This window comes from Cupriavidus sp. 05L411, from assembly GCF_056398045.1.
In genome coordinates this window covers 230,687-327,880 of record NZ_JBFTOQ010000004.1, presented here as the reverse complement: position 1 = coordinate 327,880, position 97,194 = coordinate 230,687, and the positions used below count along the sequence as shown (strand labels likewise).

90 protein-coding genes and 6 pseudogenes (1 of these 96 running past the window's edge) are annotated in these 97,194 nt (G+C 67.4%); 44 read left to right on the top strand and 52 right to left on the bottom strand.

All coding sequences use genetic code 11. The features are described from left to right. Window positions 1-617 precede the first annotated feature (617 nt). Both AC1DQR_RS06995 and AC1DQR_RS06990 read right to left on the bottom strand, forming a co-directional pair. Window positions 618-785, bottom strand: a pseudogene (locus AC1DQR_RS06995) (SDR family NAD(P)-dependent oxidoreductase); the annotation flags it as partial. Between the two features lie 56 nt (window positions 786-841). After that, on the bottom strand, window positions 842-1,045 hold the full coding sequence (locus tag AC1DQR_RS06990) for a hypothetical protein (protein WP_416048598.1): 204 nt from the start codon (window positions 1,043-1,045) through the stop codon (window positions 842-844). A gap of 242 nt (window positions 1,046-1,287) precedes the next feature. Between AC1DQR_RS06990 and atpD the strand changes: the two genes are divergently transcribed. The 9 genes from atpD to AC1DQR_RS06945 are packed head-to-tail and all read left to right on the top strand — an operon-like array spanning window position 1,288 to window position 8,115. Beyond that, window positions 1,288-2,721: a F0F1 ATP synthase subunit beta gene (atpD, locus tag AC1DQR_RS06985; protein WP_477132772.1), complete on the top strand. Its 1,434-nt coding sequence runs from the start codon at window positions 1,288-1,290 to the stop codon at window positions 2,719-2,721. Beyond that, window positions 2,696-3,106, top strand: a complete 411-nt coding sequence (locus AC1DQR_RS06980) for a F0F1 ATP synthase subunit epsilon (protein ID WP_416048596.1) — start codon at window positions 2,696-2,698, stop codon at window positions 3,104-3,106. The genes atpD and AC1DQR_RS06980 overlap by 26 nt, the downstream gene beginning before the upstream one ends. Then, window positions 3,103-3,468, top strand: a complete 366-nt coding sequence (locus AC1DQR_RS06975; protein WP_416048595.1) for an AtpZ/AtpI family protein — start codon at window positions 3,103-3,105, stop codon at window positions 3,466-3,468. Before AC1DQR_RS06980 ends, AC1DQR_RS06975 begins: the two co-directional genes overlap by 4 nt. Further along, window positions 3,455-3,784 (top strand): N-ATPase subunit AtpR, encoded by a 330-nt coding sequence (locus AC1DQR_RS06970; RefSeq protein ID WP_416048594.1) that lies wholly within the window; start codon window positions 3,455-3,457, stop codon window positions 3,782-3,784. The genes AC1DQR_RS06975 and AC1DQR_RS06970 overlap by 14 nt, the downstream gene beginning before the upstream one ends. Then, window positions 3,768-4,469, top strand: a complete 702-nt coding sequence (locus tag AC1DQR_RS06965; protein WP_477132771.1) for a F0F1 ATP synthase subunit A — start codon at window positions 3,768-3,770, stop codon at window positions 4,467-4,469. Before AC1DQR_RS06970 ends, AC1DQR_RS06965 begins: the two co-directional genes overlap by 17 nt. 21 nt (window positions 4,470-4,490) lie before the next feature. Continuing rightward, window positions 4,491-4,772 carry a F0F1 ATP synthase subunit C gene (locus AC1DQR_RS06960; RefSeq protein ID WP_150990106.1) on the top strand — a complete coding sequence of 94 codons (282 nt, stop codon included), beginning with the start codon at window positions 4,491-4,493 and terminating at the stop codon, window positions 4,770-4,772. Between the two features lie 3 nt (window positions 4,773-4,775). Next, window positions 4,776-5,621, top strand: coding sequence for a F0F1 ATP synthase subunit delta (locus AC1DQR_RS06955; RefSeq protein WP_416048592.1), 846 nt, complete (start codon window positions 4,776-4,778; stop codon window positions 5,619-5,621). After that, the gene (locus tag AC1DQR_RS06950) at window positions 5,618-7,222 is read left to right on the top strand and encodes an alternate F1F0 ATPase, F1 subunit alpha (RefSeq protein WP_477132770.1); all 1,605 of its coding nucleotides are present in this window, start codon (window positions 5,618-5,620) and stop codon (window positions 7,220-7,222) included. Before AC1DQR_RS06955 ends, AC1DQR_RS06950 begins: the two co-directional genes overlap by 4 nt. Beyond that, complete coding sequence (locus AC1DQR_RS06945) at window positions 7,219-8,115, top strand: F0F1 ATP synthase subunit gamma (protein WP_416048590.1); 897 nt, start codon at window positions 7,219-7,221, stop codon at window positions 8,113-8,115. The genes AC1DQR_RS06950 and AC1DQR_RS06945 overlap by 4 nt, the downstream gene beginning before the upstream one ends. Before the next feature lie 44 nt (window positions 8,116-8,159). Here AC1DQR_RS06945 and AC1DQR_RS06940 read toward each other — a convergent pair. Both AC1DQR_RS06940 and AC1DQR_RS06935 read right to left on the bottom strand, forming a co-directional pair. Continuing rightward, window positions 8,160-8,312: pseudogene (locus AC1DQR_RS06940) on the bottom strand (efflux transporter outer membrane subunit); the annotation flags it as partial. Beyond that, a pseudogene (locus AC1DQR_RS06935) lies at window positions 8,313-8,825 on the bottom strand (ABC transporter permease); the annotation flags it as partial. A 95-nt stretch (window positions 8,826-8,920) separates the two neighbouring features. Between AC1DQR_RS06935 and AC1DQR_RS06930 the strand changes: the two are divergent. From AC1DQR_RS06930 to AC1DQR_RS06920, 3 genes and pseudogenes are all read left to right on the top strand, one after another. Beyond that, window positions 8,921-9,325 (top strand): YgaP family membrane protein, encoded by a 405-nt coding sequence (locus AC1DQR_RS06930; protein ID WP_416048589.1) that lies wholly within the window; start codon window positions 8,921-8,923, stop codon window positions 9,323-9,325. 15 nt (window positions 9,326-9,340) lie between these two features. Beyond that, a pseudogene (locus tag AC1DQR_RS06925) lies at window positions 9,341-9,473 on the top strand (SDR family oxidoreductase); the annotation flags it as partial. An 8-nt stretch (window positions 9,474-9,481) separates the two neighbouring features. Beyond that, the gene (locus AC1DQR_RS06920) at window positions 9,482-11,257 is read left to right on the top strand and encodes a PHA/PHB synthase family protein (protein WP_477132769.1); all 1,776 of its coding nucleotides are present in this window, start codon (window positions 9,482-9,484) and stop codon (window positions 11,255-11,257) included. 4 nt (window positions 11,258-11,261) lie between these two features. Here the strand turns inward: AC1DQR_RS06920 and AC1DQR_RS06915 are convergent. The 3 genes and pseudogenes from AC1DQR_RS06915 to AC1DQR_RS06905 form a co-directional block, all read right to left on the bottom strand. Then, a pseudogene (locus tag AC1DQR_RS06915) lies at window positions 11,262-11,369 on the bottom strand (NAD(P)-dependent alcohol dehydrogenase); the annotation flags it as partial. Then, window positions 11,350-11,499 carry a hypothetical protein gene (locus tag AC1DQR_RS06910; protein WP_416048587.1) on the bottom strand — a complete coding sequence of 50 codons (150 nt, stop codon included), beginning with the start codon at window positions 11,497-11,499 and terminating at the stop codon, window positions 11,350-11,352. The pseudogene AC1DQR_RS06915 and the gene AC1DQR_RS06910, both read right to left, overlap by 20 nt. A gap of 67 nt (window positions 11,500-11,566) precedes the next feature. Further along, window positions 11,567-11,989 carry an Hsp20/alpha crystallin family protein gene (locus AC1DQR_RS06905; RefSeq protein ID WP_416048586.1) on the bottom strand — a complete coding sequence of 141 codons (423 nt, stop codon included), beginning with the start codon at window positions 11,987-11,989 and terminating at the stop codon, window positions 11,567-11,569. A gap of 360 nt (window positions 11,990-12,349) precedes the next feature. Here AC1DQR_RS06905 and AC1DQR_RS06900 point away from each other — a divergent pair, with 360 nt between their 5' ends. Next, on the top strand, window positions 12,350-14,788 hold the full coding sequence (locus AC1DQR_RS06900) for a bifunctional acetate--CoA ligase family protein/GNAT family N-acetyltransferase (RefSeq protein WP_477132768.1): 2,439 nt from the start codon (window positions 12,350-12,352) through the stop codon (window positions 14,786-14,788). Here the strand turns inward: AC1DQR_RS06900 and leuD are convergent. From leuD to AC1DQR_RS06885, 3 genes are read right to left on the bottom strand one after another with little or no spacing between them, the layout of a single operon-like run. Next, complete coding sequence (leuD, locus tag AC1DQR_RS06895; RefSeq protein ID WP_416048584.1) at window positions 14,741-15,382, bottom strand: 3-isopropylmalate dehydratase small subunit; 642 nt, start codon at window positions 15,380-15,382, stop codon at window positions 14,741-14,743. The two genes, AC1DQR_RS06900 and leuD, sit on opposite strands and share 48 nt — an antisense overlap. Before the next feature lie 10 nt (window positions 15,383-15,392). After that, entirely contained in the window at window positions 15,393-16,799 is a 1,407-nt protein-coding gene (locus tag AC1DQR_RS06890) for a 3-isopropylmalate dehydratase large subunit (protein WP_477132767.1), read from the bottom strand. A 10-nt stretch (window positions 16,800-16,809) separates the two neighbouring features. Beyond that, window positions 16,810-17,703 (bottom strand): isocitrate lyase/PEP mutase family protein, encoded by an 894-nt coding sequence (locus AC1DQR_RS06885; protein WP_477132766.1) that lies wholly within the window; start codon window positions 17,701-17,703, stop codon window positions 16,810-16,812. Between the two features lie 125 nt (window positions 17,704-17,828). Between AC1DQR_RS06885 and AC1DQR_RS06880 the strand changes: the two genes are divergently transcribed. From AC1DQR_RS06880 to AC1DQR_RS06870, 3 genes are all read left to right on the top strand, one after another. Then, complete coding sequence (locus tag AC1DQR_RS06880; RefSeq protein WP_416048582.1) at window positions 17,829-18,827, top strand: Bug family tripartite tricarboxylate transporter substrate binding protein; 999 nt, start codon at window positions 17,829-17,831, stop codon at window positions 18,825-18,827. A gap of 17 nt (window positions 18,828-18,844) precedes the next feature. After that, window positions 18,845-19,603 carry a GntR family transcriptional regulator gene (locus AC1DQR_RS06875; protein WP_477132765.1) on the top strand — a complete coding sequence of 253 codons (759 nt, stop codon included), beginning with the start codon at window positions 18,845-18,847 and terminating at the stop codon, window positions 19,601-19,603. A 121-nt stretch (window positions 19,604-19,724) separates the two neighbouring features. Beyond that, on the top strand, window positions 19,725-21,161 hold the full coding sequence (locus AC1DQR_RS06870; RefSeq protein ID WP_416048580.1) for a pyridoxal phosphate-dependent decarboxylase family protein: 1,437 nt from the start codon (window positions 19,725-19,727) through the stop codon (window positions 21,159-21,161). Window positions 21,162-21,331: 170 nt separating this feature from the next. Here the strand turns inward: AC1DQR_RS06870 and AC1DQR_RS06865 are convergent, their stop codons facing one another. From AC1DQR_RS06865 to AC1DQR_RS06850, 4 genes are all read right to left on the bottom strand, one after another. After that, complete coding sequence (locus AC1DQR_RS06865; RefSeq protein ID WP_253932450.1) at window positions 21,332-21,607, bottom strand: hypothetical protein; 276 nt, start codon at window positions 21,605-21,607, stop codon at window positions 21,332-21,334. Window positions 21,608-21,641: 34 nt separating this feature from the next. Next, window positions 21,642-22,685, bottom strand: a complete 1,044-nt coding sequence (locus AC1DQR_RS06860) for an EamA family transporter (RefSeq protein WP_416048578.1) — start codon at window positions 22,683-22,685, stop codon at window positions 21,642-21,644. 266 nt (window positions 22,686-22,951) lie between these two features. Next, window positions 22,952-23,599 carry a two-component system response regulator NarL gene (narL, locus tag AC1DQR_RS06855; RefSeq protein ID WP_253932448.1) on the bottom strand — a complete coding sequence of 216 codons (648 nt, stop codon included), beginning with the start codon at window positions 23,597-23,599 and terminating at the stop codon, window positions 22,952-22,954. Between the two features lie 193 nt (window positions 23,600-23,792). Further along, the gene (locus AC1DQR_RS06850; protein ID WP_416048577.1) at window positions 23,793-25,346 is read right to left on the bottom strand and encodes a histidine kinase; all 1,554 of its coding nucleotides are present in this window, start codon (window positions 25,344-25,346) and stop codon (window positions 23,793-23,795) included. Between the two features lie 212 nt (window positions 25,347-25,558). Between AC1DQR_RS06850 and AC1DQR_RS06845 the strand changes: the two genes are divergently transcribed. Then, window positions 25,559-27,829 carry a sensor domain-containing protein gene (locus AC1DQR_RS06845; RefSeq protein WP_477132764.1) on the top strand — a complete coding sequence of 757 codons (2,271 nt, stop codon included), beginning with the start codon at window positions 25,559-25,561 and terminating at the stop codon, window positions 27,827-27,829. Between the two features lie 31 nt (window positions 27,830-27,860). On the opposite strand, the gene AC1DQR_RS06840 is transcribed toward AC1DQR_RS06845, so the two are convergent. From AC1DQR_RS06840 to AC1DQR_RS06795, 10 genes are all read right to left on the bottom strand, one after another. Then, a complete protein-coding gene (locus tag AC1DQR_RS06840) occupies window positions 27,861-28,655 on the bottom strand; it encodes a TorF family putative porin (protein ID WP_416048575.1) in 795 nt (264 codons plus the stop codon). Window positions 28,656-28,712: 57 nt separating this feature from the next. Further along, window positions 28,713-29,675, bottom strand: a complete 963-nt coding sequence (locus tag AC1DQR_RS06835; protein ID WP_416048574.1) for an electron transfer flavoprotein subunit alpha/FixB family protein — start codon at window positions 29,673-29,675, stop codon at window positions 28,713-28,715. Then, window positions 29,672-30,472 carry an electron transfer flavoprotein subunit beta/FixA family protein gene (locus tag AC1DQR_RS06830; protein WP_416048573.1) on the bottom strand — a complete coding sequence of 267 codons (801 nt, stop codon included), beginning with the start codon at window positions 30,470-30,472 and terminating at the stop codon, window positions 29,672-29,674. The genes AC1DQR_RS06835 and AC1DQR_RS06830 overlap by 4 nt, the downstream gene beginning before the upstream one ends. Further along, window positions 30,469-31,911, bottom strand: a complete 1,443-nt coding sequence (locus AC1DQR_RS06825) for a hypothetical protein (protein WP_477132763.1) — start codon at window positions 31,909-31,911, stop codon at window positions 30,469-30,471. The genes AC1DQR_RS06830 and AC1DQR_RS06825 overlap by 4 nt, the downstream gene beginning before the upstream one ends. Before the next feature lie 11 nt (window positions 31,912-31,922). Further along, window positions 31,923-34,085: a heterodisulfide reductase-related iron-sulfur binding cluster gene (locus tag AC1DQR_RS06820; RefSeq protein ID WP_416048571.1), complete on the bottom strand. Its 2,163-nt coding sequence runs from the start codon at window positions 34,083-34,085 to the stop codon at window positions 31,923-31,925. 78 nt (window positions 34,086-34,163) lie between these two features. Then, window positions 34,164-36,356 (bottom strand): oxidoreductase, encoded by a 2,193-nt coding sequence (locus tag AC1DQR_RS06815; protein ID WP_477132762.1) that lies wholly within the window; start codon window positions 36,354-36,356, stop codon window positions 34,164-34,166. Between the two features lie 117 nt (window positions 36,357-36,473). Beyond that, the gene (locus AC1DQR_RS06810; RefSeq protein ID WP_477132761.1) at window positions 36,474-37,517 is read right to left on the bottom strand and encodes a heme-dependent oxidative N-demethylase family protein; all 1,044 of its coding nucleotides are present in this window, start codon (window positions 37,515-37,517) and stop codon (window positions 36,474-36,476) included. A gap of 8 nt (window positions 37,518-37,525) precedes the next feature. Continuing rightward, entirely contained in the window at window positions 37,526-38,488 is a 963-nt protein-coding gene (locus AC1DQR_RS06805) for a PDR/VanB family oxidoreductase (RefSeq protein WP_416048568.1), read from the bottom strand. Next, window positions 38,485-39,042 carry a dimethylamine monooxygenase subunit DmmA family protein gene (locus tag AC1DQR_RS06800; RefSeq protein ID WP_416048567.1) on the bottom strand — a complete coding sequence of 186 codons (558 nt, stop codon included), beginning with the start codon at window positions 39,040-39,042 and terminating at the stop codon, window positions 38,485-38,487. The genes AC1DQR_RS06805 and AC1DQR_RS06800 overlap by 4 nt, the downstream gene beginning before the upstream one ends. Before the next feature lie 33 nt (window positions 39,043-39,075). Then, a complete protein-coding gene (locus AC1DQR_RS06795) occupies window positions 39,076-40,191 on the bottom strand; it encodes an aminomethyl transferase family protein (protein ID WP_416048566.1) in 1,116 nt (371 codons plus the stop codon). A gap of 186 nt (window positions 40,192-40,377) precedes the next feature. Here AC1DQR_RS06795 and AC1DQR_RS06790 point away from each other — a divergent pair, with 186 nt between their 5' ends. The 6 genes from AC1DQR_RS06790 (at window position 40,378) to AC1DQR_RS06765 (ending at window position 47,553) form a co-directional block, all read left to right on the top strand. Then, on the top strand, window positions 40,378-42,423 hold the full coding sequence (locus AC1DQR_RS06790) for a sigma-54-dependent Fis family transcriptional regulator (RefSeq protein WP_416048565.1): 2,046 nt from the start codon (window positions 40,378-40,380) through the stop codon (window positions 42,421-42,423). A gap of 176 nt (window positions 42,424-42,599) precedes the next feature. Beyond that, window positions 42,600-43,646, top strand: coding sequence for a beta-ribofuranosylaminobenzene 5'-phosphate synthase family protein (locus AC1DQR_RS06785; protein ID WP_477132760.1), 1,047 nt, complete (start codon window positions 42,600-42,602; stop codon window positions 43,644-43,646). 83 nt (window positions 43,647-43,729) lie between these two features. Then, the gene (locus tag AC1DQR_RS06780; RefSeq protein ID WP_416048563.1) at window positions 43,730-44,635 is read left to right on the top strand and encodes an NAD(P)-dependent methylenetetrahydromethanopterin dehydrogenase; all 906 of its coding nucleotides are present in this window, start codon (window positions 43,730-43,732) and stop codon (window positions 44,633-44,635) included. Between the two features lie 20 nt (window positions 44,636-44,655). After that, the gene (gene mch, locus AC1DQR_RS06775; protein ID WP_416048562.1) at window positions 44,656-45,663 is read left to right on the top strand and encodes a methenyltetrahydromethanopterin cyclohydrolase; all 1,008 of its coding nucleotides are present in this window, start codon (window positions 44,656-44,658) and stop codon (window positions 45,661-45,663) included. A 1-nt stretch (window position 45,664) separates the two neighbouring features. Next, window positions 45,665-46,639 (top strand): ATP-grasp domain-containing protein, encoded by a 975-nt coding sequence (locus AC1DQR_RS06770; protein ID WP_477132759.1) that lies wholly within the window; start codon window positions 45,665-45,667, stop codon window positions 46,637-46,639. Further along, complete coding sequence (locus AC1DQR_RS06765) at window positions 46,636-47,553, top strand: triphosphoribosyl-dephospho-CoA synthase (RefSeq protein ID WP_416048560.1); 918 nt, start codon at window positions 46,636-46,638, stop codon at window positions 47,551-47,553. Before AC1DQR_RS06770 ends, AC1DQR_RS06765 begins: the two co-directional genes overlap by 4 nt. 49 nt (window positions 47,554-47,602) lie before the next feature. On the opposite strand, the gene AC1DQR_RS06760 is transcribed toward AC1DQR_RS06765, so the two are convergent. Further along, on the bottom strand, window positions 47,603-48,067 hold the full coding sequence (locus tag AC1DQR_RS06760) for a dihydroneopterin aldolase (protein ID WP_477132776.1): 465 nt from the start codon (window positions 48,065-48,067) through the stop codon (window positions 47,603-47,605). A 419-nt stretch (window positions 48,068-48,486) separates the two neighbouring features. Here AC1DQR_RS06760 and AC1DQR_RS06755 point away from each other — a divergent pair, with 419 nt between their 5' ends. From AC1DQR_RS06755 to AC1DQR_RS06740, 4 genes are read left to right on the top strand one after another with little or no spacing between them, the layout of a single operon-like run. Continuing rightward, complete coding sequence (locus AC1DQR_RS06755) at window positions 48,487-49,083, top strand: flavoprotein (RefSeq protein WP_416050484.1); 597 nt, start codon at window positions 48,487-48,489, stop codon at window positions 49,081-49,083. Continuing rightward, window positions 49,062-50,447, top strand: a complete 1,386-nt coding sequence (locus AC1DQR_RS06750) for a DUF6513 domain-containing protein (RefSeq protein WP_416048559.1) — start codon at window positions 49,062-49,064, stop codon at window positions 50,445-50,447. Before AC1DQR_RS06755 ends, AC1DQR_RS06750 begins: the two co-directional genes overlap by 22 nt. Continuing rightward, window positions 50,444-51,073 (top strand): DUF447 domain-containing protein, encoded by a 630-nt coding sequence (locus AC1DQR_RS06745; RefSeq protein WP_416048558.1) that lies wholly within the window; start codon window positions 50,444-50,446, stop codon window positions 51,071-51,073. The genes AC1DQR_RS06750 and AC1DQR_RS06745 overlap by 4 nt, the downstream gene beginning before the upstream one ends. Continuing rightward, window positions 51,070-51,774, top strand: coding sequence for a (5-formylfuran-3-yl)methyl phosphate synthase (locus AC1DQR_RS06740; RefSeq protein WP_416048557.1), 705 nt, complete (start codon window positions 51,070-51,072; stop codon window positions 51,772-51,774). Before AC1DQR_RS06745 ends, AC1DQR_RS06740 begins: the two co-directional genes overlap by 4 nt. 11 nt (window positions 51,775-51,785) lie before the next feature. Here the strand turns inward: AC1DQR_RS06740 and AC1DQR_RS06735 are convergent, their stop codons facing one another. Genes AC1DQR_RS06735 through AC1DQR_RS06725 form a run of 3 tightly spaced genes read right to left on the bottom strand, consistent with a single transcriptional unit; the run spans window position 51,786 to window position 54,490 of the window. Then, entirely contained in the window at window positions 51,786-52,385 is a 600-nt protein-coding gene (locus AC1DQR_RS06735) for an amino acid kinase family protein (protein ID WP_416048556.1), read from the bottom strand. 37 nt (window positions 52,386-52,422) lie between these two features. After that, window positions 52,423-53,505: a hydantoinase/oxoprolinase family protein gene (locus AC1DQR_RS06730; protein ID WP_416048555.1), complete on the bottom strand. Its 1,083-nt coding sequence runs from the start codon at window positions 53,503-53,505 to the stop codon at window positions 52,423-52,425. Next, window positions 53,495-54,490 carry an ATP-grasp domain-containing protein gene (locus tag AC1DQR_RS06725; protein ID WP_416048554.1) on the bottom strand — a complete coding sequence of 332 codons (996 nt, stop codon included), beginning with the start codon at window positions 54,488-54,490 and terminating at the stop codon, window positions 53,495-53,497. The genes AC1DQR_RS06730 and AC1DQR_RS06725 overlap by 11 nt, the downstream gene beginning before the upstream one ends. A 9-nt stretch (window positions 54,491-54,499) precedes the next feature. Between AC1DQR_RS06725 and AC1DQR_RS06720 the strand changes: the two genes are divergently transcribed. The 7 genes from AC1DQR_RS06720 (at window position 54,500) to AC1DQR_RS06690 (ending at window position 62,290) form a co-directional block, all read left to right on the top strand. Then, complete coding sequence (locus AC1DQR_RS06720; RefSeq protein WP_416048553.1) at window positions 54,500-55,228, top strand: HisA/HisF-related TIM barrel protein; 729 nt, start codon at window positions 54,500-54,502, stop codon at window positions 55,226-55,228. A gap of 277 nt (window positions 55,229-55,505) precedes the next feature. After that, window positions 55,506-56,852, top strand: a complete 1,347-nt coding sequence (locus AC1DQR_RS06715) for a molybdopterin-binding domain-containing protein (protein WP_477132758.1) — start codon at window positions 55,506-55,508, stop codon at window positions 56,850-56,852. Then, window positions 56,849-58,531: a formylmethanofuran dehydrogenase subunit A gene (locus tag AC1DQR_RS06710; protein ID WP_416048551.1), complete on the top strand. Its 1,683-nt coding sequence runs from the start codon at window positions 56,849-56,851 to the stop codon at window positions 58,529-58,531. Before AC1DQR_RS06715 ends, AC1DQR_RS06710 begins: the two co-directional genes overlap by 4 nt. 40 nt (window positions 58,532-58,571) lie before the next feature. After that, the gene (fhcD, locus tag AC1DQR_RS06705; protein ID WP_477132757.1) at window positions 58,572-59,486 is read left to right on the top strand and encodes a formylmethanofuran--tetrahydromethanopterin N-formyltransferase; all 915 of its coding nucleotides are present in this window, start codon (window positions 58,572-58,574) and stop codon (window positions 59,484-59,486) included. Then, a complete protein-coding gene (locus tag AC1DQR_RS06700) occupies window positions 59,483-60,301 on the top strand; it encodes a formylmethanofuran dehydrogenase subunit C (RefSeq protein ID WP_477132756.1) in 819 nt (272 codons plus the stop codon). Before fhcD ends, AC1DQR_RS06700 begins: the two co-directional genes overlap by 4 nt. Before the next feature lie 14 nt (window positions 60,302-60,315). After that, a complete protein-coding gene (gene pabB, locus AC1DQR_RS06695) occupies window positions 60,316-61,620 on the top strand; it encodes an aminodeoxychorismate synthase component I (protein WP_416048548.1) in 1,305 nt (434 codons plus the stop codon). After that, complete coding sequence (locus AC1DQR_RS06690; protein WP_477132755.1) at window positions 61,601-62,290, top strand: HAD family hydrolase; 690 nt, start codon at window positions 61,601-61,603, stop codon at window positions 62,288-62,290. The genes pabB and AC1DQR_RS06690 overlap by 20 nt, the downstream gene beginning before the upstream one ends. Window positions 62,291-62,335: 45 nt before the next feature. Here AC1DQR_RS06690 and AC1DQR_RS06685 read toward each other — a convergent pair whose 3' ends face one another. From AC1DQR_RS06685 to AC1DQR_RS06650, 8 genes are all read right to left on the bottom strand, one after another. Continuing rightward, the gene (locus tag AC1DQR_RS06685) at window positions 62,336-63,289 is read right to left on the bottom strand and encodes a VWA domain-containing protein (protein WP_416048546.1); all 954 of its coding nucleotides are present in this window, start codon (window positions 63,287-63,289) and stop codon (window positions 62,336-62,338) included. After that, entirely contained in the window at window positions 63,286-63,831 is a 546-nt protein-coding gene (locus tag AC1DQR_RS06680) for an MxaK protein (RefSeq protein WP_477132754.1), read from the bottom strand. The genes AC1DQR_RS06685 and AC1DQR_RS06680 overlap by 4 nt, the downstream gene beginning before the upstream one ends. Further along, complete coding sequence (locus AC1DQR_RS06675; RefSeq protein ID WP_477132753.1) at window positions 63,828-64,820, bottom strand: vWA domain-containing protein; 993 nt, start codon at window positions 64,818-64,820, stop codon at window positions 63,828-63,830. Before AC1DQR_RS06675 ends, AC1DQR_RS06680 begins: the two co-directional genes overlap by 4 nt. Next, window positions 64,817-65,716 carry a calcium incorporation protein MxaA gene (locus AC1DQR_RS06670; RefSeq protein ID WP_477132752.1) on the bottom strand — a complete coding sequence of 300 codons (900 nt, stop codon included), beginning with the start codon at window positions 65,714-65,716 and terminating at the stop codon, window positions 64,817-64,819. The genes AC1DQR_RS06675 and AC1DQR_RS06670 overlap by 4 nt, the downstream gene beginning before the upstream one ends. After that, window positions 65,713-66,582 carry a DUF58 domain-containing protein gene (locus AC1DQR_RS06665; RefSeq protein WP_416048542.1) on the bottom strand — a complete coding sequence of 290 codons (870 nt, stop codon included), beginning with the start codon at window positions 66,580-66,582 and terminating at the stop codon, window positions 65,713-65,715. Before AC1DQR_RS06665 ends, AC1DQR_RS06670 begins: the two co-directional genes overlap by 4 nt. A 22-nt stretch (window positions 66,583-66,604) precedes the next feature. After that, on the bottom strand, window positions 66,605-67,624 hold the full coding sequence (locus AC1DQR_RS06660) for an AAA family ATPase (RefSeq protein ID WP_477132751.1): 1,020 nt from the start codon (window positions 67,622-67,624) through the stop codon (window positions 66,605-66,607). 327 nt (window positions 67,625-67,951) lie between these two features. Then, a complete protein-coding gene (locus tag AC1DQR_RS06655) occupies window positions 67,952-68,590 on the bottom strand; it encodes a response regulator (protein ID WP_477132750.1) in 639 nt (212 codons plus the stop codon). A gap of 12 nt (window positions 68,591-68,602) precedes the next feature. Further along, window positions 68,603-70,024 carry a sensor histidine kinase gene (locus tag AC1DQR_RS06650; protein ID WP_416048539.1) on the bottom strand — a complete coding sequence of 474 codons (1,422 nt, stop codon included), beginning with the start codon at window positions 70,022-70,024 and terminating at the stop codon, window positions 68,603-68,605. A gap of 145 nt (window positions 70,025-70,169) precedes the next feature. Between AC1DQR_RS06650 and AC1DQR_RS06645 the strand changes: the two genes are divergently transcribed. The 6 genes from AC1DQR_RS06645 to pqqE all read left to right on the top strand — a co-directional run bounded on the left by AC1DQR_RS06645 (window position 70,170) and on the right by pqqE (window position 76,253). Further along, window positions 70,170-72,725 (top strand): TonB-dependent receptor, encoded by a 2,556-nt coding sequence (locus AC1DQR_RS06645; protein ID WP_416048538.1) that lies wholly within the window; start codon window positions 70,170-70,172, stop codon window positions 72,723-72,725. Between the two features lie 305 nt (window positions 72,726-73,030). Continuing rightward, on the top strand, window positions 73,031-73,105 hold the full coding sequence (gene pqqA, locus AC1DQR_RS06640) for a pyrroloquinoline quinone precursor peptide PqqA (RefSeq protein ID WP_081862393.1): 75 nt from the start codon (window positions 73,031-73,033) through the stop codon (window positions 73,103-73,105). Between the two features lie 80 nt (window positions 73,106-73,185). Beyond that, the gene (gene pqqB, locus AC1DQR_RS06635) at window positions 73,186-74,100 is read left to right on the top strand and encodes a pyrroloquinoline quinone biosynthesis protein PqqB (RefSeq protein ID WP_416048537.1); all 915 of its coding nucleotides are present in this window, start codon (window positions 73,186-73,188) and stop codon (window positions 74,098-74,100) included. A gap of 23 nt (window positions 74,101-74,123) precedes the next feature. Continuing rightward, a complete protein-coding gene (gene pqqC, locus AC1DQR_RS06630; protein ID WP_416050483.1) occupies window positions 74,124-74,822 on the top strand; it encodes a pyrroloquinoline-quinone synthase PqqC in 699 nt (232 codons plus the stop codon). Next, a complete protein-coding gene (pqqD, locus tag AC1DQR_RS06625; RefSeq protein ID WP_253932673.1) occupies window positions 74,819-75,100 on the top strand; it encodes a pyrroloquinoline quinone biosynthesis peptide chaperone PqqD in 282 nt (93 codons plus the stop codon). The genes pqqC and pqqD overlap by 4 nt, the downstream gene beginning before the upstream one ends. Next, a complete protein-coding gene (gene pqqE / locus AC1DQR_RS06620) occupies window positions 75,072-76,253 on the top strand; it encodes a pyrroloquinoline quinone biosynthesis protein PqqE (protein WP_416050482.1) in 1,182 nt (393 codons plus the stop codon). The genes pqqD and pqqE overlap by 29 nt, the downstream gene beginning before the upstream one ends. Here the strand turns inward: pqqE and AC1DQR_RS06615 are convergent. From AC1DQR_RS06615 to AC1DQR_RS06575, 9 genes are all read right to left on the bottom strand, one after another. Then, window positions 76,234-77,058: an ABC transporter permease gene (locus AC1DQR_RS06615; RefSeq protein ID WP_416048536.1), complete on the bottom strand. Its 825-nt coding sequence runs from the start codon at window positions 77,056-77,058 to the stop codon at window positions 76,234-76,236. The genes pqqE and AC1DQR_RS06615 overlap by 20 nt on opposite strands. 19 nt (window positions 77,059-77,077) lie before the next feature. Continuing rightward, entirely contained in the window at window positions 77,078-78,271 is a 1,194-nt protein-coding gene (locus AC1DQR_RS06610; protein ID WP_416048535.1) for an ABC transporter substrate-binding protein, read from the bottom strand. 14 nt (window positions 78,272-78,285) lie between these two features. Next, window positions 78,286-79,242 carry a PQQ-dependent catabolism-associated beta-propeller protein gene (locus AC1DQR_RS06605; protein WP_416050481.1) on the bottom strand — a complete coding sequence of 319 codons (957 nt, stop codon included), beginning with the start codon at window positions 79,240-79,242 and terminating at the stop codon, window positions 78,286-78,288. A 35-nt stretch (window positions 79,243-79,277) separates the two neighbouring features. Continuing rightward, entirely contained in the window at window positions 79,278-80,051 is a 774-nt protein-coding gene (locus tag AC1DQR_RS06600; protein WP_416048534.1) for an ABC transporter ATP-binding protein, read from the bottom strand. Beyond that, a complete protein-coding gene (locus AC1DQR_RS06595) occupies window positions 80,048-80,995 on the bottom strand; it encodes a tripartite tricarboxylate transporter substrate binding protein (RefSeq protein ID WP_416050480.1) in 948 nt (315 codons plus the stop codon). The genes AC1DQR_RS06600 and AC1DQR_RS06595 overlap by 4 nt, the downstream gene beginning before the upstream one ends. Window positions 80,996-81,093: 98 nt before the next feature. Next, a complete protein-coding gene (locus tag AC1DQR_RS06590) occupies window positions 81,094-81,735 on the bottom strand; it encodes a hypothetical protein (RefSeq protein ID WP_416048533.1) in 642 nt (213 codons plus the stop codon). Between the two features lie 43 nt (window positions 81,736-81,778). Next, window positions 81,779-82,660 carry a quinoprotein dehydrogenase-associated putative ABC transporter substrate-binding protein gene (locus AC1DQR_RS06585; protein ID WP_416048532.1) on the bottom strand — a complete coding sequence of 294 codons (882 nt, stop codon included), beginning with the start codon at window positions 82,658-82,660 and terminating at the stop codon, window positions 81,779-81,781. A 29-nt stretch (window positions 82,661-82,689) separates the two neighbouring features. Next, window positions 82,690-83,097 carry a c-type cytochrome gene (locus AC1DQR_RS06580; RefSeq protein ID WP_416048531.1) on the bottom strand — a complete coding sequence of 136 codons (408 nt, stop codon included), beginning with the start codon at window positions 83,095-83,097 and terminating at the stop codon, window positions 82,690-82,692. A 101-nt stretch (window positions 83,098-83,198) separates the two neighbouring features. Further along, a complete protein-coding gene (locus AC1DQR_RS06575) occupies window positions 83,199-85,007 on the bottom strand; it encodes a methanol/ethanol family PQQ-dependent dehydrogenase (RefSeq protein WP_416048530.1) in 1,809 nt (602 codons plus the stop codon). Window positions 85,008-85,434: 427 nt separating this feature from the next. On the opposite strand from AC1DQR_RS06575, the gene AC1DQR_RS06570 reads away from it, so the two are divergent. The 4 genes from AC1DQR_RS06570 (at window position 85,435) to fae (ending at window position 90,538) form a co-directional block, all read left to right on the top strand. Next, window positions 85,435-85,833 carry a hypothetical protein gene (locus AC1DQR_RS06570; RefSeq protein WP_309408468.1) on the top strand — a complete coding sequence of 133 codons (399 nt, stop codon included), beginning with the start codon at window positions 85,435-85,437 and terminating at the stop codon, window positions 85,831-85,833. 226 nt (window positions 85,834-86,059) lie between these two features. Next, window positions 86,060-88,099 carry a sigma-54-dependent Fis family transcriptional regulator gene (locus tag AC1DQR_RS06565; protein ID WP_416048529.1) on the top strand — a complete coding sequence of 680 codons (2,040 nt, stop codon included), beginning with the start codon at window positions 86,060-86,062 and terminating at the stop codon, window positions 88,097-88,099. Window positions 88,100-88,414: 315 nt separating this feature from the next. After that, on the top strand, window positions 88,415-89,635 hold the full coding sequence (locus AC1DQR_RS06560) for an ATP-grasp domain-containing protein (protein ID WP_416048528.1): 1,221 nt from the start codon (window positions 88,415-88,417) through the stop codon (window positions 89,633-89,635). A 390-nt stretch (window positions 89,636-90,025) separates the two neighbouring features. Then, complete coding sequence (fae, locus tag AC1DQR_RS06555) at window positions 90,026-90,538, top strand: formaldehyde-activating enzyme (protein WP_253932662.1); 513 nt, start codon at window positions 90,026-90,028, stop codon at window positions 90,536-90,538. A 60-nt stretch (window positions 90,539-90,598) separates the two neighbouring features. Here fae and AC1DQR_RS06550 read toward each other — a convergent pair whose 3' ends face one another. The 7 genes and pseudogenes from AC1DQR_RS06550 to AC1DQR_RS06520 all read right to left on the bottom strand — a co-directional run. Next, the gene (locus tag AC1DQR_RS06550) at window positions 90,599-91,198 is read right to left on the bottom strand and encodes an amino acid kinase family protein (protein ID WP_253932661.1); all 600 of its coding nucleotides are present in this window, start codon (window positions 91,196-91,198) and stop codon (window positions 90,599-90,601) included. A gap of 240 nt (window positions 91,199-91,438) precedes the next feature. Further along, window positions 91,439-92,476 (bottom strand): class II fructose-bisphosphate aldolase, encoded by a 1,038-nt coding sequence (gene fba / locus AC1DQR_RS06545; RefSeq protein WP_416048527.1) that lies wholly within the window; start codon window positions 92,474-92,476, stop codon window positions 91,439-91,441. A gap of 88 nt (window positions 92,477-92,564) precedes the next feature. Continuing rightward, window positions 92,565-93,773, bottom strand: a complete 1,209-nt coding sequence (locus tag AC1DQR_RS06540) for a phosphoglycerate kinase (RefSeq protein WP_416048526.1) — start codon at window positions 93,771-93,773, stop codon at window positions 92,565-92,567. A 10-nt stretch (window positions 93,774-93,783) separates the two neighbouring features. Continuing rightward, window positions 93,784-93,924 (bottom strand): annotated as a pseudogene (locus AC1DQR_RS06535) (erythrose-4-phosphate dehydrogenase); the annotation flags it as partial. A 262-nt stretch (window positions 93,925-94,186) separates the two neighbouring features. Next, on the bottom strand, window positions 94,187-94,879 hold the full coding sequence (gene gph / locus AC1DQR_RS06530) for a phosphoglycolate phosphatase (protein ID WP_416048525.1): 693 nt from the start codon (window positions 94,877-94,879) through the stop codon (window positions 94,187-94,189). Next, the gene (gene tkt / locus AC1DQR_RS06525; protein ID WP_416048524.1) at window positions 94,879-96,891 is read right to left on the bottom strand and encodes a transketolase; all 2,013 of its coding nucleotides are present in this window, start codon (window positions 96,889-96,891) and stop codon (window positions 94,879-94,881) included. The genes gph and tkt overlap by 1 nt, the downstream gene beginning before the upstream one ends. 10 nt (window positions 96,892-96,901) lie before the next feature. Beyond that, window positions 96,902-97,194, bottom strand: partial view of a phosphoribulokinase gene (locus tag AC1DQR_RS06520; protein WP_416048523.1) — the 3' portion only. The gene runs 586 nt beyond the window's last position; 293 of the gene's 879 nt are visible here — the last part of the coding sequence; its start codon lies beyond the right edge, outside the window — the gene reads right to left on this strand; its stop codon occupies window positions 96,902-96,904.

Below are 97,194 nucleotides of genomic sequence, written 5' to 3'. Positions count from 1 at the left end.
GTAGATACCTTACCGTCTCAGGCCAGCTCGACTGCCTTACGGAAACAGCCAGGAAAAAGACGTAAAAGAATCAAAACCATCCTGCATTAAAGAGGACATTCTGATCTGGCCAAAGAGAGGACATTTGAATTTAGCCTAGACATGGATGTTGGCCGTTTTTTCTAATGTCGTACTTGAGCTAAGTTCAAATGTCGTACCCCGGGCAGGAATCCTGCCATGCTGGCGCTCTATCCGCCTGGATCGGAGTCCAGCCACGCCGAAGCCCGAGATGGTGACCATGTCGATGCGTGAACTGGACTGGTTCAAGGTGATTCAGGCCGTCGCTGAGCGCAGGCTGATGGTTTGGCGCGCGGCCGAGAAGCTGCGCGAGCGCCATGGCTTCGGCCTGGCCAAGGAGACCGCGCGCTGGATCATGTTCGACGCCGGCTTCTGGGTCCCAAGAAAGCAGCATCCCGCCCCCAGTACCTGGTCTGCGTACCTCGCTGGCAAAATCTCCGATCACGGTCAGCGGTGTTACGGCGTTCGCTGCAGTAGGCTCAATGCTACCCATCGGCACCCTCCTCCCGTCCCAACCGGCCTGCAGACAGACCGCCGGTTCATTCGCGTGTCTCCTCATGTTCGTCGGTCACGTCGAACGCGCGGCCTTGCGCGTTGAATCCTTTGCCTTTGAGCCGAATGACCGCTTCCGCGACCGTATCGGCCCGTGTGCCGTTCAGGATCACGCTGGCGCCTGCCGCTGCAAGTCCCTCGGCGAGCGCGAAGCCGATGCCTCGTGCCGAGCCGGTTCACGGTTGCGATAATGTTGGTATTGGGTCCGCCGGCGAGGCTACCGGGCGGTTCGTTAGACGGGTTGGTCGTTGGCGGTACGGTTCTGGGCTGCGCGGTCCTCGAAATCCTTCTCGGCACGCTTGATGAGCGTCAGCACCGCCTCTTCAGGCGCTGCCGGATCGCCGTTCTCGATGGCGAAGCAGCTAGCACGGACGCACTTGGTGGAAATGTCGCAGTCTGCACCGGCCGCGCAACGTCTTGCTTCACGGCCATGCATGCGCTAAGTTGACCTGTATCAACTTTTCCCGGCTGGACAAGCGCATCATTGTGCATTGCCGCACGCGCGGCGCCTGGTGCAGGCATTACGGTGAAAACGGCAGCAAGTCACGGGCGGCTTGAGGATGATCACATGACCGGAGCAAGCGCAGCGGCAGTGGCGCATCGCCGGACGGCCAGGCCGGCACGGTTGGGGGCCACGTGCCCGCATGGCCCGATTCCGCCCGCACATGGAGGCTGCCGGTGAGCGCGAGCCAGGGCGTGGTTGCCGCGGTGCGCGGTAGCGTCGTCGACGTGCGCTTCGAGGCAGGGCTGCCGCCGATTCGCACCTTGCTGCGTACCGGCATGGATGGCCGGATCGCCATCGAAGTCCTGGCGCAGCGCGATGCGCTGCATGTGCGCTGCATTGCGCTGACGTCCACCCAAGGGCTGGCGCGAGGCATGGCGGTGCAGGACACCGGTAGACCGTTGCAGGCGCCGGTGGGCGCCAGCATCCTGTCGCGCATGTTCGACGTGTTCGGCCAGCCCATCGACCGGTTGCCGGCGCCGCAGCATGTCCAGTGGCGTTCGGTGCACCGGGCGCCGCCACCCCTGTCCCAGCGCTCCACGCAGTCGATGGTGTTCGAGACCGGCATCAAGGCGATCGACGTGCTGCTGCCGCTCGAAACCGGGGGCAAGGCAGGCCTGTTTGGCGGCGCGGGCGTGGGCAAGACGGTGTTGCTCACCGAGCTGATCCACAACATGGTCGGGCATCACCGGGGCGTGAGCATCTTCTGCGGCATCGGCGAGCGCTGCCGCGAGGGCGAGGAGCTTTACCACGACATGCGCGAGGCCGGCGTCCTGCAGGACATGGTCATGGTCTTCGGCCAGATGAACGAGCCCCCGGGAGCGCGCTTCCGGGTTGGCCATGCAGCGCTGACGATGGCCGAGTACTTCCGGGACGATGAGCACCGCGACGTCCTGCTGCTGATCGACAATATCTTCCGCTTTATCCAGGCCGGATCGGAGGTGTCTGGCCTGATGGGGCAGATGCCGTCGCGGCTGGGCTACCAGCCGACCATGGGCACCGAACTGTCCGGGCTGGAGGAGCGCATTGCCAACACCGACACCGGCGCCATCACCTCGATCCAGGCGGTCTATGTGCCTGCGGACGATTTCACCGACCCGGCGGCGGTGCATACCTTCTCGCACCTGTCGGCGTCCATCGTGCTGTCGCGCAAGCGAGCGAGCGAGGGCCTCTACCCTGCCGTCGACCCGCTGCAATCGAATTCCAGGATGGCCACGCCCGGCATCGTCGGCGCGCGCCACTATCGCCTGGCGCAGGATATCCGGCGCACGCTGGCGCAGTATGCGGAACTCAAGGACATCATCGCCATGCTGGGGCTGGAACAGCTCTCCCCCGCCGACCGCGGCGTCGTCGCCCGCGCCCGCCGCCTGGAGCGTTTCCTGACCCAGCCGTTCTTCACCACGGAGCAGTTCACCAGCATCAAGGGCAGGACAGTCAGCCTGGCGGATTCGCTCGACGGGTGCGAGCGAATCCTGCGCGACGAGTTCAAGGACTACCCCGAAAGCGCGCTCTACATGATCGGGCCGATMGCCGAAGCRAGGGGCAAGCCCGCGCCCGYGGCGCCAGAACCAGCAAAGGAGAGCCATGCCGCCGGATCGCATGCTGCTTGAAATACTGCTGCCCTTCCGGATCTTCCTGCACAAGCGCGATGTGTCGCGCATCGTGGCGGAGACCGCCGGGGGCGCGTTCGGCATGCTGCCGCATCGCCTCGATTGCGTCGCGGCGCTCGCGCCCGGCATCCTGACGTTCGAAACGCCGGCCGATGGCGAAGTGTTTATCGCGGTCGATGAGGGCGTGCTGGTCAAGACCGGACTCGATGTGCGCGTGTCGGTGCGCCGCGCCATGGCAGGCGCCGACCTGGCCACGCTGCGCGACACCGTGGAGCGCGAGTTCCTGGCCCAGGACGAGCAGGCGCGCAGCCTGCGCACGGTCATGGCCAAGCTGGAGACGGGCTTTCTTGCGCGCTTCGCCAAGCTTCACAAGCCGTCACCATGACCGAGCCACCGCCCGGCGGACAACCCAAGCCCGCGCCCACGCTGGCAGGCAAAGTGGGCGCCAAGGCGCAGCGCAAGCTCAGGGCGCGGCGCGAAGGCGTGCCGGGGGTCTGGTTCGGGCTGGGCATGATGGGGTTGGTTGGCTGGTCGGTGGTGGTGCCGACGCTGCTCGGCGCGGCGCTGGGCATCTGGCTGGACAAGCACTATCCGGGCCGGCACGCGTGGACGCTGGCGCTGCTGGTGGCCGGCCTGGTGCTCGGCTGCTTCAATGCGTGGCACTGGGTCGCCAAGGAGGACCGCGCCATGCGGCGAGACCAGGGCGAGGACCAGGACCAGGAGGAGAAAGACGATGCGGATACATGACGTGGCGGCATTGCTGCTTGCGGCCCTCGCGGGTGGCGCACTCGGTGGCTTTTTTTTCGGCGGCCTGTGGTGGACGGTCCGCCGGACGCTTTCATCCGGTCAGTCGGCCCTATGGCTGCTGGGCAGCCTGCTGCTGCGCATAGGCGTCACGCTGCTCGGCTTCTACGCCGTCGGCGCGGGGCAATGGGAGCGGATGGTTGCCTGCCTGGCTGGTTTCGCGGTGGCGCGCGTGGCGGTGACATGGATGACGGCGCGATGGGCGGACCACCGCCGCGCCCCGGCGCCTCGGGAGACGGGCCATGCGCCTCAGCCCTGACCAGTGGATCTTCTGGCAGCACGGCTTCGTCAAGCTCAACGGCACGATCCTTTTCACCTGGGTGCTGATGGGGGTGCTGACCCTGGGCTCCTGGCTGGTCACGCGCCGGCTCTCGTTGGGCCACCGCCGCTCGCGCTGGCAGAACCTGCTTGAAATCATCGTGACCGGGATCGCGCAGCAAATCGCGGAAGTCGGCCTGCGCCAGCCGCGCAAGTATCTCGGTTTCCTGGGCACCCTGTTCCTGTTCGTCGCCGCGGCCAGCCTGTTTACCATCGTTCCCGGCTACGAGCCGCCCACCGGATCGCTGTCGACCACGCTGGCGCTGGCGTTGTGCGTGTTCGTGGCGGTGCCGCTGTACGGCATCCGCGACCAGGGGCTGCGCGGCTACCTGAAGTCCTACCTCGAGCCGACCTTGATGATGCTGCCGTTCAACATCATCAGCGAACTGTCGCGCACGCTGGCGCTGGCTGTTCGACTGTTCGGCAATATGATGAGCGGAGCCATGATCATCGCCATCCTGGTGACGATCACGCCGTTCCTGTTTCCCATCGTGATGACCGCGCTCGGCCTGCTTACCGGCATGGTGCAGGCTTATATCTTCAGCATCCTGGCCGCGGTCTATCTCGCGGCGGCCACGCATGGCGGCAAGGCGGAGCCAGGCCTGCCGATCGAAAAGACACCCTGAACCCGACCAAGGAACCATCCCATGGACAGCCTGACAATCATCGCGGTGGCATCGATCGCCATGGCCGGCCTCTGTACCGGCTTCGGCTGCATGGGGCCCGCGCTCGCGGAAGGCCGGGCGGTAGCGACGGCGCTGACGTCGCTGGCGCAGCAGCCTGATGCATCGGCCACGATCACGCGCACGCTCTTCGTCGGTCTGGCGATGATCGAGTCGACGGCGATCTATTGCTTCGTCGTCTCGATGATCCTGATCTTTGCCAACCCGTTCTGGAACGCCGCCATCGCCCGCGCGGTGGCCAGGTAAGCCATGCTGATCGACTGGTTCACCGTGGGTGCGCAGGCGCTCAACTTCGTCATCCTCGTCTGGCTGCTGAAGCGCTTTCTTTACCAGCCCGTGCTTGACGCCATCGACGCCCGCGAAGGCAGGATCGCCATGCAGATCGCCGATGCCAGCGCCAGGGAGGCCGAGGCACGCAAGCAAGGCGAGGCGTTCCAGCAGAAGGCCGATGCGTTCGAGCGCGAGCGCGCCGCGCTGCTGGCACAGGCGGCTGCCGATGCCGAGACACAGCGCCGGCAGTGGCTGGAAGCCGCGCGCCAGGCAGCGGACGCGCTTGCCGCAAAACGGCGGGACGCGCTGCGCAGCGAAGCCGGGCAACTGACGCAGGCGCTCGGCGACCTGGCACGGCGCGAGGTGTTTGCCGTCACGCGCCGGGCGCTCGCGGACCTGGCCTCGGCGAGCCTGGAAGAGCGCGTGGCAGACGTCTTCATCCGCCGCCTGCGTGCGCTCGACGAGCCGGCGAGAGCCAGTCTTGCGACCGCGTTCGGGCAGCCGGCGGCGCACGCGGTGGTGCGCAGTGCGTTCGCGCTGCCTGCCGCACAGCGCGCCGCCATCCAGGCGGCGGTGGATGACATCCTGGGCACTGCCATCCCCTTGCAGTTCGACACGGCTCCGGGGCTGGTAAGCGGCATCGAACTCATCGTCGGCGGCCAGAAGCTGACGTGGAGCATCGATGGCTATCTCGGCTCGCTGGAGCATGCTGTGAGCGCACTGCTGAGCCCAGAGAACGCGGCGATGCATGCCGGGCCCGAGCCAGAATCCGTGCCGCAGCCCGCGCCGAAGCCAGTGCCAAAGCCCGAGGCCAGCCAGCCATGACCGTCGCGCTTACCCCGCCGCAAACCGCCATCGAACGGGCGTTCGCCGCCATGGGCGAGGCGCGCAGCCGGTTCGTGCCGGCACTGGCGGCGCAGGAAGTGGGTACGATCGTCAGCGTGGCCACGGGCGTCGCGCAAGTCCGCGGCCTGCCTGGCATCGGCTATGACGAACTGGTGCGCTTTCCCGGCGACGTGTACGGCATTGCGTTCAATGTCGATGAAGACGAGGTCGGCGTGGTGCTGCTCGACGACTACTGGCGGCTGCGGGCCGGCGACCAGGTCGAGCGCACGGGCCGCGTGATGGACGTGGCCGTGGGCAAGACGCTGCTCGGGCGCGTGATCGATCCGCTCGGCCGCCCGCTCGATGGCCTCGGGCCGCTCGCGGCCAGCGCGCGGTTGCCGATCGAGCGCCCGGCCGCGCCCATCATGGCGCGCGCGGCGGTCACGGTGCCGCTGCAGACCGGCGTGAAAGTCATCGATGCACTGATTCCCATCGGGCGAGGCCAGCGCGAGCTGATCCTGGGGGACCGCCAGACCGGCAAGACCGCCATCGCCATCGATACCATCCTGAACCAGCGCGGCCAGGACGTCGTGTGCGTGTATTGCGCCATCGGCCAGCGCGCCTCGGCCGTCGCCAAGGCGGTGGCGACCCTGCGCGCCAAGGGGGCGATGGACTATACCGTCGTGGTCGTCACCGAAGGCAACCAGCCACCAGGTCTGGCCTATATCGCGCCGTATGCCGCCACCAGCATCGCCGAACACTTCATGGAGGCCGGGCGGGACGTGCTGATCGTCTACGACGATCTCACCCAGCACGCCCGCGCCTACCGCGAGCTTTCGCTGCTGCTGCGCCGCCCGCCCGGCCGCGAGGCTTTCCCGGGGGACATCTTTTATATCCATTCGCGGCTGCTGGAGCGGGCCACGCACCTCGCCGCCGAGCGCGGTGGCGGCTCGATTACCGCGCTGCCGATCATCGAGACCGAGGCGCAAGACATGTCGGCTTACATCCCGACCAACCTGATCTCGATCACCGACGGCCAGGTCTATCTGTCGCCTACGCTGTTCGCGCTTGGCGTGCTGCCCGCGGTGGATGTCGGCAAGTCGGTGTCGCGCGTGGGCGGCAAGGCGCAGCGGGGCAGCTTTCGCGCGGTGGCCGGCGATCTCAAGCTCGCCTACGCGCAGTTCGAGGAACTCGAGACGTTTTCCCGTTTCGGCGCCAGGCTCGATGATGACAGCCGCCAGTCCATCGCGCACGGCCAGCGCATTCGCGCCTGCCTGATGCAGCCCGAATCGGACCCGGTCCCGGTGCCTGCGCAGATCGCCATCCTGAGCGCGCTGACCGCGCGGCTGTTCGATGCCGTGCCGCTGGACCGGATGCAGGACGCGCAGCTTGCAGTGCGCGCCGCGGCGGCGAGCATCCCACCGGCGATATCCGCCCGCTTCGAGGCCGCGGGCAAGCCGGACGAGGCGGATGGCCAGGCAGTGACCGCGATCGTCCGCGCCGCCCTTGCGCAGTTCCAGGCCGGTGCCGGTACCGATGCCGATACAGGGACCGGGCTCGAAGCGCAGGCACATTCTCCGGCAGAGGGGTGGAGGCAATGAGCGACTCGGCCGCCACGCTGCGGCACCAGATCGGCAGCGCCACCGATCTGCAAGCCGTTGTTCGCACCATGCGCGCGCTGGCCGCCTCCAGCATCAGCCAGTACGAACAGTCCGTGCTGGCGCTAGCCGACTACCGCCGGGCGGTGAGCCTTGGTCTTTGGGCATGCCTGCGCACGCTGGCGCCCGCCAGTTTAACGCCGGGGGAGAGCAAGCCTGCCTCAGCGGGAGCGGTCGGCGCCATCGTGTTCGGCTCCGACCAGGGGCTGGTGGGCCAGTTCAACGAGGTGATCGTCGACCATGCGCTCAAAACGCTCCTGGCCATGCCCGGAAAGCGAGAGGTCTGGGCCGTCGGCGAGCGGGTGCGGGCTCGCCTGGCCAGCGCCGGCGTGAGCGTGGCCGGCACCTATGCGGTGCCTGGCTCGGTCGAGGCCATTGCCCCGCTGGTCGATCGGCTGCAGCTCGATACGGAAACACATCCGAGCCAGGCCGCGCAGCCTCGTATCTACGTCTTCTACAATCAGCCAAGGCCGGGCGCCCTCTTCCAGCCCGTGGAGCAGCGCCTGTTGCCGCTTGACGCGCAATGGCTGGCCGGGTTGCTGGCACAGCGCTGGCCGACGCCGAATCCGCCGGAAGTGATCGGGGCCGGCACCGCCACGATGCGCGCGCTGATCCGCGAGCACCTCTTTATCTCGCTGTTCAGCGCCTGCGCCGAATCGCTGGCGAGCGAGAACGCCAGCCGCCTGGCTGCGATGGAGCGGGCCGACAAGAACATCGACGAATTGCTCGCCAGCCTTCGCGGCCGGTTTCACAGCGAGCGGCAGAGCGCGATCGACGAGGAGCTGTTCGATGTGATGGCTGGGTACGAGGCGCTGTCGGAGGATGACATTGGCTGAATGGCGCCATCGCGATGCGGTAGTCCCGAGCGCCTGCTCGGACATCAGGCGCTGGCGTCCCAGCCCCCGCCCAGCGCCAGGAACAAGGCCACGGTGTCCTGCAGCCGCTGGGTCCTGGCTTGCAGGTAGCCGATATCGGCCTGGTGAAACTGTGCATCCGCCACCAGCACCTGCAAGTAGCCGGCGGTGCCGGCCTGGACAATGACGCCGCGGTTATCGTTGATCTCGAATTCGGTGCCGACCGCCGGGTTCTCCAGCTTGTCGAATTCGGCATCCTTGACGACCAGGAAGGCGTTCTCGGCGTAGATGTCCTCGATCCTGCCATTGAGCACGTCAGGCAGCCCGAACAGGCTGGCGTCATCAATGCCAACCACGGTCACTGGCTGGTAGGTGCCGCTGCGCAGACGTACCAGCGCGCCGCCCGAGTAGAGCGGCACCGCAAACTTGACGCCCTCTATACTGCGCACGGCATCGAGCATGTAGTCCGGCATGCCGATGGTATTGGCCACGGTATTGACCGCCGGGTCCATGACCCAGATGCTCGCCCCGATGTTGTACACGGTCGACGACGAGCGATTGAGCACGCCGGCAAACAGCGAGGTCATCTCGATCATCAGGAACACCGCGAATGTGATCCCGACCAGCAAGCCGGTGAATTTGGCCCGGTCGTTGACCAGCAGCTTGTAGGCGAGTTTGAGAATACCGGGCACCATGTTCTTGCTTTCTTGACCGTGTGCTGCGCAGGGGGCATCAAGGCACGCTCGTGTGCCGTGTACTCAGTCTAGTGTCGGGCGCTTGGTGTCCTTTGACGCAGATCAATCTCGCCTGCGGCGCGGCCGGTGGCACCGGAGCTGCGTGCACTCCAGCGCTAGAACGCCTCAAAGTTGCCATAGATCAAGGCCACCGGCAGCCATCTGGCTATATTGGGTTCGTGCAGCCGCCGGATCGTGAAACGAACCCGGCAACGCCGCACCTGCATTTAACGGGCTATCGAAAGGAGGACGCTGTGCAAACCAATATCGGTGCGGTTGACCGCACGCTCAGGATCGTTGTCGGCCTGGCCCTGATCGGCCTTGCCGTCACCGGCACGATCGGCGTGTGGGGATGGATCGGCGTGATCCCGGTCCTGACAGGGCTCGTCCGCATCTGTCCCCTCTACAGCCTGCTCGGCGTCAAGACCTGCCCGGCCTCGGGCGGAAACCCCGACTGATCCGGCCGGCCTGCACCGGCGGCCCCTGTCGGCAGGCTTGGAGCGCCCGGAAGTGGTCGCGGCGCTGATTACCTTCCTGTGCTCTGATGACGCAGCACTTGTCACCGGCGCCGATATCGCCATCCATGGCGGGCAGCACATGCAATGAACGCACCAATGCCAACCCGTGAACCTGCCGCTGCACCCGAGGCGGAATGCGGCTGCGCTCCCATCGAGGCTGTACCGGACCAGCTCGACGAGCAAGTGCGCTCTACGCTGGCCTGCGCGACGCAAGGCATGTCGCTTGCCTCGTTCTGGCTGGCCGGACTGGACTGGGCGTTGCACCTGGCCGTCTCCCCTGGCAAGGTCGACACGTCCCTGGGAGAGTGGATGAGCGCAATGATTGCCGCGACCGGCGGCATGTTGCCTGGTCCGGCTACTGCGCAACCAGCGCCCGGCGCGACGGCGCCGCCGTCCGACCTGCGCTTTGCCGACCCCGCCTGGTCGCAGTGGCCTTTCCGCTTCTGGCGCGATGCCTTTCACAACAACGAGGCGCTATGGGCGTCGCTGACGCACGGGCTGCGTGGCGTATCCCCGCACCATGAGCGGATCGTGTCGTTCTGCGCGCGGCAGATGCTCGATACCTGCTCGCCCGGCAATGCCTGGTGGCTGAATCCCGTGGTGCTGCAGGCCACGGCTGCCAGCGCCGGTGGCAATTTCGTCAACGGGGCCCAGCACTGGCTGCACGATATGCAGGACGTGGTGGCGGACCTGTCGCGCGACCCAAAGCTGCGTCGCCCGCCCACCTTCAAGGTAGGACGGGATGTCGCCGTTACGCCCGGCAAGGTGGTGTTCCGCAATGCCCTGATCGAGCTGATCCAGTACGCGCCAGCCAGCACCGAGGTATGGCGGGAACCAGTGCTGATCGTGCCCTCCTGGATCATGAAGTACTACATCCTGGACTTGCAGCCACGTGACTCGATGGTGCGCTTCCTGGTCGAGCAAGGCCACACGGTCTTCATGATCTCGTGGAAGAACCCGGGTACCGAAGCGCGTGACCTCGGGCTTGACGATTACCTGCGCCTCGGCGTGCGGGCCGCCTTGCACGCGGTGCAGGAGCGCTGCCCCGATACGCGCATCCACGCCGCCGGCTATTGCCTGGGCGGCACGCTGCTGTCGATCTGCGCGGCGGCGCTTAGTCGCGACGACAGTGGCTTGCCCCTGCAAAGCCTGACCTTGTTCGCCAGCGAAACGGACTTCACCGAGCCAGGAGAACTCGGCCTGTTCATCGACAGCAGCGCCTTGTCCACGCTGGACGCGATGATGCGCCAGCAAGGTTACCTGGATGGTCCCCAGATGGCAGCTGCCTTCCAGATGCTGCATTCGCGCGACCTGGTCTGGTCCCGCATGATGAGCGAGTACCTGCTCGGCAAGCGGCTGCGTCCGAACGACCTGGTGTCATGGAACCGGGACGTCACCCGCCTGCCCTTTCGCATGCATTCGGCGTGCCTGCACAAGCTGTTCCTCAACAACGACCTGGCAGAAGGACGCTATTGCGTGGACGGGCGTCCCGTCGCACTGTCAGATATCGGCATGCCGATCTTCGCGGTAGGCACGGAGCATGACCATGTCTCGCCCTGGCGCTCGGTCTACAAGCTGCATCTGCTGACGTCGGCGCCGTTGACGTTCCTGCTGACCTCGGTCGGCCACAATGCCGGCATCGTGGCCGACCCWTCGCATCCCGGCCGCCGATACAGGGTGGAAACGCGCGCGGCGCAGGCAACCTATGGCAGCCCCGAACGCTACCTCTCGACCGCGCAACGGCATGAGGGATCCTGGTGGCCCTGCTGGCAGGGCTGGCTGGCGTCGCACTCCACTGGACGGGTCCCCGCGCGCGACGCGGCGCACGGCGCGCTCGCCGACGCCCCCGGGAGCTACGTGCTGGAGGGCTAGGAATAAGCGTGCCTCCCGGCTTGAGCACGCGCAACGCGGCCTCAAAGGTCCCTTGCATGCCCGGTGCCTCAATGGCCGCGTCGACGCCCCGTTCACCGGTCAGCCTCAGGATCCCGCAGCAACTCTCGCTCGATCCATTGCCGCGGGGGGCGCTCGCAGCCGGCTCGCCATGCGCCACGAAATGCCGTGGATGCGCAGTCGGGATCCACGCCGAGCGCGACCAGCACGGTCCGGTGGTCCATGATGTGCTCTGTGCATCGGCTGCGTTGGCTGTATTGACGTCCGTGGGCGGCCCCGGAAAACACCATGTCAGCGGATCGTCACACGCTGCTGCGGCGAGGCTTCCTTCTTGGGCAGTACCACCCGAAGGACACCGTTCTCGTAGCTGGCATCCACCTTGCTTTCGTCCACGGAACTGTCCAGGGTAAAGGCGCGTTGCATCGAGCCACTGTAGCGCTCACGCCGGATCACACGTTCGCCTTCCTTCTGCTCGGAAGACTTTTCCACCTTGGCCGAGATCATCACTGTGCCGCGATCGACGGATACCTCGATATCTTCCTTCCTGGCGCCGGGAATCTCGGCGACCACGTTGTAGGCCTTGTCAGACTCGGTCACATCGACCTTGAACGCGAATCCTCCTTCATAGCTGCCGCGAAACGCGCGCAACATGCCTTGCAGCATGTCCCCAACCGGTTCGATCGACAGCGGATCGTGAATCCTGAGATTGCTCATTGTCGCCTCCTTGGAGTGAAGGGCCCGCATGGGGAGCGGACCTCCACTTCATGGTGGCACAGCGCGCCCGCCGCATCTTGTCCCAGATCAAGCGCGGTGCTGCCCGGCAGCGAGAGATCGTGGGGGGCCGGGGGCTGGCCCGCAGCGCCAGGTAGTAGAGGCTTTGGGAATCCCAGCCCATTGATACCTCTGCTGCCCGATCGGCAGCATCCTTGTCCTGCATCAAGACCGATGCACCCACGCTGAACAATGCTGGCATATTGGCGTTCACACGATAGCGCATCCGGCCTGACGCGCAGCCCGCCTTGCAGCCGGATACGGATCTGGCGCCCCCCTCCCACCCCGACGACCCCGAGCACGATGAGTATTCGTAACCTGGAACATCTGTTTCATCCGCGCTCGGTCGCGGTGATCGGCGCGTCCGCACGACCGCACAGCGTAGGGGCCACCGTGTTTGCCAACCTCTGTGCCAGCGGCTTTGCGCACGCGCCGCCCCTGCCCGGCAAGCTGGCCTTCGTCTCGCAGTCCGGCGCGCTGACCACGGCGGTGCTGGACTGGGCAAGATCGCGCCAGATCGGCTTTTCTCACTTCGTCTCGCTAGGCGACAGCGCCGACGTCGACGTGGCGGACGTGCTCGACTATCTCGGCAGCGACCCGGGCACCCAGGCAATCCTGCTCTATGTGGAAGCGGTCAGGTCCGGGCGCAAGTTCATGTCCGCCGCGCGCGCGGCTGCCCGCAACAAGCCAGTGCTGATCATCAAGGCCGGCCGGGTGCCAGAAGGCGCGAAAGCGGCAACCTCGCATACCGGCGCCCTGGCCGGCGCCGACGATATCTACGACGCGGCGATCCGCCGGGCCGGCATGTTGCGCGTGGACAGCACCGAAGCCATGTTCGACGCAGTGGAAACGCTCGCTCGCGCGCGAGCGCTCGCCGGCGATCGACTGGCGATCATGACCAACGGCGGCGGCGCTGGCGTGATGGCCACCGATGCCTTGATTCTTGGCGGCGGCCATCTGGCCACCCTGGGAGACGCCACGCTGAAGCTGTTGGACGCGGCCTTGCCACCCACCTGGTCGCGCGGGAATCCCGTCGACATCGTTGGGGACGCTCCCGTCGAGCGTTACGTCGACACCTTGAAGCGACTTGCGGCGGACCCCGGCAGCGATGCGATCCTGATGATCCACGCTCCCACGGCGATCGTGCCAAGCAGCGACATCGCCATTGCCCTCACCAGCGCCATCACGCCAACTGCGCCGGCCACACCGTCGACGGTATCGCGCCCCGTCTTCACAAGCTGGCTCGGCGGCGACTCGGTGACCCGCGCCCGCCAGATCTGCCGGCACGCGGGCCTTCCCACCTACGACACGCCGGAACAGGCCGTGCGCGGCTTCCTGCAGGCCGCAGCCTACCGCCACAACCAGGAACTGCTGATGGAGACGCCGCCATCGGTTCCGGCTGGTCCCGAGCCCGACAGCGAACGGGCGCGACAGTGCATCCGCGACGCGCTCGCCACCGGCCGTTCGATGCTGACTGAGCCCGAAGCCCGCACGGTTCTGACAGCCTACGGCATCCCTGTGGTGGAAACCCGGACCGCTGCCGATATCGATACCGCCGTCGCCGCCGCCGAAGGCATCGGCTTTCCGGTTGTCGCCAAGATTCTGTCGCGGGACATTACGCACAAGTCCGATGTCGGTGGCGTGGCGCTGGACCTGCAGTCTGCCGGCCAGGTACGGCGGGCCCTGGAGGGCATGGAAGCCCGCATTCGCAGCGAACGGCCCGGGGCGCGCCTGGATGGCTTCACGGTACAGCGCATGATCCGCCGGCCGGGTGCTTTCGAATTGATCCTGGGCGCTACCACCGATCCGGTGTTCGGCCCTGTGGTGCTGTTTGGACACGGCGGTACCGCCGCCGAGTGCATCGCCGACCGCGCCATCGCCCTGCCGCCGCTGAATGTCAACCTGGCAAGGGATCTTGTCGGCCGCACGCGCGTCGCGAAGCTGCTTGCGGGCTATCGGGACCAGCCGCCGATCCGCCATGACGCCCTGTACCAGGTCCTGATCCAGCTGTCGCAACTGCTATGCGACCTGCCGGAAATCACCGAACTCGATATCAATCCGCTGCTGGCCGACGGCGCGGGCGTGCTGGCCCTGGACACGCGCATCGGCGTGGCGACGGCTACACAGCCAGGCGCCGCCCGCCTTGCCATCCGCCCCTATCCCAAGGAACTGGAGGAGACCGTGACGTGGCACGGCGCACCGTTGCAATTGCGCCCGGTGCATCCCGAAGACGAAGCCGCCTACCAGGCCTTCTTTGCCGCCATGACCCCGGATGACATCCGCATGCGCTTCTTCTGCATGATCCGCCAACCGCTGCACAGCCAGCTCGCGCGCATGACCCAGATCGACTACGCCCGCGAGATGGCATTCGTCGCCGTCGGAGCGGCAACCGGCGGGCAGCCGGCCATCCTGGGCGAAGTGCGGGCCGTAGCCGATCCCGACAACCTGCGCGCTGAGTTCGCCGTGGCGGTGCGCTCCGATTGCAAGCGCCAGGGCATCGGCAGCCTGCTGCTGGGCAAGATGGTGGCCTACTGCCGCGCACGCGGCACGCGGGAGCTGGTCGGGACCACGCTGGCAACCAACAGGGCGATGCTCAGGCTCGCCCAAAGCAGCGGTATCCACGTTCTGCGCACTGGCCAGCCTGCCAGCGACGGCGTGGAACTCCGCCTCTTGCTGACGGAGCCACCTGAGATGTCAAAGCGGCTCTTCTACGGCCAAAACCCAGGGACGCGCCTCACGTAGCGCCGCCTGGTACGCTTCGATCTCGGCCCGGCGCTTCAAAGTCAGGCCAATGGCATCGAGCCCGTCGAGCAGCAGGGTGCGTTCGCTCGGGGGCACGATGAACGGCAAGCAGCGGCCCTGCGGGTGCCGCACCGAGCAGGACTCAAGATCGACGGTCAGCTCCAGCACCTCCCGCTCGGCTTCGGCAGCCAGCACGGCAATCTCATTCGCGGGCAGCACGACCGGCAACACGCCATTGCGGTAGCAGTTGCTCTGGAAGATCGCGCCGAACGACGCCGCGATGACGCAGCGAAAGCCAAACTGCCGCACCGCCCAGACGGCGGCTTCGCGCGAGGATCCGCTGCCGAAGTTCTCGCCGGCCAGCAGGATCGTCGCCCGGCGGTAGGGTTCGCGATTGAGCACAAAGTCGGGGCGCTCGACACGCTGTCCGTTCCCGCTCCCGCTCGCTTCATAGCGCCAAGGCGCGAGCAGCTTCTCACCATAGCCATCTCGCCCGGGTGAGTTGATCTCGCGCGAGGGAATGAGAAGGTCGGTATCGATGTTGGCTCGCATCAGCGGAGCGGCGATTCCCTTCAGTTGGATGAACTGTTCCATGTGATGCTCCCTAGCGCAGCAGCGCACGTGGATCGGCGATGCAGCCGGCAATGGCTGAGGCGGCCACCGTTGCCGGGCTGGCCAGGTGAGAGCGCACGCCCGGGCCCTGCCTGCCCTCGAAGTTGCGGTTGGTGCTGGTGATCACGCGGCGCCCGGGCTTGCCCGGCTGGTCGAAGTTATCGCCGCCGGCGAAAAAGCACAACGAGCAGCCGCTTTCGCGCCACTCGAAGCCGGCTTGCGTGAACACGCGATCCAGGCCCTCACTTTCTGCGGCATGCTTCACACTGGTCGATCCGGGCACCACGATGGCCTTTACGCCAGGGCGCACGCGTCGTCCTCGCACCAGCTGCGCGGCGGTGCGCAGGTCGGGCAGGCGGCTATTGGTGCAGGAGCCGATGAAAGCCGCGTCGATGGGAGTCCCCAGTATCGGCTGCCCCGGGTGCAGCTCCATATAGCGGAGCGCGCGCTCGGCATCCGCATCGGCGGGAGGCGGCACCGCGCCGGTGATGCCCACGACCTGGCCGGGATGGGTTCCCCAGCTCACCTGGGGAACGAGCTCCGCGCAGTCCAGCTCCAGCTCCTTGTCCCAGTGCGCGTCGTCGTCCGAGCGCAACGCGAGCCAATCCGAAACCGCTGCATCCCAGGCGGCACCTGAAGGGGCAAAGGGCCGCCCCGCCAGCCATTCGACGGTACGCGCGTCTGGCGCCACCAGGCCAGTCCAGGCGCCGAACTCGACGGCCATATTACATAGGGTCAGCCGCCCCTCAACGTCCAGCGTCCGCACTGCCTCGCCCGAAAATTCGATGGCATGCCCGTCGCCACCGCTGACGCCGAACCTGCCGATCAAGGCCAGCACCATGTCCTTGGCCGACACCGCCGGCCCGAGGCTGCCGTGGAACGACACCCGCATCGTCCGTGGCTTGCTTCGCACCAGACACTGCGTGGCGACAGCGTGCTCGCCTTCGGTAGTGCCGATGCCCCATGCCAGCGCGCCAATGCCCCCAACCGTGCAGGTATGGCTGTCGCAGCAGACCAGGGTGGTGCCCGGCAAGGCGATGCCCAGTTCCGGAGAGATCACGTGCGCGATGCCCTGGCGTGGAGTGCCCAGGTCGAACAGACGGATGCCCGAGCGCTGCGTGGCGGCGCGAAAGGCCTCAATGAAGCTGCGCCCGCCCCGAACCAGCGTGTCGTCGCCCCGCCCCGGCTGAGTGTCGACGATGTGGTCCATGGTGCCGAACACAAGGCTCGGATGCGCCACGCGATGCCCCCCCTCCTCCAGCCCGGCCAGCACGCGCGGCCCAGCGCGGTCGTGCAGGAAGACCCGGTCGACATGTAGCAGCGCCTGCTCGCCCTCCAGCTGGGCCACAACGTGCTGGTCCCAGATCTTCTCGATGATGTTGCGCGGTGATGCATACATAATGCCCACCTCACCGTGCGGTGCCGGGATGCTGCAGCCCGGCCAAATAGCGCTGCTCCAGCGCGAACACCTCCTTGAAGCCGACCAGCTCGAGCTGCTCGCGAAAGTCCGCCAACCGCGCACCTGGACCACCGGCGTAGCCGTTGGCGCGCAGCGCCGCCAGCGCGTCGCGCATGCCCTGGATGGCCGCCAGCATCAGCGTGGCGGGCAGGCTCACGCGCGCGATGCCGATGCGCTGCATCTCCTCGAAGGTGAAGGCCTCGGGTGACTTGCCGCCTTCGACCACATTGATTGCCACTGGCCCGCGAATTCCCTGCACGGCCTGCCGCGCCAGCTCCGTGGACGTCATGCCGTCCACGAAGATCATGGTCGCCCCGGCCTCCAGGTAGGCATTGCCGCGACGGATCACTTCTTCGATGCCGCCTACGGCGAGCGCGTCGGTACGCGCGTTGATCACGAAATCCGGATCCGTGCGCGCCTCGGCGCAAGCGCGGATCTTCTGCACCGCTTCGTCCAGCGGCACGATGGACTTGCCCTCCAGGTGGCCGCAGCGCTTGGGCATGACCTGGTCCTCGATATTGACGCCCGCGCAGCCAATGCGCTCAAAGGCCTTGACCGCATACCAAGCGTTGACGGCATTGCCGAAGCCGGTATCGCCGTCGGCCATGACCGGCAGGTCGATAGCGTCAACTATCTGCTGCGTGGCCGCGACCATATCGGACAGCGAGAGGAAGCTGTAATCCGGCAGCCCCAGCCGGCTCACGGAAATGCCGAAGCCGGAGCACTGCACCGCGGGAAAACCCGCCTCCTGCGCGATGCGGGCGGACAGGGGGTCGAAGGCACCCGGCATGACAAGGAGTTCCGGTGCGTGGATCAGTTTCTGGAGCAATGCAGTCTTTCGCATGATGAGTCTGGTTGGTCGTAGTTCTAATAGTATGTATGCATGTTTTTATTTTTTCAACAAACAAAGTAAGCTTAGAGCATTAATTACGCTAATATGCATACATGTAGAAAAAAGGAGACCTGCACATGCCTACCCTGAAATTCCTCCGCCGGACTCGCCCCGTCCTGCTGCTCGCGCTCGTCGGCACCATCTGCCCAGCCTCCTGGGCGCACGCCGAAACGAGCGTTGCATGGCCCGCGCGACCGCTCTCGCTGGTCGTGCCATTCCCTGCTGGCGGGACCACCGACACGATCGCCCGCCTGCTGTCGAAGAACCTGTCCCGGCAGTTGGGCCAATCCGTGGTGGTGGAGAACAAGAGCGGCGCCAGCGGCACGCTGGGTGCCGCGCAGGTCTTGCGCGCGCCGGCGGACGGCTATTCCCTGCTACTGGGGACGCCCGCCGAGCAGATCAACGCGCCCTTGATGATGGCGCGCCCGCCCTACGATCCGGCGCGCGACTTCACGCCGGTCGGCTGCGTCAGCCGCGGCCCGAACGTGCTCGTCGTCAATGCGGCATCGAAGGCGAAGACATTGGCGGACCTGCTGCGCATGGCACGGGCGCAGCCGGGGCAGATCAATTTCGGCAGCGCGGGCAACGGCAACACTTCCCACCTGTCTGGCGAACTGTTCGCGCAGGCGGCCGGCGTCGTGCTCACGCACATCCCCTATCGCGGCAATGCGCCGGCCATCGCGGACACCATCGGCGGCCAGGTGCAGATGATGTTCTCCAATCCGGCCACCGTGCTGCCCCATATCCGCAGCGGCACGCTGCGGCCGCTCGCGGTGACGTCGCGCGCGCGGATCGCGTCGCTGCCGGACGTGCCCACGCTGAAGGAGTCGGGCATCCCGGTGGAGATCTATAGCTGGACCTGCCTGTTTACGCGGGCCGAAACGCCGAAGGAGATTGTCGGCAAGCTGCAAGGCGCCCTCGCGCAGGCGCTCGATGACGGGCAGCTCGCCCAGGCGATCGAGGCCAGCGGAGCAGAGAAATTCCCCTCGACGCCCGAGCAGACCAGCCGGTTCCTTGCCGGCGAGCGGACAATGTGGGGTAATCTCATCCGCAGCCGACACATCCACACCGACTGAATCCTTAATCCATAAAGATGTCTTCTCCCGAAACTTCCCGGACCCGCGCGCTATCAGTCGCGGATACCCTGCGCAACCGCATCTTCGACGGCGAGATTCCGCCCGGGTCCCACTTGATGGAGGTCACACTGGCCCAGGAGTTGGGCGTCTCCCGCACGCCGGTGCGCGATGCGCTCGCCCGGCTCGCCGACGAGGGCCTGCTGGTCTACCAGCCCAATCGCGGCTTCCTGGTCCGCCGCTTCCAGCCCAAGGACATCAAGGACGCCTTCACCGTGCGGGCCACGCTCGAGGGCTTGGGCTGCCGGCTGATCGGCGAGCGTGGCTTGCTGCATGCCGAGCAGGAGCGCCTGGGCGGCCTCCTGGCGGCTCAGCGGCGGGTGCTGCACGAGGAAGAGTGGAACGACCAGCAGGCCCTGCAGTGGCAGAACATGAATCTCGACTTTCACTACGCGCTGCTGGAGCTGGCGGACAACAGCTGGCTGACCGACGCCGTGCGCCGCGCGCGGCAGTTGCCCATCATCTTCGACAGTAAATCGCATCCCCACGACCATGACGCCCTGATGCTGCTGTACCAGCGCGACCACAGTCGGCAGGCGCTCGCGGAGCACTACCRCATCGTGGACGCGCTGGCGCTGCGCGAGGTCGGCCGCGCCGAGGCACTGATGCGCGAGCACATCCTGACCAATCGTGACGTGCTGATCCGCGCCCTAGGGACGAACAGGCTGGGCGCAGCGGCGCAGGTGCCCGGCAGCGGCGGCCAACTGCTTTCCTACTAGAGCGGCGGCATGTCCCCACCGCCGGCACCCATTGCCGCGCCCAGCGCCTCAAATGCAGGACGATTTCGTGTAGCATCTTTTCTCGAAAGAGATCGGCATGACGCTGCAGGAGAGTACTGGTATGTCGCGCAGGCAAACAGGGGATCTCGGTGTACTAGGCCGCGCTGCCGCGGCGGCCACGCGATACCGGGAATCGGTCGCGGAGAACGTGCAGCCGCCTGCCGGATCGTACGCGGCATGCCGCCAGGCATGGGACGGCCCCACGCCCGAGAGCGGCATGTCCGCGGCGGACACGATTGATGCCTTGCGCGCGCTGGCGGAACCCGGCTTGCTCCCGACCACCGGTGCGGGTTTTTTTGGCTGGGTCGTAGGTGCGTCGCATCCGGTCGGCGTCGCCGCCGACTGGCTCACCAGTGCCTGGGGCCAGAACTGCGGCAACCACCACGGCGCGCCCTCCGCCGCAGCCGCGGAGGACATCTCGGCAAGATGGCTGCTCGACATCCTCCGCCTGCCAGACGGTGCCTCCGTGGGCTTTGTCACTGGCGCGACCATGGCCAACTTTGCCTGCCTCGCTGCCGCTCGCACGCATGTCCTGCAAAAGGCCGGCTGGGATGTGGAGGCCCAGGGCCTGTTCGGCGCACCCGAGATCCACGTGCTGGTCAGCGACGAGGCCCACACATCTGTCTTTGCCGCGCTGCGCCTGCTGGGGTTCGGGCGGGATCGCGTCACGCGCGTGCCGAGCGGGCACGACGGCGCCATGCTGCTGGCGCCCTTTCGCTCCGCGCTGGCCGCCTGCGAAGGCCCCGCCATCGTGATCGTGCAGGCTGGCCAGATCAATACCGGTGCGTTCGATCCGGTGCAGGAGATGCTGCCGGATATCCGTGCACGCTGCGCGTGGCTGCATGTGGATGGCGCCTTCGGCCTGTGGGCCAGGGCGTGCCCCGAGACAGCGCCGCTCGCCGCCGGCTACGAAGCCGCCGACTCATGGGCGACCGACGGGCACAAATGGCTGCAGGCCCCGTATGACAGCGGCTATGCCATCGTCGCCCATCCCGAAGCCCACCGGCGCGCGCTGACGGCTACCGCCAGCTACCTGCCCCACGCGGCCGCGGACGAGCGCGATCCGTCGCACTACGTGCCGGAGCTTTCCCGCCGTGCGCGCGGCTTCGCCACCTGGGCCATGCTGCGCCACCTCGGCCGCGCGGGCATCGCCGAGATGGTGTCGCGCCACTGCAGGCTGGCGCGCCGCATGGCTGTGCGGCTGGAAGAGCAAGCCGGCATTACCGTGCTGAACCAGGTATCGCTCAACCAGGTCATCGTCAGCTTCGGTATGGGTGAGGACGATGCCGTTGCCAACCGTTTGACCCGGGACGTGGTGGCACGCGTACAGTCCTCGGCCGATTGCTATGTTGGCGGCGCTTGCTGGAAGGGGCGCGAAATCATGCGCCTGTCGGTCATCTCCTGGCCTACCGGAGAGGACGACATCGATCGCGCCGCGGACAGCATCATCGAAGCCTGGCGATATGTCGTCAGGCTCGAGCGTATCCAGACCGTCTAGATCTTGGTGACAAAAGTCCTGGCGTGATACAGCGCGGTCAGGCTGAGCGCCGTGATAATCACGATCGCGAGCACGTCCGCGCCCGGATAGCCCCAGAAATCCGACATGGCAGTCTCCTTGTTGAAGTTGGTGCTACAACTGATGTAGGTGAGGGTCCGCGGCGCGGCGCCTCACAGCAATCCGGTATCCCGCATGCGCTGGCGGCCGAAGTCGCTCACCCGGAAGCGAAATCGCATCTTGTCGGCATAGGCATCGAACTTTTCCTCGACGCTGGTCACCAGGCCGCCAGAATACAGATCCGTCAGAATGACGCGCACGGAGCCGATCCAGTACGGCCCCTGCTTGCCGTATTCCTCGCAGACCGATGCCGCGATATCGCTATCCCACATCCCGTCGGTACCGGCAATCTGCTGCAGTATGAAACCCTTGATATGCACTTTCGCCACTTGTCATCTCCGGTTCGAGAAATCGCCGCCGCACCTACAGCGAGCGGACCACTTCGAGGACGTCGCTCTTCTCCGTGTACATCAGGAAGGCGCCAGAAACTACCAGCGTGAGTCCCAACAGGAAGTTCCATGCCGGAAACTGCAACGTGAACGCCGCCAGGAACACCACCGCAAACGCGCCATAGAGCGCGGCAATGGCCTGCCCGCGGCCCACGCCGATGAGCGGGAAGGACTTGTACCAGGACACATAGCAAAAGCCGAAGGTGATGCCGGCCAGCAGCAGCCACGTGATGGCCTTGAGATTCCAGGTCTGGATGATCAGGTGGATGACGTCGACATCGCCGAACAGCGCCAGCGCCGGCAAGACCACGCACAGCCAGTAGATGGATTCCGCGGTGAAGCGCACCGTAATGCCGCAATCCGGATCCGTGACATCGAGCGCGCGTCCCGCCAGCGCGCCCTCCACACCCCAGCCGATCGCGGCCATGGCGCCGCCGAGGTAGCCCAGCCATGAGGTATGCCGGTTCGAGGCGCCGGAGAGCTCGTCCAGGATCCCGGGCGCGTAGATCGCGATACCGCCGCCGACGATCACCAGGATCCCCAGCGTGGCACGCATCGTGATCTTCTCGTTGTACCAGATGCGCGCAATGCTGGCGCCGATGATCGGGTACAGCAACCCGGCGATCGCGGCGAACACGGCGCCCACATAGCCCATGGCGAGGAAGGAGCCGAAGATCGCCATCGGCCCGCCGAAGATCGCCGCGGCGAAGTACCACTTGGAAATGCGCCGCACTCGCACCAGTGTGCGGCCGAAGTCCTGGAACTTGCCCAGCACGATCAGCCACAGGAACAGAAACAGCAAGACCGAGAAGGCGTTGAACGTGGTGATGACCGCGGCCGCCGTCAGGAATTGGCGCGGATTCGCCAGATCCATGGTGGCGAACGGCGCCTCCTTCCAGACCGCCGCGCCCGGCACATACCACGCGCCCCACAAGACCGCGCACCAGAGCGCCCAGATAAAGCCCCAACGGATGCTGCGGGCACGGAATGCCACCTTCGCTTGGCCGACGGTCGTCATGAATCCTCCTGTGGTAAGCGCGTCGGGATGCGCGCCTGTTTCCTGCCTGATGTTTTTATGTCTTCGTGCGGGAATGGCTCAGGAAGACATGGACAGGATTATTGGAGGGCGAAGGCGTGACAGACAATAATCCAAAGGAGAGATACCTACAAAGAGGCATGGCCGCGCAGCAATCCACCTCCGATAGTGGAAAACCGGCCGCTCGCATGCGAGGCGCTGCCGCCTCGGTCAGCGCAACAGCGCAGGTGCCGATCGGGATCCCGGGATCAGTGCCGCGACTTCTGGTGCTCGTGCCGCCACACCACGGCTTCCAGCCGTGAGTGCAGGTTGAGCTTGGAGAGCACGTGCTTGACGTGCACCTTGACAGTTCCCACGCTGATCCCGAGTTGCCGGGCAATCGTCTTGTTGCACAAACCCTCAGCCAGGAAGTCCAGCACTTCGGATTCCCGGCCGGTCAGGTCCGCCTGCGCGGCAGGAACACGTTGGTTTGTTGCCACCACCTGCATCAAATTGCCGGTAATCGAGTCGCTCAACACGGACGCGCCGTTGGCCGCGCGCCGCAGGCAATCGCACAGATCCTCCGGCTCCATGTCCTTGAGCAGGTAGCCATGCGCCCCGGCACGCAGCGCCGACACGACATCGCGATCGTTGTCCGACACTGTCAGCATGATGAAGCGCGCATCCACCTGTTTCTCCCGCAATGCGCCGATCGTCTCGATGCCGCTCATGCCGGGCATGTTGAGGTCGATCAATATCACATTGGGTTGCATGCGCACGGCCATGTCGACACCCTCGGCGCCGGACGCGGCTTCTCCGACGACGCGAAAGCCCTTGTCCATGCCGATGAGTTGCGCCAGGCCTTTGCGAAACAGCGCATGATCGTCGATGACCAGAACCGTATTGCTCGCTTCCATGGCCAGTTGTCTCCGTTCTATTTTTCTGCGCGGCCGCGGCGGTTTGTCCTTCGTCCCGGTGTGGACCGCATTGCCGCCTGTGTCGGCGGCTGTTTGCAGGGGGTCCGGAGATGGTACACGGCATCCACCGATTTGTGGAACCCGCCCGTCCGCATAGCGGCGCCGTCAGGGTTTCCCCGATTGCGCGCGGCGCTTACCAGTCGGGCTGCCCCACCGGACGGAAGCGCACCGCAACGCAGCATCCGCCGCCCGGCCGCGGGGTGATGGCCAAAGCGCCGTCAAGGCTTAGCGCCCGTTCACGCATGATGGCGGTGCCGTGCTGGTTGCGCGCGTCCGCAGCCGGCTCGAAGCCGAGTCCGTCGTCCTCGATGGTGATCGCCATCGCACCGTTGTCCGCGGGCAGCAACCTGACCGTGGCCTGTGACGCGCCCGCGTGGCGCACGACATTGGACAAGGCTTCGCGCACGATTTGCACGATGTGGAATTCTTCGTTGGCCGTTAGTCGGCAGTGCTTGAGCCGGTTGTCCAGCGTCATGGCCACGCTGCTGCGGGCACCGTATTCCTCCAGGGCCTCTTCCAGCGCGGCGGCGAGCCCCTGCGCATTGATCTGCGTGCGGAATGTCGTGATCAGCTCGCGCAGCTTGCGGTAGGCGCCGTTCAGCCCGTCGCGCAGTTCTTCCGCCGTCGACACCAGCTCCTCGCGCGCGTCACCGCGTTCCGACAGAGTTTGCAGCCGGCTGACCTGGATCTTCATGTATGACAGCGATTGCGCCAGCGAGTCATGCAGCTCGCGCGCCATCGTCGCGCGCTCCTCGATCAGCGCCACCCGCCGCCCCTCCTGCATGCGCCGGAAGCTACCGATGGCCAGTGCCAGGTGCGCGCCTACGGCTTCCCCGATCTGGCTGCCTTGCGACTGGCATTCGCGCGCCGTCTGAAACACCACGAACAGGTGGCCGTAACGCACCTTGCCATCGCTGATGGGCACCGCCATCCCGGCACCGGCCTCGCCGGGCCGGGCCGGCGCGCCATGGTCCGCCATCTCGAACAGCATATGCGGGCCGGCCACCACCAGCGTGCGCGCGCGCTCGACCTGCGCCCAGCCGAGCGCGCCCACATGCACCACCGCCGGCAGTTGCAGCGCCTCGCTGGTCTCGTCGTCGAGGCAGATGCCACACGCCTGCGCCGCCAGGCTATCTGCCACCGCGCCGCAGACATTGCGCAAGGCCTGCGGGCCGAGCGATTCACCGCAGAGCGCCGTCATGACGTGGTCGAGCAAGGTCAGCCAGCGGTCCTGCGGCGTGGCAGCGGCAGCGTTACCCGCTGCCACGCCAGCCCAGGCCTCGCCCGCATGGCGGCGCAGGCGCAGGCCAACCAGCAAGCCGCCGCCGGCAACGATCAGCAAGGCAATGCGGACCGCGATGTCGACCCGCAGGTGCCGCTGCAGCGACTCAGCCACATCCACGGCGGCCTGTTCAAGCAGCGGCAAGGCGCCCGCCGCCGTAGTGAACGCGCCCGGCTGGTCCGCCTCGGAAAGGGCGGATCCGAACGGCGGATCGACCAGCAACGCGCGCGCTTCCGCCAGCCATTGCCGTGCCTCGCCATTGGCTTCGTTGCTGCCCGCAAAGCCGCTGCCGCGCTGCCGCAACTCGGCGGCCTTGCTCATGAACCGCACTGCTTCGCTGGACCACGCCGCGGTCAATATGGGCTGCACCATCAGTGCCAGCGCAGCCAGTGCAGCCACCATCATTACCACCGCCCATGGACGCGCGCGATGCTGTTGCTGAGCCAAAAAAAGCAAGTATGATGGCGAGGCGCGTCTGGCAGGCACGGGATTGCTGTTCATTGGATCACCTTGGGTCGCAACGTGCATTCAGCCCTGAACGTTCGCAGGCAAGCATAGCAAGCGAAGGCGGGAAAATAATAGGGGAGACGAGAGGGATTAGCGTGCGGGGAAGCATCATGCTGACCGTGTGGCTGTACCTGGGCGGCGCGGCCGCCGCGTGCGGCTACGCCGTTGGCGCCACCATGGGCTGGCTGCCCAGCAGTACGCCGCTGGCCGTGGGCTGCCTCGGCGGCGCGCTCGTGCTGGTCTCGGTGGCGGCCGCCACCAACCGCCGCGTGCCTGTCAGGCACGCCGACGTAACCACGCATCGCCCGAACATCGGGCCCATTGCGCTGCATCGCGACTATCGTGCCCTGGTCGACGGTATCGAGGACATCGTGTTCGAGACCGATGCCGATGCCACATTCCATTTCCTGAATCATGCGTGGAAGTCCGTCACCATGCTGGATGTGCACCTCTGCCTGCACACGCCCCTGTTTCGCTATATCCATCCCGATGAGCAGGCGCTCAATCGCGAACAGTTTCTCACAGTCCTTTCCCGGCACAGCGACGCATGCCGCTACGAAACGCGGCTGATCTGCCATGACGGACATCCGCGCTGGATGGAGGTACGGCTGCGGCCCCGCTTCGACGGCCACGGCGAGGTGATCGGCACCACCGGCATGATGACCGACATCCAGTCCCGCAAGCGCGCGGAAGACGTGCTGCGCGCGCGCGATCGCAGCCTGTCGACGCTGCTGGATCACCTGCCCGGCATGGCGTTTCGCTGTCGCAACGACCGGCGCTGGACCATGGAATTCGTCAGCGATGGCTGCTTCGAGCTGACCGGGCTGGAGGCCGTGGACCTGCTCAACCACCCGTCCTACGACGCGTTGATCCACCCCGACGATCGCGCCTACGTGTGGGACTACGTGCAAAGCCAGCTCGCGCAGCACAAGGCATTCCACCTGCGCTATCGCATCCGGACCCACGCGGGACAGGAGAAATGGGTAAGCGAGCGCAGCCGCGGCATCTTTGCGGGCAACGGCACGCTGTTGGCCATCGAGGGCTTCATCTCCGATATCAGCGGCCAGAAACGCGACGAGGAGCGCGCCGAGCGCGAGCCGCTGCGCGACCGGCTGACCGGACTCAAGAGCCGCGCCCTGCTGCTCGACCGCATCGACCTCGCGCTGCAATACAGCGCGCCCTTCATGTTGCTGTGCCTGGATGTCGACAACCTGAAGCGGATCAACGAGCGGCACGGCCGCGCCTTCGGAGACCAGTTGCTGACCCGCCTGGGTGAGCGGCTCGCCGCCTGCTGCGGCCCTGGGATTTCTGCGGGACGCAGCGGTGGCGACGAGTTCGCGATACTCGCGCTGCAGGCCCCCGCCGGCGTGGGAAGCCCGACACTGGACCCCGCCCGTTTTGCGGGACGCACGCAGGACGAGCGCCGGCTGCGCAGCGTGATCTGCGCGCTGACGCTGGTCGATACGATTGCGGCCATGCTGGATACGCCGTTCGAGATCGACGGCGTATCCGTCTCCATCAACGCCAGGCTCGGCATCGCAATCCGGATCTCCAACCGGCCCGAGGCCCGCGCCATGCTGCGCGATGCCCTGCGCGCGGTGTATTCCGCGCAATGGCAAAGTGCGAACGGCACCGTGCGCTACGCCTTCGCCGGCGAAACGGCCCGCTGCACGGCGCAGGCCTGGCGGCGCTCGCTCGTCGAATTCGCGCGCGCCTTCGACTCGCAAGGCTTGCAGGTGAGCCTGGCCCAGGTCACGCCGCTCGGCGACGGCCTGGCCTGGGCGGAAGGCTCGGCATGCTGGCACAGCACGCGCGCTGGCACCATCCCCGCCGCGCATCTGTTCCTGTACGCGGCCCAGGCCGGCACGCTGGACAAGCTGGTCGCGCGCTACCTGCTCGCCATCTTCGACCAGGCCTATCCCCTGCTCAAGCCGCAGCAGCGGTTGTGCCTGTGCCTCGACACGGTACCGCTCGACGCCATGGTGCTGCGCGGCATCCAGGGCGCGCTGCAGGCCCTCGCCAGGACAGCCGCCCACGCTCGCATCGACCTGCTGTTGCCGCAACTCGCGGAACCCGGGCTTGCCGGGCTCGATGCCGCGCTTGCCGGTTTGCGCCAGGATGGCATCCGCCTGGGTGTCGACCTCACCCCGGCAGCCGCGCACGACGGCCCACCTTTGCCCGACTGGGCACTCCTTGTGGATTTCTGGCGGATCCGGCTCGATCATGGCGCCCCCGATACCAGCAACCTGGAGCGCCTGCTGCGGATCGCCGCCCGGCACGGCATCCCGGTAGCGGCGGGGGGTCAATCCGATGCCGCCAGCAGCCCGGACCGCTTCCAGCATTGGGTCGGGGTCGCGGAGCCCATCGGGCTGGAGGGTTAGGCGGCCATCGGCGCCCGTGCCGGGCATGGCATCAGAAGGTCTTCTTCAGGCCCAGGATCCAGTGCGCCGTGCCTAGCCGCTTGCCGTCCGCTACCCACAGCGTTCGGTCGGCATTGGTGCCCGTATAGGCGAAAGAAACGATCCAGCCCTCGCCAATGGTCTTGCTGACGGCGGCGCGCCAGTCCGTATAGTTGAACTCCCCGTAGTTGCGCACCCATTGACGGCCTACGTGCAGCCCCAGCGTCACGTCCCACGGCAGTGGCACATCCGCATTCAGTTCCAGATAGCCGCTGCCGTGCGAATTGCCTTTGCCGGTGCCCATCGATGCGCTGTCGTAGCCGAAGAAGTTGGTCAGCGTGCGCGAGTATTTCAGGGTCAGGATTTTCCAGCCGACGGCCCCGTAGAGTTCCAGCGTGTTGTACTTCTCGTCCGAACCCGGCAGCCTGGGATTTTCCGGATAGTAGAACTGCAGCAGGCCGACATCGAAGCGCCAGTCGCCGAATGACTTGGCATAGCCGCCGTACAGGTCCAGTTCCAGGCTGGCATCGTTGATCGCCTTGTGGCTGACATTGGTGCCCCAGATGCCGGCATAGAAGCCGCTTTCGTGCGCATAGTCGAAGCCGCCCTGAAGGGCCGGGCGATTCTGCGTATACGTGATGCCGCGAAAGACATAGTTGCTCATGAGCGCCACATTCGCGCTCACGATATGGGGGCTGGCAGGTGGCTTCGGCTCTTCCTGCGCGAACACGCAAGGCGCCGCGCCGGCCCCTCCGAACAGAAGAAAGCCGGAGGCGACCGCCCTGGCCCAGGATTGCGACAATTTCATGCGTCACCTTCAACAAGGAAAATGCGGCAATCGCGCGAGGGCGGTGCCGGAGCGTGATCAGAAGTGGTTTTGCAGTTCCTTGCCGATATCGAAGATGTCGCCAACGATGCCGTACTTGGCGATGGTGAAGATGGATGCTTCCGGATCGGTATTGACCGCCACGATGGTATCCACATGTTTCATGCCGGCCATGTGCTGGACCGAGCCCGAAATGCCCATCGCCACGTACAGCTTGCAGTTGGCCGCGGTCTTGCCGGACTGGCCGACCTGCCGCGATTTCGGCAACCAGCCCGAATCCGCGATCGGGCGGGAACAGCCGAGCGTGGCGCCCACCGAGTCGGAGAGCGCCTTGAACTGCTCGACATTGTCTTCCTCGCCCACGCCACGGCCGATGGAAAGGATGAAGTCGGCGCCCGGGATATCCACGTCGTCGCCGCCGGCCGGCTCCTCGAAGCCGAGATGCTGGCTGCGCGGCGCCACCGGTGGCGCGGGCAGGCTCGAAACAGCAGGCGTGCCAGCGGCCTCCACCGGCTTGAACGAGCCGGGCCGTACCGTCAACACCACCGTGGCGCGCCCCGGGAATTCCATCTCCACGTTCACCTTCTGCCCGTAGCCCGAGCGGGTGGCCACCCAGCCCTCCCCGTCCCGCTCGACCGCGAACACGTCGGTGGTGAAGCCATGCCCGTCGCGCACCGCCAGCGGCGCGGCGTAGCCCAGCGTATCGACGCTATGCGGCAGCAGCACCAGCGATGGCTGCCGCGCGGCGATCAGCGCGCGCACGGATGCCTCATACACCTCCGGATCGAAGGCATCGTCGGCGCTCTGCACCGTCACGATCTCGTCCACCCCCGCCAGCCTCAGCGGCTCCGCATAGCGCGCCGGGTCGGCGGCGATCACCGCCACCTGTACCGGCTCGCCGCTAGCCGTTTTCAACGCGGTTGCCAGGCGGACCAGCTCGCGGCTGACCGGACGCAGTTCTCCCTTGCGATGCTCGACTACCACCAGAATGCCCGCCATCATGCTTCTCCCTTGAATTCCTTGATGATCTTCGCCAGTTGCGATGCCTGTTCCGCGGGTGTGCCCTCGATCATCTGGGCGCGCCCTTTCTCCGGCACGTACATGCGGCGCACCCGCGACAGCGAACCTGCCGCGCCGGTATCGCCGGCCGCCAGCCCGATGTCGTCCGGCCCGACTACCTCGATCGGCCGTGCGGCGGCCTGCTTGATGCCGCGCAGCGATGCGTAGCGCGGGGTGTTGATGCCCAGTTGCAGGGTGAGCACGGCCGGGGTGTTGATCTTCACCGTGGCATAGGTGCCGCCTTCCAGCTCGCGTCGCACCGTGGCCGTGTGCTCGCCCGGGGCGTACTCCAGCGCGGCCACTACCGCGGCGTGCGGCGCGTCCAGCAGGCCGGCCATGGCCATGCCTGTGGCACCGAAGGCGTGATCGGAAGCCTGCACGCCGGCAAAGACAAGATCGGCTGACTCGCGGCGGGCCAGCGCCGCCAGCACGCGCGCCACCGCGATCGGGTCGGACTCCTCCAGGGCGTCGTCCCAGACGCGGATCGCACGGTCGGCGCCCTTGGCCAGGCACTTGCGCAACTCCTCATCGGCGCTGTCGGGCCCGACCGTGGCCACGACCACTTCGATGTTGTCCCCGCCGGGCCCCTCCTTGAGCCGCATGGCTTCTTCCAGCGTGAAGTTGTCCCACTCGTTCAGGTCATGCACCAGGAAGTCGGGGTCGATGTCGCGGCTGTCGCCGCGCATTTCGAAGTCCTCATCCAGCGAGGCCACCTGCTTGATCGTCACCAGTATCTTCATATCGTCTCCATCGTCTTCAGCGGTGTTGGTCGTCCAGCTCTCGGCGCAGCCTCGGTCTGCGCGGCTGCGCACACGCCGGCCTGCCGAGCGAAATGACTGAATATGCGGAAGCGGACCTGCGCATCGGGATCGTCGCGCATGCGCCAGCGGTCCGCGTCCGTGAGGTTGGCGTGATCGAGCACCATGGCGCGGTGCAACGCGTAGCCGTCCTGGCGCAAGGCCAGCAGCACTTCACGCGGCGCAGCGCGGTTCAGGATCACCGCCCGGCGCACGTCCGGACTCTCGTGCGCTGCCAGCCTGGCAATCTGCGCTGGCGAGGTGGCGGCATTGCGCGCCACGCCCGCCAGCACGTCCACGCTGGCGCTGCGCGCGAGCCGGCGCAGCAATGCCGGCGCGAGATCATCGCGGTAGGCCACGCCCGCTTGCACCCAGTCCTCCGGGTCCGCGCCAAGCCGTTCAAGTACGTCCGCGGGACAAGCGGGATGCCGCGCCGCGGCGCGCCGCACCTCGACGTGGGCATCCCCGGCGGCAACCGTCACCAGCGCCGGTGGGCAGGCCGCATTGCGCGCCACGGTGCGGCGCACCCAGGAATCCGAGTCCTCCAGCAGCCAGCCGGCCATTCTTGCCGGCAAATCCGCCCGCCCCGCCACCGCGCGGCGCACCCCGGCCTCGGGATCGAAGCAGAGCGTCAGCAGCGCTTGCGSSGGCAYGRCGGCATGGGCGGCGGCMRYSCGCCKCACSGTSGGGTCGGCATCGGCYGCCAGTTGCCGCAGYAGCGCCACCGGCGCACGCGCCTGCTGTGCGATGCAGCGCCGCTCGAGCACAGACTCGGGCATGGCTTCAAGCAAACACGCCGGGCAATGCGGATGCAGCAGAATTTGCGCGCGTACGGCCGGCTCGTCCGCCGCCGTCCACAAGGACTGCAACGTATCCGCGGCAGTGGCGAGATTAATCGCGAGCAAGCGATGCAGCATCGGAAGGTGGCGCCGCTCCAGCGCCGCCAGCACATCGGCGGCGGTGCCCGTGTTCTCGCACAGCGCCCGCAGTATCTTGACCTGCGTGGTGCCTTCGGCGATCTGCGCCAGCACGCCACGCGGCATGTGCGGATGCCTGGCCAGCAGCAAGCGCAGGCGTTCGCCTCCGCCGTGGCGCCAGAGCGTAACCAGCGCGTCCGCGGGGGTCGCGGGATTGCGGGCGAGACGCAAGCCAACCATGGCATCGTCGCGGCAGATCACAGCTAGCCGCGCCAGCACGAGCGGCGGGACGAATCCGGCCGACGCAAGCAGCAAGCGGTCGTGGCGGGCATCGAACAGACGCGGCGTCAACCACGCCTGGTGCGCTGGCGAGGCGTGCGCATAGAGCGCGGCGGCCGTGAGCGGCTCCGCGTCCTCCTGCGCACGCCGCAGCAGCTCGATCCAGTGCCGGCCGGAGAAGTTCATCGCCGCCTGCCCTACGCTTGCACCAGGCCGATCGCGGCGTGGCTGGCCTGGGGCGTGCCATAGGGCTCGGCCAGCGCATCGCGAATCAGCTCGATCAGCTCGCGCACCACGAACTTGCCTTCGTAGCCGCTGGTCTTCAATGCGTCCTCGAACATGGTCAGATCCTTCGGGCAGCACACCACGAAAACCTCCAGCCCTTCGATGCCGGCGGCCTCGCGCATGCGGTTCTGGGATGGCTTCTCCGCGCCGACCGGGTCGGGCATCCAGATGCGGCCGCCACCGGCGCCGCAGCAAAACGAGTTGTCGCCATGGCGCGGCATCTCCACCAGCTCGCAGCCGATCTGCTTCAGGATGTCGCGCGGCGCGCCATAGCCCTTGTTGAAGCGCCCGAGGTGACACGGATCGTGCAGGGTCACGCGCTGGCGCTGCGGCTGGCGCACCTTGATCTGGCCCTGTTCCAGCATGCGCTGCACGTAGCTTGTGTAATGCTCGATCTCGTAGGTGCCGCCAAAATCCGGGTACTCGTTGCGGATGGTGTTGTAGGAATGCGGGTCGGTCGTGACGATGCGCTTGAACTTCGCCGTGCCCAGCGTCGCGATATTGGTTTCGGCCAGCAGTTCGTAAAGCCCTTCCTCGCCAACGCGGCGCACGTCGTTGCCGGCGTTGGATTCGCCCTCGAACAGCAGGCCGAAGCTCACGCCTGCCTCATGCAGCAAGGTGGCGAACGCTTGGCTGACCTTCTGGTTGCGGGGGTCGAACGAGGCGTAGTCGCCGACGAACCAGAGCAAGTCCACCGGTTCCTTGCGCGCATCCTTGATCTCGAACGGCAGCGCCTTGGTCCAGGCCGCGCGCTTGCGCTTGGATTCCCCGAAGGAGTTGCCGGTCTTGTGGATGGTCTGCAGCGTCTTCTGCAGTTGCGGTTCCATGTCGCCGTCTTCCACCAGCTTGCGGCGCATCTGCACGATGATGGGCACGTGCTCGATCGCCACCGGGCAGATCTCGACGCAGGCCATGCAGGTGCGGCAGGACCACAAGGTCTCCATGAACACCTGGCCGCCGTCCTTGCCATGCGGGCTCAGCTTGACCTCATCCGGGAGGGCCTGCTTCTGCAGCGCGTCGTTGGCGAACTCGCGCAGCGACAGGATCACATCGCGCGGGGACAGCGGCGCGCCGGACGCCTGCGCCGGGCAAGCCTCGTGGCAGCGGCCGCACTTGGTGCAGGCATCCAGGTTCAGCAGATGCTTCCACGTGAAATCGGTGATCGTACTGTAGCCGACCTTGTCACCGGTAGCCGCCTGGCGCGGCAGGCGTTGCGCAGCCAGCGGATCGCGCAGCATCAGCGAGCCTGCGGCGGTGAAGATGTGCTTGACCTTGGTGAACGGGATCAGCGCGATCAGCGTCAGCGCCAGCAGGCCGTGGAACCACCACAGGCCGCTGCGCAAGACGCCTGCGGCCCCGGCGCTGACGCCCACGGCGCGCATCGCCTCGGCCAGCGCTGCGCCGAACGGCGACCACCAGCGCAGTTCCCACACCTCCGGCCTTTCCTGCAGCCACACCAGCCGTGCGGCCTCCAGCACGTAGCCGGTCGCACCGATGATGATCAGCGCCCACAGAAAAGCCCAGTCCTCGCGGCGGTAGCCGCTGCGGTCATAACCCGGCTCTCCCGGCTTGCGGTCCGGGCGGGTGTAATCCAGCTTGGGCGGCTTGATCCAGCCGCGCCGGATCATCATGTAGACCAGCCCTGCGATCATGGCAACGCCGGCGCAATCGAGCACCAGCGAGAACCACAGGTAGAACTTGCCATGCCAGAAGCGCAGGCCGAACAGCTTGCCGGTGATGTCGTACTCCAGCGTGATCGTGGCGGTGCCGATGAACAGCAGCGCGAAGCCGTAGAAGATCAGCCGGTGCGCGCGCCCGGCGGCGGGATCGCGCCGGGCGATGGTGCGGTGGCTGGCCACGGTGCGGCACATCTGCATGAAGCGCTTGCCGATCTCCAGCGGCGCGCCCAGCGGCTGGCCGCGACGGTACTTGCGGATCTGCACATAGGTGCCATAGCAGAAGACGCCGATGGCGGCGAAGCCCACCAGGTAGAACAGCACGATGGCGGGTGACGAGAATCCTTCAAACAGGACCCGGGTGACCTGGAGCGGGTCGAACTTGTCTGCGGCGGGCATGGCGGCTTCCGTCTGTGTTTGCGCGGGGGTGCGAAGCTTCCGGCGGGGACGGCCTGCGCGGCCGCCCCCTGCCCGGGGTCAGATCTTGTAGATGATCTCGAACGTGCCTTCTTTCTTGTGCGGCACGCCCCAGACTGGCACCTCCCGGCGGTACGGCAGCGGGATCTGCGCGTCCGCCTCCTCGATCTCGCGCGCCAGCCGCTGGCCGCCGAAGGTGGCGTCCGCGATCAGGCGCGGGGCCTCCGCGTCGCCGATCAGGTACACACCCTTGATGCCAAGGCTTTCCCAGCGGTCCTCGGCCGCCTTCAGCTGGCGGTGCAGGGTATCGTCGGAGCGGCGGCCGGTCACCAGCACCAGCGAGTCGAACTCCAGCCAGCGATGGCTCTTGTTCTCGTCGCGCGGCGACTTGCCGGGGCCGCGGTAGGTGCGGCGCGAGCCGTCGCCCCAGATGCTGTAGACCTCCAGCCGGCCCGGCTCGATGCGGCTGCAGAAATGGTCGCCCATCTCCTTGACCTTGAGCTCGTGCAGGCGCCGCATCATGTTGGGATATTCCAGCGTGAAGTGCATGTAGTTGGCCAGGTGCACGCCACTGACGATGGTCACCTCATGGCCCGCGGTGGCGAGCTTCTCGGCCAGGCTCGGCGCCATGAAGTAGGTGTCCGCGTTGAGGATCACCACCCGCTTGCCGATCGCCTTCTTGCCGGCGATCACCTGCTCCGGCGTCAACTGGTCGTCGCGCGAAGCGTCCGCGCCCGGGATCGGGTCGTGCGTCAGGCAGTTGGTGCCGTCGGTGACCCAGTGCGAGCCGGTGGCGATGACCACCTTCTCGGCACCATACTCCAGGATGGCGTTGGCCGTCAGCGCCTTCTGCCCCAGCGCGAGCTGGCTCTGCTTGTTCTTCTTCAGCAGCTTGTTGATCTGGGTCTCCCGGTAGTCGCGGTGGTAGCCCCACTCACCCAGGCCCGGCAGCGTGATGATCTGGTTCAGGTGCCCGCCGATCTTCTCGGCCTGGTCCACCAGGTGGACGGTATGGCCGCGTTCCATCAGCACGCGCGCGCATTCCGAGCCGGCCGGGCCGGCGCCCACCACCAGCACCGCGTCGTCGGACTTCTTCTTGGCGAACTTCTCCGGGTGCCAGCCACGGCGATATTCCTCGCCGGCGGTGGCGTTCTGCGTGCAGATCATCGGAGGGCCGCCGATCTCCCACCGTGAGATGCAGACATTGCAGCCGATGCAGACGCGGATATCGTCGATGCGCCCTTCCTCGATCTTCTTTGGCAGGAACGGGTCGGCAATCGAAGGACGCGCCGCGCCGATGATATCGGCGATGCCCTTGGTCACGATTTCGGTCATCTTCTCGGGATCGGTAAAGCGCCCCACGCCCAGCACAGGCTTCTTCGACACCTGCTTGATAAATCGGGTCCACGGGATCTGGTGGCCTTGCAGGTTGAAGCGCGAGGGGCCGGCGTCCTCGCCCCACTCGGCGATGTCGCCCACGTCCACGTCCCACAGGTCCAGCAGCGAATCCGCCATCTCGACGAACTTCATGCCGTCCTGCTCCACCTCGATCCCCGCGCAGCCGTACAGCGAGTCCACCGCGAAGCGCGTGGCGATGGCGCAGTCGTCGCCGACGGCGCGCCGCACTTTCTCCAGCGTTTCCAACCAGAAGCGGGCGCGGTTCTCCAGCGAGCCGCCGTACTTGTCGGTGCGTTTGTTGTAGTACGGCGAGAGGAACTGCAGCGGCAGGTAGGAGTGCGCGCCGTACACGTAGACGATATCGAAGCCCGCGTCACGCGCCCGATAGGCGGCATCGACGTAGTACTGCTGCACCTGCGCGATGTCGCGCAGGTCCATTTCCTTGCAGTAGGTCAGCGTTTCGAACTCCGACGCGTACTGGCTGGGGCCGCGCGGCGTGGCCCGGCTTTCCATGCAAGGCGCGTGCGCGCCGCCGTACCACATCTCGATGCCGGCCAGCGCGCCGTGCTTGTGCACCTCGTCGGTCATCACGCGCAGGTTACGCACGTCGCCTTCGTCCCAGATCCGTGCTGACAGGCGGTGCGTGTCGTCGGATTCCGGGTGGATGGAGCAGTATTCCGTATTGAGCGCGGCCCAACCGCCTTCGGCCTTCAACGAGCGGTGCGCAGCCTGGAAGCCGGGCAGCGTGGACCCGGCACCGATGCAGTGAGGCACCTGGTAGAACCGGTTGCGCAATGTCTTGGGGCCGATCTGGATCGGTTCGAACAGGATGTCGTAGCGTGGGTCGCGGGCCATTTTTTGTCTCCAGCGGGTTTGTAAGGCGATCGCGCAAGGCGTCGCAAGCAGTGCGGAGCGCGCTGGCTCCGCATTGAATCTCTTGTGGGTGCCGATCTTGTTTTGCCGCTGCGGCGCTTACCCGGGGGCGGTGCCCGCGCCGAGGGTGCGGCCGTCGTCGTACGCTGCCAGCCAGTCGATCGCCGCCTGCCGGTAGCGCGTGATGCCTTTGTAGTCGGCCAGTTCGTCCGGCAACGTGCGCAGCACGCGGTGCAGGCGCGCCGCCCACTTGGGCACCGTGGCCAGCTCCTGCAGGCTGATCAGGTAGCAACGCACGCCAAAGCCGACGGCATTGCTGCGGGGCAGCCGGAACAGGGTCTGCAGTTCTACCCTCAGGTGCACCAGCTCGCCCGCGTTCTCGCGGGTGACGGTGGCGCGGTCCGCCCCCCACTCCGGATAGCGTTCCGGTGACGTGTCCAGGCGCGGGTGAATCGTCATGGTCCAGTTCAAGCGGCGCACCGGCGCGCCCACGCGCAAGAGCAGGAGATACTTCAGCGCGCGGTCGAAGATGCCCAGCTCGTGCGCCAGCGGCACGGGCCCGTGCCATTCGCCGAAGCTCATGCCGAGATCGAAATCCAGCGACCAGTCGGCCTGCGTGGTGACCATGCCGGCGTCCATGAACAGGTTGTCCTGGCGATGGTCCATCAGCACCCAGTCGCCTTGGTTCTGCCGCGTGATGTATTCCAGCGGTGGATAAGGCAGCGTCGCGGCATCGCCGAAGCCAAAGTCCTGGCGCAGGCCGAGTATGCGGTTCTCCCAGGTCCATCGCGCGCCGTCTCGCCGCAACGAGAAATGCGCGGGATAGCTGGCCGCCAGCGATTCCATCATCAGCTCAAGCGTGTCCCACTGCGCCTGCATCATGTGCGGCAAGGCCATGCAGCGGCCCGGGTCCTGCGCAAGCACCAAGGAGCGTTCGCGGCACTCGGCGATGTAGTGCTCGTCAACGTCGAAGGGGTGCTCGGTGACGCTGCCCGCCGGCCCGGCGCTGTGCGGTTCAATGTTGACCGAGTACATGTACTGGTCTTCCATGAACGGGAACGGAAAACGCTGGATGGCGGCCGGACTGTTGGCGTATGCGAAATCGTCGCGGAAGCTTTCGCCGGTCTTGAACGTGATATGCATCGCGTCTCCTAGATCGCCAGCACCAGACGCTGGCAGTTCGCCCGGGACACGCAGGGCATCAGCTTGCGGCCGCTCGCCCTTTCCTCGGCGGAAAGATAGTGATCGTGGTGGACCAGCTCGCCGTCGGTCTCCAGCACCTCCAGCTCGCACTGGCCACAAGCCCCGCCGCGGCACAGGTAGGACACTTTCACACCGGCTGCCTCGATCGCTTCGAGCAGGCTGGTCTGGGCGCCCACTTGCAACGTGATGCCGCTGCGGGCGAGCACCGCCTCGAACGGCGCGCCCACCGGGGGCGCCAGGAACTGCTCCCAATGCACGTGGCTGTCCGGCCAACCTGCGGTGCGCGCCGCCTGGCGCAGTGCTTCGATCATGCCGGCGGGACCGCAGACATAGGCATCGGTACCCAGCGGCTGGCCCGCCAGCACCTTGGCGAAGTCCAGTTGCTGGCCAGCGTCTTCCACGTAGAGACGCAGCCTCTCGCCCGCAAGCCGAAGCAGCTCCGTGGCAAAGCCGGCATGCTCCTGGCTGCGCACGGCGTAGTGCAGCTCGTACGGCGCATCCAGCCGCCGCAGCTCCGCCAGTTGCGAGAAGAACGGCGTGATGCCGATACCCCCCGCGATCAAGATGTGCTTGCGGCGCGTCTTGAGCAGCGGGAAGAGGTTGACCGGGGCCGAGACGCGCAGAATCGAGCCTTCCTGCACCTGTTCATGCATGAAGCGCGAACCACCCCGTCCTTCGTCGACGCGGCGCACGCCGATCTGGTAGTGACTGGTGTCCCAAGGCGAGCTCATCAGGGAATACGGGTTTCGGTGCAGGCGGCCGTCGCCCTGCATCTCGACCACGATATGGCTGCCCCCCGAGAAGGCGGGAAGGTCCGCTCCATCAACGTGGCGCAGCGTGTAACGCTTGACCTGCGGCGTCACCGCCTCTATCCGCGCCACGCGCACCGGTAGGCTCTCTTGCGGCGTCATGCTGCCCCCGGTGTTTCCGCGTCGGCCATCACGCCCATGAAGGCGGCCAGGCGACGGGAATAATGATCACGCACCAGCAGCTTGCGGCCGCATCCCGCGCATGGAGCGATGCCTCCGGATACCGCGCCGTTGCAGGTGCGGCAATGCACGCAGTAGACCCGCCGCGAACCTGGTGCCACGCATTCGCATTGCATCTCGGCGGGGTCCAGCCCATGCTGTTCGGCCACCCGGCTCACCTGGGCGAGGAAATCCTCGTCGCCGGCAGCGTAGAAGCGCAAGCCCATCGGCAACACGGCCAGCGCTTCGCCCAACTGGTCAAGCAGCGCGGCCATGGACGCGGCAACCGTCACATCGGTGCCGGCGGAGCGCAACGCTTGTGTCAGGTCGGCGCCCGCCTCGGCGGCGTATAGCACCTTGCACGCGCCAGCCTCCCTGGCCAGGCGCCGCAGCGCGTCGCCGCCCACGCCCCGGGCCACCGCCAGGTGCGCCTTGCCGCTGCCGTCGAACTGCAGCGGGCGGTACACCGGCATGCTCTTGATGCCTGTCACCAGCATGGCAAGCTCCTGCGTGGATAGATGGATGCCTGCTCAGGCGGCCTTGACTTGGGTACGCAGGCGCTGCGGATCGTAGAACGGCGTCTTGGTCACCGTGCCCGTATGCGCACCGTTGCTGTCGCGGATCTCCACCTTGGTGCCCAGCGCCTTGTAGCCGGGCTGCAGGTGCACGAGCGCCAGCGATTGCATCAGGTAGCGGCTGAAGGTGGCACTGGTCACCACGCCCACTTCCTTGCCATCCACGAAGATCTTCGATCCGGCCTCCACCGCGCGGACATGCCGTACCGCCACGCCGGCCTGGAAGAAGCGCTCCTTGCCGCGCGCATTGAGCAGCGCCGCCTTGCCCACGTAGTCGCCGGTCTTGTCGGTGTCGATGGCCCAGCCGAGGTTGACTTCCCACGGCGTGGTGTCGCCTTCCGGCATGTCGAAGGGGAAGAACAGCAAGCCCGCTTCGATGCGCGCGAGTTCGAGGGAATCCCAGGCGCAGGGAATCAGCCCCTGCGGCTTGCCCGCTTCCAGGATGGCGTCCCACAAGGCGACCGCGTCCGCCGCGGCGCAGGCGATCTCAAAGCCTTCTTCGCCCGAGTAGCCGCCCCGCGAAACTACGATCTTGCGGCCAAACAGCGTGGTCTCGCGGTGCGCAAAATACGGCAGGGAGGCCAACCCGGTGCCGATATGCGGCTTGAGGATGGCGGCGGCGCGGGGCCCTTGCAGGGACAGCATATGCACGTCAAAGTCCTGCTCCCACTTCACATCGCGGCCCTTCGAGAGCGCGGCCAGCTGGCGCTGCGTATTGCCGCTACCGTGCGACAGGCGGTATTGGTTGGGGCCGTCGCAGATCACCATCAGGTCGTCGCTGACTGCGCCGTTCTCATCCACGGCTGCAGCCAGCCGCGCCGTGCCAGGCTGCAAGCGATGCACATCGATTGGTGCCATCTTGTCGATGACCGACGCGGCATCCTGGCCGGAGACCTTGACGATGTTCAGACCGCTTATGTCATAGAGGCCGGCAGCGGTGCGCACCGCCACTACCTCATCCTGCGGATCGCGCCGATAGCGCCAGGGGATCGGCATGTCGTTCCAGGTATCGCCGTCCAGGGTGGAACCGAGTTCGCGATGCCGATCGTTCAGGATGGATGCTCTGGTCATGTGCAGTCTCCGCAGGGTGTTTGCATTTATGCGGAGTATGGCGAGCCGGCCCCCCTCCCAACAATTTCCACTTGGCACTACCTCCTTGGTAGTAGATGCGGGCGGTGCCTAAGGGGTATTGCGAGGCCAGGTCCCGGTCCGCAGACTCCAGCCCACGGAAGTACGCCAGCGCAGGAGGAGAAACACATGACGGCATTGACCTTGACCCAGCTTCCCGTGCCGGCCGCGGGCACGCATGCGCAGCGCATCGCGCGCGCCGTCGCCTACCCGCGGTCCGCAACGGATGCCAGCGCCGTGGTGGTGCGCTCGTGGACCCGTTGCCTGGGCGAACACGGGCTCGATCCGGAGTTGCGTGCCGTGCCGCCGGTGCTCTCCGCCAGCGAATTGCGCGAGCGCGGGGAGCGCCTGGCCGACCTGGTGGACTGTGCCAGGCTGGAGATGAGCACGCTTTATCAGCAACTGGCCGACCCGGAGATGGCGGTGATGCTGACCGATGGCGAGGGCGTGGTCATGCATCTGGTTGCCGCCGACCCGTTCGCGCGGGAGATCGCCCCGGAAGGCCTGCGCGTCGGCGCGATCTGGAGCGAGCGCGAAGCCGGCACCAACGGCATAGGCACCTGCCTGGCGGAGAACGGTGCCGTGGCAATACGCCAGCATGAGCACTTCTTCCAGCGCTATGCCGGCCTGGCCTGCTCGGCTGCGCCTATCTATGACGAGAACGGGGTACTGGCCGCGGTGCTCGATGTCACCAGCCGCTCGCCCTTGCCGTTGCAGCAGCATTCCCCGGTGCTGGTCGGCATGTCCTGCCGCCATATCGAGAACCGCCTGTTTGACGCCCGCTTCCGCCACGCCTATCCGATCCGCTTCCACAGCCAGCCGGAACTGGTCTATACGCCCGGCGAAGGCAAGCTGGCGGTCGATGCCGACGGCGTAGTGCTCGCCGCCAACCGCAGCGCCCTGCTCCAGCTCGGCTGCCATTCGCTGCAGGCAGTGCGCGGCAAGCGCATCGATGAACTGTTCATGATCTCGCTCGACGAACTGGTGGCGCGCAGCGCGCGCCAGTCTTTTCATCCGATGCCGGTCTACCTCGCGCAGGCATCGGATCGTTTCTTCATGGTCGCGCAGCAGCCGCCACAGGAGTACCAGCCACGGCCCGCCCGGCCGGCGGCACGCAGCGCGCCGGCGCAGGAAGCTTGCGCGCCCCAGCCGGCCCGCGCAGGCCTGGCCTGCGGCGATCCGCGCATGGACGCACAGGTCCGGCTCGCCACGCGCGTCATCGCGCGCAACGTGCCCATCCTGCTCCACGGCGAAACCGGCTCGGGCAAGGACGTCTTCGCCAATGCGCTGCACGCGGCCAGCCCTGCGGCACAAGGCGCCTTCGTGGCCATCAATTGCGCCTCTCTGCCGGAATCGCTGATCGAGAGCGAACTGTTCGGCTACCGGGCGGGAGCCTTTACCGGCGCCCAGCGCGAAGGCCGGCGCGGCAAGATCCTCCAGGCCGACGGCGGCACGCTGTTCCTCGATGAGATCGGCGATATGCCGATGGCCTTGCAGGCACGCCTGCTGCGCGTGCTGGAGGAGCGGCGGGTGACACCGCTCGGGTCCGAAACCTCGGCCCGGGTCGATTTCCAGCTGATCAGCGCCAGCCATCGCAACCTCGCCGAGCTGGTCCATGACGGGCGCTTTCGCGAAGACCTCTTCTACCGGCTAAGCGGCGTCGAGCTGCGCCTGCCGCCCTTGCGCGAACGCACCGACCGGCTGGCCCTGATCCACGCCATCCTGGCCGAGGAGGCCGGCCCGCAGGAAACGCCGCCCACGCTCGCACCCGACGCCGAGCAGGCGCTGATGCGCTACGACTGGCCTGGCAACCTGCGGCAACTGCGCTACGTGCTGCGCACTGCCGTGGCCCTGTGCGACGGCGCGCGCCTGACCAGCCGGCAGCTTCCGCCGGAAGTCGCGCAAGGCGCACAGAATTCCGCGCGCCGTGGCCGGGGTGCCGGCGCAGGAGCCGAGGCAAGCAAGCCCGCGCAGCAGAGCCTGCCGCCCTTTAACGCCATCCAGTTGAACGAGCGCAAGACCATCCTGGAACTGCTGGAGACGCATCGTTGGAATGTCAGCACCGTCGCCCGCGTGCTGCGGGTCAGCCGCAACACGCTGTACCGCAAGATGCACCAGTTATGCATCGAGATCGCGCGGGAGGCGGCAGCGTCACGGCATGCGGGCGGGGCCTGAGCGCGGCCCACCCGCGCCCGGCTTGGCGTCATGACACCTTGTCCGCAAAGCGGAACGCGGGGCATGACACGCTGTCACTCCAACGCGCCGCGCCGCGTCCCCTGCAGGCCGGCGGCGCAGTGGTATGCCGCTTGCTAGATCAGGCAGACAAAGCGATTCGCGAAAGGCCCTCATCCATGCAAACGCTCGAAAAACCCACCCACGAAGGTCATGGCATCAACCCGTCCGGCGCGGTTCGGATTCACGCGACCGGGCGCCTGCATCTGGGCTTTCTCGACCCGGGCGCATCGCTTGGGCGGCGCTTTGGCAGTCTCGGCTTGTCGATCGGCGGCCCGGCGACCATCCTCGACCTCGGCCCGGCCGTGCAGGACCGGGTCGCCGCGGTGAACCACGCCGCACGGCAGGAAGTCCCGCGCGTCTCGGCCTGGCTGGAACAGCTCAAGCAAGCCAGCGGCATCCAGTGCCCCCTCGCGGTCTGCCTGCATGAGGTATTGCCTGCGCATGCGGGCTTCGGCTCGGGCACGCAACTGGCGCTGGCCCTGGGCCGGACGTTTGCAACGCTGCACGGCCTGCCATGGTCCGCCGCCGACATCGCCAGCCTGCTAGGCCGTGGAGGCCGCTCCGGCGTAGGCATCGCTGCATTCGAGCGCGGCGGGCTGCTGGTGGACAGCGGCCCGCGTGGCGCGGGCAGCGTGGCGCCGTTGACGGCGCGTTTCGATTTCCCGGCCGACTGGCGCATCGTGCTGCTGCTCGACACCAGCCGCACCGGGCTGCACGGCGCAGCGGAGAAGCAGGCCATGCAAGGCCTGCCGTCCTTCCCCCAGGCACTGTCCGCCGATCTCTGCCACCGCGTGCTGATGCAGATCCTGCCCGCCGCCGCCGAGCATGACTTCGTGCCCTTCGCCCAAGGCGTCAATCACCTGCAGCAGGTCATCGGCGGCTACTTCGCGCCGGCGCAAGGCGGCGTGTACAGCAGCCCGGCGGTCGGCCAAGCGCTGGCCCGGATCTCGCAGCAGGCGGGCGCCAACGCAGCAGCCGTCGGGCAAAGCTCATGGGGCCCGACCGGCTTCGCCATCGTACCTTCGCAAGCCACAGCCGAACAGGCGGTAGCGGACATCCGCGCGGCAGGACTGTTGGGCCCCTTCCTGCAGGCACGCATTGTTGCAGGGGTCAATGGTGGCGCGCAAGTCGTGCCATCGGCGCGGCAGCGCAGCGCGGCGTGAGGCGGGTGACAGGATGCGCCAACGCCGATAGACCCGAGCCCCAATTACCTGAAGTTGAGCACCCAGATCACGGAGCCCCCGAAATGGCACGCCCCTACATTCTTCACATGTTCACCCCGACCCGGCAAGCCAGCCCCTTCGACGTCAACATGGCCGTCGACGCCGGCTACGAGCACGTCATCCCCTACGCTGAAGTCGGCCTCGACAACGTTGCCGCCCTGACCCAGGACGCCATCTTCTCCCGCGGGCCGAAAGGCGTCGCCAACACCGGCATCTTCATCGGCGGTCGTGATGTGGTACTGGCGACCGACATGCTCGAGGCGGCGCGCAAGGCCATGGTGCCTCCGTTCGCGGTGTCCGTCTTCGCCGACCCGAGCGGTTCCTACACCACCGCCGCGGCGCTGGTGGCCACCGTCGAGCGGCAACTGCGCAAGGTGCATAGAACCGATTTCTCCGGCCGCCGGGTGCTGGTGCTTGGCGGCAGCGGCGCCGTCGGGCGCGTCGCGGGGGCGCTGGCCTCGCAACTTGGCGCGCGCGTCTGGCTGTCGAACCGCTCCGGGAGCGAGCAAGCCACCCGCATCAGCCGGGAGACCAACGAACGCTTCAACGCGCAGACCGAAGGCATCCTGATCCGCTCGGCGGACGCGCTCCAGGCGGCGCTGGCCGAAGCTGACGTGGTCTTCGCCACCGCAAGCGCTGGCGTCCAGGTCGTGAGCGAGGCGGACCGTGCCGCCGCAGGCAAGCTGCTGGTAGCCGCCGACGTGAACGCCGTGCCTCCTGCGGGCATCGCTGGCGTGGACGCCAGTGCCGATGGCAAGCCCGTCGGCACTGGCAAGGCCGTGGGCGTCGGCGCGCTCGCCATCGGCAACATCAAGTACCAGGTCCAGCACCGCCTGTTCCTCGCCATGCGCGAAGCCGCCAAGCCGGTCTACCTGGGCTTCCCCGAAGCCATGGCCATGGCGCGCACCGTTGCCGCCGAACTGCCCTGAATCACCCAACCGAGGCGCCCATGCCAAGCACAACGAATCCCAGCGCTACGTTCAGCGTCAACGCGCTCAGCCAGCCGCTCGTCGCCAGCCTGCTCGGCCACCGCGCCGAGTGGCAGCTCTCGGTCTCCAATGGGCCCATGGGCGTACGCATCGTCGATGCCGGCGTCGAGACGCGCGGCAGCGTCGAGGCGGGCATTGCCATTGCGGCGATCTGCATGGGCGGGCTGGGCCAGGTGCGCCTGCGCCACGGCGGCGCAGGTTGGCCCACGCAGATCGAGGTCAGCAGCGGACAGCCTGTGCTGGCCTGCCTGGCCAGCCAGTACGCCGGCTGGAGCCTGAGCGCCAGCAAGGAGGAAACCGGCGGCAGGAAGTTCTTCGCGCTGGGCTCCGGCCCGGCGCGCGCGCTCGCTGGCAAGGAAACGCTGTTCGAGGAGCTCGGCTACCGCGACAGCCTGCCCGACGGTGGCAGCGGCGCCTGCCTGGTGCTGGAAGTCGACCGCGCGCCGCCGGAGATCGTCATCCAGAAGATCCTGCGGGACTGCGGACTGCGGCCCGGGCAACTGACCGTGATCCTGACGCCGACGGCAAGCCTGGCCGGCACCACGCAGGTGGTAGGCCGCGTGCTGGAGGTCGCGCTACACAAGGCGCATGTGCTTGGCTTCCCGCTGGACCGCATCGTCGGCGGCAGCGGTGTCGCGCCACTGCCGCCACCGGGCGCCGATGCGGGCGATGCGATGGGCCGCACCAACGACGCCATCCTGTACGGCGGCAGCGTGCACCTGACGGTCGACACCGACGACGATGCCGCCCGGGCGCTTGCCCTCGCGCTTCCCTCGGCCAGGTCGCGCGACTATGGGCGCCCCTTCGCCGATGTGTTCAAGGAATACGGCTACGACTTCTACCGCATCGACCCGGCCCTGTTCGCGCCCGCCGAGGCGTGGGTCAGCAACCTCGCTTCCGGCCGGACCTGGCACGCTGGTGCGCTGAACCTGCCGCTGCTGCACGGGCAATGGCTGCAGGAAGCCTGACATGGCCGCCTCCCCTGCGCGCAGCCCGCTGCGCATCGCCATCATGACCGACGAAACCGGTTGGCATACCGCCACGCTGAAGCAGGCCCTGCGCAAGCGCGGCTGCGAAGGCCGCTGTGTGGACCTGGCCGATTGCCGGATCGACACCACATGGGCCTGGCACGGCCTGGTGATCCCCGGCTATGGGCGTGCCCTGCCGGATGCCGTGATCGTGCGCGGCCTCGCGTCCGGCAGCTTCGAGCAGGTCACGCTGCGGCTGGGCATCCTGCACGCGCTGCGCGAACTGGGGGTGCCCGTGTACAACGACGCGCGTGCCATCGAGCGCAGCGTGGACAAGGGCATGACCAGCTTCCTGCTGCACCTGGCCGGCATTCCCACGCCCGCGACCTGGGTGAGCGAATCCGCGCCGCACGCGCAGCGCACGGTGATGCGCGAGAGCGCCGCCGGGCACGCGCTGGTGCTCAAGCCGCTGTTCGGCTCGCAGGGCAAGGGGCTGCAGCGCATCGGCATGGTCGAGGCAGGACACGCGCCCGTGCCGCTGCCTGCGCTGGCGGCATACCGGCATGTGGCCTACCTGCAGCGCTTCGCCCCCTCTCCGGCTGCGCCCGGCAAGCCGGGGTTCGACTGGCGCGTGCTAGTGGTCGGCGGACGGGCGGTGGCGGCCATGCGCCGCGTCAGCCAGGGCTGGATTCACAATGTGGCGCAAGGCGCCCGCTGCGAGCACGCTGACATCACGCCTGCGCTGGCTGCACTTGCCGTGCGCGCTACCGAAGCGCTTGGCCTCGACTACGCTGGCGTGGATCTCGTTCCCGTCGGCGAAGGGGAAGACACGGATCAGGCGATGGTCATCGAGGTCAATGGCGTGGCGGCCTGGCATGGGCTGCAATCCGTCACGGCGGTCGATATCGCCGGCCTGCTTGTCGATGATCTGCTCAAGCGCAAGCTGCCCGCGGCGCGCCAGGGAGCCGTGGCGTGAGAGCGGCACCGGACAACAGCGTGGCCGGCACTGCCGCGGCGGCTTTCCTGTGGGCGTGCACGCTGGACGTGGCGGTGGCCAAACCGGGCAACGTCAGCATGGATGCCCCCGGCCACGGCATGACTGCCGGGCTCTTCCTGGACAGCGCGGCGGTGGCGGTGGCACCGCTGACCGATGCCGCGCTCACGGTCGGCGAGCGTATCGAGGAGGCGGTCGCGCAAACGCAGGCGGTGGCGCGGTGCAACACCAATCTCGGCATCCTGCTGCTATGCGCGCCACTGGCCGCCGCCGTGGAAGGCGAGCCGCCGCGCGATGCCGAAACGCTCCGCGAGCAGACCGAGGCGGTGCTGGCGGCCCTGACCGTGGCCGATGCCGAGGCCGCCTATCGCGCGATCGCGCACGCCATGCCGGCCGGCCTTGGCGCGGCGCCGGAGCAGGACGTGGCCGCCAGGCCCACGGTGAACCTGCGCGCCGCCATGCACCTGGCCGCCATGCGCGATACGGTGGCGCGCCAGTATGCGAATGGCTACGCCGACCTCTTCACGCTCGGGCTGCCGGTGCTGCGCAGGCACCTCGCCGGACACGGTGCCTGGCCCGAGCGCCTGCACCGGGCGGTGGTAGCCGTCCATCTCGCCTTCCTGGCGCGCTTCCCGGACTCGCATATCGCACGCAAGCATGGGCTGGCTGTGGCAAGGCGCGTGAGTGACCGCGCGCGGCTGTTCCACGGGCGCATCGAGGCGGGCCAGTCCATTGATGCGGAGGCATTCGTGCAATGGGACCGGGAATTGAAAGCCACCGGCCTCAACCCGGGCACCAGCGCCGACCTGACCGTTGCCAGCGCGATGATCGCGGGCTGCCTCGATCCGGCGCTGTGCGCGATGCCCATCGACCCGCGCCAGGCCCGAGTCAGGTAGCGCAAATCAGCGTGGCGCCGGCCTGTTCCGGCGCCACGCCGGGAAACACCTAGAAATCAACGGCGCCCCGGCCCAGCCAGCCGTACCCGTGATCCTTAACGCGCAAGGTCTCGTCGCGGCGCCGCTCTATCGCCACCCCCACCGAGTCAACGTCGTCGAATTTCTTCGGCTTGACCACCACCACGCGCACCCAGTGCGCCCCAAAGTCTTCCAGCAGCAATTGCGCCACGCGCTCGGCAAGCGCTTCCAGCAACTGCAGCCGGTGCGTGGCCATCAAGTCCCGCAACGCGGTGCGGACCTTGCCATAGTCGATGGTGTCGCCGATCCGGTCACTGCTGCAGGCGGCACTGCGCGGCAGCCCGGCTGTCAGGTCGATGCGCAGCGGTTGCGGCGTGCGCAGTTCGCTGTCGTCAATGCCGATGATCGTCTGCGCTTCGAAGCCTTCGATAAAGATCAGGTCCATCGGCACCGGCGCGGCCGCCGGTGCCGTCCGGGCGGCTATGGATTCCGCCATCAGGCCCGGCAGCAAGCCGAACTCCGCCGCTTCGGCCTGCCACATCATGTCGTCTCGTTTCATCTGCCCTCCGTGCAATGCACTCGCTACCAGCGCGCGGCCGGCGACCACGCTCCCGTGCCTGTCTCGCAAGAAGCAGGCCACGGGCAAGCGCGGGACCTCGCCCCAGTTCCGGCGGGGCCAGGCGGGACGCCGGCGCGGCGTGCAAGCGCGGGACATACGCAAGCCGGACGACACAACCTGTCCCGCCGACGGCGCAGTCAGCGCGGCGCAACCCGGCGCCCGGGCCTTGCGGATCAAGGCGCCGGCGCCAGGCACGACTCCTGCAATCATTCCAGCCCAGTTCGATCACCCTAGCGAGTCACACGTTGGCCCAACTCTCTGCCCCACTTGGCCCGGACACCGAAGGATTCGCCCTCATCGAGGGCGAGGACGCCGATGCTCTCGCTCGGACCGAGGGTACCCCCCGCTTTGCCTGGGCCATCACCGGCTCCGGGCATTTCCTCGAAGAAAGCCTGGCGCTTGCCGCCGCCCTGCCCGATGTGGACATGTTCCTGTCGCGCGCGGCCGAGGAAGTGCTGGCGATCTACGGCATCCAGTTGAAGGACCTGAAGGCGCGCTTCCGCGTCTTCCGGGACAAGACCGCCAGCGCGGCGCCGGTCGGCATGTTTTATGCGCGCCGCTACCACACCGCCATCGTCGCACCGGCCACCAGCAATACCGTCGCCAAATGCGTCGCCGGCATCTCCGACACGCTGCCAACCAATATCCTCGCCCAGGCGGGCAAGCTCGGCATCCCCGGCATCGTGTACGCGTGCGACACGGAGCCCGTGGTGGTCACCAAGGGGCCGGACGGCTGGCTGAAGCTGCATCCCCGCAATATCGAACTGGAGAACGTGGAACGGCTGCGGCGTATCGACCATTGCGAAGTGGTGTGTTCCATCGACGAACTGCGCCGCACGCTGGATCAACGACTGAAGGCACTGACACTGACATGGAACACATCGTCTTCCTGACCGGCCGCCTGGCGGAAAAAGGCCTGGAACGCGTGCTGCGCAGCCTGGAGCCCGCGCCGTTCTCCTGGGAGATCCGCGAAATCGGCGTGCAGGTGGCCGCGCTGATGACCGCCGACCTGGTGCGCCGACGGGTGGCCGCGCCCGTGGTGGCGGACCGCATCATCGTGCCGGGCCGCTGCCGCGGGGACCTGGACGCGCTGTCGCTGTACTACGGCATGCCGGTGGAGCGCGGGCCGGAAGAGCTCAAGGATCTGCCGCAGTTCTTCAACCGCAAGGCCAAGCCGGTCGACCTGTCGCGGCACGACATCGCGATCTTCGCCGAGATCGTCGACGCGCCCCAGCTCGATATCGAAAGCGTATGCGCGCGGGCGCGCCGGCACCGGGCGGATGGCGCCGACGTCATCGACCTCGGCTGCCTGCCCGCCACGCCCTTCCCGCACCTGGAGGACACGGTGCGCGCGCTGAAGGCGGAGGGCTTCCTGGTCAGCGTGGATTCGATGAACGCCGGCGAACTGGTGCGCGGCGGCACGGCCGGCGCGGACTACTTGCTCAGCCTGACCCTGGACACCCTGTGGGTGGCGGACGAGGTCGCGGCCACGCCGATCCTGGTGCCGCAGCAGCCGGGCGACGAAGCGTCGCTGTACGCGGCGATCGAAGCCATGGAGCAGCGCGGCCGGGCCTATATCGCCGACGCCATCCTCGACCCGATCCCGTTCGGCCTGCTGGCCTCGCTTGGGCGCTACGAGCGGCTGCGCCAGCGCTTTCCCAAGGCGCCCATCATGCTCGGCGTGGGCAACCTGACCGAGCTGACCGAGGCGGACACCGGCGGCATCAATGCCATCCTGATGGGCATCGCGGTGGAGCTGCACGCCTCGGCGATCCTGACCACGCAGGTCAGCGGCCATGCGCGCCGCGCCATTCGCGAAGCGGACGTGGCGCGCCGGATGATGTACGCCGCGCGCGAGCAGAACGCTTTGCCCAAAGGCATCACCGACGAGATGATGACGCTGCATGCGCGTGAGCCCTACCCCGATACACCGGAGGAAATTGCCGAGACCGCCAGCGCGATCCGCGACCCGAACTTCCGCGTGCAGGTCTCCGAGCAAGGGATACACGCCTACAACCGTGACGGGCACCACGTGGCCTCCGACCCCTTCACCCTGTTTCCCCGGCTGCAACTGGAGCACGACGGCAACCACGCCTTCTACCTGGGCGTGGAACTGGCGCGCGCGGAGATCGCCTGGCGCCTGGGCAAGCGCTACGTACAGGACCAATCGCTGGACTGGGGCTGCGCCGCCGAACGCGATGCACAGGATCTGACCGAATGGTGCGCGCCGGGCGCCACCATGCGAAAGCGGGCATGAGGGCAAGCACCATGAGCAATGACGTGATCTACGAAACCGTCGTCACCACCGTCTCGGCGGACGGTGCGGCGCATATCGCGCCGATGGGTGTGCGCTACCAGGGTAGCGACATCGTGCTGATGCCGTTCCGGCCCTCCGCCACCTATGACAACATCGTCGGCAGCGGCACCGCCGTGGTCAACCTGACCACCGACGTGCGCGTCTTCGCCGGCTGCCTCACGGGCCGACGCCAGTGGCCCACCGTGCCAGCGGAGCGGATCCAGGGCGTGCGGCTGGCCAGCGCGCTGAGCCACATCGAACTGCGCCTGATGCAGCAAGGCGGCGATCCCGCGCGGCCTTCGCTGCGCATGGGCCGCGTGCACGAGGCCCGTCACGGTGACTTTCCCGGATTCAACCGCGCGCAGGCGGCGGTCATCGAAGGCGCGGTGCTGGTCAGCCGGCTGCACCTGCTGCCGGCCGACAAGATCGCCCGCGAGATGGCCTACCTGCAGATCGCCATCGACAAGACCGCCGGCGCGGCGGAACACGAAGCATGGCAATGGCTGCAGGACCGCGTCGCGGCCTGGCATGCCGGCAATACCGGCCACAGCGCCGCCCCCGAGCCCACCTTGGAGAAGACCCGATGACATCCCTGCTGACCAGCGTACGCAATGTGACGGAGGCCCTGCAAGCCGCCATTGCGGGGGCCGACCTGATCGACATGAAGGAACCCAGGGCGGGGGCGCTCGGCGCGCTGCCGGCGCAAACCGTGCGTGAGGTGGTCGGCGCGGTGCGCGCGCGCTGGCCCGGGCGCTTGCTGAGCGCGACGATCGGCGACGTGGCGCCGGCCGAGCATGCCGTCATGATGCTGATGGCCAACACCATCGGCAAATGTGGCGTCGATTACGTCAAGGTGGGCGTGTCGCCCGGTGCACACGGGCGCGAAGCCTTGCGGCGCCTGGCTACCCTGCCATGGCAGGTGGTGCCGGTGTTCCTGGCCGACCACGGGGTGGACCTGAAGCTGGTTGAAGAGGCCTGCGAGATGGGCTTTCCGGCGGTGATGGCCGACACGGCGGGAAAACAGGCAGGCAGCCTGTTCGACTGCGTCGACATAGCCACGCTCGCGGCCATGACCCGTATCGCACGGCGCCGCGGCGTCAAGGTTGGCCTGGCCGGCTCACTGCAGCTCGTGCATCTGCCGCAGCTGCATGCGCTGGCGCCGGACTTTGCCGGCTTCCGTGGGGCGTTGTGCGACGGCGGGCGCGCCGGGCGCCTCGATCCGGCCAAGGTGGCGGCGCTGCGCGCTGGTTTGCACCCGGCGGCCGCATTGGAACCGCAGCCGGCCTGAGCACCGCACGTCTACGCGACCCCGTCTCGCGGGGCGTCGCTGAATAGCGCGCGCAAGCGCTGCAGATCCTCCTTATGCAGAAGCTCGACCGGATAGGCCGCGTCGCGCGTGTAATGGCAGAAGCCGCGGTCGACCACCCCCGCATCCATATACTCTGCCAGCGTCATCCCACGCTTGAACGGACACGACTTGACCAACACCAGCCGCCGCGCGCCAAGCCGGCTGGCCAGCCACGCGGCGATGCTGTCAGCAGTCACGTCCCAGCTCGCCAACGCATCCGGCGCCTTGCGCAATAGGCCGAATGGCGCCCAGACTGCAACGCCGCCATCGCGCAGCACGGCATGGATCGCATTGTCGTCGGCGGCCACCTTCAGGCCGGGGCACAGCCCCTGCAGCATCAAGCCATACTGGACCATGGCCAGCACCGCCATATTGTGCGCAACCAGGTCGTCGAAGGCCCATTGCCCCTGGTACTCGCGCACCTGGTCGGCAAACCCGCCGCCGCCCGGCACCACCACCACGCGCCCGCCGCCGCGCGCGGCCAGTTCCCGCAGCCAGTCTCGCAGCACCGGGTCGCGGCCAAGGCTGCCGCCGATCTTTACGATGTGCACAGAGCCTCCCACTTCAGTGCGGCACACCGGGAACACGTCATTGGCATGCCTCCGTGCCTTCCATCGCGACCGCCTCGTCCCCCGCTTGCCAAAGCAGGACCGCCACGGCAATGCTTGGGGCGCACACGCGCGCCCACTCCGCGTGGGCCGGCGCCATGCCGGCGAGGTCTTCAAAGGCCCGGTAGGGACGGCCAAGCCGGCCGGCCAGATCGCGCGCCAGGAAATGCCCACAGCCCGCGCCGATCAGCGGCGCGTCTGGCGGCAAGCCAGACCGGTCGATGACGCGCAGCAGGTTGTCCCACAGCGCTGCGATCTGGGCCTGCCGCCACGCGCGCGCGACCTCCAGCCATGCCGCCGGCGACGCGTCGCGCGCATCGTGCCCGATCATCCTGGCCAGCCGCTGCCGTGTTGCCTCCGGCGTCTTGGCGCCGCCGTCGGCCGCCGGGTGGGGATCGTGCGCGTCGGGCAGTTCCCCCGTGATCCGGTACACATCGGCGGTGGTGGCGAACAGCTCGTTCATCACGTTGTAGCGGGTGCCCTTCAAGGCGATGCGGCGTGCCAGCGCGCAAAGCGGCGTGCGCGCCACGCCCAGGTAAACCAGTTCGCCCGAGGCCAGCCGGCCGGCGTCGTCGCGGCCGTGCGCCGCCACCTCGCCGTCCACGATGGGAATCAGGTCGCTGGTGGTGGTGCCGATGTCCACCAGCACGCCGTGACCGATGCGCTCAGCCGCCATGCGGGCAGTCGCCACCCAGTTGGCCGAGGCGATGTGCTGCCAGTCCGCCGCCACCTGGCGCCGCGTGCGCCAGCCCGCAGCGCCGGCGAAGAAGACGGTGCATTCGCCAAAGGCGCCCCACATGATGTCTGCCAGCGCCACCACGCCGGCCTCGCGGTGCTCGAACAGGTCGGCCATTTCGCCGGTCATGGTGACCGCGTGCGCGGCGTGCCCGCAATCGGGCCAGCGCGCACGCGCTTGCGCCAGCACGTCGTCCAGCAGATGCAAGCCCTGCCACAAGGGACAGGCCCACTGCGCGATATCGCGCACGACGCCGTCCTCCAGGCGCGTTGCCTTGATATTGGCGCCGCCCAGGTCCCAGCCGTAGACAACCCGCTCAGCGGCCATGGGAGGCTCCGTTGGCGACCAGCCGCTCGGCCAGGATCTGGTGTCCCGCCAGCATCTCGCAGGCCAGGTTGCGGCCCAGTTCGGCTGACAGGCCCACATAGGCGCAGGTCACCCGAGGATTCACCTCGATCACCACGGGGCCGCGCCCGGGATGCCAGACCAGATCGATGCCGGCGAACCCCCGCAAGCCGGGCATGCCCGTCGCCACGCACTGCGCCACGTCCGCCAGCCAGCGGCCCGCCGAGCCCTCGCGTTCGATGGCATTGATCTGCACGCCGTCGTCATGCACCTGCCCGCGCGCATCGACGCGAATGCGCTGCGCGTTCACGCTCAGCAATTCGGTGCCGCCCGGGCCGCACAACAGCGACAGGCTTAGCGGCTCGCCCTCCACCCAGGGCTCGAGCACCACCGGCTCGCCATCCGCGAGCCGCCGCAGCCAGGCTTCATGCGCCGCGTCGAAACCGTCGTAGGCGTACGTCGCCACCGATCCCGCGCCATCGTCCGGCTTGACCACCCAGCACCCGGGCTCGGCCGCGTCCCCTTCGCTCCATGGCTGGGTCGCGGCGACGCCGAGCGCGGCAAGCCGCTGCGCGGTGGCGCGCTTGCTGGTGGCCAGCGCGATCGCGCCGGCGTCGCAGCCCAGCCAGCGCGCGTCGCCCACCATGTAGTTCAGGCTCAGCAGCACCCCCTCGGATTCCGGTGCCACAACCCAGCTCACGTCGTGGCAAGCCGCCTGGCGGCGCACGAAGTCCGCCGCGTCCTCGCCAGGCATGTGCGCGCACCAGCTCACCTTGTGCGCGCCATGGCAATCCGCCGGCAGCTCGCCGGGCAGCGCCGCGCAGGTGAGCGCCACATCGCCGATGCGCGCCAGATCTGCGATCATCGCGTCACGCATGGCCCTGCCCTGGCGCAGCAGGTGCGGCACCGCGCGGGTGTCCATGGCGCCCGCACTGATATATTCATAGACGAACACACGCGTCATCATTCCCTCTCCATGCACATCATCCCAGTCATCGATCTTCTCGACGGCCGCGTTGTCCGAGCAGTGCGCGGCCAGCGCGACCAGTACCGCCCCATCGTGTCCGGCCTGCATCCGGGCAGCGATCCGGTGGCACTGGCGCGGGCGATGCTTGCGTATTGCGCGAGCCGCACGCTGTATATCGCCGACCTCGACGCGCTCACGGGGCGCGCCGCCCAGCTTGAGGCGCTGCAGGCCCTTTGCCTTGCCTTGCCGGAAACCGAGCTCTGGCTGGACGCCGGCTTCGCCAATGCCGCCCAGGCCACGGCGTCACTGGCCGCGCTGCGCGGCACTGGCGCGCGGGTAGTGCCGGTGTTCGGCAGCGAAAGCTTGTCCGAGCCGCCCGCCGCGGCAGGCGCCGCACCGCCGTTCGACACCTGGCCCGGCGCCGTGCTCTCGCTCGACCGGCGCCATGGCATGCCGCTGGGCAACGCGGCATGGTGGCAGGCCAGTGCCGCATGGCCGGCGCAGCTGATCGTGATGGCGCTGGATCGCGTCGGCGCGTTCGAAGGGCCCGACCTGGCAACGCTCGCGGCGATCCGCTCGCAGGCGGGCACCGGGCGCAGGCTGGTCGGCGCCGGCGGCATTCGCGATGGCGCCGACCTGGCCGCCGCCGCGCATGCCGGGGCCAGCGCCTGGCTGGTTGCATCGGCCATTCACGATCTCCGTATTCCGCCGGCTGGCCAGGCAGGACAGTCCTCCTGATCCGCGCAAGCGGCACCCTCAAGCAAAAATACAAGCAGGCATAAACACGTTCCATGCCAGCCTGCTACGGCGTGCTGGCGCCGCATGCGCAACCAACCGGGGTGACAGGTTGCCACGTGCACGGAGCACCGGTTGTCTCGTTGCCCCGGCTCCTGGCGCATCCCGTGCGCTGCGGTTTCCCCGCTGCCAGGCACCTTGCACTCGCCATGGTGGGCGGATGGCGGCCGCGCGGCGGCATGCGGGCAGCCCGCTGGCACAGGCTTTGCTCGACATGGGCATGGCACCCGCTCCCGATCTCCCCTCCGACCCCCGTGGCCGCCCAGCCGGCCGGGCCACCTGGACCTGCCCCTTCTGCGCGCTGCTGTGCGACGGGCTCGACGTTGCGCAGGATGCGGCGGGCGGCTGGACACCGGCACTGGCCGGCAGCACCTGCCCGCGTATGGCAAGCGCGCTGGCTTGGTTCGATGCGCGAGCAGTGGCAACCACGCCAAGCGCCGATGGCCGCCCCGTGGCACTGCCCCAGGCGCTCGACGCTGCCGCGCTCCTGCTGCGCGAGAGCCGGCTCCCGCTGTTTGGCGGCCTCGCCACCGACGTGGCCGGCGCGCGCGCGCTTTACGCCCTGGCCAACCACAGCGGCGCAGTGCTCGACCATGCGCATGGCGACGCCATGACGGCCAGCCTGCGCGCGCTGCAGGATCGCGGCGCGTTCACCACCACGCTGGCCGAGGTGCGCAACCATGCCGACTTGATACTGTGCATTGGCACCCAGCCCTCGCACAAACATCCCGAGTTCTTCCGACGCTGCGGCCTGGCGGACAGAGAACAGCCGTGCACGCGCGAGCTGGTCTTCCTGGGCACGCCGGTCGACCCGGCGGCGGCACTGCTTGCGAACGCGCGCTGCAGTGAAGTTGCGCTGCCCGAGGGCGAGGACCTCTACCAGACACTCGCCTCGCTGAACGCCCTGTGCCGCCCGCGTGCGCTGGCCGACGGCAACATCGCTCCAGCTTCCCTGCGCGATCTCTCGGCGCGCTTGCTGGCCGCGCGTTACGCTGTCATCGTGTGGACGCCATCCACGCTCTGCGCGCAGGCGGGTGGCAAGCATGCCGCGCTGCTGATCGAGGGCATCCACCACCTGGTCAAGACACTCAACCGCACCACGCGCGCCGGCGGCCTGTCGCTCGGCGGCGACGACGGCGGCAATACCGTCAACCAGGCCATCACCTGGCTGTCCGGCGTGCCGCTGCGCACGCATGTGCACCCTGGCGGGCTCGATCACGATCCGCACCGGCACGGGACCGAGCGCCTGCTGCGCGGCGGCGATGTCGACGCGCTGCTGTGGGTCGCCAGTTTCACTCCGGACCTGCCTCCGCCCGCCAGCCCCGTGCCCACCGTGGTGCTCGGGCATCCGGCGCTGGCCGCATCGATGGCCGGGCGTTCCGGCGTCTTCATTCCGGTATCGACGCCGGGCATCGGCTCGGCCGGGCACCTGTTCCGCACCGATGGCGGCATCGTGCTGCCGCTCACCCCGCTGCGCGACGACGGCCTGCCTACGGTCGCGGCGGTGGCGGCGCAATTGCTTGCACGGCTACGGCAAGCGCCCGCGGCCACGGAGTTCGCACCATGAGTACCTTGCGCCTGCACGGCGGCCGCCTGTACGACCCCGCACGGGGGGTCGACGGCCAGCTTGCCGACCTCTATATCCGCGACGGCCGCATCGTTGAGCTGGCGCCCGGCACGCGAGCGGAGGCGGAGCTCGATATCGGCGGTATGGTGGTGATGGCCGGGGGCATCGACATGCATTCGCATATCGGCGGCGGCAAGGTCAACCTGGCCCGCATGCTGCTGCCCGAGGACCACCGCGACAACCTGCCCGCCGCCGGGCCGCTGGAGCTGGCCTCCTGCGGCACCTGCACGCCCGGCACGCTGGCCACCGGCTACCGCTATGCGCAGATGGGCTACACCGCCGCGTTCGAGCCCGCCATGATGGCGTCGAACGCGCGCCAGACACATTTCGAGATGGGCGACACGCCGGTCATCGATCATGGCGCCTATGTCATGCTCGGCAACGACGACCTGTTCCTGCGCATGCTCGCCGAGGGCACCGATTTCCAGCGCATCCGCGATTATGTCGGCTGGACCATTAACGCCAGCAAGGCGCTGGGCGTCAAGGTGGTCAACCCGGGCGGCATCTCGGCCTTCAAGTTCAACCAGCGCCAGCTCGACGTAGACGACCAGCACGTCCACTACCGCATCACCCCGCGCGATGTGTTGCGCACGCTGAGCCAGGCGCTGACCGAACTCAAGGTGCCGCACCCCTTGCATATCCATGCCAGCAATCTCGGGGTGCCGGGCAATATCGAATCGACCCTGGCCACCATGGCCGCGCTCGAAGGCCTGCCTGGCCACCTTACCCATATCCAGTTCCACAGCTACGGCGCGGACGGGCCGCGCAAGTTCTCTTCGGCGGCGCTGCGCATTACCGAAGCGGTCAACGCCAGCCCCAATATCTCGATCGACGTCGGCCAGATCATCTTCGGCCAGACCGTGACCGCATCGGGCGACACCATGATGCAGGTGAGGAATGCCGGCCTGGCCCACCCGCGCAAATGGATCGGCGCCGATATCGAATGCGACGCGGGCTGCGGCGTGGTGCCGTTCCGATACCGCGAGCAGAGCTATGTCAATGCGCTGCAATGGGCCATCGGCCTGGAAGTCTTCCTGACGGTCAAGAACCCCTGGCAGGTGACGCTGACCACCGACCACCCCAATGGCGGCCCGTTCACCAGCTACCCGCACCTGATCCGCCTGCTGATGGACAAGTCCTTCCGCGACGAGCAACTCGCCAGGCTGCACCCGGAGGTAGCCGCCAACTGCGCGCTGCCCGATATCAAGCGAGAACTGACGCTGTACGAGATTGCCGTGCTGACCCGGGCCGGGCCGGCGCGCCTGCTTGGCCTGCGCGACCGCGGCCACCTGGGCGCGGGGGCGGCGGCCGACATCGCGGTGTACCGCGAGGAGGCCAACCGCGAAACCATGTTCACCGCGCCAGAGTATGTGTTCAAGGACGGCGCCCTGGTGGCGCGCGCGGGGCGCATCATCGCCACGCCTGCCGGCGGCACGCACTATGTGGAGCCCGAGTACGACAAAGGCATCGAAAGGACCCTGCGCAAGTACAGCGACAGCCATCTCGCGCTCAATTTCGACAACGCCGCTATCGGCCACGACGAACTGTGCGCCTGCTGCAACGGCGGCCGGCTGCTGCCAGCGCAGTGCGACCCGATGCGCCGGCAGGACACCGTATGAACGGGCACGCTACATTGCCGCGCGCCTTGGGACATCTCGCATGCTGATCAACGGAATCGCCATCGACGACACCTTCGCGGAAGCCTTCCCGATGAAGGCGACCCGCCTGCTGGTCACGGCGCATAACCTGACCTGGGCCCGGCATGCCGCGGCCGCGCTCACGGGCTTCGCGACTTCGGTGATCGCCTGCGGCTGCGAAGCCGGCATCGAGCGCGAGATCCAGCCAGCCGACTCCCCCGACGGGCGACCCGGCGTGGCCGTGCTGCTGTTCTCGATGTCGGGCAAGGAGCTGGCCAAGCAGGTCGAGCGCCGCGTCGGCCAGTGCGTGCTGACCTGTCCCACCACGGCGGTGTACGCGGGGCTGGCCGAGGGCGAGGCCATCCCGCTGGGCAAGAACCTGCGCTTTTTCGGCGACGGCTGGCAGATCGCCAAGATGATCGACGGCGTGCGCTACTGGCGCGTGCCGGTGATGGACGGCGAGTTCGTCTGCCAGGAAACCACCGCGGTGGTCAAGGCGGTGGGCGGCGGCAACCTGCTAATGCTGGCCCGCGACACGGATAGCGCGCTTGCCGCGGCCGAGGCCGCGGTGGCGGCGATGCGCCAGGTGCCCAATATCATCATGCCGTTTCCCGGCGGCGTGGTCCGTTCCGGCTCGAAGGTCGGCTCCAGGTACGCCGGCATGCATGCCTCCACCAATGACGCCTTCTGCCCCAGCCTGGCCGGCCTGGTGGCCGGCAGCCAGCTTGGACCCTCCGTGCGCTGCGTGCTGGAGATCGTGATCGACGGGCTGACGGAAGCCGACGTGGCCGCCGCCATGCGGGCCGGGATCGCGGCGCTCGCCGGGCGCGGCGCCGCTGCCGGGCTGGTGCGCATATCCGCCGGCAACTATGGCGGCAAGCTCGGACCCTTCCACTTCCACCTGCACCGGCTCGCCAGCCCGGGAGAACGCGCATGAGCGGCCTGACCCTGCGCCTCGCCAACGCCCCCGCGCTGCGGGTCGACCTACGCCAGTTGACGCCCACCGCCCTGGCTGGCGTGGCGCCGGACGCGGTAGCGCGCCTGCCCTTGTGGCATGGCAATGAGCGCATCGCCCTCGGCGAACTGTTCACCGTGCAGGCTCACGCCGCCGATGGCGAACCCAGTCTCACCTTTGAAGGCGACCTGGGGCGCTTCGACCGGATCGGCTGGCAAATGTCCGGCGGTACGTTGCGGGTCAACGGCAACGCCGGCGACTATCTCGGCTGCGGCATGCGGGGCGGCACGCTGCGCGTGAGCGGCAGCGCGGGCGACTTCACGGCAGCGGCAATGGCCGGCGGCCACATCACGGTCGGCTGCAATACCGGGGACTTCGCCGCCGCAGCGCTGCCTGGCGATATGGACGGCATGCACGGCGGGACTCTCGCCGTCGGCGGCAACGCCGGCGACCGCCTCGGCGACCGCATGCGGCGCGGCACCGTGCTGGTGGCAGGCAGTGCCGGGGACTTCACGGGCTCGCGCATGGTCGCCGGCACCATCGCGATTGCGGGCGCCACCGGTGCCCACCTGGCTTACGGCATGCGCCGCGGCACCATCGTACTGCTCAGCACCAGGCCACAGGCTCGCGCCACCTTCGTGCGCACCAACGGCAATTTCGACGTGTTCTGGACGCTGCTGGCACGCAGCCTGGCCCGCGCCGGCGGCCCGTTCACGGCTTTGCCTGCGCTGCGGCCGCGCCGCCTGGTGGGCGACCTTGCGGTGGACGGTAAGGGCGAGTTGCTGACGTTTGACTAGTCAAGGAGCGAGCAATGGGCGATCAAAGCTACGCGCTGCTCGACGACGCGAACGCCACGCCGGGCCAGCCCACCAGCCGCCTGTACACCGGCTTGCTGCGCGAGATCCGCTGCACGGATCCGGCGGGGCTCGGGCAGGCCTGGCAGCAAGCCGATGCAGCCATGCGCGGCGGAGCCCACGCGGTGTTGTTGGGGGACTACGAGTGGGGCATGGCGCTCCAGGGACTGGGCCACCTAGCAGCGGTGGAACCCCGTGAGCCCGCCCTGCGCATTCTCCTTTTCCGCGAACTGGCGCGCCTCTCGCGCGAGCAGGTCGATGCTTGGCTCGCCAGGATGGACGGCGCGACGCCCTCGCCTGCGGGTGCCGGCGCATTCCGGCCGAGCGTGGACCGTCCAACCTTCCACGCCGCGATCGCCCGTATCCATGAAGCGCTGCGTGCCGGTGAGACCTATCAGGTCAATTACACCTACCGGATCGATTTTGAAGCCTCGGGCTCCCCGCTTGGCCTGTACCGCCGCTTGCGCGCGCGCCAGCCGGTGCCATACGGGGCGCTGATCGCCCTGCCACACGACGCGCAGCAGCCTTTCATCCTGTCCTGCTCTCCCGAGCTGTTCCTGCGCCATGAAGACGGCAAGCTCACCGCGCGCCCGATGAAAGGCACCGCCCGGCGCGGCACGAACCCGGCCGAAGACCGCGCGATTGCCCGCGCGCTGGCGGCCGACGAGAAGAATCGCGCCGAGAACCTGATGATCGTCGACCTGCTGCGCAACGACCTGGGTCGCGTGGCGCAAATCGGCTCGGTCAAGGTGCCGGCGCTGTTCTCGATCGAGCCCTACGCCAGCGTGTTCCAGATGACCTCCACTGTCGAGGCGACACTGCCCGAAGCCGTATCGATGCCGGCCCTGCTGCGCGCCCTCTTTCCCTGCGGCTCCATCACCGGCGCGCCCAGGCATCACACCATGGAGCTGATCGCCGCGCTGGAAACCAGTCCCCGAGGCCTGTACACCGGCGCCATAGGCTGGATCGACGCCCCCGCCCCCGGCTCCGCGCGCGCCTGCGGCAGCTTCTGCCTGTCGGTGGCCATCCGCACGCTGGCGCTCGGGCCCGCCCGTGGCGGCGTGCGGGCCGGCCGCATGGGTGTCGGTGCGGGCATCGTGCTCGATAGCGAGGCCGCATCGGAGTTCGAGGAATGCGCGCTGAAGGCCGCCTTCCTGACCGGGCTTGTGCCCGACCCCGGGCCAACGCCTTATCATGTGCGGGATCTGTCCATTCCCGACCTCGTCGTTACCCGTGCCGCCCATGCAACTCGTACTGTTTGACCTCGACCACACTCTGGTGCCCTTCGACAGCGGCTCCACCTGGCTGCGCTACCTGATGCAGCTCGGGGTGCTTGACGAGGCCGAATTCGCCCCGCAGAACCTGCGCTTCGCCCAGGACTATATCGACGGCAAGCTGGATATCCATGCCTTCCAGCGCTTCTGCATGTCCTTCCTGGCTCGCTACGACCGCCGCGATCTCGACACCTGGCGCAGCGCCTTCATCGCCAGCATCGCCGACCGGATCCCGGCACCATCACGCGAGCTGGTGAATCAGCACCGCGCCGCCGGCGACCTGTGCTGCATCGTGACCGCCACCAACGACTTCGTCGCCCGCGGCTTTGCCGACAGCTTCGGCGTGGGGCACCTCGTTGCCTCCCAAGCCGCAACCGTCGGCGCCGGCCCGCTGGCCCCCTTCAGCGGCGAGATGGTCGGCGTGCCGAGCTTCGGCGCGGGCAAGGTCGAGCGGGTAGCGCAATGGCTGGCCGCAATCGGGCGGCGCTGGGAAGAATTCGAGCGTTCGCTGTTCTATTCCGATTCGGCCAACGACCTGCCGCTGCTGGAGCACGTCAGCCATCCGATCGTGGTGGCGCCGGATCCGCGCCTGCGCGCCATCGCGCTGGACCGGGGCTGGCCGGTTATCGAGCAGGCGGGGCCGCTTGTCGTTGCCTAGGTGTGATATGGGCTAAACGCCGCTCCACCAGTTCGGAGGAGGATATCAGGGCGAAGACTCCGGCTTGCCTTGCCCGAAGAAGCGGCGCAGAGGCAGGCGCCCGAGCGCTGGCAGAAAATGCCAGGTCAGCAACAACAGGGCGAGCACGGCCGGCAGCCAGCGCAGATCGGTCCTGACCGGCTGCCGATGCGCCAGGCGCCCGTCAAGCAGCGCGCTGGTCAAGGCTCCGGGCACGGCGACGCGGCGGTAGCCAAGACCCGTCTGCCTGGCCAGCGCTTCCAGATGCGCTTCATGCAAGGCCGAAAGATGTTCCTGGCTTTGCGCCGGCGCCACGCCACCGGATACTGCGCCGAGCTGCACGACCTCGTCGGCGCGCCAGTAGCCGATGCGGTTGCCATCCGGGTCGGACTTGGGAATGGGTATCGGCGTGTCGCCCCCTACCCCGAACAGCCAGCCGCTGGTCTCGCCTGGCGTGACATTCAGCATGGAGTGCTCCGACGGCCGGAGCGGCGGCGACTCATGGCCATCGGTGATAAAGACGACGCGGGTGCCATCACCCATGCTCTTGCCCATGCGCAGCGTCCAGTAAAGGCCCTTCGTGATGCTGCTCGCATTGACCCAGGCCATGCGGCTGTCGATGCGATCCAGCGACGACAGCAAGGCATCGTAATTGGCGCAGACCTCAAGCGGCGTCAGCAGGGGGAGCGCGCGATAGTCGGCAAACACGGCCCAGCCCACTTCAGAGCCGCAGGGCAAGTGCTTCAGCGCCTCGCGCATGGCGCCGCGCGCGTACGCCAGGCGGCTCACGGGCGCGGCCGGGCTTCCCATGTCCTCGACATTCATGCTTTGCGTTACGTCGAAGGTGACCATATAGCGGAAGGTGCCGCGCGGCAGGGTCAGCGGCGGCATCCAGACCGCGGCCACCAGCAGCAGCAACGTCACCGCCAGCGGCCCGCTTCCCCGCGCGAAGAACCGGCCAGCCAGCGTGCGCAGCGTCAAGGCAGGTCTCCCGGGGGCAGGCCCGGCACCTTGATGCGCAGCAGCTCCTTGGGCATGTCGTCGGTCTCGGCGCCGAACACATCCTGCGCCTCGGGGGCGAGCCAGAGCGCGCGCTCCAGGTTGTAGCGGGCATCCCAGTCGCCGGGATCGGCGCGCAGCAGCTCGCGGTAGCGCTCTTTGGCAAGTTCCACCAGCAACTGCGCCTGGAAGGCATCGTTCGCGGCAGTCTCGCGCGCATTGCGCAGGAACATATTGCCCAGGTTGAACAGCGCCGCCTGCCCGAGCGCATCGGTGCGGCCGCGCTGGATCAGGCTGTTGTAGACCGCCAGGGCCGCGTCATGCTGGCCGGCCTCGGCCAGCGCGCTGGCCTGCGCCAGCCTGGCCTCGGGCACGTCGGCGGCGGCGCTGGCGTTCGCCTTTGCCGATGCCACGGCCTGGTTGATCCGGGCCGCCTTGCGCAGTTGCACGACCTGGGCGGCCGCGAGCGCGCCGAAGCCAACCGCCGCCACGGCAAACGCCAGATGAATGGTGCGCCGCCTCATGTCCAGCTCCGCAATTGAAGGCATCGGTATCCAAGCAGCAGCGCGCAGCAAACCAGCGCCGCGCCAAAGACGTAGGCGCTGCCATCCTTGCGCGGCACGCGCTCCGTGAACGACAGCGGCAGGTTCTGCTGGCGGCCGACTTCAGCGATGGCGGCAGCCATGGCACTGGCGTCCTCGGCCTCGTACGCGCGATATGGCGTGGTCAGGCTCTGGAAGAAACGGTGCAGAGCGATCTCCTGTGCCGGGCTGTCGTCCGGGACATCGGCGTGCAGGCTTGGACTGATGCCGGTGCGCAGGTAGATCCAGTACAACGCAATGCGGTTGCGGGCCAGGCCGGCCTCGATACGCTTGCGCGTGCCGGCATCGAGCTGCGCGCCGCCGTCCGACACCATCAGGATGATGCGGCTGCCGGAGTAAGGGCGCGCGTCGAACTCGGCGATCGCTGCCAGCACCGCCCTGCCGATATCGGTGTTCATCAGCCCCCGGCCGATGCGGGTGGCCGCGATGCCAGCCTGGATCGCCTGCTTGTGCTCGGTAAACGGCAGCACGCGCAAGGGGCTGGTGCTGAACATCATGAAGGCATAGCGGTCATCGGGCCGCTGCGCGACGAAGCGCGTGAGCAGCTCGCGCGCGACATCGCCCTTGGTGTCTCCCTGCGTGCGCAGCGCGGCCTGCTCGCCCTTGGCCACGATGACGGAATTCATGCTGCCGCTGCGGTCCAGCAGGATCAGGATCTCCGCGCCGTGCCCGGTCCGCGCCACCTGCGTTTCCGAGCGGCCCGGGCTGGCCAGGCCGACGATGATGCCCGCCATGGCGATCACGCCAAGGCCCCGTTCCAGCACGCCGGCGACGCGGCCGATGCGATCCGGTGGCAGCCACGCCACGCTGGGAAAAGACAGCGTGTCGCCGCGCCGGCGCAGCAGCGGCAACAGGGCCAGCGGCAGCAGCGCCAATACCCACGGATGGACGAAGTCAAAGGGAATCGTCATGGCCGGGCACGCTTCTCGGCAAGATAGAGGTCGCGGCAGAGCGCGCGCAACGGAAATGGCTCGCCATTGGGCTCGCCCGAGAAGAACCGCTGATCCGAGCGGGCATAGAAATGCTGAAGCCGCGCGCGCAGGGGTTCCAGATGCGGTGCCCGCGCCAGCAGCCCGGGGAGCGCTGCCGCGCGCAGGACCGTTCCGGCGGTCTCGTTCAGGGCCTGGTGCAGGCATAGCCAGGCCTCGGCCTGGCTGGGGTCGAGACTGCGCATCCTGCGCCATGCCCGCGCCAAAGGCAGTTGCCTGGATTCGCGCCGGTTGCGCCAGGCCCACCCGCCCAGCCAGGCGGCCAAGGTGGCCACCAGCGCGGCGAGCCACAGCCGCATCCGCCGCGCAATCGGCTCGGTTGGCAACGCAGGCACGGCCCGGTCGGGACGCATTTCGAGCAAGCCGCCTTTGCCGAGCACGGCCTGCGGCGTCAGCGGGCCGACGCTGATCAGGTGTGCGCCGGTCTTCAGCGCCGGACCCGTGCTCATGGGCAGCGACAAGGCAGGCAGCGCGATCGCGGTCAGCGTCTGCGGCGCATTGACGATCTGGTAGCTCACGCGCAGCCAGCGGCGGCCGTCGGGATCGGTCTCCCACTGGACCGGACGCCGTTCCAGCCATCCGCTGATGCGCTCCGCGCGTGGCAGCGCGGCTGGTTCGATGGTGCGGCCATCGGCGGGCAGCAGGATGCGCTGCGTGACCACGTCGCCAAGCACGTAGCCAAAGGCGCGGGGTTGCTGCACGACCACGGTGGCCGCTTTTCCCTGCGCCCGGGCGGCGGGAAGGACCAGCACGGCGGCAATCGTTGCCGCACAAGCCGCGCCGGCAAGCCTGGGAAGGAGGTGCCGGCGATGCGTCATGCCACGGCCTCGAGAAAATAGCGGGACACGGCCTCGGCCTCGAATGCCCCGTGCAGATGGATGGGCCGCAGCCCTCGCGCGAGGAACAGGGCATCAAGCCGGGCGCGCCGCGACGCCACCGCATCGCGCCACTGGTCGCGCAGCCTCTTGCGCACCCAAAGCGTGCGCTGGCGGCCGGTTTCCGCATCGCGCACGGCCAGCAGCGCATTGCCTGGCGGTGGCTCGGTTTCAGCAGGGTCCCAGGTAATCATTGGCACCACGTACGCCTGCGCCAGCATGTCGAGAATGCCGTCCAGTGCTTCAAGCGCCCAATGAAAGTCTGAGACCAGGAAAATCAGTCCCTGCCGATCCGCTAACCGCTGCGCCGCTTGCGAGAGCCCTTCGGCACCACCCGCGCAGGCCGAAGCGCCTGCGCTCGCGAACTCCCGCAGCATTGCCGACATGGCATAGCCGGCGCCACGGCTGTGCCGCGCCGGCACGAACAGGTCGGTGCGCTCCACCGCATCGAAAGCCAGCATGCCCACAGGGTCGCCGGCGCGGAAGGCGCTATGCCCCAGCCCTTCGAGGAAATCCGCCGCAACGTGCAGCTTGCTTGCCCGCGCCCCGAATCGCATGGAGGCCGACACATCGACCACGGCGTGCACCGGCACGCTGACGCGCTGGCGGTACACGCGCACCAGCCATTCCCGCCGCAGGTTGCGCAGGCTGGCGCGCAGGTCGAGCCGCCGCGGGTCCGGATTGTCGAGCAGGCGCATGTGCGCGGCAAATTCCTGCCCATGGCCGAGGCTGGTGCCCAGGTGGGCCCCCGGCCGCAAGCCGCCCGCGCGGGCGGGCAGCCGATAGTAGAATTCGTGCAGGCTGGTCATGGCCACGTTCGCGTCGTTCGCATCATGGCGCGGCAATGGTGCCCATGATCTGCCGCACCAGCGCGTCGGACAGTTCCGCGCGGCGCAGTTCATACACCGGCGTGAAGAACACGCGATGGCCGAGCGCCGACGGCAACACGGCATGGATGTCTTCCGGCACGAGATGCGTGCGCCCCGCCATCCATGCCACCACGCGCGCTGCCCGCATCAGAGCGCTCATGCCGCGTGGGCTTGCGCCCGCAAGAACGAAACGCTCCATGTCGACGCCGTCCAGGCGAATGCCGAAACGCTGCGGCGTCTCGGTCGCCTCCCACAGTTTCAGCACATAGCGCTCGATGGTCTCGCTGGCTTGTATCCCGCGCTGGATGATCGCGGCGATCTCGTTGAGTTGCGCCCAAGGCAGTACATCCGGCGCGACCTGCTCCAGCAAGGACTCGGTATCGTGGTAGGCCGCTTCGAAGACCAGCGCGCGGCGCACGGGGGGATCGGCGGGCGTGGCAATGTTCAGCTCGAACATGAAGCGGTCGCGGGCGGCGGAGGCCAGCTCGAAGGTCTCCTCCTTCTCGACCTTGTTGCGGTCGGCGAACACCGTCATATGCGGGAAGCGGTACTCGCGGTTGAAGGCCGACACCGAGCGCTCTGCCATGGCCCGCAGCAGCAGCGACTGGACCTGCGGGCGGGCCCGGTTGATCTCGTTGAAGAAGAAGGTGGTCAGCCGTTCGCCGTGGCGCAACAGCGGGCCGGGGTCGATGCGCGGTCTGCTCTGCTCGTCCACATAGCTGTGATAGACCAGATCGCCCGGCATCAGGTCGATGGTCCCTTCCACGCGCTCGAAATCGCCGCCGATGGCGCGGGCAAAGGCGCGTAGCACGGTGGTCTTGCCCACGCCGACGTCGCCTTCAAGCAGCACGTGACCACGCGCGAACAGCGCAACGTTGATCAGGCGGATGATCTGCGGCTGGCCGATCACCGCCTTGGCCACCTCGCGCTCCACACGCCGGGCACTGTCGCGCCAGTCCTGGAGTTTCTCGTCTGCTGTCATCGGATTCTCTTGATCCATTGCGGCCGGGAACGGCGCCGGCTGATCAGGGATCCTTTGCACAAGGCATGCCAGGCGTGTGGCGGAACATGGGTGTCAGTTGACGGGACGCGATCTGATGGAGGAAATGCGGAATCCAGGAGCCGGGACGGCTCGGGACAGAATGGCGCACATTGTTGCAGCGCGCAGCAATGTGTGGCGGGAGCGGGTTGTCGGACTCGCGGGCGGCAATCGGCACTTGTATCGACGAAGTCAACCGCCTTGTATATACGGTCAGCGATGAGCGCCTGGATATCGTTGCGTGCCGCTTCCACGACTGAACGCAGAACGCTAAAGCAAGCCATGCTGCCGCGCATAGCGATGCATCTCCAGCGCATTGCCAAGCCCCATCTTCTTCCGAAGAATGGTCTGGTAATTGGCCACGGTCTTGATGCTCAGGAATAGCCGGCCGGCAATCTCCTCCACCTGCTGCCCCTGCGCCAGGAGACGGAATACATCGAACTCCCGCGACGACAAGCCGAGGTGCGGGACCTCATCCCGTTGCCCGCCGATGTGCGCCAGGGCCTCCCTGACATCGTCCGACAGGGGCCGCTCCCCGCGCATGACCAGCTGCACGGCATCGACCAGGGCCTCGGGCGGACTGCTCTTGGTCAGGTAGCCGCGCGCGCCGGCCTTCAGTGCCTGCGCCACCAGCGCGGGGCTGTCGTGCATGCTGAACACCAGCACGCGCAATCCGGGCAGGCGGCTGCCCAGCCTTTGCAGGGTTTCCAGCCCGCCACGGCCCGGCATCGACAGGTCTAGGATCAGCACCTCGGCTTCGTGCTGCGTCAGCCAGCCGTAGGCGACGTCGGTGTCGCCGAACTCTGCCACGACTTCAATGCCCGTTTCCAGTTCCAGCAAACGCCGGTAGCCGGTGCGCACCACGGCGTGGTCGTCCGCGAGCGCCACCCGGATGGGTTCCGTCACCATATCGCCATGCCTTCAGGCCTCCTGCGCCCAGTCGTCATGATTCGCCAGTTCCGCCGGCCTGCCTGCGCCAGCCAGGCAGAAGCGCGCCGCAAGCCGCAGGCCAGGCCGATCTGCGCCGGGTGCCGACTCGCTGATCTCGATCTCCGCGCCATGCGCCCATACTCGCTCGCGCAGGCCGTCAAGCCCGTGGCCCTGGCGCGCCGATTGCGAGGCGGCAGCCATGCCGACGCCGTCGTCTTCCACCGACCAATCCACCGTGCCCGCGCCGTCGGCCCGCAGCGACACCGTTGCCTGGCTCGCCCGCGCGTGGCGCACGACGTTGGTCAGCGCCTCCTGGGTCATCCGATAGAGCGACAGGGCCAGTTCGTCCGGCAAGTCGGCGCCATCCAGGTCTAGCCGCAACACAAAGGCGGTGTGCCCGCCCGCCTGCCCGCGCCAGCCCTCCACCAGCTCGCCCAGCATGCGCGCCAGCGGCACCGGTCCGCTGCCCGGGAGCAAGCCGTGCGGGCGCAGCCCGTGCAGCAGGTCGCGCACGTCCAGGTGGATGCGCTCGCAGTGGTTGGCCAGATCCTGCGCCACGGCGTTCAAGGCCGGGTCGGTGCGCGTCTTGCGTGCCATGTAGGCCGTGTCGGCGCGCATCGCGGTCAGCACCTGCCCGAATTCGTCGTGCAATTCCCGGGCCAGCCGCGCGCGTTCCTGCTCCTGCAGGGTCAACACGCGCAGGCTGAGCGCACGGCGTGTCGCCTGGGTGTGCGCGAGCGCGTCGGCCAGGTGGTTCAGCGCCCGTGCTATCGCATCCAGCTCGCGCGTCGGCATGGCGGGCAGGCGGTGCGCGTAGTCGCTGCGCTCATAACGCGAGATTGCATGGAGGATGTCGCGCAGGGGCGCCAGCGCGCGCCGCACCACCCAGCAGATGCCGCCCAGCATCGTGGCGCTGAACAGGCCCAGCAGCGCCAGCACGCCGACGATGTCACCGAAGGCTTCGCGCTGCTCGCTGAGCGGATTCCATACCAGGCTGGCCTGCCAGCCGCTGCCATCGCCGCGCGCGATGCGCCAGGTCTGGGCCGGGGCGGCGGCAGGGCCTTGCCATTGGGCCTGGACCCAGCGCCAGGCCTGCAACAGCCCCGGCACGGCCTCCTGCTGCGCCGGGCCCACCAGCACACGGCCTTCGCCATCCTTTAGCAGCAGTTGCAGGTGGCGCAGCTCCCCCGAAGCATTGATGCGCCGCAAGGCGCCCAGGCTTGCCCCAGCGCCGGCCTGCCCGCCCCCCTGCAGCGCCGTCAGGTGCGCCACCAGTTCGGCAGTGCGCAGCGCGCCGATGCCCTCGTGCCGCACATTGACCTGCGCCTGCCACAGTGCCGCCAGCAAGGCACAACACAAGCCGAGCAGGGTCACCCACGCGGCGCGGCGCATCAGCAGGCTTGACATCTCCATGGCTCTCGCCTCCTCGCGTTTCGTCTCTTTCCTATGCATGGCGCGCCCTGCGGCAAATCAAGTCGGGATTTTTTCCCGGCCGCAGCGGTATGGGACCTGCTTAAGCAGGAACGGATGCCCAGATAACAAGATGAGGAGACCCGCCATGACCGTTGCCCCGAGACCACCACGCCGCCCGCCCCCGCAAAAGAACCCGGGCTTGCGCCGCACCACGCTGGCACGCGCGGTCGTCCGGCTATGCCTCCCGCTCGCGGCAGGCGCGGCATCGGCCCAGCCGGACCACACCCTCTCAGCGAGTTTCGTGCCTGCAGCGCCGGCGGTGGTGGCGGCGAGCACCGCACCACTGCCCGGCCTGGCCGCGCCGCGAGATACATTGCCGATTCCGGTACAGACTGTCACGCCGGGGCACACCGGCAATACCGCGGATGGTGCCATGCTGCCGGAAGTCCAGATCGTGGCAACCGCTCCGCTGCCCGGCATCGGCGTGGACCGCGATCTGGTGCCGTACACGGTGCAGGCGGTCAGCGGCGACGACCTGAACGGCAAGCGCGCCGGCACGCTCGCCGAATACCTGGCGCGCTACTTCACCGGTGTCAACGTCAACGACATCCAGGGCAGCCCCTTCCAGTCCGACCTCACCTACCGCGGCTTTCGCGCCTCACCGATCCCGGGCGCGTCGCAAGGCTTGTCGATCTACCTGGACGGCATCCGCGTCAACGAACCCTTCGGCGACGTGGTGAGCTGGGACATGATTCCCGAGGCCGCGCTGGAGAGCGTCTTGCTGGTCTCCAGCGCCAACCCTGCCTACGGCCTCAACACGCTTGGCGGCGCGCTGGCCATGACCACCCGCTCCGGCCTGAGTTCGCCCGGCTTCACGGCCGACCTGTCCTACGGCAGCGGCAACCGCAAGCGCGCCGACCTGTCGGGTGGCATCCGCAGCGACAGTGGCTGGCACGCCTTCGCCGCCGGCACCCTGTTCCAGGAACAGGGCTGGCGCGATCATTCCGAGGGCCGGCTCGGCAACCTGTTCCTCAAGGCCGGGCATGCCAGCGACACCACCAGCTGGGACGTGTCCCTGCTGCACGGGCGCAGCACCCTGATCGGCAACGGCCTGGTGCCGAGCTACCGCGCGAGCGGCAATGCCCTGCTGCCCGGCCTGTATGAAAGCAACCGCGCCGCGGCGTACACCTACCCGGACAAGACCCGCAACCAGGTTACCCAGGTCGCCCTCAACGGCCGCCACTGGTTCGACGACAAGACCAGCGCCGCGATGCTCGCCTACGTTCGCACCAGCCGTCGCGACACCACCAACGGCGACATCAACCCGGACTACGACGCTTACACGGAAGACTGCGAAGACGGCTTCAACGCCGACGGCAGCCCGCGCAAGTCCCGCTGCGGCTTCACCCGGGCCGAAGGCGCGGCGCTGGACCCGGCCGTGCTCAACACCACGCATATGTGGCAGCAATCCATCGGCGTGGCGCTCAGCGCCGCCAAGGAAACCGAGCACCACCTGCTCAACGCCGGGCTGACCTTCGACCGTAGCCGCCTGACCTATTCGCAGTACGAACAGCTCGCCACCTTCACCGACGATCGCGGCGTGGTCGCCGACCCGAATGCACCGAACGAGCTGTTCTCCGGCGTCAGCGGTACCTCGCGCGCGGTCGGCCTGTACCTGTCCGATACCTGGTCCTTGACGGCCAGCACCTTCCTCACCGCCTCGGCCAGGTGGAACCACGTCACCGTGAGCAATACGCTGCGCAACAGCGACGGCACCGAACAGCCGCAGGAGAGCTTCACCTACCGTCGGCTCAATCCCGCGCTGGGCCTGACCCAGAAGCTGGGCGGCGGCGTCTCGGTGTTCGGCGGCTACGCCCAAAACAACCGGGTGCCGACGGTGCTGGAACTGGGTTGCGCCGATCCGGCCCAGCCCTGCCGCCTGCCCGCTGGCCTGCAGGCCGACCCCTACCTCAAGCAGGTCGTGTCGCACTCCTACGAGGCGGGCGCGCGCTGGCGTCCCTCCAAGGACACCGAGGTGTCCGGCTCGTTCTACCGCATTGATAACCACGACGACATCCTGTTCCTGCGCGCGCCCAACACCCAGCAGGGCTACTTCGCCAACTTCGACCGTACCCGCAACCAGGGCTTCGACCTCTCCGCGCGGCAGCGCCTGGGCGACTTCACTCTGCGCCTCGGCTACAGCTATCTGGAGGCCACCTACCAGGCCAACGGGCAGCTCGCGGTGGGAGAGCGCACCATCGACGTCAAGCCGGGCATGCGCAGGGCCGGCCTGCCGCGGCACACCATCAAGCTGGGCGTGGACTGGCAGGCGCTGGCCGGCCTGACCCTGGGCGCCGACCTGGTTGGCGTGTCCAGCAGCGTGACCAACGGCAATGAAGACGGCCTGCGCGCCGACCCGCAGCCCGGCAAGGCGCCAAAGTACGCGGACTGGAGCACGCCCGGGTACGCCACGGTGAACCTGCGGGCGTCCTACCGCGTGAACAAGCACTTCGAGGTCTACGCGCGCGTGGCCAACCTGTTCGACCGCCGCTACGAGACCTATGGCCAGATCTCCAACGACCTGTTCCCCAACGGCAACCTGCTGCGCCCGCACGTAACGCCGGAGGACAATGCCAGCGCGCGGTTCGTCGCGCCGGGCGCACCGCGCAGCGCCTGGGTCGGGGTTGTGTACCGGATGTAGGCAGGCAGCCTGTTGCACATCTGGCCCGCGCTGTGGCAATGGCGTGACACTTTGTCCACGCCCGCGAGCACTTACCGAGAGCCTCAGGCGGGGCGTCATGCAATGCTGCGAAGCAGCATGATGCCCGCCTGGCGTGCTAGACGGAACCAGGCAAGAGGCTGCACGGCAATTGGCTTCGCCCAACGGTCGACGGCGGCGGCCGGGCATGCTTGTTGCGACACCGATGCCGACGGCAAGCAAGCTTCGCCGTTAGCTTCGCATGGACTATGCTGTACTTGCCTACCCCATCCTGAAAGGAGCCGCCAATGACCTGGACCACTCCCGCATACATCGATATGCGGTACGGATTCGAGATCACCATGTACATTGCCAACCGCTGATCCGGCGGACGGCTGGAATCCGGGAAAGCCCGCCGGCCGGCGGGCTTTTTCCTTGGCCCTGACTGGACAAACACCAGGCCATGACGACACTTCGGGTACTGGGATCGGCTGCCGGCGGCGGCTTTCCCCAATGGAACTGCAACTGCTTCAACTGCGACGGGCTGCGTCGCGGCACCATTGCCGCCACCGCACGTACGCAATCCTCGATCGCGCTATCCGAGGACGGCGTGCAATGGTTGCTGGTCAACGCCTCGCCCGACATCCTTGCGCAGATCCGCGCCACCCCGGCGCTGCAGCCGGCCCGCGCGGCGCGCGACACCGGAATCGCCGCCGTCTTGCTGATGGACGCGCAGATCGACCATGTCACCGGCCTGCTGATGCTGCGCGAGCACCGCAGCGCGCTGCCGGTCTATGCCACGGCCCCGGTGCTGCAGGACCTGAGCGAAGGTTTTCCGCTGTCCCGCATCCTGTCCCACTACTGCACCCTGGAAACCCATCCGCTGCCCCTGGACGCAAGCCCCTTCACCGTGCCGCCGCTCGCGGGGCTCACCTTGCATGCGATCGCCCTGGACAGCAAACCGCCGCCCTACTCCCCCAACCGCGCTGCGCCGCAGCGTGGCGACAATATCGGCCTGCGCATCGTCAGCGCCGGCGGCAAGCGCGTGTTCTACGCGCCCGGGCTGGGCAGCATCGAGCCGCACGTGCGCGCGGAACTCGCCCAGGCCGATGTGATCCTGGTCGACGGCACTTTCTGGACCGACGATGAAATGCGGCGGCTCGGCCTGTCGTCCAAGCTGGCCCGCGATATGGGCCACCTGGCGCAGTCCGGCCCGCTCGGCATGATTGCCGCGCTGGACGAAGCGCCGGCGGCACGCAAGATCCTGATTCATATCAACAATACCAACCCGATCCTGGTAGAGGACTCGCCGGCGCGCCGCGAACTGGCCGCGCACGGGATCGAGGTGGCCTATGACGGCATGGAGATCGCCCTGTGACGCCCGCACCACACCCCCAACCCATCCCGCAAGCGATCCCCGACGCCGAGCGCACGGCCTTCGAAGCGCGGTTGCGCGCGCTGGAATCGCGCTACCACATCCATCACCCCTTCAACCGGCGCATGGCGAGCGGCCAATGCTCACGCGAACAGATCCAGGGCTGGGTAGCCAACCGCTTCTACTACCAGATCAATATCCCGCTCAAGGATGCCGCCATCCTCTCGAATTGCCCCGAGCGCGAAACGCGGCGCGAGTGGGTGATACGCATCCTCGACCACGATGGCACCGCCACCGAGCCCGGCGGCATCGAAGCCTGGAGCCGCCTCGGCGAAGCCGTGGGGCTGACGCGCGAGGCGCTGTGGTCCCAACAGCTGGTGCTGCCCGGGGTGCGCTTCGCGGTGGACGCCTACGTCAATTTCGCGCGGCGCGCGCCGTGGCAGGAAGCGGTGTGCTCATCGCTCACCGAGATGTTCGCGCCCGCCATCCACAAGGAACGGCTGGCCGGCTGGCCGCAGCATTACCCGTGGATCGAAGCCGAGGGACTCAGCTATTTCCGTTCGCGCATCCCGCTGGCGCAGCGCGATGTCGACCATGGCCTGCGCGTCACGCTGGACTATTTCCGCACGCCGGCCGAACAGCAGCGCGCCACGGAAATCCTGCAGTTCAAGCTCGACATCCTGTGGTCGATGCTGGACGCCATCGAAAAGGCGTATCCCATATGAACTCCCCCGCCAAGCCGGACACCGTTGCCGCCACCCCGCGGCTGGACCCGCTCTACCGCCTGCAGTGGGAAGAGGCCCAGAAAGCCTGGGTGCTGCTCTATCCTGAAGGCATGGTCAAGCTGAACGACAGCGCGGCCGCCATCCTGCAGCGCTGTGACGGCGCCCATACGCTCGACATGCTGATCGACGAACTCCAGACGTCCTTCGGCGTGCAGGGCATTGCCACCGAGGTACACACCTTTGTCAAACATGCCTGCGAACGCGGCTGGCTCGTCTGAGCCGGGCGGACCCGCCACCACGGTGGGTCCGCCTCTGTGGCTGTTGGCGGAGCTGACCTATCGCTGCCCGCTGCACTGCGCCTTTTGCTACAACCCGGTCGACTACGTGCGCCATGGGCAGGAACTGGACACGGCGAAGTGGCGCCGGGTGCTGGAGGAAGCGCGCGCGCTCGGCGCCGCCCAGCTTGGTTTTTCCGGAGGCGAGCCGCTGCTGCGCGACGACCTCGAAGACCTGGTGGGCCATGCCCGGCAACTGGGCTTCTACACCAACCTGATCACCTCCGGCGTGGGCCTGACCGACGCGCGCCTGGGCGCGCTGCGCGTGGCGGGGCTTGACCATGTCCAGCTCTCGTTCCAAGACTCCACGCGGGAGATGAACGACTTCCTGTCGAGCACCCGCACCTTCGACCTGAAGCAACGGGTGGCGAAGCTGATCAAGGCGCACGGCTACCCGATGGTGCTCAACTGCGTGCTGCACCGGCACAACCTGGCCCATGTCGGCACCATCATCGAGATGGCGCTGGAGATGGGCGCCGAATACCTGGAGCTGGCCAATACGCAGTACTACGGCTGGGCATGGGAGAACCGGCTGGCCCTGATGCCGACCGAGGAGCAGTTGCGCGAGGCCGAGTCGGTGGTGGAGTCCTACCGCGCCAGGATCGGCAAGCGCTGCCGCATCCTGTTCGTGGTGCCGGACTATTTCGAGAAGCGGCCCAAGAAATGCATGAATGGCTGGGGCTCGGTGTTTCTCGGAATTGCGCCCGACGGCGCCGCCCTGCCCTGCCACGCCGCGCGCATGCTGCCCGGCCTCGTCCTGCCCAACGTGCGCACGCAATCGCTGCGCGATATCTGGTACCACAGCGATGCCTTCCAGCGCTTTCGCGGCACGGCATGGATGCCCGAGCCGTGCCGCTCATGCGACGAAAAGGAAATCGATCTCGGCGGCTGCCGCTGCCAAGCCTGGCTGCTGACCGGCGATGCCAGCCGAACAGATCCTGTTTGCGACAAGTCGCCGGATCATGCCACCGTGCGCAACGTAGTCATGCATGGACGCCTTGCCGCCCATGCCGGGCCGCCAGCGACGCCGCACGAGGTGCCGCTGGTGTTTCGCGCCGACGCGGCATCGCGCCGCTTCAGCGGGCCGGACCGCTAGCTCGCGCGGCCCGCGCTACGCCGCGCTGCGGATCGTAGCCCAGCAGCGCGAGCGTGAAGAATGCCACCGCGCAGCCCGCCACCACCGCCAGGCTGGTCCACTGCGCCTGACCGTACAGCGCGAAGCGGATGGACTCGACCGCGTGCGTGAACGGATTGAAGCGCGCCAGCTGGTACACGATGGTGGCGCCGGATTCCTCCAGCTTCCAGAGCGGATATAGCGCCGAGCTGATAAAGAACATCGGGAAGATCACGAAATTCATAGTGCCGGCGAAGTTCTCCAACTGGCGCACATGCACCGACAGCAGCAAGCCGAGCGCGCCCAGCATCAGCGCAGCCAGCGCCATCGCCACGAACGCCCCCGGCAGGTCCTGCCACGCGAACGTCACGCCGAAGCAGATCGCCACCAGCAGGAAAGCCACCATCTGCAGCAAGGACAGCAGCGCGCCGCCCAACAGCTTGCAGGCCAGCAGCCAGCCGCGCGGCAGCGGCGCCGTCAGCAGCAGCCGCATCACGCCCATCTCGCGGTCGTACACCATCGCCAGCGAGGACTGCATGCCGTTGAATAGCGCGATCATGGCGATCAGCCCGGGCGCCATGTAGACCTTGTATTCAATATAGGTCTCGTATGGCGGGATGATGGCCACCCCGAAGACATTCTGGAAGCCGGCGGCAAACACCAGGAACCACAGCAAGGGCCGCACCAGCGACGAGAACAGCCGGCCCGGCTGGTGGAAGAACTTGCGGATCTCCCGGCCGGCCACCGCCCGCAGCGCGCGCATTCCATGCATTACGGGATGCGTCATCGTGTCTCCCAGCGCACGATCAGCGCGTCATGCGGCACGCTGAATCCGGGGCATCCGCGCCGAGCGTGTCGAGATTGTTCTTAGGGTGCAGGAAGCCCTCCACCGGCGCCGTGGCAATCACGCCATCGGGGTGGGACAGAAACAGCGGCTGGCGCAACTGGCCATCCCAGGGGCGGAAGCTCAGGCGTGGCCCCTTGAAGCCGTCGACCACCACCTCGCCTGAGACCAGCGCGTCACGCTGCCTGGCGAAACCGGCTTTCGGCAAGCGCGCCACCGATGCCGCCACTGCCTTCACGGCAGCCCATGCGGCCCAGTCGAAGCTGGTCATGGGCCGGCCGGCTGCCTTGCTGAAGCGCCGGTTGAGCTGCGGCCCGCCGTTGCGCTCCCAGGCCCAGTGCCAGGCTTGTGCGGTCAGGCCATTGGCGCCAGCCACCGGGCGCGGGAGCTGGGTGGCATAAGGCAGCGAGCGGGCAAACTCGCCGTCGCTATCCGCTACCACGACGGCGTCGTAGTCAACCCCGGTGGTCAACAGGTTCACGTTGGACAGATCGCGCTCGCGCGGATCGTTCGACAATTTGAAGGGGCGCTGCGCGGCCCAACCAATCCCGAAGCGTTTGGCCGATTGCAGGAAAGCGGTCTGCTGCTCCCGGTCGGCCGGCAGCGGCCCGTACAGCAGCAGTGCCTTGCGCCATTTGCGCGCGGCCAGGTATTGCATCAGCGCGTCCGTGCGCATGCGCAGGCTTGGCAAGGTATGCAGCAGGTTGGGCGCGCAGCCGGCGCCGCGCAGGCTGTCGTCCGCGGCGGCTATGTTGAACAGCAGCGCGTCCCCCGGTTTGACCGTATTTGCGGCCAGAGCGACGGCAGGCGCCGGCAGGTCCAGCACGACATACTTCACGTTCCTGCGGACCAGCCCGCTCACGGCCGCGGCGACTTCGGCTTCGCCGCGGACTTCAACCGGCTCCAGCACCAGTGTCGCGCCAACCGCATCGAGCGCGAAGCGCGATTCGGCCGCGGCCACCTTCGCGCCCTCCAGCGGACGCCCTTCGGGATGCCCGGGATAGCGCTTCTCCAGTTGCCGGCTGTCGTAGCGCGGATCGTCGGCAAGCGACACCACCGCTATGCGCACTTCCTCCGCGGCGGCGGCCCACGACAACAGCAGGCATGCCAGCGGCAATGCCTGCCGGCGCCAGGATAGGGAAGCGTTTCCCCGCATGATGTCTCCCTCCTTCAATCGTCGATCACCACGGAATGCGGCACCCGCCCGACCCGGATGGTGGTGATCGCCTTGTTGCGTGCCGTGTCGACCACGCTGACATCGTCGGACAAGCCATTGGTGACATAGAGCAGGCTGTTGTCGCGGTTCAGCCCCAGTCCCCAGGCGCGCCTGCCGACCAGGATGTAGTCCGTCACGCGCTTGCCGGCGGCATCCACCACCGCCACGTGGTTGGCGCGGCCAAGCCCCACATAGGCGCGCTTGCCGTCGCTGGACAGGGTCATGCCGACCGGGGTGATGTCGTCGGCGCGCAAACCCTTGGGATCGAACCGGATGGTGTGCGCCACCGTCAGATCGTCGGTGCGGATCACGCTGACGCTGGCGCCGAGTTCATTGCTTACCCACAATTCCTTGCCGTCCGGCGTCAAGATGAAGCGGCGGGGCCGGTTTCCGACCTGGATGTTCTTGACCACCTTGCGCGCCGCGACATCGATGACATGGACCATGTTCGCCACTTCGGAGCAGACATAGACGCGTTTGCCGTCCGCACTGGCCTTGACGCCTTCCGGCTCTTCGCCGACCTTGACCTCGAAGAGCTTCTTGCCGGATGCCACGTCGAAGGCCGACAGCAAGGCGTCTTCCTCGTTCGACACATAAAGGGACTTGCCGTCGGGGCTGAGGTCGAACATTTCCGGATCCTCGCCCACGCGCAGCGCGCCGACCGTCTTGCGGCTGGCCACGTCGATCACGTCGATACGGTGGTCGTCGCTGCAGGCAACGTACAGGCGGGTACGATCCGGCGAGAACTGCAGGTGGCGCGGCCGCTTGCACTGCGCCAGGGTGGCGGTCACCTGGCGCGTGTCCGCCCGGATCACGGTGAGGCTGCCGTCTTTCTCGTTCGAGACGAAGAGCTGGCCGGTGCCCGCGCTCCAGCCCGGCCCCGGTGCCAGGCAAAGCCCGGCCAGCAACATCGCCCGCAAGCGGGCCAGCACCGCATGGCGGTTCGTCATGTCCGCGCCTCCTGTTCAGGTGTCCCGGTCAGGGACAGGAATGCCGCTTCCAGGCTCTCGCCACCTGCCGCGCGCATCAGATCCGCCGGCGGGCCGTCGAAGCGCACCAGGCCACGATGCAGCACCACGACGCGGTCGCTTGCCTCGACTTCCTGCACCAGATGCGTCGCCCATAGCACGCCCACCCGGCTTTGCGTCGCCAGACGCCGCGCCTCGGTGACGATCTGCATGCGCGAGGCCGGGTCGAGGCCCACCGTGGCTTCATCCATCAGTAGCAGGTCGGGCTGGTGGAGCAGCGCGCGCACCAGCTCCACCTTGCGCCGGTTGCCGCCGGACAGCTCACGCACGAGGGTACCGTGCCACTCCGCCAGGCCCAGGTGGTCGAGCAACGGCGCCATCCGGGCCGCCGATTCCCGGCGCGGCAGGCCATGCAGATCAGCATGGAACCGCAGGTTGGCCTCGACCGACAGATCAAGATCGATGGCCGGTTGCTGGAACACGATGCCGATGTGGGCCAGAGCCTGGACCGGCGCCTCACGCATATCGGCGCCCATCACTTCAACCTGGCCCTCGTCCTGGACGAAGAGCCCGGCGAGGATCTGGAACAGCGTGGTCTTGCCCGCGCCGTTGGGGCCCAGCAACGCGACAAACTCGCCGCGCCGCACCCGCAGCGACACGCCATCGAGGGCTGCCCGACCGCCAAACCGCTTGCGCACGCCTTCGCAGGCCAGCGCATCGGCGAATAAAACCGCTTCCGGGGCACGCATCATGACGAGGTCTCCTGCTTGATCCCGAGGCCAAGGCGTTCGGCAAATTCACGCTCCTTGACCCAGGCCCGCTCCAGGTAGGCCTGGTATCGCGCCGTGTTCAGGTAGGTAAGTTCCTGGTCGTACTTGGCAAGCTCGGCGATATGACGAGGCTGGAACATCGCGTGATGAAACGCATCGTGCAGGCGCTTGACGATGCGCGGGTCGGTTCCATGCGGCACGCCGATGCCATACGGCGAGTTATAGACGGCATCCGGATAGCCAAGCTCCTTCACGGTCGGCACCTCGGGCCAGCGCGCCGAACGCTTCTCGCTGAACACCGCCAGCAGGCGCAGCTGCCCGGACGCCACGAACGGCGCGAAGCCGGTGGAATTGGCGCCGGCCATCAGTGAATGATTGGCCACCGCCAGCATCTGGTCGGCAGTGCCGCGATACGGCACATGCACATAGGAGATGCCGTTGCGCGAGAGAACGTCTTCCATGCCGAGATGCGCCGTGGTACCTATCCCCGTGGAACCCACCGTCAGTTCGCCCGGGTGTGCGCGGCCCCAGTCAAGCAGGTCGCCCAGGCTGCGCAGTGGGCTGTCGGCCGGGACCAGGATGCCGAAGGTAACGCCCGAGATCATCAGCACCGGCTGGATATCGCGCAGTGGCTGCCAGTTGGTTTTCTGCTGGTGCGGCAGGCGATAAAGCGTCAACGGCAACTGGCCGATAACGTAGCCGTCCGGCTTTGCCGCAGCCAGCGCGGGGCCCACCAGGGTGCCACCTACGCCGGGCTTGTTCTCGACCACGATCGGCTGGCCAAGCGTCGGGCTGGCCAGTTCGGCGAGGATCCGCATCGTGATGTCGGTCGCGCCGCCTGCCGGCCAGGGAACGATGAGCGTGATCGGCCGCGACGGATACCTGTCGGCCATGCTGCCCGTGCTGGCCGGGACTCGGCCCGTCATGCCGGCAAGCAACGGCGTGGCAAGCGCGCCCAGTCCGGCCCGCAGGAACCTGCGACGCTCGCTTGCGTGCTTCCCATGCATTCGATTCACACGATTCATCATGGTTTGGTGCCGCGAAAGCGCAAAGTCTCGGTTTGCACCGGACGCGCGAAGTCCCGCGCCTGGTCCGGTGTTTCTCCCGACACCTTGCCCGGCACCTCGCTCTTGAGCAGCAGCACCTGGCCGGGCACGCGGTCGGACAGCACGAAGGTGTAGCGCTTGCCGACCAGGTTCTCGAAGCGGACGTGGTTGGGGTCGTCCAGGTAGGGCTGGATCACGATCTGCCGAGCCGGCACCGGCTTGCCATCCAGCTCCGCCGTCACCGGGGTGATGGCCGGGCCCTGCGCCAGCGCGAGCCGGATCCGCTTCTGGAAATAACGCGGCTGGCCGCCGGTCAGCTGGCGCATTTCGGCGATATCCTTCTCCAGGAAATAGAGGATGACCGGATTGCCCCGCAGCGGCGCTTCGACCGCGAATGGCATGGTGCCGGAGGCATCGCTGACGACCGCGCTCACGCCCTTGCCGCCGCGCGACAACCTGACGTGCACCTCATCGCTGCCTGCCGGCACCAGGCTGCCCCCCTTGTCAAAGCGGTAGATGAGATCGGCGGGAACCCGCACCGTCTTCAAGTGGTCGGCCATGAACAGCAACTGCTCGGCCGGCTTGATGGGATCGTCGGCGGCGCCGGCGGGCGCCGCCACGGCACCCGTGATGCCGCACAGCAGCGCAGCAACAACACGCTGCCTAACGCTGGTTGGGGGACGGGCCCGCGACCGGATTGCCTTTGTCGTCCACCAGGGGAATCCGGTAGCTGGCGAGAATCGCATTGATCTTCTCCTGGTTGCCGGCAATCCAGCGATCGACTTCATCTTTCCACGCCTTTTCGCCAAAGCGCACGCCCATGGCGATCTCGTAATCGAACTTGAGTTGCGGGTCGGGCCGGAACGGCACCATCACCCATTCGCCGGCGCCGGCATGCTGGCGGGCCAGGTAGCCGGCAATGGGTCCCCACAGGATGGCGATGTCGATCTTGTCGGCCAGCAGATCGCGCTCGACCACGCCGCCCGGCACTTCGTCGGGATCGCCGCTCTGCTGCTGGTAGACCACCGCCTGCTCGAACAGCTTGTTACGCAGCAGCCAGTCCACCGACGGCGCGCGCGAGAAGATGCCGAAGCGCAGCTTGCCCAGGATTTCGGGCGGCAGCTTCAGCAGGTCCTCCGGCGTGGCCACCCCGCGCAGTGCATCGCGCTGGCGAAACACCAGCGCATAGGTTGAATGCATATACGGCTGGGTGTTCGCCGTCAGCTCGTAGTCCTTGGGCACGCCGACGATCAAATCGCATTTCCAGGCGCCGGTGTCGGGATCCTTGGCACGCAGCGTATTGCGCACGAAGCCCATGCGCTGCGGGAAGAAGGTGTATGCCACCTTCTTGCCCATGTCCTTGGCCATGGCCTGGGCGATCCTATTCTCGTAGCCTTCGCCGCGCTGGTTCGACGACGGCAGGCTGTTCGGGTCGGCGCAGACCCGCAACAACTTGTCCGGTGGCGGCGCCTGCGCCCCGGCGGGCACGGCCGCCAGGGTGCCCGCCAGCATCATTGCCATCAGTGCCAGTCTCGCATCGCGCATCCGTCGACTCCTGTCCGCCGGCCCGGTCATCATTTGTCGGCCGGATAGACATGGCCCGGCTGGATCTTGCCGTCCGAGCGGCCCTTGAGATAGCCATACAGGTTCTGCCAGTTCTTTTGCATCATGTCGGAGCCGCCGAAATTCGGCATGCCTTTGTCGATCCGGCCTTCCATCATGATCTTGTGGAAATCGTTCATCGACAGCTTCTTCAGCGACTCGACCAGCGAGGGACCGACCATGCCCTCCTGCTGCGCGCCGTGGCAGCGCTCGCACGCCATGGCCCGCCAGGTCTTCCAGCCTTGCAGGGTATTGGTGTCCACCTTGTTGCCTTCGCCTACCTTATAGGGCGCCGCGGATTGCGCCGTGTCGCTCTTGCTTTGTGCGTCGCACACGGTGCAGGCCAGCAGGGCAAAAATCACCATTGAGGAACGGAACATCTCTTCACTCCTTGTGGGGGCGCGAGGCAGGCGGCCGCGCCGGGCCGCCCCCTCACTGACTTATTCCAGACTATGTGTCGTGGGGATGGAGAAGCCTGGCATCAGGTGGTCGGCAGCGCGAAGACGAACAGCGTGCCGCCGAGATCGGTGTACTTCGCCAGATCCTTGTAGCCGCCTACCGCGCCCAGGCCTTCGTTCGACTTCTCCAGCCCGGCCGCCATGCCAATGCCGGCCCATCCACCGATGCCCGAATAGACGCCGACGTACTGCTTGCCCTCGAACTGATAAGTGAAGACGTTGCCGATGATGCCGGAGGGGGTCTTGAACTTCCACAGCTCCTTCCCGTCCTTGATATTGACGGCCTTCACATAGCCCTCAAGCGTGCCATAGAAGGCAATATCGCCCGCCGTCGCCAGCGCGCCGGACCAGACCGAGAAGCGCTCCGGCTTGGACCACAGGATCTTGCCGGCAGCGGCATCCCAGGCAATGAAGTTGCCCATGCCGCCATGGCTCTTCGGCGTCGCGTACATCGACAGGGTCGCCCCCACATAGGGCTGGCCCGCGGTGTACTCGACCTGGAAGGGTTCATAGTCCATGCAGACGTGGTTGGTCGGCACCAGGAAAATGCCCGACTTGCGGTCGTAGCTCATCGGCTGCTGGTCCTTGGTGCCGAGCGCCGACGGGCAGATGCCCTTGACGTTGACATCCGGGCCCGTGGTGGCGGGCGAGTACTTGGCATTGACGACCGGGCGCCCGCTCTTCATGTCGATCTTGGATGCCCAGTTGATGGTCGGGTCGTATTTCTCCGCCACCAGCAGTTCGCCGGTCTCGCGATTGAGCGTGTAGCCGAAACCGTTGCGGTCCAGGTGCACCAGCGTGGGTACCTTCTTGCCCTTGATGTTCAGGTCGGCCAGCACGTTCTCGTTGACACCGTCGTAGTCCCACTCGTCGTGCGGCGTCATCTGGTAGACCCACTTGGCCTTGCCGGTATCCAGGTCCCGCGCGAACAGCGTCATCGACCACTTGTTGTCGCCGGGACGCTGCGCCGGATTCCACGTGCCCGGATTGCCGCTGCCATAGTAGACCAGGTTCAGCTTGGGATCGTAGGCATACCAGCCCCAGGTGGTGCCACCGCCCAGCTTCCACTGGTCGCCCTTCCAGGTCTTGACCGAGGAGTCCTTGCCGACCGGCGCCATCTTGCCGTCGGTCCAGGTCATGGTGGTGGCGGGATCGAACAGCAGCTCGTTGTCGGGACCGGTGCTAAAAGCGGTCCAGATTTTCTTGCCGGTCTTCAGGTCATAGGCGAGCAGGCGGCCGCGCACGCCGAACTCGCCGCCGGAGATGCCGGTGATGACCTTGTCCCTGAAGACGTGCGGGGCGTTGGTATTGGTCTCGCCCACCTTGGGATCGCCATTCTTGACGGTCCACATGACCTTGCCGGTCTTGGCATCGAGCGCCACCAGGGTGGTGTCGGCCTGCTGCAGCAGGATCTTGCCGTCGCCGTAGGCCAGGCCGCGGTTGACGGTGTCGCAGCACATCACCGGCACCACGTTGTTTTCCTGCTTGGGCTCGTACTTCCACTTGAAGGACTGGTCCTTCAGGTTGATCGCGATCACCTTGTTCGGAAACGGCGAGTGGATGAACATCGTGTCGCCGATCACCAGCGGCGAGCCTTCGTGGCCTCGCAGCACGCCGGTGGACACCGTCCACGCGACCTGCAGGTTTTTCACGTTGCCGGCGTTGACTTGCTTGAGCTCGCTGTAGCGATGGTTGGCATAGTCGCCAGCCTGCGCTGCCCAGTTAGCCGGATTGGCCACCAGCTTGTCCAGCTCGGCATCCGCGCGTACGGTAAATGACGCGGTGGTTGTGGCAAGCATCGCCATCCCCACCATCATGGTCCGGAATTTCATGTCTCCTCCGTCTTTCTTTACGTGACAAAGTCTGGATCCCGCTTCCTGCGCGCCGCCTCTGGCTCTTCAACTGAAACTGATTGCGCGGGTTGCGAACCTGGCAGCCGTCGGAAAGGTGCCGCGCAGGCTTCTGCACGATCCATGCCCGAGCCGCGCGGTCGCCGCTTGCGATGCGAGTGTGCGGTTGGTCTTGAACGCTTCGTCCCAGGCGGGCATTCGCGCTGCGTGGCCCGGCCGGTGCAATGCGCTCGCATTCGTTCCAGGCTGAGGCGCGAGGCCGGGACAATATGTGTCAGAACTGGACCAGAAAGGCGGCATAGCGGGTTCGCGTGCCGCCGTGGCGGGATGGCGCGCGACTTGCATCGTTATTGGGACAAGATTGCACAAGACGTTGCAAAGAAAGCGCACATAACGAGGAGACCCCCACATGCAGCCCTCCATCTTCGGCCTCCGGCAGCTCGCCTGCGTGCTAGCGGCTTTGACCGTGGTTCCTGTCGCCGCGCAAACCGCACAAGACCTGCCCGCCAACAACTACCCCACCACCGCCCGCGTCGAATATGTGGGCGAGTGCATGGCAAGGAACGGCGGTGCCTACGTGTATCTGCACAAGTGTTCGTGCGCGATCGACCGGATCGCGGCGCAGCTGCCATACGACGAGTATGTCGAATCGTCTACCTTCGCAAAGTACGCCACGCTCGGCGGCGAAGGGGGCGCGATATTCCGCGATCCGGAATACGGCAAGCACGCAGCCAAACGCTATCGCGGCGTCCAGGACGATGCGCTGCGCGCCTGCGGCGTTTCGTTGGCGACGCGCGCTGCGCGCTGAATTCGGCGCAGCCGGGGCATCTGAGGGTTTCCGCCCCGTTGATGCGATCGGAAGTCCGGCCTATAGTGTCACCTCTTGACAAAAGATCGGCTTCCATCAGCAGAACTACAGGCGCCGGTTTCCTTATTGCATCGCAGCGATTGCACTGCGGCTATGGCATCGCAACAGTTCGCGCCACGCCAGATTGCACCGCACAAAAGAGCCCGCAGGCTAAAGGAGGAGCTCGGTGACAACACTTCAGTCCGCCAGTCACCATGTCGCGCAGATTCTCAATGTCGTCAATGGACAGTTGTGCGGCACGCAGAACAGCTCCGTGGTGACACGCTCCTGGGCGCGCTGCCTGCGGGACTTCCAGCTCGACCCTGCGCAGCAGCGCCTGCCTCCGATCCTGACCCAGCCGGAGTTCAATGAGCGGCGCGACCGCATGAGCGACCTGATTGCCTGCGCCAAGCTGGAGATGACCACGCTCTACCAGCAGCTCGCCGATCCCGAGCTGGCCGTGGTGCTGACCGATGTGGATGGTGTCATCGTGCATATGGTGTCGTCGGTCGGGTTCTCGCAGGACGTGGAGCCCCTGGGCTTCCGCACCGGTGCGGTCTGGAGCGAGCGCGAGGCCGGTACCAACGGCATGGGCACTTGCCTGATCGAAGCCGAGCCGGTCGCGGTGCGTCAGAATGAACACTATTTCGCGCAGTACACCTCGCTGACGTGCTCGGCCTCGCCGATCTTCAACGACCGTGGCGAACTGACCGCCGTGCTCGATGTCACCAGCCGCTCGCCGTTGCTGCAGCAGCATTCTCTGGTGCTGGTGGGCATGTCCCGCCAGATGATTGAAAACCGGTTGATGGATGAGCGTTTCAAGCACGCACACCAGATCCATTTCCACAGCCGCCCCGAACTCGTCAACACCCTGCACGAAGGCAAGCTCGCGGTCGACGACAGCGGAAGGGTGCTGGCAGCCAATCGCAGCGCGCTGTTTCAGCTGGATTTTCGCTCGCTGTCCGCCCTGCTCGGCAAACAGATCGACGAATTGTTCAAGACCTCGCTCGACGAGATCCTGGCGCGGTGCGCGCGCAACTCCTTCCATCCGGTGCCGGTCTATCGCGCGAGCGCGTCGAACCGCTTCTTCATGGTGGCCCAGCAGCCGAACCTCGGCACCGGTGGCGGCGCGAGAGCGGCCAGCGCCCAAGCTGCGCCGCGAGCGGCCAGCGAGGCCCCCCTGGCGGCCGTCCCGCGCGACCCGGCCACGGTGGCACCGTCCACCAGGCTGGCCTTTGGCGACCCGCAGATGGAAGCACAGGTCCGGCTGGCGCAGCGCGTGATCACCCGGCGCATCCCCATCCTGCTGCACGGGGAGACCGGCAGCGGCAAGGAGGTCTTCGCCAATGCCCTGCACCAGATGAGCCCGGCGCGCGAGCGCGCCTTTGTCGCCATCAACTGTGCTTCGCTGCCGGAGAACCTGATCGAAAGCGAATTGTTCGGCTACCGCGCCGGCGCGTTTACCGGCGCCCAGCGCGAAGGCCGGCGCGGCAAGATCATCCAGGCCAACGGCGGTACGCTGTTCCTGGACGAGATCGGCGACATGCCCATGACATTACAGTCCCGTCTGCTGCGCGTGCTGGAAGAACGCCAGGTCTCGCCGCTCGGCTCGGAGACGGTGGTCAAGGTCGACTTCCAGCTGGTCAGCGCAAGTCACCGCAACCTGGCCGGACTGGTGCAGAGCGGCCAGTTCCGCGAAGACCTGTTCTACCGGCTCAACGGCATCGAGTTGCGCCTGCCGCCGCTGCGCGAGCGCACCGACCGGCTCACGCTGATGCAACACATCCTCGCCGAGGAGGCGGAGCCGGACCAGGCACCGACGCTGTCGCCGGACGCCGTGCAAGCACTGCTGCGCTACCCCTGGCCCGGCAATCTCCGGCAGTTGCGCCACGTGCTGCGCACCGCCCTGGCACTGTGCGACGGCGAAACCATCGCTTGCCAGCACCTGCCGGCGGAAATTGTGCAAGGCGCGGGAGAAGCCGGCGCGCCCCGCGAGCCGGCCATGGCGGCACAGCCCGAAATGCCAGACGATGAGGCCAAGGCGCTGGCGCAGTTCAATGCCATCCAGCTCAACGAACGCGACACCATCCTCGGCCTGCTCCACAAGCACCGCTGGAACGTCAGCACTGTAGCCCGCTCGCTCTCCATCAGCCGGAACACGCTGTACCGCAAGATACATCGGCTGCATATCAACCTGGCGCAGGCCGAAACATCCGAGCAGTCGTAGCGTCGCCGCCCTGCGCGTGCCGCACCGAGGGGGCTGGCAGCCCCCTCGTACCCGTTACCCATCCCACTGATCACGCCGTTGTCCAATAGCGCCCCCGGACGCGTGACAGCCTGTGTGAAAAGCAGAACAAAGACCGTGACAGTGCAAGGCCTTGCCGCTTGCAAAAGGCCCGATTCGCCCCCGATCCCACGTGCGTGGCTCGCTTGGTATGCCGATTGCTTTTGTAGCGAATGCGAGCGCCTCTTCGACGCCAGCATCGCAGCCGAGATGCCGAAGCCCGCCCGCGGAATGCGCTCCGATCTACCCTGGCCCACCATGCCCTCCCAGACCCTCATCGTCGCCGCCCTGTCATCGCGGATGATGGCCGAGTCCGCAGCGCAAGCCGGCTTGCGCGTGGCCGCCCTGGACCTGTTCGGCGATGCCGACACGCGGCATGTCGCGGCGCGCTGGGAGCCGATCGGCGCCACCGGGTCGATGGCGGTCGACGGCGAGCACGTGCTCGCCGCGCTGCGCCGGCTGCGCGACACGGAGCATCCGTTTGGCTGGGTTGCCGGCAGCGGCTTCGAACAACTGCCCGAGTTGCTCGAAGCCGGCCACGCGCTGGTGCCGCTGCTCGGCAACAGCGCCGCCACTGTGCGCGGCGTCAAGCAGCCCAGCGCCTTCTTCCGGCTGCTGGCCGCGCTCGGCATTCCGCATCCGGAAACCACCATGGAGATGCCGCGCGATCCGGCAGGCTGGCTGTGCAAAGCTGTCGGCGGCACCGGCGGCTGGCATATCCGCCAGCTGGCCGGCACGGATGCCTGCGCTGCAGACGCCGCCCAAGCCACCCGGTATTTCCAGCGGCAAAGCCCCGGCCTGCCGATGTCCGCGCTATTTGTTGCTCACCGCCGCGGCGTTCAGCTAGTCGGCATCAGCCTGCAGCGCATCGGCTCACACCACGACTGCCCCTATCTGTTCCACGGCGCTGCCGGCCCGGCGATGCTGCCGGCAAGCACCACCGCGCGCCTCGTCGAGATCATCCACTGCGTCGCGCGCGAAACCAGCCTGGTCGGCCTGAACAGCATCGACTTCCTGTTCGAGGCGCCGGACATCATGGTGCTCGAAGTCAACCCGCGGCCGCCGGCCAGCATGGCGCTCTATGCCGATGCCTATCCGCTCGGCCTGATGCACGCGCACCTGCAGGCCTGCCGCGGCGAGACGCCCGAGCTACCGGTGGCGCGGCGGGCCGGCGTGCGCGGCTTCCAGCTGGTCTTCGCGCAAGACCCCGCGCAGATCAACGCCAGGCTCACTGCCGCGCTGATGCGCACTGGCTGGTGCCACGACATTCCCGTTCCCGGCAGCTATGTGGCTGCCGGCCACCCCTTCTGCTCGGTCTCCGCCACCGGCCTGACGCAGGCCGCAACCGAAGTCGAGCTGCACCGGCGCTGCGAGCAGATCCAGTCCTTGCTGAAGGCGCGCAACGATGAACTCCGCCGCACCAGCGGCATCCCCACGGCGCTTGCCGGCGGCCCTCACAGCCTGCACCAGCACGCTTAGCCAGCCCCAGCCGGGCTCCCAACCCGACCGTCGGATCCCCAAGTGCTGCTGCACGGAAGCTTGCGCGCCTGCCAGGTGCGTAAGCACTCTCCGTCTCGACCCGCTTCTGCCTCTCACGCCGCATGTGCAAGCACGATTTGCCGTTCGCACAGAGTGTCACCCATCAGGCACGCGTCTGGCACAGACGCCTGCGCGGCGGCCATCCATCTGCGCCGCTCTCACCGCCGCCAGCGCAATGACCGCAGCCCCTATCGCCCTTGGGCTCTGTCCTGCCGACCCGCCTTTCGCGCCGCGCCGCGGCTTGGCATGGAACGTGTTAGGTAAAGCCCGGGGGGACACATTGCGCCTTCTTTTCTTTTCCTGAACATCCTCTATCCGGGAGACTCGCAAATGGCAAAAATTGATCGTGTTCGTGTTGGAGAATCGCTGGTCGGCGACGGCAACGAGGTCGCGCATATCGACCTGATCCTTGGGCCGCGCGGCTCGGCTGCGGAGACCGCCTTCTGCAACGCGCTGACCAACAACAAGGACGGCTTCACCTCCTTGCTCGCCGTGGTGGCGCCGAACCTGCAGGCCAAGCCCAATACCGTGCTATTCAACAAGGTCACCATCAAGGGCGCCAAGCAGGCCGTGCAGATGTTCGGCCCGGCCCAGCGCGGCGTTGCAATGGCGGTGGCCGATAGCGTGGAAGACGGCACCATTCCCGCCGCCGAAGCCGACGACTTGTTTATCAGCGTGGGCGTGTTCATCCACTGGCAGGCCGAGGACGACACCAAGATCCAGGACTACAACTACCAGGCCACGCGCGAAGCCATCCAGCGCGCCGTGGGGGGCTGGCCGAGCGCCGCCGAAGTGGTAGCGAAGAAGCAGAGTTCGGCACATCCATTCGCGGCGCATAGCTGATCGGCGGACATGCGCAGGCCGACCTCGGCCGGCCTGCGCATCAAGCATTGCACACCGTAGCTAGTAGCTGCATCCGGCTGCCGGATGCAGCAGCAGTTCGCGCATGCGTGCCAGTTCGCTCTTGTGCAGAAATTCGATAGGATATGGCGCGCCGTGCGTGAAATGCGCGAAGCGCCGGTCCACCAGCCCTTGCGCGGCATATTGCTCCACCGCCTGGCCGGCATCGGCCGGCGTGGATTTGACCAGCAGCAGCATCTCGGCGTTGAGGCGGTTCGACAGCCACGCGGCCATGCTGTCCGAACCGACGCCCGGGTGCGTCATCTCGTCGGCCTGCTCGCGCAACAGCGAAAACGGCGCCCACACCGCCACGCCGGCGTTGCGCAGCACGCCCTGAATGTCTTTCTCGTGCACCGCCAGCGACATGCCGGGGCACATGCCCTGCATCATCAGCCCATACTGGGCCATGGCCAGCACCGCCATATTGTGCGCCACCACATGGTCGAATGCCCACTGCGCCCGGTGCTCGCGAACCTGCTCCGCGAAGCCGCCGCCGCCCGGCACCACCACGATGCGGCCGCCGCCGAGTTCGCTCAACTCCTGCAACCACTCGCGCAACAACGGGTCGCGGCCGAGGCTGCCGCCGAGTTTTACTACCCACATAGCCACTCCAAGGCTGCAGAATCCGCCTTGGCACACTCACGTTCCGTGCCAGCACGGCGCGGCCAATAACGGGGTGCCGGCACTTGCGCCATGGTGACAGTCTGCGACAGGCATGGCACACAAGCTGTCCCGCGCCGCGCTTCGATCCGCGCAAAGAGATAAAGCGCCAGACCGCGCCCGCGCTCCATAGTGCGGGGACGGTCTGGCGCTTTGCCGGGCACGCGGGACTGCTCGCCTCGCCTAGCGGTAGCGCGGCACCATCTTCTCCAGCGGTACCGGCTTGATCCTCGCCGCCTGCCCGGCACAGCCGAACGCCTCGAAGCGCAGGCGTACCACGCCCTTGGCGCCCTTCTTGGCCGCCAGCAGTGCCTTGCGCGGATCGAACTCGCTGCGGTCGTCGGCGAGGGACTTGCGGATGGCGCCGGTCATGGCCAGGCGGATATCGGTATCGATATTCACCTTGCGCACGCCGGTCTTGATGCCGCGCAGGATTTCCTCGACCGGCACGCCATAGGTTTCCTTGATCTCGCCACCGTACTGGCGAATGATCTCCAGCCACTCCTGCGGCACCGAGCTGGAACCATGCATGACCAGGTGGGTGCTGGGAATCTTCTGATGGATCTCGCGGATGCGGTCCATCGCCAGGATGTCGCCGGTCGGCTTGCGCGAGAACTTGTAGGCGCCGTGGCTGGTGCCGATGGCAATGGCCAGCGCATCCACGCCAGTGCGGGCGACGAAGTCGCGCGCCTGGTCCGGGTCGGTCAACATCATGTCGTGCGACAGGATGCCAGCGGCGCCGACGCCATCCTCCTCGCCGGCTTGCCCGGTTTCGAGCGAGCCCAGGCAGCCCAGTTCGCCCTCGACCGATACCCCTACGGCATGCGCCATCTCGCAGACGCGGCGGGTCACGTCGACGTTGTAGCCGTAGTCCGACGGCGTCTTCATGTCTTCGCGCAGCGAACCGTCCATCATCACGCTGGTAAAGCCCGAGCGGATCGAGGCCTGGCACACCGCCGGGCTGGAGCCGTGATCCTGGTGCAGCACGATGGGAATATCCGGATGCGTCTCCGCCGCGGCCTGCACCATATGGCGCAGGTAGGCCTCGCCGGCATACTTGCGCGCGCCGGCCGAGGCCTGCAGGATGACTGGGCTGCCGGTCTCTTCGGCGGCTTCCATGATGGCGTGGATCTGCTCGAGGTTATTGACGTTGAAAGCCGGCACGCCGTAGCCGAACTCTCCCGCGTGGTCCAGCAACTGGCGCAGGGATACGAGTGACATGATGCAACTCCTTAAGTTTACTCAGACTCGTTGACTCAGATTCGTTGACTCAGATTCGCTAGGATCGGCAATCCAGAGCGGACGCGCCTCACGCTGCGGCACGCTGCTCCAACACATCGAAGGCCGGCAGCTTCCTGCCCTCCAGGAATTCCAGGAAGGCGCCGCCACCGGTCGAGATATAGCCAACCTGCGCGGCAATGCCGTACTTGGCGATGGCGGCCAGCGTGTCGCCGCCACCGGCAATCGAGAACGCCTTCGAAGCGGCGATGGCTTGCGCCAGCACCCTGGTGCCGTTTCCGAACTGGTCGAACTCGAACACGCCCACCGGCCCGTTCCAAACGATGGTGCCGGCCGCCATGAGCTGCCCGGCCAGTAGCGCTGCTGTGTCCGGTCCGAGGTCCAGGATCATGTCGTCGCCGGCCACATCATCGGCGCGCTTCACTGTGGCGGCGGCGGTGGCGCCCAACGCCTTGGCGCACACCACGTCCACGGGGATGGTCACCGCGGCACCGCGCGCGGCCATCATCTCGATGATGGCGCGGGCCTGCGCCACCAGGCCTGACTCGGCCAGGGAGCCGCCGATCTTCAGGCCGGCCGCCAGCATGAAGGTATTGGCGATGCCGCCACCCACGATAAGCTGGTCGACCTTGGCAGCCAGCGATTTCAGGATGGAGAGCTTGGTCGATACCTTGGAGCCCGCCACGATGGCAACCAGCGGACGCGCCGGCTGGCCCAGCGCACGGCCCAGCGCTTCGATCTCGGCGGTCAGCAGCGGGCCCGCGCAGGCCACCGGCGCGTATTTGGCGATGCCGTGGGTGGTCGCCTCGGCGCGGTGTGCCGTGCCGAAGGCGTCGTTGATGTAGATGTCGCACAGCCTGGCCATCTTCTGCGCGAGTTCATCGCTGTTGGACTTCTCGCCCTTGTTCTCGCGGCAGTTCTCCAGCAGCACCACATGGCCCGGAGGAACGTCGAAGCCGCCGTTGACCCAGCCGGCCAGCAACGGCACCTCGCGCCCCAGCAGCGCAGAAAGGCGGCGGCGCACCGGCGCCAGGCTGTGGCGCGGATCCGGCTCGCCCTCCACGGGCCGCCCCAGGTGCGAGGTCACCATGACCGCCGCGCCGGCTTGCAGGCAGGCTTCGATGGCAGGCACCGAGGCGCGGATGCGGGTGTCGTCGGTGATGTCCCCGGCGGCATCCCGCGGCACATTGAGGTCCGCGCGGATAAAGACGCGCTTGCCGGCGACTTCGCCGCTGGCCAGCAGCGCCGCTAGCGTGTGTACTGCCCCGATGGTCGGCATGGCACGGCTCCTAGTGGGCGCTGGCGAACGCCACCGCGGTATCCAGCATGTGCTTGGAGAAGCCCCATTCGTTGTCGTACCAGCTGCAAACCTTGACCAGCGCGCCGGAGACCTTGGTCAGGGTCGCGTCGAAGCTGGACGAAGCCGGATTGCGCTGGGCCAGCACGCGGATCCCGTCGCGGCCCTTGCCGGCCTCGATGTCATGGTGCTTGCCGCTTTCGTAGTGCGCGCGCAGCACGTTGCGGCCAATGCGGCCGTAGCCGTTGATGGCAACCTTGATGCTCATGGCTCCCTGTCTCCGTATGGTTGTTTTGTGTGGTTCAAAAGTGGTTCAAAAGTGGTTCATAACTGGTTCATCGGACTTCTGAACGAGGTTGACTGACTGCCTGTTCGCTCCCCTCGCCCTGTCCGGTTCAAGCCCGTATCCGGCGCGCGGGTGCGAGCAGCGCCGGCAGGTCCTCCAGCGAGTCGATCACCGCGTCGGCACCCAGCGCGGCAACGCCGCCGGGCCCGGCATAGCCGTAGCGCACCAGGAAGACCGGCATGCCTGCGGCGCGCGCCGCCGCCACGTCCACCGCCGAGTCGCCCACCAGCACGCTGTGCGCGGCCTCGGCCTGCAGCAGCCGGCACGCATGGCGCAGCGGCTCGGGGTCCGGCTTCATCTGCGCGATCGAGTCGCCGCCGACCAGGACCTCCAGGTACCTGGCCAGGCCGGTCATGGCCAGCAGCGGCGCCGCCAGCGCCCTGGGCTTGTTGGTCACGCACGCGAGCCGGCAGCCCTGGCGCTGCAATGCCGCCAGTCCGGCCTGCACGCCGGGGAAGACGCGGCCCAGGTGTCCGTTGACTTCGGCATAGTGGCGGTGGAACAGCGCCTCGGCGGACTCCGCCCCGCCCTGCCCGACTCCCGCGGTCTCCAGCACGCGCCGCACCAGGTTGGGCACGCCCTTGCCGATAAAGCCGCTGATGGTGTCGAAGGGCAATGGCGCGCGGCCCAGCTCGTCCAGCATGCGGTTGGCGGCCTCCACAATGTCGTGCGCGGTATCGACCAGGGTGCCGTCGAGGTCGATCAGCACCGCGGCGCAAGGCGTGTCCGGTGCGCTGCGCATCACGGCCTCCCCAGCAGCGCGCGCGCCGCGTCCGCGACCCGGGCCGGCGTCAGGCCAAAGTGCTGGTACAGCGCTTCGGCCGGTGCCGAGGCACCGAAGGTATCGATTCCCACAGTGGCGCCCTGCTCGCCCACCACCGCGCGCCAGAACCAGGTGACGCCGGCTTCCACGCTGATGCGTGGCACACCGGCCGGCAGCACCGCTTCCCGGTAGGCCGCGTCCTGCGCATGGAAGCGCTCCACGCAGGGCATCGACACCACGCGCGCGCGGATCCCTTCTTCGGCCAGGTGGGCAGCGGCACGCACCGCAATCTCCACTTCCGAACCGGTGGCGATCAGCACCGCCTGCGGCGCCTCCGCGTCTTGCAGCACATAGCCGCCGCGCCGAATGCCGGCAAGTTGCCCGCCATCGCGCGCGAACGGCGTCAGCGCCTGGCGCGACAGCAGCAGGCAGGTCGGCCCGTCGCCGCGCTGCACCGCATCCAGCCAGGCGAGCGCGGTTTCCACGCCGTCGCAAGGGCGCCAGACCTGGTTGTTCGGGATCAGCCGCAAGCTGGCCGCGTGCTCGACCGGCTGGTGGGTGGGACCGTCCTCGCCCAGACCGATCGAATCATGGGTGAGCACATGGATCACGCGTTGCCGCATCAGCGCGGCCATGCGGATGGCGTTCCGGGCGTAGTCGGAAAACACCATGAACGTGCCACCGTACGGAATCAGCCCGCCGTGCAGGGCCATGCCGTTCATCACCGCCGCCATGCCGAACTCGCGCACGCCGTAGCTGACGTAGTTGCCCTGGCCGGCATGGTTGACCCAGATGGAGGATTTCACGTCGGTCAGGTTGGAGCCGGTCAGGTCGGCCGAGCCGCCCAGCAGTTCGGGCAAGGCGGCGGTCAGCGCTTCCAGCGTGAGCTGCGATGCCTTGCGCGTGGCGATCTTGCCGTGCAGGGCCGATGGCGTCTCCAGCAAGGCCATCAACCCGGCTTCGAATCCTTCCGGCAACCTGCCCTGATCGCGGCGCAGGAACTCCGCGGCCAGCTCCGGATACGCCGTGCTGTACCAGGCGAAGCGTGCGTTCCAGTCTGCCTCGCGCTCGGCGCCCAGCGCACGCGCGTCCCAGGCGGCAGCCACGTCGGGCGGCACCGTGAACGGTTCGGCGTCCCAGGCGAGCGTTTCGCGCATGGCGGCGATCTCCTGCGCGCCCAGCGGCGCGCCATGCACGTCGTGCCCGCCGGCCTTGGCCGGCGCGCCCTTGCCGATCACCGTCTTGCAGCAGATCAGCGTGGGCCGCTCGCCCTGCGCCTTGGCCTGGCGGACGGCAGCATCGATGGCATGCGCATCGTGGCCGTCGACGTTCGGAATCACATGCCAGCCATAGGCTTCAAAGCGCCGCGGCGTATCGTCGGCAAACCAGCCCGACACGTCGCCGTCGATGGAGATGCCGTTATCGTCGTAAAGGCAGATCAGCTTGCCGAGCTTAAGCGTGCCCGCCAGCGAGCAGGCCTCGTGGCTGATGCCCTCCATCAAACAGCCGTCACCAAGGAACACATATGTGTGATGATCGACGATGGTATGGCCAGCCCGATTGAAATGGACGGCCAGCAACTTCTCCGACAGCGCCATGCCAACCGCGTTGGCCAGACCCTGCCCGAGCGGGCCGGTGGTGGTCTCAATGCCCGGTGTGTGGCCGACTTCCGGATGCCCCGGCGTGGCCGAATGCAACTGGCGAAACTGGCGCAGCTGCGCCATCGGCAGCGCGTAGCCGCTCAGGTGGAGCAACCCATACAGCAGCATGGAAGCATGGCCGTTGGAGAGCACGAAGCGGTCGCGGTCGGGCCATGCCGGGTTGGCGGGGTTATGGCGCAGGTGATGCCGCCACAGCACTTCGGCCATCTCGGCCATGCCCATGGGCGCGCCCGGATGGCCAGACCTGGCCTGCTCCACCGCGTCGGCTGCGAGAAAGCGCAGTGCGTTGGCGCAGCGCGCCGCCGAATCGATACGTTCTGGTGCGTTCATGGTCGGGTTCTCACAAGTCGGCGCGCTTGCGGCGCTCCATCATGCGCAGCACAAAGGGGGTGAAGATCAACTGCATGGCCAACTCCATCTTGCCGCCGGGCACCACGATGGTATTGGCGCGCGACATGAAGGAGTCATGCACCATGCTCAGCAGGTATTGGAAGTCGATGCCCTTAGGGTTGGCGAAGCGGATCACCACCATGCTTTCGTCCGGCGCCGGAATCTCGCGGGCGATAAACGGGTTGGAGGTATCCACGCACGGCACGCGCTGGAAATTCACGTGGGTGCGCGAGAACTGCGGGC

Bases quoted from the DNA above. Each gene is read 5' to 3' on its own strand.
- AC1DQR_RS06615 (WP_416048536.1), bottom strand. From the start codon at position 77,058: ATGACGCATCCCGTAATGCATGGAATGCGCGCGCTGCGGGCGGTGGCC.
- fba (WP_416048527.1), bottom strand. From the start codon at position 92,476: ATGTCACTCGTATCCCTGCGCCAGTTGCTGGACCACGCGGGAGAGTTC.
- AC1DQR_RS06795 (WP_416048566.1), bottom strand. From the start codon at position 40,191: ATGACCAGAGCATCCATCCTGAACGATCGGCATCGCGAACTCGGTTCC.
- AC1DQR_RS06810 (WP_477132761.1), bottom strand. From the start codon at position 37,517: ATGCATATCACGTTCAAGACCGGCGAAAGCTTCCGCGACGATTTCGCA.
- AC1DQR_RS06645 (WP_416048538.1), top strand. From the start codon at position 70,170: ATGACCGTTGCCCCGAGACCACCACGCCGCCCGCCCCCGCAAAAGAAC.
- leuD (WP_416048584.1), bottom strand. From the start codon at position 15,382: ATGGAACAGTTCATCCAACTGAAGGGAATCGCCGCTCCGCTGATGCGA.
- AC1DQR_RS06955 (WP_416048592.1), top strand. From the start codon at position 4,776: ATGCTGATCGACTGGTTCACCGTGGGTGCGCAGGCGCTCAACTTCGTC.
- AC1DQR_RS06785 (WP_477132760.1), top strand. From the start codon at position 42,600: ATGCAAACGCTCGAAAAACCCACCCACGAAGGTCATGGCATCAACCCG.
- AC1DQR_RS06660 (WP_477132751.1), bottom strand. From the start codon at position 67,624: ATGACAGCAGACGAGAAACTCCAGGACTGGCGCGACAGTGCCCGGCGT.
- AC1DQR_RS06900 (WP_477132768.1), top strand. From the start codon at position 12,350: ATGAGTATTCGTAACCTGGAACATCTGTTTCATCCGCGCTCGGTCGCG.
- AC1DQR_RS06560 (WP_416048528.1), top strand. From the start codon at position 88,415: ATGCCCTCCCAGACCCTCATCGTCGCCGCCCTGTCATCGCGGATGATG.
- AC1DQR_RS06655 (WP_477132750.1), bottom strand. From the start codon at position 68,590: ATGGTGACGGAACCCATCCGGGTGGCGCTCGCGGACGACCACGCCGTG.
- AC1DQR_RS06550 (WP_253932661.1), bottom strand. From the start codon at position 91,198: ATGTGGGTAGTAAAACTCGGCGGCAGCCTCGGCCGCGACCCGTTGTTG.
- AC1DQR_RS06665 (WP_416048542.1), bottom strand. From the start codon at position 66,582: ATGACCAGCCTGCACGAATTCTACTATCGGCTGCCCGCCCGCGCGGGC.
- AC1DQR_RS06905 (WP_416048586.1), bottom strand. From the start codon at position 11,989: ATGAGCAATCTCAGGATTCACGATCCGCTGTCGATCGAACCGGTTGGG.
- AC1DQR_RS06945 (WP_416048590.1), top strand. From the start codon at position 7,219: ATGAGCGACTCGGCCGCCACGCTGCGGCACCAGATCGGCAGCGCCACC.
- AC1DQR_RS06725 (WP_416048554.1), bottom strand. From the start codon at position 54,490: ATGATGACGCGTGTGTTCGTCTATGAATATATCAGTGCGGGCGCCATG.
- AC1DQR_RS06990 (WP_416048598.1), bottom strand. From the start codon at position 1,045: ATGCATGGCCGTGAAGCAAGACGTTGCGCGGCCGGTGCAGACTGCGAC.
- AC1DQR_RS06910 (WP_416048587.1), bottom strand. From the start codon at position 11,499: ATGGACCACCGGACCGTGCTGGTCGCGCTCGGCGTGGATCCCGACTGC.
- AC1DQR_RS06815 (WP_477132762.1), bottom strand. From the start codon at position 36,356: ATGGCCCGCGACCCACGCTACGACATCCTGTTCGAACCGATCCAGATC.
- AC1DQR_RS06690 (WP_477132755.1), top strand. From the start codon at position 61,601: ATGCAACTCGTACTGTTTGACCTCGACCACACTCTGGTGCCCTTCGAC.
- narL (WP_253932448.1), bottom strand. From the start codon at position 23,599: ATGGAAGCGAGCAATACGGTTCTGGTCATCGACGATCATGCGCTGTTT.
- AC1DQR_RS06770 (WP_477132759.1), top strand. From the start codon at position 45,665: ATGGCCGCCTCCCCTGCGCGCAGCCCGCTGCGCATCGCCATCATGACC.
- AC1DQR_RS06965 (WP_477132771.1), top strand. From the start codon at position 3,768: ATGCGCCTCAGCCCTGACCAGTGGATCTTCTGGCAGCACGGCTTCGTC.
- AC1DQR_RS06960 (WP_150990106.1), top strand. From the start codon at position 4,491: ATGGACAGCCTGACAATCATCGCGGTGGCATCGATCGCCATGGCCGGC.
- AC1DQR_RS06800 (WP_416048567.1), bottom strand. From the start codon at position 39,042: ATGCTGGTGACAGGCATCAAGAGCATGCCGGTGTACCGCCCGCTGCAG.
- AC1DQR_RS06980 (WP_416048596.1), top strand. From the start codon at position 2,696: ATGCCGCCGGATCGCATGCTGCTTGAAATACTGCTGCCCTTCCGGATC.
- AC1DQR_RS06860 (WP_416048578.1), bottom strand. From the start codon at position 22,685: ATGACGACCGTCGGCCAAGCGAAGGTGGCATTCCGTGCCCGCAGCATC.
- AC1DQR_RS06650 (WP_416048539.1), bottom strand. From the start codon at position 70,024: ATGGAGATGTCAAGCCTGCTGATGCGCCGCGCCGCGTGGGTGACCCTG.
- mch (WP_416048562.1), top strand. From the start codon at position 44,656: ATGCCAAGCACAACGAATCCCAGCGCTACGTTCAGCGTCAACGCGCTC.
- AC1DQR_RS06710 (WP_416048551.1), top strand. From the start codon at position 56,849: ATGAGTACCTTGCGCCTGCACGGCGGCCGCCTGTACGACCCCGCACGG.
- AC1DQR_RS06675 (WP_477132753.1), bottom strand. From the start codon at position 64,820: ATGACGATTCCCTTTGACTTCGTCCATCCGTGGGTATTGGCGCTGCTG.
- AC1DQR_RS06610 (WP_416048535.1), bottom strand. From the start codon at position 78,271: ATGCGGGGAAACGCTTCCCTATCCTGGCGCCGGCAGGCATTGCCGCTG.
- fhcD (WP_477132757.1), top strand. From the start codon at position 58,572: ATGCTGATCAACGGAATCGCCATCGACGACACCTTCGCGGAAGCCTTC.
- pqqD (WP_253932673.1), top strand. From the start codon at position 74,819: ATGAACTCCCCCGCCAAGCCGGACACCGTTGCCGCCACCCCGCGGCTG.
- AC1DQR_RS06850 (WP_416048577.1), bottom strand. From the start codon at position 25,346: ATGATGGTGGCTGCACTGGCTGCGCTGGCACTGATGGTGCAGCCCATA.
- AC1DQR_RS06570 (WP_309408468.1), top strand. From the start codon at position 85,435: ATGCAGCCCTCCATCTTCGGCCTCCGGCAGCTCGCCTGCGTGCTAGCG.
- AC1DQR_RS06780 (WP_416048563.1), top strand. From the start codon at position 43,730: ATGGCACGCCCCTACATTCTTCACATGTTCACCCCGACCCGGCAAGCC.
- AC1DQR_RS06835 (WP_416048574.1), bottom strand. From the start codon at position 29,675: ATGATGGCGGGCATTCTGGTGGTAGTCGAGCATCGCAAGGGAGAACTG.
- AC1DQR_RS06600 (WP_416048534.1), bottom strand. From the start codon at position 80,051: ATGATGCGTGCCCCGGAAGCGGTTTTATTCGCCGATGCGCTGGCCTGC.
- AC1DQR_RS06805 (WP_416048568.1), bottom strand. From the start codon at position 38,488: ATGACGCCGCAAGAGAGCCTACCGGTGCGCGTGGCGCGGATAGAGGCG.
- AC1DQR_RS06575 (WP_416048530.1), bottom strand. From the start codon at position 85,007: ATGAAATTCCGGACCATGATGGTGGGGATGGCGATGCTTGCCACAACC.
- AC1DQR_RS06670 (WP_477132752.1), bottom strand. From the start codon at position 65,716: ATGACGCATCGCCGGCACCTCCTTCCCAGGCTTGCCGGCGCGGCTTGT.
- fae (WP_253932662.1), top strand. From the start codon at position 90,026: ATGGCAAAAATTGATCGTGTTCGTGTTGGAGAATCGCTGGTCGGCGAC.
- pqqE (WP_416050482.1), top strand. From the start codon at position 75,072: ATGCCTGCGAACGCGGCTGGCTCGTCTGAGCCGGGCGGACCCGCCACC.
- AC1DQR_RS06820 (WP_416048571.1), bottom strand. From the start codon at position 34,085: ATGCCCGCCGCAGACAAGTTCGACCCGCTCCAGGTCACCCGGGTCCTG.
- AC1DQR_RS06680 (WP_477132754.1), bottom strand. From the start codon at position 63,831: ATGAGGCGGCGCACCATTCATCTGGCGTTTGCCGTGGCGGCGGTTGGC.
- tkt (WP_416048524.1), bottom strand. From the start codon at position 96,891: ATGAACGCACCAGAACGTATCGATTCGGCGGCGCGCTGCGCCAACGCA.
- AC1DQR_RS06830 (WP_416048573.1), bottom strand. From the start codon at position 30,472: ATGAAGATACTGGTGACGATCAAGCAGGTGGCCTCGCTGGATGAGGAC.
- AC1DQR_RS06880 (WP_416048582.1), top strand. From the start codon at position 17,829: ATGCCTACCCTGAAATTCCTCCGCCGGACTCGCCCCGTCCTGCTGCTC.
- AC1DQR_RS06870 (WP_416048580.1), top strand. From the start codon at position 19,725: ATGTCGCGCAGGCAAACAGGGGATCTCGGTGTACTAGGCCGCGCTGCC.
- AC1DQR_RS06760 (WP_477132776.1), bottom strand. From the start codon at position 48,067: ATGGCGGAATCCATAGCCGCCCGGACGGCACCGGCGGCCGCGCCGGTG.
- AC1DQR_RS06890 (WP_477132767.1), bottom strand. From the start codon at position 16,799: ATGTATGCATCACCGCGCAACATCATCGAGAAGATCTGGGACCAGCAC.
- AC1DQR_RS06885 (WP_477132766.1), bottom strand. From the start codon at position 17,703: ATGCGAAAGACTGCATTGCTCCAGAAACTGATCCACGCACCGGAACTC.
- AC1DQR_RS06970 (WP_416048594.1), top strand. From the start codon at position 3,455: ATGCGGATACATGACGTGGCGGCATTGCTGCTTGCGGCCCTCGCGGGT.
- AC1DQR_RS06720 (WP_416048553.1), top strand. From the start codon at position 54,500: ATGCACATCATCCCAGTCATCGATCTTCTCGACGGCCGCGTTGTCCGA.
- gph (WP_416048525.1), bottom strand. From the start codon at position 94,879: ATGCGCAGCGCACCGGACACGCCTTGCGCCGCGGTGCTGATCGACCTC.
- AC1DQR_RS06950 (WP_477132770.1), top strand. From the start codon at position 5,618: ATGACCGTCGCGCTTACCCCGCCGCAAACCGCCATCGAACGGGCGTTC.
- AC1DQR_RS06540 (WP_416048526.1), bottom strand. From the start codon at position 93,773: ATGCCGACCATCGGGGCAGTACACACGCTAGCGGCGCTGCTGGCCAGC.
- AC1DQR_RS06585 (WP_416048532.1), bottom strand. From the start codon at position 82,660: ATGCGCGATGCGAGACTGGCACTGATGGCAATGATGCTGGCGGGCACC.
- pqqB (WP_416048537.1), top strand. From the start codon at position 73,186: ATGACGACACTTCGGGTACTGGGATCGGCTGCCGGCGGCGGCTTTCCC.
- AC1DQR_RS06700 (WP_477132756.1), top strand. From the start codon at position 59,483: ATGAGCGGCCTGACCCTGCGCCTCGCCAACGCCCCCGCGCTGCGGGTC.
- AC1DQR_RS06975 (WP_416048595.1), top strand. From the start codon at position 3,103: ATGACCGAGCCACCGCCCGGCGGACAACCCAAGCCCGCGCCCACGCTG.
- AC1DQR_RS06745 (WP_416048558.1), top strand. From the start codon at position 50,444: ATGAGGGCAAGCACCATGAGCAATGACGTGATCTACGAAACCGTCGTC.
- AC1DQR_RS06715 (WP_477132758.1), top strand. From the start codon at position 55,506: ATGGCACCCGCTCCCGATCTCCCCTCCGACCCCCGTGGCCGCCCAGCC.
- AC1DQR_RS06580 (WP_416048531.1), bottom strand. From the start codon at position 83,097: ATGTTCCGTTCCTCAATGGTGATTTTTGCCCTGCTGGCCTGCACCGTG.
- pabB (WP_416048548.1), top strand. From the start codon at position 60,316: ATGGGCGATCAAAGCTACGCGCTGCTCGACGACGCGAACGCCACGCCG.
- AC1DQR_RS06750 (WP_416048559.1), top strand. From the start codon at position 49,062: ATGGAACACATCGTCTTCCTGACCGGCCGCCTGGCGGAAAAAGGCCTG.
- AC1DQR_RS06740 (WP_416048557.1), top strand. From the start codon at position 51,070: ATGACATCCCTGCTGACCAGCGTACGCAATGTGACGGAGGCCCTGCAA.
- AC1DQR_RS06790 (WP_416048565.1), top strand. From the start codon at position 40,378: ATGACGGCATTGACCTTGACCCAGCTTCCCGTGCCGGCCGCGGGCACG.
- AC1DQR_RS06605 (WP_416050481.1), bottom strand. From the start codon at position 79,242: ATGTTGCTGGCCGGGCTTTGCCTGGCACCGGGGCCGGGCTGGAGCGCG.
- AC1DQR_RS06845 (WP_477132764.1), top strand. From the start codon at position 25,559: ATGCTGACCGTGTGGCTGTACCTGGGCGGCGCGGCCGCCGCGTGCGGC.
- AC1DQR_RS06730 (WP_416048555.1), bottom strand. From the start codon at position 53,505: ATGGCCGCTGAGCGGGTTGTCTACGGCTGGGACCTGGGCGGCGCCAAT.
- AC1DQR_RS06840 (WP_416048575.1), bottom strand. From the start codon at position 28,655: ATGAAATTGTCGCAATCCTGGGCCAGGGCGGTCGCCTCCGGCTTTCTT.
- AC1DQR_RS06595 (WP_416050480.1), bottom strand. From the start codon at position 80,995: ATGACGGGCCGAGTCCCGGCCAGCACGGGCAGCATGGCCGACAGGTAT.